The following is a 110,143-nucleotide window of genomic DNA, read 5'->3' on the forward strand; positions in this document are numbered from 1 at the left end:
ACCTCCCGCGCCCGCTCCAGATACGCCCCCACCGACCCATGCTCAACCACCACACCCTTAGGACGCCCCGTCGAACCCGACGTATAGATCACATACGCGGAGGTGTTGAGGTCGGTGATCGCCTGGACGCGCTCATCCGGATACTCGTCCACCGCCACCACAGCGGCCACATCGTCGATGACCAGGACCGGCCGTGCATCGCCCAGGATGTGCGCTATCCGCTCGGCCGGATACTCCGGATCCACCGGCACATACGCGCCACCCGCCTTCAGCACACCCAACAGCGCCACCACCAGCTCCACCGACCGGGGCAGCACCACCGCCACAAACGACTCCGGCCCCACCCCCTCCCCCACCAGCCACCGCGCCACCCGGTTCGACCACGCGTCCAGCTCGGAGTAGGTCAACCGGACGTCATCACACACCACGGCCACCGCATCCGGTGTCCGCTCCACCTGCTCCCGGAACAACTCCGGCAACGACACACCCCGCACACCCCGCGACTCACCATTCCACCCGACCAGCACCCGCTCCCGCTCCACCGCGGACAGCAACTCCACATCACCGATGCGGCGGTCGGGCTGTTCCGCGACCCACTCCAGCACCCTCACCAGCCGTTCCTGGTGGGCGGCGATGTCTCGTTCGTCGTAGAGGGCCGGGTCGGCGTCGAACTCCACGCGGATGCCGGTGCCGGAGCCTGCCGCGCCATAGAAGTTGATCTTCAAGTCGTTGACGGGCCCGGTGGACAGGGGGTGGGGGGTGGCCGGGCTGTCGCCGAAGAGGAGCTCGTCGACGTAGGCCACCACGTTGAGCGTCGGGCCGAGGCGGGCCTGGCGGCCGCCTGAGAGCCCGAGTTCCCTGACGAGTTCCTCGCCCCGGAACCGCTGGTGCCTGATGACATCGGCCAGCGAGCGGGACACCGACCCGACCAGCTCCGCGAACGTGGTTCCCGGGGTGGCGGCCACCCGGATGGGCAGGACGTTGACCATCGCGCTCGGCGTGGTCAGGGACACCCGGCCGGTGCGGCCTGCCAGCGGCAGCGAGAAGGTGAGGTCCGTCCGGCCGGTCAGGCGGTGATAGAGGACGGCTGTGGCCGCGATGGCGACGGCCGGCCACTGCGCGCGGAGCCGACCGCCCAGCGCGGTGAGCCGATCGGCCAGGGCGGTCGGCAGGGTGACGATGCGACGCAGACTGCTGTGGGTGCTGCCGGCGGAACGTCCCGCGAGCGCCACCGGATCCGGCATCTCCTCGAACAGGTCGAGCCAGTAGGCCCGGTCCTGGGCATAGCGGCGCGAGCCCGGATAACCGGTCTCCTCGGCGATCACCCGGTCGAGGGTGGCGAAGCCGGTCGCGGGGGGCTCGGTACCGGTGATCAGGGCGGTGTAGAGGGCCGCGACCCGCGCGCCGTACACGGACTGGCCGAACGCGTCGAGGACGGCGTGGTGGTAGCGGTGGAAGTAGAAGGACCGGTCGTCGGCCAGGAGCAGCAGGGTCTGATCACTCAGGGGGCCGCGTCCGAGGTCGAAGGGCTTGAGCATCTCCGCGTTCATCCACGCGTGCGCCGCGGCCTCCGGGTCCGCCGCGTCGCGCAGGTCGCGCACGCGCAGGGACGTCGGCTCGGCGGGCGCGACGAGCTGGCCCAGCCGGGTGTCCTCGGTGTGGTCGGTGTCCTCGATGTCCTCGGTGAGGTACGACCGCAGCGCCTCGGTCTCGTCGACGGCCCGCCGTACCGCCTCGTGGAGGACGTCCGTGTCGATCGGACCGTCGATCGCCAGATAGGCGCCGCAGTTGTAGAGGGGACTGTCCGGCTGCAGTTGCTGGGCGACCCACATGCCCAACTGGGCGGCGCTTACGGGTCGACGGAGCGTACGGGCGGCGTCGGACATGACGGAGCGGTCCTCTCGGTTCTGCGGAGTGGCGGACTGCGCGGGATGGGATGCGGTGGCGGATGCGGCGGGGTGTGCCCGTCAGGCGTACTGGGCCAGCTCTTTGACGAGGGCCTCGCTGAGCGCGTCGATGGTCGGGTTGTCCCACAGCAGCGTCGGGTCGAGGGAGACGTCGTAGTGGTCCTCGAGCTCTCCGGCGACGGACAGGACGTACAGCGAGTCGAGTCCGTAGTCGGAGAGCCGCACGCTGGTGTCGATGGTGTCGGCGGGCCGTTCCAGGTGGGAAGCGACGCAGTTGGTCAGCCACTCCCGCAGGCTCTCGACGGTGTGCTGCTCGGCGTGGGGGTCGGACATGGGTGTCTCCTCTGCATGGGTGGTCGTGGGCGGGCGCGGCGGCTAGGGACGGTCGGGGAGGGGGCGTTCGGCCAGGTCGAAGGAGTGGCCGGCGTCATAGCGGTGGTCGAGCTCCGCGTACAGGCGCTCCAGGGCGGCCTGCGACGGCCGCGGTGTCCCTCGCCCCTGTGTGCTGAGTGCGGCACGTGTGATGAGTGCGTGGCCAGGCGCCGCAGCGAGCAGTTCGGGGTCGCACAGCGCGGTGACGGCCGGTGCGGTGGTGAGGTCCGCAGCGGTCATGCCGCGGAGCGGAGCGGCGGCATCGGCGGGCTGCGGCGGCCGGCCCGGTCGGCTGCCCGCCGCGAAGAGCGCGCTCTGCATCTCGTTCAGCAGCAGGTGGAAGGCGGGGTGTTCGCCCTCCCTGATGTAGAAGCGCGACCCCATGGCCAGCGAAAGGCGGTCCATCGCGCCCTGGAGCACGCGCGGTACGAGGATCCGGACCACTCGGTCGTGGGCGTCCGGCCGGGCGGGGAAGGCGTCGGTGTTCCGGACGGCGAGTGTGGTCAGCGTGTCGCACAGCAGCAGGTCGGCGTGGGCTCCCGCGAGCACCGCGCGCAACTGGGGGATGTCGATGGCCGCCGCGCCGTACAGGCGCCGGGCCCGCAGGTGACACAGCGCCATGCGCAGGCCGGAGTCCAGTGTGCCGACGGCGGCGGCTCCAGGGGTCACGGCGCCACTCCCCCACTGGGCCCCGCCGCCGGGCCAGGTCAGCGTGGGCGATCTGCGGTACCCGGCGCGCAGGGCGTGCATCAACGACTCCGGGTCCACGTCGCCGCTTTCGGCGCCGTCCGCACCGATGGCGCGGAAGGGCTCACCGGCCGGCGGCTGTCCGGCTTCCCGTGTGGCGAGGATCGCCTGGAAGCCGTTGGGGTTCGCGGTGTCGTAGGGGTCGCCGAGGCGCTCTTCCACGGTGGTGGCGAGGGCGACGGAGCCGGTGGTGGTGTTCACGAGGCGGCCCCCTCCTGGGAGCTGGTCGGCCCCATGTGGTCGAGGAGCGAGTGGAAGGGGGCGGACGGGCGGGCGAGGACCGCTTCGGCGAGGTCGTCGAAGACGGTGCGGTCGGCGTCGTCGACGGGCTCCTCCAGGTCGGTGAGCGCCTTGACGAGACAGGCGAGCAGGGCGGTCTCCGGGAGAGGGTTCTGCGCGCGGGCGGCGGCACGCAGCCACAGGTGGAGCGCCGAAGCCGCCGCGAAGCACGACTCGAACCGCTCGGCGAACCGGAACGCGTGGCCGGGGACGGCGCGGGGCGAGAACCTGATCGCCGCCAGGTCCTGATGGAGCCGGTCGGACACCTCCAGGAGCCGCCCGGCCAGGGTGGTGAGCGCCGTGGAGGCGTGGCCGCGGGCGGCCAGGTCACGCAGCTCGCCGACCGCGGCCGGCAGGCCGGCCACGACGGAGCAGCCACCGCTGGAGACCAGGCCGAACGCGCCGGGCCGCATCGGGCGCAGGGGGGCGTGCGGATTCGTGGCCTCGGCGAGGCCCTGCGCGTCCCACCGGCCCTTCGCGTAGCCGCGGGCGATGCGGGGGAACTGCTCGATGAGGGCGCTGCGGTTGACCAGGCTGCTGCCGTCGAAGATGCCGATGATGCGGTGGTCGCGTTCCACCTTGGCGAATCCGGTGTGCGGCGCGTCGGGGCGAAGCAGTCCATACGGGCCGAGGAGCTGCAGCAGGCGCGCGATGAGGGTGTCGACCTCGGCGGGCACATATGCCTTCGCGGCAGCGGAGATGACGCTCATCTCGCCGGCGAGCGCGTGCGGGGAGCGCGCCGCCACCACGCCGGTGGCGTCGGCGAGCAGCAGGCCCGCGGCGGCCTCGCCCAACTCCCGCCGCACGTACGGGTCCCGTGCGAGCCCTCCGCCGTCCTGGGCCACGAACTCGGCGGCCAGGGCGAGCGCGTGGTCTCCCGCGCCCAGTGACATCGCGACGCAGCCGGTCCGGGAGAGGTGCAGCGCCTTGAGGATGATCTCGATGCCCTCACCGACCCGCCCGATGAGCGCGTCCTCGGACAGTGGCGCGTCGTGGAACGCGATGCCGCTGATGTCCGCGCCCCGGATGCCGTAGGTGGGCACTTTGGGCAGGTGGGTGAAGCGTTCCGGGGCGAGGCGGGACTTGTCCACGAGGAAGAGGCTGAAGCCGCGTGGTCCGCCGTTGTCGTCGGTGCGGGCGAGGACGGTGACCAGGCCGGCTCGGGTGGCGGAGTTGATCAGCCACTTCTCCCCGGACAGCAGCCAGCCGCCGCCCGGAGCGGGCCCGGCGGTCAGCTCACCGGCCATCAGATCGCTGCCGTGGTGGCGTTCGGTCAGGGCGCAGGAGACGGTCGTTCCCTCCGCTATCCGCTGTCCCAGCCGGCGGGCGGCCTCCGGCTCTCCCGCGATCCAGGTGGCGGCGGCCCCGAGATAGGTCTTCCCGTGCGAGGCGGCCACGGTCAGGTCGATTTGGGACACGGCCCGCAGCAGCCCCATGACGACGTCGAAGCTCTCCAGTGCGCCGCCGTGTTCGGCCGGTACGTAGTAGCGCCGCAGTCCGAACGCGTCGAGCGCCTGGCATGCCTCGGTGGGAAACGCCTCCGCCCGGTCGAGTTCGGCGAGCGCCTCGGGCGAGAAGGGCTGCCCGGGTCCGGTGAGCTCGCCGAGCAGGCGGGTGAGCCGCTCGAGGGGCGCGGCGGAGGGGCTCTGGATCGGGGTGGTCGGGGAGGCGGTGGTCATACTGCGGCCTCCCGGGGCTCGGACAAGGGGCGCAGCAGGCTCTGCTCGTAGACCGCGTAGGTGGGTCGCAGCTCGCCGGCGCGGAACAGGTCGCGCATCGCGGACCGCTGGATCTTGCCGCTGGTGGTGCGGCGTACTCCTCCGGGGCGCAACAGCAGGACCGCGCCGACGGGGGCGCCGAACTCACGGGCGACGGTGAGCCGCATCTCGGCGGCGAGTTCGCTCAGCCGTTCCTCGTCCTTGATGCCGCGCACCTCGTGGGTGACCACGAGTACGTCGTCGCCCTGCGGGCCCTCGCCCGGTACGGCGAAGCAGGCGCCGACGAGGTTGCCCAGTTCGGGCCGCTGGGTGCGCAGTTCCTGCTCGATGTCCTGCGGATAGAGGTTGCGGCCGCGCAGGTTGAGGACGTCCTTGATGCGGCCGGTGATGTGGAGTTCGCCCTGGTACAGGACTCCGAGGTCTCCGGTGCGCAGCCAGTCGGTGTCGCCGTCCGCCGTCGTGGCGCGGAACTCGGCCTCGTTGGTGGCCTCGCGGTTCCAATAGCCCTGACCGACGATGTCACCGCGGATCCAGATCTCGCCGACGCCGCCTTCGGGCAGGAGCTGCCGGGTGTCGGGTTCGACGATGCGCACCTCTGCACCGAGCGGCGGGCCGCAGCCGACCACGGCGCGGGCGGGCTCGTCGGGGGCCGCGGGCCGGAACTCGTGGCGTTCCAGGAGCTCGGCGGAGACTTGGCGCACCCGGGGGGCGGTGCCGGCGGCCCCGGCGATGAAGAGGGTCGCCTCGGCCATGCCGTAGCAGGGGGTCAGTGCGTCGGCGCGCAGGCCGTGGCCGGCGAAGCGCCGCTGGAATCGTTCGAGCACGGCGGCGCGTACGGGTTCGGAGCCGTCCAGCGCGTGCCGCCAGCGGGACAGGTCCAGGCCCTCGCTCTGGGCGTCGGTGACCCGTCGGCTGCACAGGTCGTAGGCGAAGTCCGGTGCCGCGGACGCCTCGATGCCATAGCGGTCGACCATGTGCAGCCACAGATGGGGGCGCTTGAGGAAGGTGGTGGGGCTCATCAGGACGGTGGTCGAGCCGAGCAGCAGTGGCGGGAGTATCGAGCCCATCAGCCCCATGTCGTGGAAGTGCGGGATCCACCCGCCGATGGGGGTGGTCTCGTTCAGTTCCAGGGAGTCGGCGAGGTTGGCGGTGTTGTGCAGCACATTGCCGTGGCTGATCATCACGCCTTTGGGGTCGCCGGTGGAGCCGGAGGTGTACTGGAGCACGGCGAGTGTGTCGTGTCCGGCGGGCGCCATCGTCCACGCGTCGGGATCGGCGGCCTCGCCGTCATCGGTGTCCAGGAGGGGAAGGGTGTCGAGTCCCTCCTCGGCGGCCCACGCCTCGATGTCGGCGCGGGTGGCGGTGGCGGTGAGGATCGCCACGGCGCCCGCGTCATCCGCGATGCGCCTGACCCGGTAGCGCTCGTGCCGGTACCGGCCGGGCAGGGACGAGGGAACCGCCACGGCGCCGGCGTACAGGCAGCCGAGGAAGGCGATGAGGAAGGCCAGCCCGGCGGGGTACAGCAGGACGACGCGGCCCCCCGGCGGGACATGAGCGCGGAGCCGCACGGCGACGCTCCTGGCTTGTGCGTCGAGTTCCGCATAGGTGAGCCGTTGCGCTCCGTCGGTGCGCAGCGGGTCCGTCACGAATACGGCCGCCGTCTTTTCCGGACGGTTTTCCGCATGCTCCCGGAGCACTGCGTCAACGGTGGGGGCGGTGACGATTCCCGCCATATCCGAGGTCCTGCCCTTCGTGTCCGCGAACTGAGTTTCCAGGTGCCGATCCGGCACTGTTGTGCATTTCTACCGAGGGGCCACAACCAGGGAAAGGCGCTGACAACAAATTGCACAGTGCACTCCCTCCCCCGGGCACAAAACCAACCAAAACGCCCGCATCCCACCGCGGTTCTGGGACGCACCGGCCAGTACTGGCCACGAAACGTCCCGTCGGAGCCAATTCCGCGCGATAGAGTCGAAGCGCATTCGTTCCACATGGACGACACAGCTGTCCGATACATCAGCGCTCAGTCATCGCGTAGCCGGTCATGGCGGCGGATTCTTTGATCCTGCCTTTCTTCGACTACCGCTCCAGGAATTTGGCGCACCGTGCCACGCACCAGCGGGCGCACGACTCCCGGAGGAAATTCATGACCCGTAGCACGTCATTACCGAACGGCGGCGTCTTCGCTCCCGCCTGGCACGGCAGCAGCCCTTGGGCGCAATTGCTGATCCTCACCCAGCGGTCGCTCAAGGCCCATCTCGCACACCGTCGGACCCTGGTCCTCGCCATGCTGCAGCCGGTCTTCATGCTGCTGCTGCTCAGCGAGGTCTTCGGCAGCATCGTCGACCTCGACCACCTGCCGGGCGGCGTCTCCTACCTGGACTATCTGCTGCCCGCGCTGCTGGTGACCACGGGCATCGGTCCCGCGATCGCCTCCGGTATCGGCTTGGTCCGGGACATGGACAACGGTGCGGTGGCACGGCTGCGCACCCTGCCCATCCACGCGCCGCTGCTGTTGTTCGCCCGCAGCTTCGCCGACCTGCTGCGCACCACCGCACAGCTGGCGATCCTGCTCGTGGTGGCCGTGGTGTTCATGGACGCCGACCCGGCCGGCGGCGTCGTGGGACTGGTGGCCGCGCTGCTGCTGACCTGTGTGGTGGTGTGGGCCATGACCTGGATCTTCCTGGCGCTGGCGGCCTGGCTGCGCAGTGCGGAGGCGCTGCAGAGCATGGCCTATCTGGTGACGTTCCCGCTGATGTTCGCCTCCAGCGCGTTCGTCCCGGTGGACCGTATGCCGGGCTGGCTACAGGTCCTGGCCATCCTCAACCCGCTGTCGTACGCGATGGACGCCTCGCGCGCACTCTGCCTCGACCAGCCGCTGGGCGCCCAGGTGTGGTCCGCTCTGGGCGCGAGCGCCCTGGTCGCGCTGTTCGGGGCGAGCGCGGCGGTGTGGGCGTTCCGGCGACCCCTGGTCTGAACTCATCCTCCCCCCTCACGCCCCTCCCCCTCATGAGACGAAACGGAGAGTCCTCATGCCCGAGCAGCGAGATGCCCTGCGGCGGCTGGACGCCGCCCCCGGGCCCGGCACCGGCGCCGCGGCCTGGGCCACCGAACACCGCGAGGAGATACGGGCCCTGGTGGCCAGGCACGGTGCCCTGCTGGTCCGCGGGCTGAAACTGGACGGCCACGACCACGCCGCCTCCGTGGTCCGCGGGATCATCGGCGAAGGCATGGCCGAGCGCGAGGGGTTCGCTCCCCGCGAGGAGTTCGGGCCGGGACTGTACTCCTCCTCGCACTGGCCGGCCGACCAGCCCATGTGCATGCACCACGAACTCAGCTACGCGGCCGAGGCACCCCGGCTGATGGTCTTCGCCTGTGTCACCCCGCCCGCTGTCGGCGGTGTCACGGCCGTCGCCGACGCCCGTGCGGTGCTGCGTGACCTGCCGGACGAGCTCGTCGAGCGCTTCGAACGCCACGGCTGGGTGCTGACCCGCCACTACAACCCGTTCGTCGGGATCGGATGGGAGGACGCGTTCGGCGCCAAGAACCCCGACGAGGTGGAGCGTTACTGCGCCGACCACGGCATCGAGGTGCGCTGGGACGCCGAGGGCGGCCTGCGCACCCGGCAGACCCGCCCGGCCGTCCTAGCGGATCCCGCATCGGGCGAACGGTGCTGGTTCAACCAGATCGCGTTCTTGAACGAGTGGACGATGGCTCCCGAGGTGCGTGAGTTCCTCACCGCGGAATTCGGCCCCGACGGGCTGCCGTTCAACACCTTCTACGGCGACGGCTCACCCCTGGACAGCGCCACTGTCGACCTCATCAACGCGGTCTACGAGAAGCACACGGTGCGCGAGCCCTGGCAGCGGGGCGACCTGCTGGTCATCGACAACGTCCGCATGGCGCACAGCCGCGAGCCCTACCGCGGCGACCGCGAGATCGTCGTCGGCCTCGGCGAACCGTTCCGTCCCTAGCCCTTGGTCCCTGGGACCCGGCCGGGTCCCAGGGCCGAACGGGCCACGGAGGAGGGGGCGTACCCTGGCGGACCCGGGTACGCCCCCTTCGTCACTGGTCCTGCGGCGTGGACCGGGCGCAGCCGGGCCGTACCAGCGCGGCAGTCTCGGCCGGCCGGGTGCGGACGAAGTAGTGGCCGCCCGCTGCCAGTTCGTGGAGGGTGATCCGGTCGGAGATCGCCTTCCAGCCGCCGTACTCCTCGGTGAGGGCCGCCGTGGCGGCATCGTCCCGTGCGACCACCACCTCCACCGGGGCATCGAGGCGGTACGCCTCCGGGTTCTCGCCCACCGCGCGCAGATGCCTGCCGGCGGTCAGGACGTCGTGCTGGTAGGCGCGGGCCACCACATCGGCGCGCTCCGTCCCGAGCTCCTCCAGCTCCGTGTACACCTCTCCGGCCCGCAGCCGGGACAGCAGGCTCTGGTCGTCCGCCGTGGCCGCCCGGGTCATCTCGGCGGCGAGCGTCTCGGTGTCCCCCAGCAGCAGCGCGCCGATGTAGACGCGTTCGACGGGCCGGCCCGCCTCCGCCAGCAGCCGCGCCGTCTCCAAGGCGGCGGCCACACCGGTGGAGTGTCCCCATACCGACACCGGCGTGGGGACGTGGGCGACGATCTCGTCCCGTACCCACTGGGCCAGGACGGGGACGTCCTCCATCGGCTCACCGTCGCCGGCGAAGTCATGGCCGGGCGGCTCCACACCGAGCACCGCGATGCCGTCGCGCTGGAGCTCGGCGGCCAGGGGCCGGAAGTTGACGGCGTTGCCCCCCGCGAAGGGGAAGCACACGAGGGTGTGGTGCGGGTCCGGCACGGCGGACAGCGGCTGGAGCAGCCGGGTCGCCACCGGGCGGGCGAAGGCGCCGGCGCCGTGGGGTTCGAGCACCGCCGCGCAGTCGGCGAGCACCGGGTGGGCGGCCAGGTCCTTCAGCGACAGCGCCCGGTCGAGTCGGACCAGGAGCCGCACCGCGGCCAGCGATGTGCCGCCCAGCTCGAAGAAGTCGTCGGACCGGCCGATGCGCTCCGGCGGCAGGCCGAGGACGTCGGCCCACAGCTCGGCGAGGCGCCGTTCGGCGGGGGTGGCGGGCGGGATGTGGGCGGGGCGTCCGGCCGTCTCCGCGGCAGGCCGCGCCAGCGCCTTTTTGTCGATCTTCCCGTTCTCGGTGAGCGGCAGCCGGTCCACCCGGTGGATATGGGTGGGCACCATGTAGTCGGGCAGGACGGTGGCGAGGAAGTCGCGGACGCCCTCCGCGGTCACCTCCTTTGAGCCGCTGAAGAAGGCGACGAGGACGCGCTGTTCGCTGGTGTCGCCCTCCGTGACCACCGCGGCCTCGCGGACGCCCTCCATGGTCAGCAGCTTGTTCTCGATCTCGCCGATCTCGATGCGGAAGCCGCGGATCTTGACCTGCGCGTCGCGGCGCCCCAGGAATTCGAGGCGGTCCTCGGGGAGCCACCGGCCGAAGTCACCGGTCCGGTACATCCGGCTGCCCGGCCGGAACGGGTCCGGGACGAACGCCTCCCGGGTGCGCTCCTCGTCGTTGACATAGCCACGGCCCACGCACACCCCGGAGAACGCGATCTCGCCGGGCGTGCCCAGCGGCACCAGCGCCAGGTTCTCGTCGAGCACATAGGTGTTGACGTTGCGCAGCGCGCGGCCGACGGTCACGAAGTCGCGCTCCGGGACGCCGTGCAGCACCTCGTGCATCGGGTCGTCCGACGTCTCGGTGGCGCCGTAGGCGTTGACCAGCTGGACATCGGGGTAGGCGGCGAACCAGCGCTGCACCAGTTCGTAGGTGAGCGCCTCACCCGTCACCGACACCGAGCGCAGGGCGCCGAGCGGGCGGGGGTGCTGCTCCAGGTGGGTGAGGAGCACTTCCAGATAGGACGGGACGACCTGCATCACGGTGACCCGGCCCTCGACGATCTCCTCGACGAAGGCGGCGACGTCGAGCTGGGTGCGGGTGTCCATGATCCGTACGCTGCCGCCGGTCAGCAGCGGCGCGGCGAACTGCCACAGGGAGATGTCGAAGCACTGCGAGGCGATCTGGGTGACCACGTCCCCGCCACCGGCCGTCATCCCGGTGTCCTCGATCTTCGCGTAGAGGTGGTTGAGGAAGCCTGCGTGCTCGCACAGGGCTCCCTTGGGGCTTCCGGTGGAGCCCGAGGTGAAGTAGATGTAGGCGGCCTGTCCGGGCGTCACCGACACGCTGGGCGGCTCCGTATGACCGCCGCGCGCCAGGACGCGCGTCACCGACAGCCGGGTGAGCGGGGCGGCCAGCCGGGCGGAGACCGCACGCACCAGGACCTCGCTGCCCGGCTCGGTCAGCGCGACGGCGCAGGCGCTGCGCTCCAGCTGGGCGACGACCCGGTCGACCGGGAAGTCCGGCCGCACGGGCAGATAGACACCGCCCGCCGTGAAGACGCCGAGGGCGGCCGCGATCCACTCCGGGGTGCGGTCCATGACGACGGCGACCACGTCCTCGGTCCCCACCCCGGCCTCGATCAGCGCGTGCGCGATCCGGTTGACCCGCCGCTCCAGCTCCCGATACGTCCACCGGACGGTGCCGTGCTCGACCGCGATGGCGTCCGGGCAGCCGCGGGCCCGCTCCTGGAACAGGTCGACGAAGGTGCGGTCGGTCAGTTCGACCGTGGGGCCGGCGAGCCCGTCCAGCTGCTTCTCGGCCTCCTCGGGGGACAGCAGGCTCGGTGGCTCATGCCTCCCCTGCGGGTCGGCCGCGAGAAGCCGCAGCGCGGCGAGGTGGTATCCGGCGAGGCGCCGCGCGTAGCCGCCGTCGATCGCGGCACGGTCGTGCAGCACCCGCAGCGACAGGCCGTGTTCATCGCGCGTCCAGGCCACGCGCAGCACCACACCGTCCTGCGGGGCGGCGGGCAAGCTGTCGTCGCGGGCCGGCGCCTGGGCCGGCCCGTCCTCGTGCTCCACCAGTCCGGACAGGTCCAGCACGGCCTCGGGCCGTACCTCGGCCGCGGGCCCCAGGCCCTTCAGCGCCCCGGCCGCGTGTGCCGCCAACTCCGCCCAGGTGGAGTCGGCGACGGACAGGGCCAGTGGCCGCGCCGGGCCCGGCCCGTCCTGCGGCACACAGCCGATGAGCAGGTCCCGCTCGGCGGCCACGGTCGCCAGGACACGGGCGTGACCGGCGAGCAGCAAGGCGGACAGGGGGGTGCCCAGTTCTCCGGCCGTACGTTCCAGGGCGCCCGTGAGCTCCGCGTCCAGGCGGGTGCCGTGGACCCCGGTGCCGGTATCCGTCGCGGACGGTGGGGTCCACCGCGGAACGCGGGTGAACGCCTCGGTCTTCGCGCCGTCTCTCATCAGCCTGCGACTCCTTCATCCGGCAGCGCCGGCTCCTCCAGCTCGATCCTGATCAGGCCCGCGGCGGCCGCCGCGCGGTCTCCGGCCTGCTCCCCGTCCGTCCCGGTGGCGACCACGCAGCCCAGGCGGTCCTGGAACGAGTTCGTCACGCGCACCGTCCGCCCGGGGGTAGTGCCGATCGCGACGGCCACCACACCGGGGGCCGCCTGGGCGGCCTCGACTCCGCCGATGCCCGTGACCCGCCCCTCGCGCTCGTTGCGCAGGAAACGGACCGCGGCATGCTCCCGGCCCGGCTGCGTGGGCGTCCTGCTCTGTCCCGCCGCGCGGGCGATCACGGCGTCGACGAGGTCGATGCCGAGGGCGGCCCGTACGGCCACGGGAATCATGCCGCCCGCAAGCCGCGGGTTGACCTCGATGACGACGGGACCGTCCGCGGACATCCGCAGTTCGGTGTGGGCGGCTCCCCAGCCGAGGCCGAGCGCGGCGAGCGCCCGCAGGGCGGTGCCGCCGAGCGCGGTGGCGATGGCGTCGGGCACGGGTGCGGGCACCTCGTGTCCGGTCTCCACGAAGTACGGCCGGGGCCCGATGTGTTTGGCGACGACGGTGACGACGGTGTTGTCGAAGGTCTCGACCGAGAACTCCGGCCCCTCGACCGCCCCCTGGACCAGGATCCGGGCCGGCACCGGGTTACCGCGTTCGTCGGTGGCGCGGCTCAGCAGTTCCTCCGCCCACTGCCGGGTCTCCTCGCGGTCCCGGCACAGCCGGACGCCGACCGAGCCCGATCCGAGGACCGGTTTCAGCACGACCGGGTGGCCGATCCCCTCGGCGGCGCGCACCGCGTCGGCCACCTCGCCGACGGACGCGCTGGCGGGCACCGGGACGCCGGCGGCCGCCAGCGCGGCGACCTGCGTCTCCTTGTCCCGGCACCGGGCGATGGCGTCCCCGTCCGCCGCGGGCAGGCCGAGCTTGGCGGCCGCGCGGGCGGCGGTGGACACGAAGTACTCGGAGCTGGAGGCGACTCCGGCGAGCCCCCCGTCCTGTACGAGCCCGGTGCAGCAGTCCACCACCGCGGCCAGGTCACCGGTGTCCAGCAGCCTGGTGTCGATGCCGTCCTGCTCGACGTACACGTAGCGGCCCGGGTCCCGGGTCAGCAGCACCGGCGTCAAGTCCCGCGCCCGAGCCGCCGCGCAGAACTCCCGCCCCGTTCCCGTGGTGTTGCTCTCCACGAACGCGAGCCAGGGCCCGCTCGTCCTTTTCTGCCCGGTCACCGTTCTCCGTCCTTTCCCACCGCGGATCCGTGGCCCGCCACGAGCGCGTCGACCGCGGCGTGCAGCCTGCGCTCGGCGTCCCGCGTCCGGCCGCGGTGGTCGGCGAGGCGTCGCCCGTGGGCGGCGAGCCGCTCCCGCAGGACGCCCACGGCCGCGTCGGACTCGCCGGGGCCGCCACCGCGGTCGTGTGCCGCGATGACGTCACGCAGGGAGGAGAGTTCGGTGGCCGTATCGGTGGGGGCCCCGTCGGGCAAGGCGATCTTGGTGAGTTCCGTTGCCCCGCTCTCGATCGCCTCGCGCACGGCGGCGCCCACGATGTGGTGGGCGGTGCGGAACGGAACCCCTTGTGCGACCAGCCTGTTGGCGATCACGGTGGCGGTCACGAAGCTTTCCGCCGTACGCCGTTCCATCCGCTCCACGGCCGGGCGGGCGCCGCTGACGAGCACCTGGGCGAGGAGGACGGAGTCGCGTACGGCGGCCAGCGCGGGCCAGGCCGGAGCCACGGCCTCGGTGCCGACCTCGATGGAGTTCGTGAACGGCGCGGACTTCATGGCGGAGGCGGAGGCCGTCCAGGCGCCGATGGCCGCGCCCGCCTTGGCCTTGACGTGTTCCAGCAGGAACGCGTTGCGCTTCTGGGGCATGGCCGAGCTGCCGCCGACGAGCCGTTCGGGGAACTCGATCAGCCCGAACTCCTGGGTGCTCCACAGCTGCAGGTCGGTGGCGAGCCGGCTGAGCGTCACCCCGGCGGAGGACGCGGCGGCCAGCGCGCGCAGCAGCGTGTCCCGTGCGGCCACCGCGTCGATCGCGTGCAGCGGTGGGCCGGCGAACCCCAGCAGGGAGGCGGTGCGCGCCGGTTCGATGGGCAGGTCCGTCCCGGATACCGCCCCGGCGCCCAGGGGGCAGCGGTCCAGCTCGTCCAGTGTCTGGCGCAGCGCGGTGATGTCGCGATCGAGCGCGGTGGCTATCCCGCACAGGTAGTAGCCGTAACTGATCGGCATGGCCGGCTGGAAGTGGGTGTAGATGGGCATCACCACGTCGCGGTGGGCGCGTGCCCGGGAGAGCAGGACCGCCTGAAGCCTCAGCACCTCGCCGAGCAGGTCGGTCAGTTCGGCGCGCAACCGCATCGCGGTGACGGTCGCCTTGATGTCGTTGCGGGAGCGTCCGGTGTGCAGTTTTCCGCCCACGTCGGCGCCGAGTTCGGCCACCAGATGGCCTTCGTACATCAAGTACAGGCCGCGCGGCGCCGGCAGCCCGTGCAGACTGCCGAAGCCTTCTTCCCGCAGCCGGGTGATGCGCTCCAGGAGCGCGGCGGCCGTGTCGGCGGGCAGCAGCCCGCACTCGGTGAGCATGACCACATGCGCCATGTCGATGGTGCTGATGGGCTCCAGTTCCCCGCGTATGGCGCCGGGATCGGGTTCGCCGTAGACGACGCGGCGGGTGCGCGGGCCGAGGATGTGGGTGAGCCGTCCGGTGGAGCTCACGACAGGGCCCGCTCGGCGAGGGGGTGGGTCACCCTGGGCACGACGCCGGGCACCTCCTCGTAGGAGCGACGGCCCCAGACGAGTCGGGTCCAGCGGTCACCGGCCTCGGCGGGGGACGCGACGGTCACCGGCTCGGTGGGACGCTCGGCGAGCAGCTCGCCGTTCGCGGCGAGCCACGCGTCGTCGTAGACCGTGGCCTGGTAGCGGTATCCCTCGTCGGGCAGTATCACCACACAGAGCCCATCCGGGTTCTTCGCCGCCCACCATTGGGCGACCAGATGGGCGGCGCCACTGGTGGGGCCCTGGAAGAGGGCGGATTCGGCATGCAGGGCCCGGGTCTGGGCATATGCCTCGGCCGCGCTGCACCAGTGGATTTCGTCGAAGAGGGTGTGGTCGAGATTGGCGGGCCACAGGCTGTTGCCCAGGCCGCGCAGCGAGCGGGGCCCGTCGGGCTGGCCGAACAGCACGCTGCGGTGGCTGTCGACGCCGATGACCTGGGTGTGCGCGCTGTATTCGCGCAGGCCGCCCCCGGTGCCGCACATCGACCCGGCGGTGCCGACGGTGCCGACCAGGCAGTCGACGGTGCCGAAGGTGCGCACGAGTTGATCGGCCACCACGTGGTACGAGCGGGCGTTGTCCGGGTTGTTGTACTGCTCGGGGCAGAAGGTGGACGGCAGCGAGGCGCGGATCTCCGCCAACTTGGTCAGCCGGGCTCCCTGGTACCCGCCGACCGGGGCGGGCTCGAGGCACATCTCCACCTTGGCGCCGAGGTCGGTCAGTCTGCGGTGGAGGTTGTCGTCGATCGCTGGGTCGCTCACCAGGATCAGCTCACGCTCCATCAGCGCCGCCTGCATCGCGAGGGAGAGCCCGAAGGTGCCCGAGGTGGTCTCGACGATCACGGTGTCCTCGCTCAGCTCACCGCGTTGCAGCGCGCGACGCAGAATGTACTGGGCGGGCACCAGTTTCATCAGGGTGAAGACCGCGCCGTACAGATTGGGGCCGAGCCGGATGAGGCGTGGCAGCATCTGGGCGTCGGTGATAGAGCGATAGGTCAATGCGGACAGCGGCATGGAGACTCCTCGGAATCCGGGGGCGGGCCGCGGATCGGGGATCCGGCGGACGCCCCGCGGCGGTCGTGGGGCATGGCCTGTCGGCCGGGGCCCGGGGGTGGGATCAGGAGAGGACCGGCAGGTCGGACAGCCCCTCGGCGAGGGCCACGTAGACGTCGTCGAGAGTCGGCTCGGACAGCGAGATACCGGTGATCGCCACTCCCGCGTCGTCCAGGGCCCGTACGACGGCGGCCAGGGCGGCGGACTCGCGCACGGGGACGCAGACCGTGCCCGCGGGCTCACCGGGCTGCGGCTCGAGCCCCGCGTGGCGCAGCGCGGCCCATGCGGCCGGTTCGGCCGCCGGTTCGGCGAGGGTGGCGCGGACCGAGCTGACGCCGAGTTGTTCCTTGAGCTGGGATACCGAGCCGTCGGCGATGGTCCGGCCGCGGCCCAGCACGATGACCCGGTCCGCGAGTTGTTCGGCCTCTTCGAGGTACTGAGTGGTCAGCAGGACGGTGGTGCCGCCCGCCACCGCAGAGCGGACCGAGTCCCACAGCCCGCTGCGGCTGACCGGGTCGAGTCCGGTGGTGGGTTCGTCGAGGAACAGCACCTGGGGGCGGCTGACGAAGCTGCTGGCGAGGTCGAGGCGGCGGCGCATGCCTCCCGAGTACGTGGCCGCCGCCCGGTCGGCCGCACCGGTCAGGGCGAAGGTCTGCAGGAGCTCATCCGCTCTCGCCCGTGCCTCGGTGCGGCTCGCGCCGAGCAAACGGGCCACCAGGATGAGGTTGTCCCGGCCGGACAGGTTCTCGTCCACCGCGGCGAGCTGTCCCGTCAGGCCGATGCGCCGACGTACCTCACGGGCCTCGCGCACCACGTCGTATCCGGCCACCCGCGCCGTGCCCTGGCTGGGCGGCAGCGCGGTGGCGAGGATGCTCACCAGCGTGCTCTTGCCCGCTCCGTTGTGGCCGAGCAGGCACAGAACCTCGCCCTCCCCGATCCGGAAGCTGACACCGTCCAGCGCCCGTGTGCTGCCATAGGACCGGCTCAAGTCCGTCACTTCAATCATCGCGCTATTCACCGGATGTCATTCCTCGCAGGGAGCGGATCGGGCAATGCATGAGAGGCTGGGAAGTTCCTACATTCGCCGCTCATTCCCCTGCAAGGCCCATACAACAAGTTGCCAGACAGTGCGGGGGAGTTCGGGAGAGCCGACTCTTCCTGACAGGTTCTGACCACTGCCGGGTGATTACGCAGGCTGCGAGTCCTCATCATCGACGGGATCCACATATGGCAGCAGACCGAGCTCCACCGCGCGGGCGCCGGCCTGAAATCGCGAATTCGCACCGAGTTCACGGGTGATTTCGGCTACGTTCCTGCGATAGGTGCGGACCGACATACCGATTTCCCGTGCCGCGGCTTCGTCCGTACGCCCAGAACTCAGCGCCATCAGTATCCGCCGGGCCATGACGCTGCGGGTCCGGACGCTGAGGCGGCGGTGGTCCTCGAGCGCCGCGCTGCCGTTCCAGGAGATCGTGAACAGGGTGCGCAGATTGCGCAGCACGGCCGGCGCCCGCACCAGCACCGCCTCGCGCGAGAGTTTGTCCGAACCGGTCCACACCACGCTCACCGAGCCGTCGGCGAGCACCATTCCGTGCAGCGGCTCTCCGATGAGTCTGACGTCGACTCCGGATGCGTACTTCTCCAGGCACTTCAGGAGGTACCGCTCGTCCATCAGCCCCACCCGCCCCAGCAGACGCACGTCGACCCCTCGGGCGACGGCCCTGCCCAGCAGCGCGACAAGCCTGGCGGCCCGCTGGTCGTTGCCGCCGGTGAACACGACGGAGAGGCGCTGTTGCGCCGACTCGATGACGTGCTCGGCGGCGTCCACGCCCTCCTCCGGCTCCATCTCGGTCAGGAGCCGTTCTTCGCTGCGATGGCGGTCGACGGCCGTCTTGACGAGTCGGCCGGCCTCCAGGAGCATGCGCTCTATCTCCCCGCTGAAGACCGCGCCCCGCGGTCTTAACGGTGTGATATCAGGGTCTGGTTCGGGATCCGGACCGGTGGAATTTTCAGCGATGATGAACGCGTCATTGCAAGAGCTTGGCACAGCTCCCCCTGAAGCCTGGGATTACGTCCTGAACCCGGCGTTGTTGCCGAAAGGAAGGGTTGCGACTCACGAGTACGCCATGGGATCAAGGCAGTTCAGGGAGAACAGGGAGATCGCTGTTCGACCACATCGTCCGCGCTCAGAACGTGGCACGCACTTTCCATGGGCACCTCGTCCCCTGCGAGCAAGGACGCAACGATCTTACCTTGACCGACCATGGCGCTGGACTATACCCATCCGCTCCCAGCGCGGGGAATGGTCGAACCCCTAAAGACAATGGGGGAAACCTCATTGTAGAGTGCGGATTCTCGCCTCCAGGCAACCGGAAACCCATATCCGGCATCCCCCCTGGGGAAAAGCGGAGGCACGGCTACCGGCGGACGGGCTCCGGCGGCCCTCCGCGGGGAACCGCCGGAACCCACTATTCCGATTCAGGACAACTGGCCGTCGTAGTCAGGCAGCTTGAACGTGCGCTCAGCGTGTCCCCCGACGAAATCGCTCTGATTGTTTCCAATGTTGGCGATGATGGTGTAGCCCAGGGACTCGATCTCCGCCCGCTTGGCCGTCTTGTACTCGGTCGGGTCACCGAAGATGTCCCCCAGTGACCGCTGGTAGAGGCCGGTGATCGGGTAGCCGACGTGCACCAGGTTGCCCCGGGTCACCTGCTCGAGGACATCCGGACGCGCGGTGATGAAGAAGATGCCCACTCCACGCTCGTTCGCGTAGCGGCTGAGCTCCAGGACCCGCTCGACGGCGGGAGTCGGCGGGAACAGCTGGAAGTACGTCTCCAGCGAGGTGTTGTCCACGTCGAGGACGATCGCCTGCTTCTGCCCCCCGCCGTTCTGGATGCGCTCCTGTATGTAGGGAAGCGCCTGGTCCATCACCTTGTCGACGTCGTTCTTCCACGTCTGGTAGTCGACGGCCGCGGCGGTGCTGGGAGCCGCGGCCGCCGTGGTACGCGCCCGATCCGCCCCGAGGGCCTGCGCGTCCACCGTCCCCGCCAGTCCCAGTACCGCCGCCGTGGCGACAACCGCTCCCACCCGTGCCTTGCGTAAAACCGCTCTCATGGTCGCTTCCTCCGTTGCATCAGCCGTGACCGGCGGCCACGATTCGGCTCGAAGCTAAGGCCGTCACTGATGCTTCGGCGAGCCCCTGGCCGCAACCGGAGCGAGCCACTCGGACCGCATACACCGGCCGTGGACGCAACCCCATGCTTCTCGCCGGACCGGCCGAAATCATGGCAAGTAGCTGCCATCGGGCATGAGCCGTGCAGGTGGGATTAGGGTGGAAGTGTCATCGCGCGGATGTCCATCACAGGCCGATGAACGGATCGAAGCAATGCCCAGAGCGACCAAGACACCACCTCCCACCAGCGCAGACTCCCGGGCACCGGCTCCGGCCGCGAGGAGAGGATCCCACGGGCCCCGCGCCGCGGCCGACCGCGTCTGCTCGCGTCATTCGGTCACCGTCTGCTTCGGGGGGCGACGGGTGGAGCTTCCGTCGGAGGAACAGCTCTGCTTTCTCGCGGGCGTCGGCCTTCTCGCCGCGGTCGAGGTCATCGAATGGCCGGTCGCGGCGGCCATTGCAATCGGGCACGGGCTCGCCCACAGCCAGCACGGCAAGGCGCTGCGCGAGTTCGGAGAGGCCCTGGAAGAGGCATGACGGAGTACCCGCCGGACTACCCCGGGATGATCGTTCCGGTCGGACAAGTGGAGCCCGTACCGCGCCGCATCCGCGGCTACATCGCCGGCCGCCTGGTCTTCGACACCGTGCGGGCGCGCTATGTGTGGCTCTGGCCGGGCTATCCGCAGTACTGCGTGCCCCGCGCCGACATCGGCGAGGGTGCCCTGGTCGACGAGGGCCGGGACCTGACGCTGAAGGTCGGCGGAGCGCGCCGCCAGACCCTCCAACTAGGCTCGCTCACCCGCCCGGGCGCGGCCTGGGAGTGGGGCGAGGACGCGCCCTCCGGCATCGTCGGCCACGTCAGCTTCCGGTGGGAGGCCATCGACGCCTGGTTCGAGGAGGACGAGCAGGTGTTCGTCCACCCCAGGAGCCCCTACACCCGCGTCGACGCACTCCGGTCGGGCCGCCGTGTCCGCGTCGAGCTGGACGGCACCGTACTGGCCGACGCCCCGAACTCGGTGATGGTGCTGGAGACCGGGCTTCCGACGCGCTACTACCTGGACCGGGTGTATCTCGACTGGACGCGCATGGAGCCCACCGACACCGTCACCAGCTGTCCGTACAAAGGGACAACGAGCGGCTACTGGGCTGTTCGGACCGACACGGCCACCTACCCGGACCTCGCCTGGGCGTACGACTTCCCGACCCGGCAGGTGTCCCCCATCGCGGGGCTGGTCGCCTTCTACAACGAACAGGTCGACCTCTATCTGGACGGACAGCCGCTCCCCCGTCCCGCCCCGGTGAACAGGGTGATCTGGGAGAACGAACACCGGTAGGCGGCAACACCCGATCACACGGTGGTGCCGTCCCCATGGGTGTGGGGACGGCACCACCGTGTGATCGGGAAGCGTCATTTGACGCCGATATGCGCTCCGGGACCGAGTGGCAGGTCCAGGCCGTAGAAGATGCCGAGGATCGCCAGCCACACCACCAGGAACGGCACCACGAAGATGGCGAGCCGGGAGATGAGGGTCCCCAAGCGGACTTCCGGTTCGTATTCCCGGACCATCGCCAGGATGAGGAGGAGATACGGGTTCATCGGGGTGATGGCGCCGGTCGCCGAGTCACCGATGCGGAAGGCCGCCTGGCTGAGCGCCGGGCTCATGTCCATCAGCATGAACGCCGGGATGAACACGGGACCGACCAGGGACCACAGGGCGGATCCGGAGAGGATCACCAGGTTGAGGCAGGAGGCCAGCAGGACGAACGCGATGATCGCCCAAAAGCCCGTCACACCTATGGCGTTGAACAGCGCGGCGGCCTTCACCGCCAGCAGCACCCCGAGGTTGGACCAGGTGAAGAGCGCGATGACCTGGGCCGCGAAGAACATCATCACGATGTACCCGGACATGTTCTTCACCGAGTCGGTCATGGCGGTGACCACGTCCTCGGTGCCGGTGAGCTTCCTGACCGTGAAGCCGTAGGTGAGCCCGGCGATCAGGAAGGCGCCGAAGAGGACCGGGACGACACCGTTGAGCACGGGCGAGGGCACAAAGGCACCACCCTCTCCGCGCAGCGGGGCGCCCGATGGCAGCCAGAGCGCGAGGACCGCCGCCAGGTACAGGCCGACGGCCGCGCAGGTGTACGCGAGCCCCTTGCGCTGCACCGGGGTGAGCGTCAGGTCCTCCCGCGGGGTCTCGCCACCCTCGGCCGCCTGGTAGGGGCCCAGACGTGGTTCGAGGACGCGGCTGATGAGGAATCCGCCGAGCAGCCCCAGGACGACGCTGCTGGCGGCGGTGAAGAAGTAGTTGATGAGCACATGGATATGGAGGTCCTCGGCGGCCGGGAGCACCGAGGCGGCCTGCTGGGTGATGCCCACGTACAGGGCGTCGAGCGAGCCGATGGTGAATCCGGCCGCGTAGCCCGCGGTGACACAGGCGAAGCCGCCGATGAGGCCCGCCACGGGATGGCGCCCGGCGCTCTTGAACACCAGCGCCGCCAGCGGGGGCAGCACGATGGCGCCGACATCGCTCATCATGTGCGCCTGGCTGGCGATGACCGCCACCGCGTACGGCAGCACGGCGCGCGGCACCCGGGCCAGTGAGGCCCGCATCGCGGTCTCCAGCAGGCCGGTCTTCTCCGCGAGTCCGACCACCATCATCAGCACCAGGACGGCGCCGATGGGCGGAAATGTGGCGAAGTTGGGGATCAGGTTCTCCAGCAGCCAGCGCAGCCCCTCACCGGTGAGCAGCCCGCCGATGTCCTTGGTGTCATCGGTGCCGGGGACGGTGACGGAGATGCCGATGAGCGCGAGGACGGTGGAGAGGACGGCCAGCAGCACGAAGAGCCCGGCGAACAGCACGATGGGGTTGGGCAGGGCGTTGCCGGCCCGTTCGATGAAGGAGAGGACACGATCGAGGCCGCCGCGCCGCTCCTTGTCCGGGGAGGTGCCCTCGGGGGCGGGCAATCCGGTCACCGCCGGCATCAGGGCCGCCTTCCGGCCGGCGCGGCCGACGGCAGGAGGCCCTTGGTGTCCTTGCGGACATGGCCGTCCTGCACGACGCACACGACGTTGGCGGGATCGCCGAGGACACCGATGTCCGCGAGCGGGTCTCCCTCGCAGACGACGAGGTCGGCGACGCGGCCGGGGGCCAGCGTGCCGAGCCGGTCGGCGACGCCCAGGAGTTCGGCGGCGGTCCGGGTGCCGGCCACGATGGCGTCCATGGGGTCCATGCCCAGGTCGACGAGGTAGCTGAGCTCCATCAGGTTCTGTCCGTGCGGGCAGACGGCGGCGTCGGTGCCGAGCGCGATCCTGGTCCCCTGCTCGATGGCGCGGGAGATGTTCTCCTTGGTGATGCCGGACCAGCGCACCTTCTTCTCGTAGTGATAGGGCTCCATGGTGGCCTTGTCGATGCCCGCGTAGACGGTGGAGAGGGTCGGGACGACGAATACGCCGCGCTCCCCCGCCATCTCCCGGGCCCGGTCGTCCAGGCCGTAGCCGTGCTCGATGCTGGTGACGCCGCCGCGGATGGCGTTGAGGATGCCCGCATTCCCCTGGGCGTGCGCGGCCACCGGCTTGCCGCCGTGGCGCCGGCACTCGTCGACCACGGCGCGGATCTCCTCCTCCAGGAGCCCCTCGTCGTCCGGCTGGTCGTACGGGCTTCCCATGCCGCCAGTGGCGCAGATCTTGACCAGGTCGGCGCCCGCGCGCAGCACCTTGCGCACGGCCAGGCGCGCCTCGTCCACGGTGTCGGCCAGCTCGGACATCTCACCGCCGCTGAGGTCGGTACCGTCGGGCAGGCGCACATCGGCGTGGCCACCGGTGTGGCTGATGATGCGTACGGCGGTGTGCACCCGGGGGCCCGCGATCCGCCCGGTCTCGACGGCGGTGCGGTATCCGGTGGCCAGGCCGCCCAGGTCCCGGACGGTGGTGATGCCCGCGTCGAGGGTCTGCCGCAGCCGGGTGGCGGTGTCGTAGGTGACCAGGACCGGGTCGAGCTCACCGCGGCGGCCGGGCGGTGTCGCATGGGCGTAGGCGAGGTGGGTGTGGCAGTCGAAGAAGCCCGGCAGCACGGTGCGGCCGCCCGCGTCGATGACACGACCGGTGGATGCGTCGCCGGAGGCCGGGGGCGCGGTCGCCGCCGGGCCCGCGTAGGTGATCGTTCCTTCGGCGTCGGCGATGACGACGGCGTCCGCGATCGGGGTCGCCCCAGTGCCGTCGATCAACGTGGTGTTCTCCACGCGCAGAGCGGTCCTGGTGGTCTCGGACGTGGTGGCATCCGTCATGAGCGAGATCTCACTCCTCGTTGAGGGAACTGGTGGGGAGGAGTGTCGATCCATCGCATGTTTCGGGTGTTATCATGCAGCATTCCATCGAGATTCACATGCGATACGCAGAAAAGCGCCGCTCATGCAAACGCAGGATTACGCCGCGCATGACCTCGACGAGTTGGATCGTGGCCTCGTGCACGCGCTGCAGATCCATCCCAGAGCCCCGTGGACACTCGTCGGTGATGTCCTCGCGGTGAACCCGGTGACGGCCGCACGACGCTGGCAGCGGCTCCAGGAGGCGGGGCTGGCCTGGGTGACCGCCTATCCCCAGCTGTCCGACTCCCGGGTCGTGGTGACCGGCATCGTCGAGGTCGACACCGAGCCCGGGGTCGGGGAGGACGTGGCCGAGGCCCTGGCGGCCGAACCCTCGGTGGCGAACGTCAAGCTCACGGCGGGAAGCCGGGATCTGCTGATCGCGCTGCAGGCTTCGGACCTGGGTGAGCTCGCCCAGCTCAGCACGCTCCTCTTCCGGGGCGCGCCAGGGGTGCGGGCGACACGTACGCATGTGACGACGGCCCTGCCGTCCGAGGGAAGCCGGTGGCGGCTTCGCGCTCTGGACGCCGCGCAGTGCGCCCGGCTCGAGGCGGCGCTCCCGCCGGTCGAACCGCTCCCGCCGGGAGCGACCGGCTGGGACCCCTTGGATGTGCGGCTCCTGGAACTGCTGAGCGTCGACGGGCGCATGGCCATCAGCGACCTGGCGGAGCGCGCCGGGGCGCCCTTGACCACGGTCCGCCGGAGGCTGCGGGCGCTGCTCGGCTCGCGGGTGTGCCTGCGCTGTGACCTCGCCCGGCCCATGTCCGGGTGGCCGATGGCCGCGGTGTACTTCGCGTCCGTACCGGCCGAGCGCCTGGAGGAGACCAGCCGGGCGCTGGCCGGGGTGCGGGAGGTGCGGTCGTGTGCGATCACGGCGGGCCCGCACAACCTCGTGATCGACGTCTGGCTGCGCGCGGCCGGCGATGTGCACGCCTTCGAGGCGCATCTGTCCAGGCGGCTGCCACAGCTGACCATCGACGACCGCTCGGTGGTGCTGCGCACCGTCAAGCACATGGGCCGGCTGCTGGACCGAAGCGGCCACAGCGTGGGCATCGTCCCGCTCCGCCCCTTCGCCACCCCGGCTCCCGGGAGTGCCGCGGCCACCTGATGTGCGGGCCCGGTCCGTGTGGGCATCGGCCCCGTCGGGACGGATCCGGCCTGGTCCGGACTGGTCGGGGGCGCACCGGACGTGAGGGCGCTTCCCGCTGTTCGCGTGCGTGCCGTCTGCCGGTACCTGCGGCCGGACACGCTGGTGCGCCATGGCACCTGTGCGCGCGATGGTCCAGGCCGTTCCGCTGGTGGCTACGGCCATCGTCATGCTCGACGCTTCCACCGACTTCTTCCCGGACGCCCCTCTGGTCGGCGTCATCACACCGGTGCGCCTTGCCGTGCCGGCGCGGCTGGTCGCGACGGCGGTGACGGCGCCGCGGCTCGCCACGTTCCGCACCCGGCTCGACCCCGCCATCGCGCTGCTCCTCCTCAGCGCCGTCGCCACCACGTACGTCGGTGGGCACCCCGACGCGCCGCTGCGCGCCCTGATGACCGCCCTCGCCACCTTCTACCTGCTGGTGGGGATGCGGCGGGCGCAGCAGGAGTCCTGGCGGGCGGTCGCGCTGCTCGCGCCGGCCGCCGTGGCGGCGGCTGCCGTGGCGGCGGCTGCCGTGGCGGCGGCTGCCGTGGCGGCGGCTGCCACCTCGGCGTTCACCCAGGTGACCAACGAGGTGCCGACCGGCTTCTGCCGCACCGGTCTCTTCACCGACGTCGACTGCGACAGCGGTGGGCCCGGGTCGATGATCCGCGCCACCGCCACCTTCGCCAACCCCAAGCTGCTCGCCGCGTTCCTGGTGCTGCTCACCCCAATCGCCCTGCTGACCGCGGTGACGGTCGCCGAGCGCACGGCCCGCGTCGCGGTCGTGAGCATGGGCCTCATCGGCTACGGCGCGGTGCTGACCACGTTCTCCCGGGCGGGCTGTGTCGCGGCGGCGGGCCTGCTGGTGCTCGGCGGCGCGTACTGGCTCGCCCCCGCCTCGGCCCGTGGGGGGGTGCGGACCTTGACGGCGTGGGTCTGGCCGGGCTGGTGGCCGTGACGGTGGCGCTGTGGGTGGTGTCGCGGGCCGGGGACGCGCTCGGTGTCCGGGCCAGGCGTGGAAGGCGGCCGTCGACCTCGCCGTGGACCATCCGCTGGGTGTCGGGCTGGGGCGGGCCGGGGACGCGGTTTCCGCCGCCGTACCGGCGGCCGGACGTTCGTCCACGCCCACAACATGTAGCTGAACTGGCTGGCCGAAGCGGGCGTGGCCGGTCTGCTCGGCATCGTGCTGGTGACCGTGATCGCCGTCGCCACGGCGGTCCGCGCCGCCCGGGAGAAGTCCGTGGCCGGAGCCGTGGGGCTCGCCGCCCTGACGGGTTCTTCCTCGCGGCCACGGTGGACCACCCGGCCAGCCTGGGTCGGATCGCCATGCTCTTCTGGCTGGTCCTCGGCCTTGTCATGGCCGAGGTCCCGGGCCGGTGGCGGGACTCGGGGACACCCGCCCAGACCCCCGCCCGGCCGGGCCGCCGCGCGCGGCGCCGCCGAGGTCTGTTTGCGAAAGTGATCTTGATACCCGGTGGTCACGTGCTGCGGGACGTGAACGTCGAAGCCGCCGGCTCCCGGATTGTGGCGGCCGTCGACGGGAGGCAGAGTGGTCTCAGGACTATCTGAGCGAGGCAGAAGGCGCACCGCAGGGTTACGGAGGTGTGGTGCATGTCCGAGAAGAACCCAGCGCACGGAGCCCCCGACGAGCGGCCGGAAATCTCGTTGCCACCCGAAGTCCAGGTGCTGCAGGACGTCACTCCGCCCTTCTTCCCCGAAGGTGGTTCGGGAATGACCATCCGTGTCGAGTGGCCTCCCGGTCACCCCGGGCTCCCTCCGCACCGCCACTCGGGGCCGTCGTTCGGCTACGTGATGGAGGGCGCGATCCGGTTCGAGCTCGAGGGTGAGCCGGAGCGTGTGGTCGAGGCCGGTGGAACGTTCTGGGAGCCGGGTGGTGACGTGATCCACTACCAGGACGGCAACGCCCTGTCGGACGCGCCGACCACGTTCATCGTGACCATGGTGTGCGCGCCGGGTCAGCCGATGCTCACGTTGGTCGACGAGGAGGAGCTGAAGGAGCGGGCGCACCTGCGGGCCCCACGTCCCTCCAAAGGCTGACCCGCCCCGTCTCACTCCTCGAAATTCACTCGCTTCCGCCCCCTCCGGCCCCAAGCATGACCCCCATGGTTGATGCCTCCTTGTACACGGCGTTCCTCCTCGCCGCGTTCGTCCTCTGCGTCACTCCCGGCCCCGACATGATGTTCATCGTGGCGATGGGCGGCCGGGGCGGCCCCAGCGCGGGGGTCATGGCGGCGTTCGGGGTGGCGTGCGCGATGTTCGTGCACGCGCTGGCCGCGGCGCTGGGGCTGTCGGCGCTGTTCGCGGCGCTGCCGACGCTCTATCACGTGCTGCGCTGGGCGGGGGTGTCGTATCTGCTGTACCTGGCCGTCAAGGCGTTCCGTGACCGCTCGCTGCCGGGCGAGGAGAGCGGGAACGTCGGCCCGGGGCATCGGCGTGCCTTCTGGCAGGGAGCCCTCATCAACCTGCTCAATCCCAAGGTGATTCTCTTCAACATCGCCTTCCTGCCGCAGTTCGTGAACCCGGAACTCGGCCATGTGCCGGGCCAGTTCATGCTGCTGGGGGTCACGTTCGTGGTCATGGGCTTCTGCGTCGACGGGTCCGTGGGCCTGCTCTCGGGGAAGCTCGCCGTGCTGCTGCGCCGCAGCCGCCGGGTGACGCGGGGGCTGAACGTCTTCAGCGGGACGGTGTTCACCGGGCTGGCGGTACGGCTGGCCGCCTCACCGAGGTAGGCCGCCCGGGGCAGGCCGGGGCAACGCCGTGAGGCCGCCTGCACGGGGGTCCGGACAGCGGACCGTTCGCCTGGTCCGGCCCGTTCGGCGGCGACGAGAGTGGGCGGGCGGTCCGTGTCAATCGGAAGGCGGCTCACGGCGATGGCGAACACGGTGCGGCGGGGCTACGCGCCCAGTCCCTTCGGGCAGTTGCACTACGCGGAGTGCGGGTCCGGCGAGGCGGTGCTGCTGCTGCATCAGACGCCGCGTTCCTGGACCGAGTACGCCGATGTGCTGCCCCTGGTGGGCCGGGCACACCGGGCGATCGCCATGGATACCGTTGGGTTCGGCGCCTCGGCCAAGCCCGAGGGGCCGCACTCGATCGAGCGGTTCGCCGACGGGGTGGAGGCGATGGCCGACGGGCTCGGGCTGGACGCGTTCCACCTGGTGGGCCATCACACCGGCGGTGTGGTCGCCGTGGAGGTGGCCGCCCGGCTGGGCGACCGGATCAGCAGTCTGCTGCTCTCGGCCACGGCCTTCGTCGACGAGGCCAAGCGCGCGGCATCCCCCTCGCGCCCGCCGGTCGACCATGTCGATCCGAAGCCGGACGGCTCGCATCTGGTGGAGCTGTGGAACCGGCGCCGCGGCTTCTACCGGGCGGGCGAGGAGGCCGCGCTGACCCGCTATGTGATCGACGCGCTGACCGTGCTGGACCGGGTGGAGGAGGGACACCAGGCGGTGTACCGGTACCGCATGGAGGAGCGGCTGGCGCACATCACGGCCCCGGTACTCGCCGTATGCGCCCCGGAGGACCACTACTCGCTGCCCGCGCTGGAGAAGTTCGCGGCGACGCTCGGCTGTGAGACCGCGGTCCTGCCCGGCGGCCACGTACCGGCGCCCGAGCAGCTGCCCGGGGAATTCGCCGACGTCGTCACCGCATGGATGGACCGGCCTCGGCCGTGACCCGGTCCCATGTCGTCTCCGTGACACCACGCCGCCGCAGCGCCGCCTTGCGCACCTTGCCGGTCTCGGTGAGCGGCAGCTCGCGCAGGATGTCCACGTAACGGGGGGCGGCGAACGGGGGCAGCTCGAGCTCGCAGTGGCGGATCAGGTCGGCCGGGTCGAGGGGGCTGCCCGCGCGTGGCAGCACGGCGACCATCACCTCGTCCTCCGCCAGCTCGGACGGCACCGGGAAGACGGCCGCGTCGGCCACCGCGGGATGGCTACGGACGACCGTCTCGACCTCGCAGGAGGAGATGTTCTCCCCGCGGCGGCGGATGATGTCCTTGATGCGGTCCACGAACCGGAACCAGCCGTCGGGCTCACGCACCACCCGGTCCCCCGTCCGCCGCCACGCGTCCGCGGGCTCCGCCGGTTCGCCCAGGTAGCCGGTGGCGAAGGCGTACGGCCGGTGGCTGCGCACCAGGAGCTCGCCGGGGGTGCCGTCGGGGACGGGGGTGAGCAGTTCGTCGACGACGCGGGCGTCGAAGCCGTCGCGCAGGGTGCCGATGTAGCCGGGCCGCTGCTCCTCGGGGGTGGTGCCGATGACGAGGTTGGTCTCGGTGGAGCCGAATCCGTCGATCAGGGTGACGCCGAACCGCTCGCGGAACGGCTGCCAGGCGTGCGCCGGTGTCGCCGGGGAGAGCCCGCGCACGGCCCGGTGGGCACGGTCGTGCGGGCCCGGCGGCTGGGCGAGCAGCATCGGCACCATGGCGCCCAGCAGATAGACGACGGTCGCCCCGGCCTCGGCCGCCTCCCGCCAGTACCGGGAGGCCGAGAACCGGGGGGCGAGGGTGTACGCCGCCCCTGCGGTCATCGCCTGTGCCAGCGCGTTCAGGGCGTTGGTGTGGAACAGCGGGAGGCAGGTATAGAGGACATCGTCCGCGGTGAGGCGCAGCGCGCCGGAGACATTGCGCCCCCACCAGACGAACTGGGCGTGGGGACAGCGGACCCCGCGAGAGGTTCCGGTGGTCCCGGAGGTGAAGAGGACGCACGCGGTGTCGCCGGGGCGGACGGGGGCCGCCGGCAGGGCGGGGCCGTGGCCCGGCCGGGGCACATCATCCGCTCCCGCGAGCCACAGCGCCCCCCGGTACCCGGCCGCACGCAGGCGCTCCGCCGTCTCCTCCTCCGCGAGCAGATGGGTGGGGCGGGCCTGGTCCAGGACGTTCCGCAGCCCGCTGCCGCGCAGCCCCGTGTTCAGCGGGACCAGTTCGGAGCCGAGCCAGGCGGCGCCGAGGAACAGGTCGACGAGTTCGACCCGGTTGCCCGTCATCGCCGCGATGCGGTCCCCCGGGCGGCAGCCCCGGGCCGCGAGGGCCCCCGCCATGGTGGCGGCGGCCTCTCGCGCCTCGCGGTAGGTGCGGACGGTGTCCCCGATCCGCAGGAAGGGGCGGTCCCCGTGGTCCCGGGCCGCGGTGTGGAGCAGCCCGGGAATCGTCAGGGAGGTCACCGCAGCACCTCGCGCTCGCGCAGTTCGCGGATCCGCTCCGGTGGCAGCCCCGCGACCTCGCGCAGCACGTCGTCGGTGTCGGCGCCGAGCACGGGTGCCGCCGTGCGGACGCCGCCCGGTGTGCGGGTGAGCCGGATGGGCGGCCCCTCGTGCAGGAAGGCCCCTGCCACCGGGTGTTCCGCGCGGACGTAGAAGCCCCTGGCCCGCAACTGCGGGTCCTGTTCCACGAGGTCACGGCCATCCTGCACCGCGCCCGCGGGTATGCCGTGCTCCTGGAGGAGCTCGGCGGCGGCGTCGGCCGGCAGGGTCCTGGCCCAGCCGGCGAGGGCGCCGTCGACCAGGTCGGCGTGGTGTGCGCGGTCGGCCGCGGTGCGGGTGCGTTCGTCGGTGGCGAGGCCGGGGCGTCCGATCGCCGTGCACAGCCGGGCCCACTCGGCGTCGTCGCGGACGCTGACGGCCAGCCAGCGGTCCGCGCCGAGGCAGCGGTACACGCCCTGCGGGCTCCACCGCGGATCGGTGTTCCCAGCGGGCTCGATGGGGTTGAGCAGGCTGGTGCCCATATGGGAGGCGATCGCCTCGAGCTGGGAGAGGTCGATGTGCTGTCCGCGCCCGGTCGCCTCCCGGTGTTCCAGGGCGGCGGTGGTGGCGAGCGCGGCCTGCAGACCGGCGACGATGTCGCCGTGGCCGTATATCACCCCGACCACGTCGTCCGGGCCCCATCCGGTCAGGCCGGTGAGCCCCGAGGAGGCCGACACGGTGTCCGCGTACGACACCCAGCCGCTGCGCGGGCCGCTGTGTCCCATGCCGGACATGCTGACGTACACCAGGCGGGGGTTGATCTCGCGGAGCGTGTCGTAGCCGAGGCCCAGTTTGGTCATGACGGTGGCGCTGAAGTTCTCCACCAGGACGTCGCAGGAGGCGATGAGGTCGCGCAGTACGGCGATGCCCTCCTCGGTGCGGGTGTCCAGGGCCAGGCTGCGCTTGTTGCGGTTGACCTCGTTGAAGTAGCCGTTGGTGTTCGGATCGGTGTGCGGGCCGCGGGACAGATGCATGAAGGGCGCGAACCGGGTGGGGTCGGGACGGCCCAGCGACTCGACCTTGATGACATCGGCGCCGTGGTCGGCGAGCACCTTGGTGCAGTAGGGCCCGGCGAGCACCCAGGTCAGGTCCAGGACGCGGACGCCGTGCAGGGCGGGCCGCGCGGGTTTTGCGGACGCCGCGGGCACCCGCGGGGCCGGCCGGTGCTCCTGCAGCAGCCGCTGGTCCGCGCCCCGTTCCGGGACGTCCAGCTCCTTGATCCGGTGGCCTTCCGGGAACGCGAAGGGGAAGCCCAGGTCGGTGCGGCCACCGGCGCGGAGGAAGAAGTCACGGGCGGCGAGCTGCGGGTTGCCGGGCATCTCGTGCGGCAGGTCGACGGACGCCCAGGGCAGCTTCCTGGACTGGGCGAGCTCGGCGAATTCGGCCTTCGGCCACCGGCCCGCGAAGTCCTGCACCACCTCGAAGACGTGCTCCTGGTACTTCTTGCGCTCCACCGGGTCCTGCCAGCGCGGCTCGGCGAGGTCGGCCTCGGCGCCCTCCTCGCGCAGCCAGGCCAGGAGCGCGTCCCACATGCGGGGGCTGCCGCCGAGGCCACCGCCCAGATAGCCGTCGGCGGCCCGGAACAGTCCGTGCGGCACCAGCGGATGCACCCGGCCGGGGCGCCCCGGCACCCGGTCCTCGTGCAGATAGGCGAGGGTGCCGGCCTCCAGGGCGGCGGCCGCGCACGCCTGGGCGGACACATCGGCGAGCTGGCCCGGCCCCGTGCGCCGCGCCCGCAGTCCGAGCAGCGCGGCGATCGCGGCGTGCACACCGGCGAGCTGCTCCGCCTGGTTCTCCGGAAGGCGCAGCGGCGGGCCGTCCGGGTCGCCGACCTGCGCGAGCATGCCGCCGAGCGCGGCGACCACCAGATCGGTGCCCTGCCAGTGGCTGCGGGGGCCCACGGTCCCGAAGGGGGTGACGCGGACGTGGACGAGGTGGTCCAGGCCCGCGACGGCCTCCGGCGCACCGTCCGGTGTCCCGTCGAGGAGGACATCGGCTCCCTCCACCAGGCGCCGCAGCTCCGCCGGGGACGCGGGGGTCACGGACCGTTTACCGGCGTGCCAGTGGACGAACGCGTCGCCGTTCGGTTCCCACCGGGTCGGATCCCCCTCCTCGGGCTCGACCAGGACGACCTCATATCCGAGGCCGACCAGGAGCCGGCCCGCGAACCGGGTGAAGGGGCTGGACAGTTCGACGACGCGTACGGCCGGCTTGCTCACATCTCCTCCGCGGAATGCTCAGGCGTGCTGCTGGTTCAGGAAGCCGCTGACCGCCGTGTAGTAATCGTGCGGCCGCTCCTCCTGAAGGTGGTGGGAGACCTGGTCCATGACGTGCAGATTGCCCTTGGGGACCATGCGGGCGAGCATCAGCGGATAGTCGGGGGTGAGGAACGCGTCGTACATGCCCCAGATGAAGAGGGTGGGGGCCTGGATGGTGCCGAGCTCCGCGGTGAGGTCCTGCCAGTCGCCGCGGGGGTTGTCGGAGGCGCCGGCGAGGGCGGTCTCCTCCGGGTCGAGGCTCTGCTCGTAGCGCAGGGTGACGGTGTCGTCGGGGACGGCACCGGCGTCGTACCACTCCAGGCGGGCGATCAGGTCCCGCATCTTCTCCCAGGAGGGGCCGGTGCCGCCGTAGTACACATCACGGGCGTTGCGGCCGCGGCGGCCGCCTTCGGGCAGCGGGGCCAGCGGGCCGTGGAACACGGGCATGCTGCCGGTGATCGTCAGCGACCGGACCCGCTCGGGGTACTTCGCGGCCAGGTTCAGCGCGATGGTTCCGCCCCAGGAATTGCACACGAAGTCGGCGCGCTCGATGCCCAGGGCGTCGAGCAGGGCGACCGTCTTGGCGGCGTGGTAGTCCCACATGGGGCCTTCGATGACGGGCTTGGCCGACTTGCCGTACTGCAGGATGTCCACCAGGTAGCAGTGGCGGTCCTGCGCGAACAGCGGTGCCACCTGTCCGAAGTCGGACCATCCCGTGCACCCGGGGCCGCCGCCGTGGAGGAAGACCGTCGGGCTGCCGCCCGTCGGGCCCAGCTCGATGTAGTGGTACGTGACGCCGTCCGCTTCCGCGTGGGCGCCCTCCGGCGGCTTCTGGATGTTCATGAGGTCCATGCCCCGATGGTGTGGTGCCGGTGATCTCCGCCCAAGCGGTCCGGTCCGCTGAGCGGGCCGGTCTCGTGGTGGCCGCCTCCGGGCGGTGGCTAGCCTCCCGGTCCATCGTGTCCGCGATGAGGCACGTCCGCGAAGGCCGGGGCCGCGAAAGAGATCGTCTCCGCGGAGGACCTGCCCGCGATGCACGTGTCCGCGGTGGTCGTCCGCAGAAAGGCAGCACATGTCCGCGTGGGAAGTTGCCGAGGAACGGGCCAGGGCGGCGATCGGCCGCCCGGAACACCGGGACCTGGGGGTCGTACGGGCCGAGGACGCGGCGGAGTTCGCGCGCTCGGCCGGGGAGACCGGCCCGCATCTGGTCGACCCCGGCCGCCCGGACTTCACCGTCCACCCGATGTACCTGGTGAGCCTGTTGCGCGGCGCGGGAGGCGCCGGCCGGGACGAGTTCCGGCCGGACGGCATGTACCGCGACGAGGTCCCGGGCACCGACGGCCTGGATGTGCGGCTGATGGCGGGCGGCCAGGAGATCCGGTTCACCGGCGAGGTGAGGGCGGGCGACCGGATCCAGGTCCGCCGGGTCCTCACGGATGTCGAACGCAAGGGCAGCGGAACGCCGTTCCTGCTGCTGACCGTCGAGAAGACGTACACGGCGGAGCGGGGCACGCTCGTCCGGGTGCGGGAGAGGTTCATCGTCCGATGAGGGTTCACCCGGGGCAGCCCGTACCACCGGTGGAGTTCACCCCGAATGCCGTCACCCTGCTGCGGTTCGGGGCGGTCACCCGCAACGCCCATCGCATCCACTACGACACCGGGTTCGCGCGTTCCGAGGGGCTGGACGGCCCGGTCGTCATGGCGCAGCTGCACGGCTGTCTGATGCACCGGGCCGCCATGGGCTTCGCGGGTCCGGGCGGACAGGTGCTGGAGGTCGGATGGCAGAACCGGGCCCCGGCCCTCGCCGGGGAGCGGCTCGTGGTGAGCGGCACGGTCGGCGATGTCGATCCGGAGACGGGGCAGGTCACCCTGGATCTGGTCGAGCACGGTGGGCAGGGTGATGTGGTGTGCTGCCGGGGCACGGCCGTGGTCCTGATGGGCTGACCGCGCCCCGCGTCGGGATGAGACCACTCCGGCGAGATCATCCCTCAGGCGAGATCGAGGACCACCTTGCCGATCGCCTCCCCGGACCGCAGGCGTGCCACGGCTTCCGCCAGGCCGTCGGTGCGATGGTGCTCGATGGGCAGGGTGAGCTCCCCGGAGGTGAGGTCGCCGAGCATCCGCCTGGTGTCGGCGGCGACCTCCTTCCCCCGGGACATCAGGTTCACGGGCAGCAGCGACACATCGGCGAGCAGGAAGTCCGCCAGGTCCACGGTGAACTCACGACCCGCGGTGTAGCCGACGAGGGCGACCCGGCCGCGGGGGCGCACCAGCGGCAGGGAGTCGCGCAGGACCGGCCCGCCCACGGTGTCGATGACCACGTCCACCGGGCCGCCGACCGCGTCGGGGGACAGGTCGGCGGCGAGCACCACCTTGGCGGGGGCCGGGACATGCGGCAGCTTGGCGGGACGGCCCACCACGCCGATCACCTCGGCTCCGGCCCGGGCCGCGACCTGCACGGTGAGCGCGCCCACCGCACCGGCCGCCCCGGTCACCAGGACCCGCTCCCCGGGCTGGACGCCCGCCACGGCGTGCACCGAGGCCCACGCCGTCCCCGCGGGCGAGAAGTAGGAGCAGGCCAGGGCGGGGTCCGTGCCCTCGGGCACGGCCTCCACGGCGGCGTCCGGGACCAGCGCGTGTTCGCTCCAGGCGCCGTCGCGGCGCATTCCGAGGGCCTTGCCGCGGAGGAGGACGAGGCTCCCCTCGGGGTGGACATCGGAGGCGACGACGATGCCGCTGCCGGCGGTGCCGGGAACCGACGGCAGGTCGGGGAGGATGCCGAACTTGCCGTCGACGACGTTCAGATCGAGGTGGCTGACGGCGGCCGACTTCATCCGCACCAGGGTGTGGCCGGGCCGTGGCTCGGGTACCGGCCGCTCGACGAGCCGCGGCAGGGTGCCGAACTCCTCCAGCACCAGGGATTGTGACGTCGGGTGGCTCACGTTTTCGCTCCGTATCCACGGGCTCACGGCCCTGTTCGGCGGTGGCGGACCCCGCGCACGCTAGACCGCGCTTCGCCGTCCGCGCACCGGGACGGGTCCGCTCAGCGGGACGCGCCGCCGCGGCCGCCGTCTCGTCCTTTGCCGGGGAGGGAGCGGTCTGCTCAGCGGACCGGATCCCTTGGGCGGATCCGCGCCGCGCCGGATGCTCGGGTCCACCGAAAACCGGCAGCAGGAGGACACGCACGATGACGGTCGAGGACTCTCCCGACACGGCCACCCCCGTCCGGAGCCGCCGCAGAAAACCCGCCGAGCCCGGTCGCCAGGACTGGTCGTCCTGGCCCCATTACGACGGTGCGGCAGCGGGCTTCCGCGGCTACTGGTATCCGGTCACCTGGTCCAGCCAGGTCACGGGGAAGCCGCTGCCGTTCACCATCTGCGGCGAGCGGATCGCGCTGATCCGCGACAACGGCACGGCGTACGCCCTGCACAACCGGTGCCCGCACCGCGGTGTGCCACTGTCCGAGGGCAACCAGCAGTTCCCGGGCACGGTCAGCTGCCCGTACCACGGCTGGACCTTCGATCTGCCCACCGGGCGGCTGTCCGCGGTCATCACCGACGGCCCCGGGTGCCGGCTCACCGGCAAGCTGGGCGTGCGCACCTACCCGGTCGAGGAGCGCCTCGGCATGGTGTGGGTGTACATCCCGATCGCCGACGAGGAGCCGCACTCGATCGATTCCCAGCTTCCGGAGGAGCTCGTCTCCAACGCGTTCGTGATGGGCGGACGGATCGAGCCGCGCGGTGGCAACTGGCGGTTCGCCTGCGAGAACGGCTTCGACGAGGGCCACGCCAAGTATCTGCACCGCACGGCCCTGTGGCGGCTGTTCAAGCCCATGCCGACCTGGAACATCACCCGGATCGTGCCGCGCGGCCGGTGGATCTTCCGGGTCCAGGACGAGGTCCACTGGGACGCCGAGTTCCCGGGGGTGGGCCGCTGGTCCAACAAGCGGTGGTGGAAGATGCAGCCGCCCAAGGAGACCTTCAACATCGGCAACACCGGCAAGGCCGACAGTGTCGATCCGACGATCGAGGCACAGGACTTCCCCGGGTTCGCCTCCCTGTCGATGCCGGGCGTGCTGCGCATCGCCTACCCCAAGTTCATCCACTACGAGTTCTACGTCCCGGTCGACGAGGACAACCACCGCTACGTCGGTGTGATGGTCAACTTCACCGAGGGCTGGGACACCCTGCGCTTCTACGCCAAGTACCTCGGCGCGATCCGATGGCTGTTCCACGGCCAGTTCTCCGGCCAGGACGCGTGGATGGTCGATGTCACCGACGCGCCGCCGGAGAAGCTCTACCGGCCCGACATCTCGCTCACCGCCTGGCGGAACCTGAGCGAGGAGGAGTACGGCAAGAAGCTGGCCGCGGCCTGTGGCGCATCCGCACCCGAAGAGAAGGCATGACATGTTCCGTAAGCTGTTCACCCTGCTGCTGGGCGCCGCGATCGCCGTCGGGATCCCGCTGGCCACACAGCGCATCGCGCGGACCACGATGACCCAGGTCCACAGGATCAACCAGTGACCGCCGACGGCCTGGCGGGACTGGATGAGCGGCGGCGCTCCTGGACCCTGGACGCGGCCCGCCACATCAGCACCGGCCGGCTCCGCGAGCTGATCACGGGCCTGGTGAACATTCCCAGCCCGACCGGCGACGAGGGCCCGCTGGCCACCCATATCGCCGGCACCCTGCGCGCCGCCGGCTGCCACGCCGCCGTCCAGCCCCTCGACGACCGCCAGGCCAACGCCTGGGGGCGGCTGGCCGGTGACGGCACCGGCCCCGACCTCATGCTCTACGCCCCCGTCGACACCCTGACGGTGGGCGAGGAGAGCGAGGACGTGCCGTGGATCGGCCCGGAACTGCGCGAGGACATGCGCCCCGCGGCCACCGTGTACGACGACCTGGTCACCGGGCTCGGCGCCTCCAACCCCAAGGGCCACGCGGCGTGCGTGATGATGGCCATCGAGGCGATCTCGCTGGCCGGTGTCCCGCTCACCGGTGACCTGGTCGCGGCCTTCGGCGCGGGCGGGATGCCCACCAACGCCCGGCCCGTGGGCACGCGCCTCAACACCGGCCAGGGCGCCGGGTGTTCGTTCCTGCTGGAGCAGGGCGTGTGGACCGACTACGCGGTCATCGCCAAGCCCGGCTGGACCGTCTCGTGGGACGAGGTCGGACTGGTCTGGTTCGAGGTGACGGTCGGCGGCACCCACACCTACGCGGGCTCCCGCCACCGGCTCCCGTACGACAACGCCATCGCCCGCGCCGGGGAGGTGGCCGCGTACCTGGAGAAGTGGTTCGAGGGGTACGCCGAGCGGCACACCTCGAGCACGGTGGCGCCGCAGGGCATCGTCTCCTCCATCCGCGGCGGCTGGCCGCGGATGGCGGCGGTCACCCCCGCCGTGTGCACCCTCATGGTGGACCTGCGGATCAGCCCGGACATCACACCGATGCGGGCCAAGCGCGAGTTCATGGACGCGCTGGCCGCGCTGCGGACCGCCTCGTCCGGGCTCGACGTCCGGGCGGAGATGGTGCTGGCGATCCCCGGCACCCGCACCCCGCGCGAGTCGTGGATCCACCGCAGCGCCACGGCCGCCTGGGAGGCGCTGGAGGGGCGCGAGCACGAGGTGATCCCCGGCAACAGCGGCGCCACCGACGCCAACATCCTGCGCGGCCGTGGCATCCCCACGGTGCGGGTCGGCATGCCCAAGGTGGCGGAGGCGCCGTTCGAGATCGACTTCGCCCGCGGCATGAACACGGTGTCGCTCCGGGCCATGGAGAAGCTCACGCGCCATCTGATCCGCACGGCCGTGGACACCGTCACCCGGTCTCGCGACGAGCTGGAAGGAGCAGGGGCATGACCGAGATCGTCCTGGGGGTCGGAGCGTCGCACAGCACGCTGATGAACACCCACTGGGAGGAGACGTACCACAAGGACCGCGCCGAGCGGTTCCGGGACGCCCTCGGCCAGGCGCGGGACGCGCTGGCCGCGGCCCGTCCCGACACGGTGGTCCTGATCGGCTCCAACCACTTCCGGGGGTTCTGGCTCGACCTGATACCCAGCTTCACCATCGGGGTGGACGAGTGCATCGCCAGCGGCGAGTCCGGCACTCCGAAGGGCCCGCAGCCGGTGGACCGGGAGCTGGCCCTGTACCTCGCGGGCTCGCTCGTGGAGCGGTCCGGTTTCGACGTGGCGTTCTCCGCCCGGCTGCAGATCGACCACGGCCAGTCGCACGCCGTCCAGTATCTGCTCGACGGGCTCGACGTCGACCTCGTACCGCTCGTGGTGAACGTCTTCGCGCCGCCGCTGCCCACCCTGGAGCGCTGCGAACAGCTGGGCCGGGCGATCCGGGAGGCGGTCCTGGCGTTCCCCGGCGACCGCCGGGTGGCCGTCATCGGCTCCGGCGGGCTGTCCCACCGGCTGCCCTGGCCGGACTGGCGCGACCCGGACGGCGAGGACGAGGAGTTCATGGTCGGGGCCTGGCTCAACGGCCGGGAGAACTGGCAGGACTACGACGCGCGCCGCCGCGAGATCATCCGGGCCGCCGAGGCGGCGCTCAACCCGGAGTTCGACGAGGAGTTCCTGTCCTGGATGGAGCGGGGGCAGGCGCACCGCCTCACCGAATACACCACCGCGGAACTGGAGAAGGCGGCCGGCAACGGCGCCCAGGAGCTGCGCACCTGGCTGCTGATGTCCGCGCTGCTCGATCACATCCCGGGCCGGCGCCTGGCCTATGAACCGATACCCGAGTGGCTCACCGGCATGGGGGTCGCCGTCCTCGATCCCGCACAGGCCCCCGCACAGACCCCCGCGCAGACCAGCGAAAGGCAGTCATGAGCATCTGGAACGAGCTGTCGGGCATCGACTACCGGCACACCTACGTCGACACCGGCGACTTCAAGACCCGCGCCCTGCAGGCCGGTCCCGAGGACGGCGAGCATGTGGTGTTCCTGCACGGGACGACCGGCCACCTGGAGGCGTTCGTACGGAACATCCCGGCGCACGCCGAGCGCTACCGCTGCCACTCCATCGACATGCTGGGCCACGGCTACACGGGCAAGCCCGACCGCCCGGCCGAGATCCCCCTGTACGTCGAGCACCTGATGGCCTACCTGGACGCCGTCGGCGCCGAGCGCGCCCATCTGGTCGGTGAGTCGCTGGGCGGCTGGGTGGGGTCGTGGGCCGCGAGCGAGCACCCGGACCGGGTCGCCTCCCTCCAACTGCTGTGCATGGGCGGCACGAAGATCAACCCGGCGATCATGGAGCGGCTGAAGACGTCCACCAGCGACGCGGCCCTCAAGGACGACATCGCCTTCACCCGGGAGCGGCTGCGGCTGCTGTGGGCCCACTGGGACGAGGACCTGGGCGAGGAGCTGACCCAGATCCGCTACGACATCTACCACCACCCCGACTTCCAGCGGAACCTGCACAATCTGCTCGCGCTCCAGGAGCCGGAGGCCCGCGAGCGCAACCTGCTGCGGCCCGACCGCATGGGCCGGATCAAGGCGCCGACCCTGGTGGTGTGGGGCAACAAGAACCCGCTCGGCGACGTGCCGGAGGCCGAGGCCATCGCGGCCGCGATCCCCGGGGCGCGGCTGGAGGTGTTCAACGAGTGCGGCCACTGGCCGCAGCACGAGAAGGCCGATCTGTACAACCCGCTCAGCCTGGAGTTCCTCGCCGCGTCCTCGGCCACCTGATCGTGAGGTACCTGCCATGACCGTAGTCCCCATCGACCAAGCCGTCAGAACCTGTCCCGACCCGATGAACTCCGTCCTCGGCAAGGTCCGGTCCATCCTGGAGGCGTTCACCGCCGACGACGACTCGCTCTCGCTCGCCGATCTGGTGCGCCGTTCGGGAGTGGCGAAGGCGACCGTCCACCGGCTGTCCCAGGAGCTGGTCGCATGGGGGCTGCTGGAGCGGGCGGGCTGCAACTACCGGCTCGGACTGCGCCTGTTCGAGATCGGGCAGCGGGTGCACCGGCAGCGCATCCTGCGGGAGGTGGCCCAGCCGTATATGGAGGATCTGCTGCTGGCCACGCGGGAGACCATCCACTTCGCCATCCACGACGGGCTGGACGTGGTGTACCTGGAGAAGATCCTCCCCCACCGGGGGCTGAGCGAGGAGTCGCGGGTGGCGGGGCGGCTTCCGCTCTACTGCACGGCGACCGGCAAGGCGATCCTCGCCCACTCCCCCGGCAGCCTGTTCGGCGAGGTGGTCAGGAGCGGCCTCAAGCCGTTCACCCGCCACACCATCACCTCGCCGGGCCGGCTGCGCACACAACTGGACCGCGTCCGCGAGCAGGGCATCGCCACCGAGGCGGAGGAGGTCCGGCTCGGCTATATGAGCATGGCGGTCCCGGTCTTCGGCCGGCAGAACACCCTCGCCGGGGCCCTGTCGATCACGGCGCCGACGTACCGGGTGGACGCGATCGCCCACGCCAGCGCGCTGCGTACGGCGGGTCTTGGCATCAGCCGCTCGCTGAGGTCGGCGCTGTGACGGCCCCCGTCGTGTCCTCCCCCGCTCTGGAAGAGGTGCTGGCACGGGCGCGGGAGCTGATCGACCAGTGGCGGGACGAGGACTGCGGCACCCCGACGGTCAAGGACTTCTGCCGTTACGCCGCCGCCCTCAACGACGGCGAGTACATCCGCCGGGCCCGCGCCCTGGAAGCGGACGGCCGGCCCGTCGAGGCGCCCGCCCTGTTCCTCGCGGCCACCATGAGCTGGGTGGACGGCCCGCCGGAGGACGAACTGCGGCCGGATGGCCTCGCCCAGCGTGAGTCGCCGTGCACCGAGGGTCTCGCGGTGCGCCAGGTGCACGGCGGCCAGTCGGTGCGCCTGGTCCGGCCCCCGGTGGCCGGAACGCCGATCACGGCGACCCGTGCGGTCGTCTCCGCGCGGCACAAGCGCGGACGGTCGGGTGAGTTCGTCCTCCTGGGCGTGCGGACCCGGTTCCTGTCCCCCGACGGGAGCGAGCTGACGTCCGTGGACGAGACGATCGTGGTGCTCGACGCCACCGGAGGTGACCGATGACGGCGCCCGTTGCCGGGACCGAGTGTCCGCCGCGCCGGTACGCCCACACCAGTGTGCAGCTGTTCCGCTTCAGCGCCGTGTCGTGGAACGCGCACCGGATCCATTACGACGCCGCGTTCGCGGCGTCGGAGGGGTTTCCCGACCCGGTCGTGCAGTCGACGCTGCACGGCGAGATGCTCAGCCGCAGCGCCCTTGAGTGGGCCGGGCCGGGCGCCCGGCTGGAGTCGGTGGCGTGGCGCAACGTGGCCACGGCGGTGGCCGGTGAGCAGCTGACCTGGGCCGCGACGGTGTCATCGGTCGAGGGCGCACGGGTCCGCCTGGACGCGCGCATCCTCAAGGCCGACGGCTCCGAGTGCGTCACGGGGACGGTGGAGGTGACGCTCGCCGGGTGACGGCCCGGCTCGGCCGGTGCGGGAGCGGTGGGACCCAAGGCCGGCGGGGAGCCTTGGGTCCCACCGCTCCCGCGGGTCCGGGGCCCGGTGTCCGGGGCGCGGTGTCCCGGCGCCACCGGTTCCTCGCCGTGTCCCGGCCATGGTGTCCCGGCGCCACCGGTTCCTCGCCGTGTCCCGGCAGGCGGACCGATTCCATTGGACCGTGATCCGGGCCTGCCTACGCTCCTTTTCCATGAGCGTTCTCAACGTTGAGCCGGTCGCCGCGGAGGACGCGGCGGTGGTCGAGACGGACATCCTGATCATCGGCGCCGGCCCGTCGGGCCTGTACGGCGCCTACTGCGCGGGCTTCCGCGGGCTGCGTGTCGCCGTGATGGATGTGCTGCCCCAGCGGGGCGGCCAGATCAGCGCGATGTACCCGGAGAAACCGATCTTCGACATCGCCGGATTCGCCTCGGTCCGCGGCCGCGACCTGGTCGACAACCTGGTCGCGCAGGCGGAGACACACGGCACCCGCTATCTCCTCGGCCACCGCGCGACGGAGCTGTCCTACGCCGACGGCCTGCCCGTGGTCCGCAGCGACCGAGGGACGACCGTACGGGCCGGTGCGGTGGTGATCACCGGGGGCGTGGGGACCTTCACCCCCCGCCCGCTGCCGGCCGGGGAGGACTTCCTTGGTCGCGGCCAGGTGTACTTCGTGCCCGACCCCACCGCCCACGCCGGCCATGACGTGGTGGTCGTCGGCGGTGGCGACAGCGCCTTCGACTGGGCGGCCCTGCTGGCCCCCATGGCGCGCTCGGTCCGGCTGGTGCACCGCACCGCGCGGTTCCGCGCCCACCGCGCGTCGGTGGAGAAGGTCCGGGCACTCGGCATCGAGATCCTCACCGACTCCGAGGTCAGCGGCCTGTACGGCGGCGCGCTGCTGGAGGAGGTCGAGATCCGCCACCGCGTCACGAAGGACACCACGCGCCTCCCCGCGCAGACCGTGGTGGCGGCCCTCGGCTTCATCGCCGACCTCGGCCCGCTGCGGGACTGGGGCCTCACCCTGGAGGCACGCCGGATCGCCGTGGACACCCACATGGCCACCAACCTCCCCCGCGTCTTCGCGGCCGGCGACATCACCGACTACCCGGGCAAGGTGCGCCTGATCTCCGTCGGCTTCGGCGAGGCCGCCACGGCCGTCAACAACGCCGCCACGGTCATCGACCCGGAGGCGGCGCTGTTCCCCGGGCATTCCACCGAGAAGGAGAACTGACATGGCCTACGTCATCGGCGCGTCCTGCGTTGACATCATGGATCGGTCCTGCATGGAGGAGTGCCCGGTCGACTGCATCTACGAGGGCGAGCGCAAGCTCTACATCAACCCGGTGGAGTGCATCGACTGCGGCGCCTGCGAGGTCGCCTGCCCGGAGCAGGCGATCGCCGTGGACCGGAAGGCGGATCCCGAGCACCGCGCGGACAACCGGCGGTTCTTCGAGGAGGTCCTGCCCGGCCGGGACGCCCCGCTGGGCACCCCCGGTGGCGCCGGGGCGGTCGGCCCGCTGGGTGCCGACACCGCCTTGGTAGGGGGCCGGTGAGCGCACCGGACGTGGCGCTCCATCCCGTGACCCCCGCCGGATTCTGACCACTCACACCATTCCTACCAGGCAAAAAAAAATCTCTATATTGTCCATCCTCAGAACTAATGGTGTCCTTGGTCGAGGCACACCAGCGGGCGAGGAGGGCATGTCGTGACGACTGCAGCGGTCCCTCGTGGCAACGGCGAGGAAGCCCGGCCGGACGGGCGGTCCCCCAGGTCGGTCCTCGGCAAGGTCGGGCTCATCCTGTCCGCCTTCGGCGACGGCGACCTCGCCCTCAGCCTCACGGAGCTGACGGCGCGCACCGGGGTCGCCAAGGCCACGGTGCACCGGCTCTGCCAGGACCTCGTCGCCTGCGAAATGCTGGAGCGGGACGGCTCGGACTACCGGCTCGGCCTGCTGCTGTACTCGATCGGCCTGCGCGCGCCCCGGCAGCGCACCCTGCGCCACGCCGCACGGCCGGCCCTGGAGAACCTCGCGCAGGCCCTCGACAGCCCGGTGAGCCTGTCCGTGCCGAACGGCAGCGACCTGCTGTGCATCGACAACGCGGGCCGCCACCGCAACCGGGCCGGTGCCTCGATCGGCGGACGGCTGCTCCAACTGCACAGCACGGCCCCGGGAAAGCTCACCCTGGCCCTGCTGCCCGAGCAGTACCCGCTGGCGCGGCTGGCCCCCCATATGCGCCGGATGACCGCCCGCACCCTCACCGCCGACCGGCTCCCGGGCGAACTCGTCCGCATCCAGGAACAGGGCTACGCCACCGACTGCGAGGAACACCGGCTCGGCTATTCCGCCGTGGCCGTGCCCGTGCGCGGGCCGCGGGACGGCGCCTACCTGGGCGCGCTGTCGGTCGTCGCCCCCACGGCACGCCAGAACGTGCCCCGTACGCTCGCGGCGCTGCGGACCGCCTCGGAGACCGTCACCACCCGGCTTTCGGTGATCGAGGCATACCGCACCGAGCCGTAGCCCCCAGTTCGTCCGTGGATCAGCGGCCACCAGCCTTCCTTTAAGACGCTATTGGTTCGCAAGAAAAATGAACAACCGCCTCTTGTTCGAGGTAACCGAACTAAACGAAGGTGTTGGGCGAGGCGAACACGCCCGACGTCGATGTGGCACGAGCGAAGCAGGCGGCCGCCGACAGCGTCCACCCCGTGGCGGCCGGCGGCGACGACTTCGCTCCCGCCGCCCTCGCCGCCAAGGCGCAGGCCGTCGTCTTCAGCGGTATATCGCCCGAGCGCGCCGCACGCTGCGCCCGCGCACTCGCCGACGCGGGCTTCACCGGACCGCGCCTGGGCACCTGGCACATCATGCGCCCGGGCTTCCTCCAGCAGGCCGGAACCGCAGGCCAGGACCGGCTTTTCGGCACCCCCTTCACCGACCCCGGCAGCGTGTCCCGCACCTTCCGGACCGCCTACCGCGCGAGATGCGGCACGGCACCCGGACGCTGGTCCCCGGAGGCGTACGACGCCGTGGGGCCGGCCGCACGCGCCCTGGAGGAGCTGGGCGGAACGCGCGACATCGAACCCGGGGCGTGGCCCAGCGCCTGCTCCACGTCACCTACCGGGGACTCGCCAAAACCCTCCGCTTCACCACCGACAGCACCCGAGCCGTGGAGGGCACGGGGTACTTCCTGTTCCGGGCGAAGAGGAGCACCTTCCGATTCCTGGGACGCAACGGCCAGGTCACGTGAGCTCAGGTGTGCTCGGCCGGGTTGATCCGCGACGCGTCGATGGCGGAGGCGCTGGTGCCCCACTTCTTGAGGATCCGGGCGTAGGTGCCGTTCTCGATCAACTCGTTGACCGCGGCCTGGAAGGCGCGGGTGAGCAAAGAGCCCTTCTTGAAGGCGAAACCGACGTCGAGGCGGTGGTACTCGCCGAGGAAGGAGGTATGGGCGGCGGACTGGGCGGCTTGGTAGCGCAGCCCGTTGATGGTGGACATGACGACGTCGATGCGGCCTTGCTGCAGGGCCGTGAGGACGGCTCCGTTTTCCGCGTAGACCTTCACGTCGTACGGCTTCTTCCCGGCCTTGGCGCATACCCCCTTCTGCCGGGTGAGGGTCGCCTCGAAGGTGGTGCCGGCCCCGGTGCCGATGGTCAGCCCGCACAGCTCGGTCAGATCGGTGACCTTCCGGCTGAGCGCCGTGCCACCCTTCTTGACCGCGAAGCCCTGACCGTCGTTGATATAGGTGACGAAGTCGATGGTCTTCAGACGCTCGGCGGTCACGCCGAAGTTGCCGGTGCCCACGTCGAACTTGCCGCTGCCGAGGGCGGGCAGGATCGTCTCGAAGGAGGCGTCCTGGCGTTCCAGCCTGACGCCGAGCACCTTGGCCACCGCGTCCGCGATGTCGATGTCCTGGCCCGCGGGATTCTTGTCCGGGCCGTTCGGGTAGTACGCGCCCGGCGGAAACCCGATCGAGCTGCCTATTCTCAGGGTGCCGGACCTGGCGACGCCGGTGGGTAGCAGGGCGGCGACGGAGTCCACCTTCCGTACGACGGCGACCGGGTCGTCGGTGGGCGCGGGAGAGGCCTGGGCTCCCGCCGGCGTTGTGCCGTCCGTGCCACCGGAGCCGCCGCAGGCGGTCAGCGCCAGGAGTGACAGCAGCGTCAGCGCGGCGATGCGCGGCCGGGTTCTGGTCCCGGGGTGGTTCACAGCTGAGGGCCTTTCCGTTCTGCGCCGTGGTGGCGGCGATAGGAATACACGTGTGGCTGTGCGACGGAGGTCATCCGCGCACGGCGGCCAGGGTCTGCGCGCCACGCGCCGCACGCTCGGCATCACGCTTGGCGACCTCCTCACGGACGATCGGGATCACGTGCCGGCCGAAGTCGATGGCGTCGCCCAGGAGGTCGTAACCGCGGGCGGAGAGGATGTCGACGCCGAGGTCGTAGTAGTCGAGGAGGGCCTGGGCGACCGTCTCGGGGGTGCCGACCAGGGCGTTGGAGTTGCCCGCCCCACCGGTCGCCGCGGCGGTCGGTGTCCACAGCGCGCGGTCGTAGCGCTCCCCCGCCTCGGCGATGGCGATCAGCCGCTGTGAGCCGGAGTTCTGCGGGTGCGCCTGCCCGGTGTGGCGCCTGGTGACCGGCTCGCCGCTCGCCTTGCGGGCCTCGATGGCGCCCACCGTGCGGCGGGCCTTCTCCCAGGCCAGTTCCTCGGTCGGGGCGATGATCGGACGGAACGCCACCTGGATGCGCGGGACGTCGGTGCGGCCCGCGGCCTTCGCGGCGACCTTCACCGCCTCGATCTGCTCGGCGGTCTTCTCCAGGGGCTCGCCCCACAGGCAGTAGATGTCGGCCTCGGCGCCCCCCGCGGCGTACGCGGCGGGGGACGATCCGCCGAACGAGATGTCCGGGCGGGGCTGTTGGGCCGGGAACACGTCACTGACGAAGTCATGGAAGCGGTAGTGCTCGCCCTCGTGGTCGAAGGGCTCGTGAGTGGTCCAGATCTTCCTGACGATCTGGATGTACTCGCGTGTGCGGGCGTAGCGCCGGTCCTTGGTGAGCGTGTCGCCCTCACGGCCCTGTTCGTGGTCGTTGCCGCCGGTGATGAAGTGCACGGTCAGCCGCCCCTCGCTGATCTGGTCGAGAGTGGCGAAGGTCTTGGCGGCGAAGGTCGGATACGACACGTTGGGCCGGTGGGCGAGCAGGATCTGGAGCCTGTCCAGCCTGCTCGCGATGTACGCGGCGGCCGGCGCGGGGTCGGGCGATCCGGATCCGTAGGCGAACAGCACCCGGTCCCAGCCATGGTCCTCGTGGGCCCTGGCAAGCCGGAGTGTGTACTCCTTGTCGAATGCGCCAGCGGAGCGCGCGGTGGTCTCGGAACCGTCATGGGTCGCGGCGATGCCGAGGAATTCCACGGGCATGGGAATGGCCTTTCGGGAGGACAGGGGGCCGCACGCGGACAGGCCGGACGGGCCCATCGCATGGCCGTACGTGACGGCAGCGGGGAAATGTCACTGGCTGGAGCAGGCGTGACGACTCCGGGGCGTCAGGAGAAGGGGTGGCGGCAGCGTGTGTCCGGGCGCTCGCAGGGCCGTGTCCGAACGCGGGTCAGCGCCCGCGTACGGCGGTGATACGACGAGAGAGCTCGGCCCGCGACGGGGTCACCGAGGGAGGGAAGGGCCGGTCAGACAGCCCGCTGCCGAGTCAGGCGCAACAAGCGGCCGACCACACCCGGCCGAAGTCGATGTGGCCACGGGTGACCAGGCGCTGCTCGGTATTCATGGGAGCAATTAGGCAGTACACAACGCTTCTCGTCAACCACCGCCCGCATTCCGGACCGCGTTGACCAGTTCCCACGTGTTCTTGACAGATGCATGCGCTGGCTACTTACGATCGGAGACGGATGGGCCCGCCGCGCGCGGAGCCCTGTCCGGCCGCGTTGAGGGACGCGGTGAGCGTGATGACGCCGAGCCCGGCCGCACCGTACCCGCGTACCGCCTTCTCGGGTGTCCGTGTGCGCGTGCCACCGGGCTGTCGCCGACGCCCGTGCCCCCTCACCCGGAGAGCCTCCCGATGGCCACGCCTTCCCATACCACCGCTCCCGACGCGGTGCCCGTCCCCGTCGACAAGCGCCCCGATACGGGCGCCGCCCCCGGTCCCGGCGACCTGCCGCGGATCGTGCCGCGCCGACGCATCGGCCGCTGGCTGACCGCCACAGCCGCGCTGCTGGTCTTCGCGATGGTGGTCAACTCCGTTGTGCGCAATGACGCTTTCCAGTGGGACGTGGTGGGCCGGTACTTCACCACCAGCGCCGTGCTCGACGGACTGCTGCTGACCCTGTGGCTGACCGGCGCGGTGATGGTGCTCGGTTTCCTGCTCGGCATCCCGCTGGCGGTGATGCGGCTGTCCACCAACCCCGTGCTGTCCACTCTGAGTTGGGGCTATGTGTGGATCTTCCGCTCCACGCCGCTGCTGGTGCAGCTGCTGTTCTGGTTCAACATCGGCGCTCTGTACCCGACACTCGGCCTCGGCGTCCCCTTCGGCCCGCAGTTCGTCACCGTCAAGACGGTCAACCTGCTCGGCCCCACCCTCACCGCCGTCATCGGGCTGACCCTGCACGAGGCCGCCTACGCCACTGAGGTGATACGCGGCGGCATCCTGTCCGTGGACTCCGGCCAGACCGAGGCCGCCCAGGCACTCGGGCTCAGCAAACGGCGCACACTGCGCCGGATCGTCATTCCGCAGGCGATGCGTTCCATCGTGCCGACCGCTGGAAACATGCTGATCGGCACGCTCAAGGGCACCAGCATTGTCAGCGTGCTGGCCGTGCACGACCTGCTGTACTCGGTGCAGCTGGTCTACAACCAGACCTACCAGGTCATCCCGCTGCTCATGGTGGCGACCCTCTGGTACATCGCGGTCACCACCGTGCTGAGCGCGGGACAGTTCTACGTCGAGCGGTACTACGCGCGGGGAACCGCGCGGGCGCTTCCGCCCACCCCGCTGCAACGGCTGCGCGCCCGTGCGGCCGCCGTCCCGCGCGGCCGGTCGCGCGCCACGACAGCCAAGACCGGCGTCTGACGCCGTGGCCCGGCCGGCCACCAAGGCCGGACGGGCCCATGCGGTACCCCACCGCGTCGCCCGGTTCAGGACCGGGTGCCCTCCGGCACCAGGGGTGTGGCGTCGAGACGGTGGAACGCGCGGTTGAAGTAGACGAGGCTCTGCCCGCCCGAGCGGGTGCGGATCCGCTCGATGTCGACGAAGAGCACACTGTGGGAGCCCATCGGGACGGCGTATGTGATCGTGCCGAGGGCGCTCACCAGGGGGTCCTTCAGGACCGGCACATCGTGGGCACGGTCCCGGACGTCCCAGGTCGAAGCGCTCGGCCATCGGCACCTTCGTGGCCCCGGCGAAGTGCAGGGCCAGTCCCTGCTGGGCGCCGCCGAGCACATTGGCGCAGATCCTTCCGTTGGCCCGGAGCACATCGTGCATGGCGCTGCCGCGGTTGACGCAGACCAGAACGGTCGGCGGATCGTCGGTCACGGAGCAGACCGCGCTGACGGTGATGCCACAGCGGCCGTTCGGGCCGTCGGTGGTCAGGGTGTTGACGGCCGCCGGGAGATGCGCCATCGCCTCCCGGAACTGGGACCGGTCGGGGTCACGGCGGTGCCCCTCCTCTCCTGGTTCGGTTCGGATTCGCTCGAGCGGTCGCGGTGCTCTCAGGTGAGCGTCAGCGCATGTACAGGCCGCCGTTGGGGTCCCAGCCCTGCGCGGCCTCGGCATCCCCGAGTCGACCGACGACGACCCTCCGTACGGCACCCGGGTGCTCGCCCAGCGCGTCGCCGACAGCGACCCGGCCGCCCCGCACGCCGTACGCCAGGCGGCCACGGAGGTCGGGGAGGTGGTCGCCGTACTGGTCCACATGTTCAATCCGCGCAGCATCATCCTGGCCGGTCCGCTGAGCGCACTCCGCGACGACCTCGTCTCCGCCGTACGAGCCGCCGTGCACCAGCGCGCCCTCCCCCTGGCCACCCGCAAGCTGACCATCACGGCGACACAGCTCAAGGGCCGCTCCGGGCTCCACGGTGGCATCGCCCTCGCCGCGCGGGACGTCTTCGGGCCGGCGGGCATCGCACGGCTGCTGGCCGACGAGCCCGGAGCGGAGGGATAGGCGGGCCGGGGAGCCCGCCGAGGTCGTCGGCGGCGGAGCGTCAGGCCACCGGGGCCGGGTAGGTCGGGTACTCCACCCCGGAGACGTACTGGACGACGCGGATGACCTGGCAGGAGTAGCCGAACTCGTTGTCGTACCAGAGGTAGAGGATCGCGTTGTCGCCCTCGACCTTGGTGGCACCGGCGTCGACGATCGAGGCGTGGCGCGATCCGATGAAGTCGTTGGAGACCGCGTCGGGGGCGCTGGTGAAGTCGATCTGGCGCTTGAGCGGCGAGGTCAGGGACACATCGCGCAGATGGTCCAGGACCTCCTCGCGGGTGGCCTCGCGCGCGAGTTGCAGATTGAGGATGGCGATCGAGACATCCGGCACCGGGACGCGGATCGAGCTGCCGGTGATCTTCGCCTTGAGGTCGGGCAGGGCCTTCGCGACAGCGGAGGCGGCACCGGTCTCGGTGATGACCATGTTGAGCGGCGCCGAGCGGCCACGGCGGTCGGACTTGTGGTAATTGTCCAGCAGGTTCTGGTCGTTGGTGAACGAGTGGACGGTTTCCACGTGGCCGCGCAGGACGCCGTACTCATCCGCCATCGCCTTCAGCGGCGGGACGATGGCGTTGGTGGTGCAGGACGCGCAGGACAGGATCTGCTCGTCCGGCTTGATCGTGTCGTGGTTGACGCCATGGACGACATTGGGCACATCGCCCTTGCCCGGCGCGGTCAGCACCACCTTGTCGATACCGGGGCGCAGATGCTTCGACAGCCCTTCGCGATCGCGCCACTTGCCGGTGTTGTCGATGAGGATGGCGTCCTTGATGCCGTACGCCGTGTAGTCCACCGACGTCGGGTCGTCGGCGTAGATCACCTTGATCTCGTTGCCATTGGCGATGATCGTGCTGTTCGCCTCGTCAACGGTGATCGTGCCCTGGAACTGGCCGTGGATGGAGTCGCGGCGCAGCAGCGAGGCACGCTTGACGAGATCCTCACCGGCCCGGCCACCGCTCCCGCGGACGACGATGGCACGCAGCCGCAGGCCGTTACCGGACCCGGCCTTCTCGATGAGGAGGCGGGCGACGAGGCGGCCGATGCGGCCGAACCCGTAGAGGACGACATCGCGTCCCTCACGGCACTCGATCTTGTTGGCACCCGTGGCACCGGCGACGGCCTCGGCGGTGAACTCCTCCACCGAGAGACCGCGGTCGTCGGCCCGGTGCGTCTCGGCGAGCATGCCGATGTCGATCTGGGAGGGGCCGAGGTCGAGCGCGGTGAGCGCCTGCAGGAAGGGCAGGGTGTCGGTGACCGAGAGTTCCGCACCGGCGATCTGGCGGGCGAATCGGTGGGTCTTGAGGATGCTGACGACCGACTTGTTCACCAAGGAGCGGCTGTGCAGCAGGACCGTGACGTCCCGCTCCCGATGCAGCTTCCCGATGACGGGGATCATCGACTCCGCGATCTCCTCGCGGTGCTTCCAGTTGGTGAACGAGTCCTCGTTGAGAGTCACAAATCCATCTTTCGAGCTAGGTGGCGCTCATATGCTAACCCCCCAGGTCACGGAGCCACCCGGCACCCCCGACGGCGACCAGTGAGCGATCCTCGGCCTCGCCTCGATGGCCATCTCGGCGAACGCGATGGTCTCCCGGCGGCCAGATCGGCCCGGGTGGCGCGAAGCCCGTCGAAGTACGCCCGCGGGTGACGGTGCCTCGGCTCGCCGAGACCGACCCTCTTTCGTATACGGCCCGGTGTTTCACTTATGAATTGCGACGTGGATATCGGCCGTAAAATAGGAATTTAGTGGGCGACGTTTTTCGGCCAGCGACCACCGCGAAACTTACCATTAACAGGAATTTACCAGTGAGAAATACCACTCCCCCAGGGATCAGCGCCCGGTAGCGATCCGCCTCCGGAGAGGTAGATGGTTTTCACAGGCAACCATCTCTGCTGAGTGAAAGGGATGATCACTGTGTGCGGCATCACCGGCTGGGTCTCCTACCGCCGCGATCTGACCTCCCACCGCCAGGTCCTCGACGCCATGACGGAGACCATGGCCTGCCGAGGCCCGGACGCGGCCGGAGCGTGGGTGACCGGCAGGGCTGCGCTCGGCCACCGCAGGCTGGCCGTCATCGACCTGCCCGGCGGGGCACAGCCCATGACCGTCGACACCGCCGACGGTCCCGTGAGCATGGTCTACTCCGGTGAGGCGTACAACTTCACCGAACTGCGCGACGAACTGCGCCGCAGGGGCCATGGCTTCACCACCGACTCCGACACCGAGGTCGTCCTGCGCGGCTACGTGGAGTGGGGCGAATCCCTCACCGAGAAGCTGAACGGCATGTACGCCTTCGCCATCTGGGACTCCCGCACCGAGAAGCTGGTGATGGTCCGGGACCGGATGGGCATCAAGCCGTTCTACTACTACGAGACCGACGACGGCGTCCTTTTCGGATCCGAGCCCAAGGCCATCCTCGCCAACCCGCTCGCCGCCCCCGAGGTCGGCGTCGACGGGCTGCGGGAAATCTTCTCCTTCGCCAAGACACCGGGGCATGCGATCTGGAAGGGCATGAAGGAGCTGCGCCCCGGCCACATCGCCGTCGTCGACCGCAATGGACTTCGCGAGCAGGCGTACTGGCGTCTGGAGGTCTCCGAGCACACCGATGACCAGGACGCGACCGTCGCCCATGTGCGGGAGCTCCTGGAGGACATCATCGCCCGGCAGCTCGTCGCCGACGTGCCCCGCTGCACCTTGCTCTCCGGGGGGCTCGACTCCTCGGCGATGACCTCGCTCGCCGCCCGCAAGCTCGGCGAGCACGGCGAGACCGTCCGCAGCTTCGCCGTGGACTTCCCCGGGCAGGCGGAGAACTTCCGCGCGATCGATGTGGCGCCCAGCGTGGACACCCCGTATGTGCACGCCGTGGCCGAGCATGTGAAATGCGACCACCGGGACATCATGCTCGACGGCTCCGCCCTGTCCGACCCGGCCGTCAGGCAGGCGGCCATCGCGGCCAGGGATCTGCCCACCGGGCTCGGCGACCGGGACAACTCGCTCTACCTGCTGTTCAAGGCCGTTCGCGAACAGTCGACCGTGGCCCTGTCGGGCGAGTCGGCCGATGAAGTCTTCGGCGGCTACCCGTGGTTCCACGACGAGCGGCGCGAGGCCGACACCTTCCCGTGGCTCGCCGGAGGAGCGACGCTCGGCGACACCAAGAGCCTGCTGTCCCAGGACCTCACCGAGAAGCTCGACCTGGACACCTACCTCCGCGACCACTACCTCAGCGCCCTGGACGAAGTCCCCCTCAAGGACGGTGAGACCGGCCTGGAGAAGCGCATGCGGCAGGTCTGCTACCTGCACCTCACCCGCATGGTCAATACCCTGCTCGACCGCAAGGACCGGATGAGCATGGCCGTCGGCCTGGAGGTCAGGGTGCCGTTCTGCGACCACCGCCTGGTCTCCTACGTCTTCAACACCCCCTGGTCGCTGAAGACATTCGACGGGCGGGAGAAGAGCATCCTGCGCGAGGCCACCCGCGATGTGCTGCCCGAGTCCGTGGCCAACCGCAAGAAGAGCGGTTACCCCGGCAGCTTCGACCCCGCCTATCTCTCCGCCATCAAGCAGCAGGCGGGCGATCTCATCACCTCGGGACACCAGGCCCTCGAACTGTGCCGCGCCGAGACGCTGAAGGAGGCGATCGCCGCACCGGCGGAGGACATCACCACCCAGCAGCGCGCCACCATCGAACGCGCCCTGGACCTGGCGACATGGATGGACCTGCGCAAGCCCACCATCACGCTCGACTGACACCCGCGGTTCGACCACGCCGAGACAGAGACGGACGGGGACCTGGCCCACCAGGTCCCCGTCCGTCGTCCCGGTGGCCTCGCATCAGACCCCCTCGCGCGCCGGAGGTTCCGTGGCCCCGGACGGCGCGGCCGTGAGGTAGCGGGTGAGCATCGCGACGAGTTCGTTCTCCAGCCGGGTGGTGTCGATGGAGTCGGGCGCCGCGATGAGCACGTGGACGACGAGCTCGACCGTGGACACGATGAGCCGGGCGGCGACGTAGGTGTCCTCGACCCGGACCTCGGGATGGCGCTCGAGCAAGTCCTGGGTGTAGGCGACCCGCTCCCGCTCCTGGCGGGCGATCTTCTCGAACAACTCCGGGGAGCGGGGGGCCTGTTCGCCCATGACGCGGAGCAACTGCGGGTCGTCGAGGTGGTTCTCGATCACGGTCCGCGCGAAACCACGGAGGATCTCCTCGATGGAATCGGGCTCCTCCTCGTCCTGGCGGTCCCGGATGGCGGCCGCCCCGGCATCGAGATGACGGGCCACCAGCTCGGCCAGGATCGCATCCTTGTTCGGGTAGTACTGGTACAGCGAGCCGATCGAGATCCGTGCGTGCTCGGCGATGCGGTTGGTGGTCCCGGCGGCGTAGCCGTATTCGGCGAAAATGTGAGCAGCGGCCGTGAGGATGCGCTGCCGGGTGAGCTCGGCCCGGGCCTGGCGTGGCTGTTTACGTGGCTGAAGTCCGCGACGGCCGGTCGTCATGACACCTCCTGGGCGGCGCCGGGAAAGCGAGTGGCGCAAGACCTGAGTAATTACTCACAATGGTGCCATGAACTGCGGCGGAGCGGTGAACCACCGTCGTCGGCAGGGAGCGGGAGGCAACCGGCACGGCCCCCGCGCGCCCGCCGCTCCCCCCTCCCGGAAGGAGTCTTCGTGACGCAGACCAGCACCCGCCCCCGGCGGTTGTCGCCGGCCGAGGTCCACGCCCTGCTCGGGGAGCCCGAAGCCATGGTCAAGGGCAAGAAGCTGGACCATATCGACCAGCACTTCCGCTTCTTCATCGCGCATTCCCCCTTCCTGACCCTGGCCACGGCGGACGCGGCGGGGCGCGCCGACTGCTCGCCCCGTGGCGACTACCCGGGGTTCGTGAAGGTCCTCGACCACCGCACGCTCGCGATTCCCGACCGCCCCGGCAACAAAATCGCCGACTCCTTCCGCAACCTCGCCGAGAACGACGGGATCGGGCTGCTCTTCCTCATCCCCGGACTGCGGGAGACCCTGCGGGTCAACGGCCGCGCCTACCCCACCGACGACCCCGATGTGCTCGCCCGGATGCAGACCGAGGCCAAGGATCCGGTGCTGGCGATCGTCGTCGAGGTGGCGGAGGCGTACTTCCACTGTGGTCGCGCGCTCATCCGCTCCCGGCTGTGGGATCCCGCGAGCCAGGCCCTGGCCGACGAGATGCCGTCGGTCGGTGAGATCGCCGCCGCCCAATTCGGGATGGACATCGACCCGATGGCGCTCACACACGCTCTCGAAGAGGGCTACCGGAAACTCTACTGACCACGGCGCAAGGTGAATCAACGATGCAACAGACCGTCGTCGACCACATCGAGCAGGTCGCCGAAGACGTCGTCTCCCTCGTCCTGCGGGGCACCACCGGTCCGCTGGCGCCCTGGGAGCCGGGGGCCCATATCGACCTGGCCCTGCCGAACTGGCTGACCCGGCAGTATTCGTTGTGCGGCGACCCGGCGGACCGGGAGTCCTATCGCGTCGCGGTGCGGCACGACCGCCTCAGCCGGGGCGGTTCGGAGTACGTCCACCGGTTTCTGCGCCAGGGCCGCAATCTCGACGTGTCGCTGCCGCGGAACCATTTCCCGCTCCTCCCCGCGCCGGAGTATCTCTTCCTCGCCGGCGGGATCGGCATCACCCCGATCCTGCCGATGCTGCGGGCTGCGGTCACCTCGGGCGTCCCGGCGTCGCTCGTGTACGTGGGACAGTCGGTGGCGTCCATGCCCTTCACCGACGAACTGCGCTCCTCCTACGGCGATCGGGTACGGATCGTCGCCACCCGAGAGCAGGGCAGGCCGGACTTCGCCGCTCTGGGAGCCGAGCTGAGCCCCGGTGCCGTGGTCTATGCCTGCGGCCCCGGGCCGATGCTCGACGCGGCCGAGGCCATGTTCCCGGCCGGGCGGCTGCATACGGAGCGGTTCCGCCCGGTGCCCAGGTCGTTCGCCCCCAACACGGCGTTCGAGGCAGTGTGTGCGCGGTCGGGGCGGACGGTTCAGGTGCCGCCCGACGAGTCGCTGCTGGACGCCCTGACCCACGCCGGATATCCCGTGGCGTCCGCATGTCGCGAAGGGGTCTGCGGCAGTTGCGAACTCGCCGTTGTCGACGGCGAGCCCGAGCACCGGGACGACATCGGCGCACCCGCGGGCCGGATGTACGCCTGTGTGTCCCGCGCCCTGTCCCCGCGGCTCGTCGTGGACCTGTGACACCACGGCGAGCGGACTCGAACCGAAGGCGAGGAAAGACGTGCTGCCCAAGGTGCGCACACCCGAATCACGGCGAATGATCACGCTGGAGGTACGCGGGAACACCAGCCTGACACCCGGTTTCTCGACCATCACGCTCGGCGGCCCGGAACTGGAGCATCTGAAGCCCGCGGGCTTCGACCAGACCGTGCGGCTGTTCTTTCCCCGCGAGGGGCAGGACAGGCTGAGAATGCCGAAGCTCTCCAGCGAGGCGTGGATGGCGGAGATTCTCCTGCTGCCGAAGTCACGCAGGCCCTGGGTGCGCAACTTCACCATCCGCCGCGCCCGGCCCGAACTCGGCGAAGTGGACATCGAGTTCGCCCTGCACGGCGACACCCCGGCCTCCGCATGGGCCCGGCGCGCCCGGCCCGGAGACCCGGCGGGCATCTTCGACATGGGCGTGACCTACCTGCCGCCTGCTCATGCCGAATGGCAGCTGCTCGCCGGGGACGAGAGCGCCGTGCCGGCGATCCTCGCCATCCTCGAACACGCTCCGGCGTCGCTGGCCGCGGAGGTCTTCCTGGAGGTGCCGGAGACCGCCGACATCCGCGCGGACATCACCGCTCCCGAAGGCGTACGGGTGCGGTGGCTGGCCCGGGACGGCGTGGACGCGCTGCCCGGCAGGCTGGCCCTCGACGCGGTCAAGACGTCGTCGCTGCGGCCCGGCCGGTTCTACACCTGGGTCGCCGGGGAAGCCGGGCTGGCCACCGGGGTGCGCCGCCATCTGGTGCAGGAACGCGGCGTGCCCAAGCCGGACATCGCGTTCTTCGGGTACTGGCGGCACGGCCGCTCGAGCCCCGGCTGACCCCTGCCGCTCCGCCGGTGCGGTGTGCTCACACCGGTGGCTGCGGGTCGTACTGGATGCCACGTCGTACCTGACGTGCGCGCTCCGGCGAGGCCAGCCGGGCGACCAGGTGAAGAGCCATGTCGATACCGGCCGAGACCCCCGCGGAGGTGATCACGTCACCGTCGTCGACGAACCGCTCGTCGGCCCGTACGTCGATCGTCGGGTCGAGCTCCGCGAGCAGGTCCAGCGACCCCCAATGCGTGGTCGCGGGCCGCCCGGCCAGCAGCCCGGCCGCCGCGTAGACCAGCGAGCCCGTGCACACGCTGGTCATCAGGGGAACCGATCGCCGCTGGGACCGGACCCACTCCAGATGCTGCTCATCTTTCAGCTGGGGCCGGGTCCCCCGGCCGCCGGGGTGCAGCAGCACATCCAGTGCGGGCAGGTCGGCCATCGCCTGATGCGCCTCGACGGTGAGCCCCTTCGCGCAGGTCACGGGGTTGCCGTCGGCGGAGAGGCAGAACACCTGCCACCCGTCCTCGGCGAAGGTGCGCGTCCAGTACGACAGCACCTCCCATGGGCCGATGGCGTCGAGCTCTTCCACATCCGGGAACAGCAGGATCCCGATCTTCCGCGTATCTGCATGGGCCATACCGTGATCCAACCAGACCCGCCCCCACTCGGCCATGGGATCTCCCGCGAGGCCGCCGATCACCGTCGGCGGCCTCGCGCTGCCGTGGTGCTGTCACGGTCGGCCGATCAGTACGGCAGCGGCCGGTTCTCACGCGCCCAGACCTGTTCCGCTTCGCTGCGCGTTGGCGGAGGCGCCATCCCGTCGATCATCCAGAGATCCCGGGGCGTCTCGTCGATGTGGAACTCGCAGTACAGCCCGCGGTCCCGGGTGTGAGGGGCCAGCACGCGGTCCAGCCCCTCGACGGACCTCTTCCTCGTGTCGGGGTCCGACAAGTGGCGGGCGATGTGCTCGACCACGACCCTGACGGTGCGGTTCGACGGCTCGCCGCCGACCAGGAACGAGGACTCCGGGATGTCATGGAAGAGGGTGACGACGTAGAACTTCGGCAGACCGACCTGGGTGTAGTAGTCCGTGACGTCCGCGGCGAACTGCCGCTTCTGCTCGGCGGAATAGGCGTCGACCGGATGGTAGATGTGCCACAGGGGCATGGCTCGCTCCTTCGAAGACGATGATGGTGGCCATAGGCAACGGTGGTGACCGGTGGAGGTCGCCGTGGCGGTCAGCTACCGAGGGGGACGGTGAGGCCCTCCACCGGCCCGGCGAGCGCCGCCTTCATCTGCCGGGTCACGTCGTCGACGAGCACCTCGCCGGCGCCGTCCTCGATGCCGTCCAGAACCGCCCCGGCCACTTCGGCGGGTGAGAGCTTCTGGCCCGGAATTCCGGCGACCATGTCGGTGTCGGCGAAACCGAGGTGCACACCGACGACCTGGGTCCCCTGCGGCGCCAGCTCGACCCGGAGGGAGTTCGTCATCGACCACAGCGCGGCCTTCGAGGCGCCGTAGGCGGCCGCGCCGGCGCCCCAGGACAGCACGGAGTGCATGTCGACCAGTGCGCCACCGCCATTCGCCCGCAGGGCCGGGGCGAAGCCACGTGCCACCCGCAGCGCCCCGAAGACATTCGTTTCGAACGTCGCCACCACATCGGTCATGTCCGCCGTCAGCAGCGGCGAGGGCAGCAGCACCCCCGCGTTGTTGATGACGATGTTCACATCCGCGGCCCGGTCGGCGAGGGCCGCGACCGCGTCCGCGTCGGTGACATCCAGGGAAACGGCCTCGACCCGCGGGTCCTCGCTGGGGCTGGGCTTCCGCGCGGTCGCGTAGACCTTCGCCGCGCCACGCTCGAGCAATGCCTCCACGAACGCCTTGCCGATGCCACGTTGACCTCCGGTCACCAGCACCACGGAACCATCGATCGCAACCATGTCGGACCCTCCTTGTCCAAGAGCGCGCTCGAACCGGCAGGGGCGGCGGACCGTGAGGCCGCCGTCTCTGCGGTGCGCTAAAATAGATTATTAGCATCATCTATAACGGGTCGCAAATATCATCGGTGCGGTACCGGCATCCCGTACCCGAGTCCGGCAACCTACGCAGAAGGAAGTACCGACCATGCCCCGAGCATCCCGAGCCGAGGCCGAGCGCCACCGCGAGCAGGTGATCGCGGCCACCGCGAAGCTGGTGCGCACCCACGGCGCCGACAAGGTGAGCGTTCCCCAGGCGATGGCGGCGGCGGGTCTGACGCACGGCGGGTTCTACCGCCACTTCGCCTCGAAGGACGATCTGATCGCCCAGGCGTGCTCGGCCGCGTTCGCCGAACGTCTCGCGGCCATGGATGACCTCGCCGAGGGCGAGGACGCGGGCCCTGACGCGGGCGAAGACACGGGCGAGGAGCGCGGCCGCGGCGCCCGCGCGGCCTTCCTGGCGGCCTATCTGTCCACCCTCCACCGCGACAACCCCGCGCTGGGGTGCGCCGCCGCGGCACTGGCGGTGGACGCCGCGCGCGCGGAGCCCGGCGACCCGCTGCGGCGGGCCTACACCGATGGCATGCGCAACCTGGTCGACGCAATGGAGCGACTCACCAGGAAGTCCGGCGCCGACTCGCCGGACGAAAGGACGATTCTGGTCGAACTGTCCAGCATGATCGGGGCGTTGGTCCTGTCACGGGCCTGCGCGGGCGACGACCTCTCGGACCGCATCCTGACCGCCGTACGCGACCACGTCCTCGGCGACGATGGGCGCACCCCCGAAGAGAAGGGCTCGTCCGAAGCCGCCGAGTGAAGCGCGTGCTCGCGTCACGGGGGGGGCCAACCTCCGTGACGCGAGCACGTGGGCGGGCTACCGCCCGAGCGCCGAGGACAGCCGCGCCGCGAGGGGCTCGCCGTCGAGGAAGCCCAGCAGCTCACCGACGGTCGGGCCGGTGGCGGGGCCGTGCCGGGTGACCGCGAAGGCGGCCGCGGCGTTGGCGCCTCGTACGGCGGTGCTCGGGTCAAGGCCGCGACCCAGGAGCGCCAGGAACGCTCCCGTATGGGCGTCGCCCGCGCCGTTGCTGTCGACCGCGGTCACCCGGCGGCCGGGGATGTGCAGGGCCGCTCCACCGGGCGGGACCAGCCAGCAGCCGGCCGCGTCGGCCCGCAGGAGCACACCGGTGCGCGGGCCCAGCCGGGCGGCGAGCGCGGCCGCGGCCTCCTGGGCGTCGTCCCGGCCGGTCAGCAGCCGCCCCTCGCGCTGGTTGCAGCTGACCCAGTCGCAGCGCTCCAGAACCGGTGCCAGCACCTCCTCCGGGATCTGGTCGGCCAGGGGACCCGGATCGAGGAAGACCCGGATGTGTTCCGGCAGCCGCGCGACGAGTGAGGCCAGGACCGGGCCGTTGACCGGGTAGGCGAGCCCGTAGCCGGAGATCTGCACCATGTCGCCGGGGCGCAGCGCGGCGAGCACGGACGTCGCGTGGGCCTCGGTCAGCCGGGCCTCGGCTCCGAGGCTGGTGGCGAAGGTGCGCTCGCCACCGCCGTCGACGAAGGCGACGCAGAAGCCGGTGTCCTCCTCCCCTATCGGAGCCAGCACCATCTCGATGCCTTCCCGGGCGAGGTCCGCCCGCACCCGGTCGCCGAACGGCCCGGTGCCATGGGCGCCCGCGTACACGGCCGGCAGGCCCAGGCGGCGGGCAGCGGTGAGGACGTTGAATCCGCCGCCCGTGGTGAGGGTGGTGTCCGTGGAGACGATGTCGCCGCCGCGTTCGGGCAGTGCGGGCACCCGCATCACCAGGTCGACGATGGCGTTGCCGAGCAGGACCAGCCGGCCGCCCATGACCTCGCCGGGGGCGCCGAGGGCGCCGTCGTGGCCGCTCATGAGAGCTCCCGCGCGGCCGGGGCGGGCAGCACCTGCTGCTGGGGACGCTGCCCGGACGCCTCCTCGCGGACGGTGCCGTCGAACCTGCGCAGCACGGCGTAGACGGCGGCGGCGAGCAGCAGGGTCACCACCCACCCCAGCCCGTTGGACCCGATCCAGCTGTGGGACAGCGGCCCGGAGAACCACACGTCGGTCGCGCTGGTGCTCGCCTCGGTGAAGAGCAGGCCCACCACGATGGCCGCGGCCCAGGCGATCATCGCGGCCCAGGCGATACCGCCCCGGAACCAGTAGCGGCTGGACCTGCCGACGTCCATGAGCGCCCCGCCGTCGTAGGACCGGCGGAGTATCAGGTCGACCGCGAAGACGCCCACCCAGGCGTTGATGGGGACGGCGAGGAGGGTGAGGAAGGTGATGAACGGGCCGTAGAAGTCCTTGGCGATCAGGATGAAGTAGATCCCGCCCGCGAAGGTGACGACCACGTCCAGGCCGACGGCGAGGGTGCGCCGGACCCGTATGCCCAGGGTGATCATGGTGAGTCCGGCCGAGTAGACGGACAGGTGGTTGGAGAGCAGCAGTCCGCCGAACGCGGCGATCAGATACGGGATGGACATCCACGACGGGAGCATCGTGTTGATCGCCGAGACGGGGTCGGAGGCGGAGGCGAGATTCGGTTCTCCCGCCGCGAGGAGTGAACCCAGCGAGATCAGCACGACCAGCGGGATACCGGCGCCGAAGGCGGAAGCGGCCACCAGCCTGCCACCCGGAATCCGCCGGGGCAGGTAACGGGCGTAGTCGGCGCCCGTGTTGGCCCAGCCGATCCCGGTACCGGCGGCGATCATGCCGACGCCCACGACCATCGAACTCACCGACCCGACCGGGGCGTGGAAGACCTTGTCCCAGTCCACGGTGGTCGCGAGGAAGATGATCACGACCAGGTTGAGCAGGCCGAAGATATAGCTGGCCCACCTGTTGATCCACATGATGGTGGCGTGGCCCAGGCCGCTGATCAGCAGCGTGCAGCCGATGAAGACCAGCAGACACACCACGGTCAGGACGGTGTTCCGCCGGATACCGAAGGCGACGTCGAGCAGGGCCAGCAGGGCGAAGGCGGCCGTGGTGGTGTTGATGGTCTCCCAGCCGAGCCGGCTCATCCAGGTGACCAGCGTGGGGCCGGCGTTGCCGCGAACCCCGAACACCGCGCGGGAGAGGGTGAGGGCGGGCGCTCCGCCCCGCTTCCCCGCGATGCTGAGGGCGCCCACCAGGGCGAAGGAGCCGAAGGACCCGAGAATGGCCACGACGGCCGCCTGCCAGATGTTCAGGCCGCGGAAGCTGACCAGGGCCGCGCCGAGCGGCAGACCGAGGATGCTGATGTTCGCGGCGAACCAGGTCCAGAACATCTGGCTCGCGTGGCCGTGCCGCTCGGCGTCCGGAACCGGCTCGATGCCTCGGGTCTCCACGGAGCCGACGCGGTCGTTCTCTGAAGCCGCCATGGTGGTACCTGTCTTTCTGTCCGGGGGCGCTCCGGTGCGGATGTGAGGGCGGGGGTGGGGGTCACTCGGCCGTGCCGGCGCGCAGCGCGAGCAGGGCCGTGGCCAGCGGTTCCAGGGCGAGACCGTTGACCGAGCGCAGGGTGGCGAGGGCTTCGTCGGGCAGGCCCGAGGCCCCGCTGACGGCACCGGCTATGGCGCCGGCTATGGCACCGATGGTGTCGCAGTCACCGCCGAGGTTGGCCGCCAGCAGACAGGCCCGCCACGGCTCACCCTCGGCGAGGGCCAGCACGGCGAAGGCGGCGGGGACCGACTCCTGGCTGGCGACGCTGGTGCCGACCAGGTCGCAGACGCGGTCCAGGGCCTGACGCTCGGGCAGACCGCGGACCAGGTCCACGGCCCAGCCGATACGGGCGGCGATATCGGCGCCGGCGACCCAGTGGCCGCGCTCGGCCCCTGCCGCGGCCGCCGTGACCGCCGCGCCGAAGGCGTCCTCCAGATCGCCGCCGTCGATGCCACGGCTCACCGCGGCGGCCACGGCGGCGGCGGAGGCGATGCCGATGGAGGTGTCATGGGTGACCTGGCACGCCTCCGCGACCCGGTCCAGGAACGGCTCCAGCGGTGTATCGGGGAAGGCGACGCCGACGGGGGTGATCCGCATCGCCGCGCCGTTGGTGGCACCGGCCTTGCCCGCCTCCTCCGGCGGTACGCCGCGGGACACGGCCTCCAGGGCCGCCTTGGTGGAGGGGCCGAGCAGGTCGAAGGAGCCCTTGGCCTTCATGGCGCGCTCCCACTCCAGGAGCTCGTGCGCGAGCCGCAGCGGTTCGATCCGCCCACCGGACCCGGTCAGCAGTTGGCCGACGATGACGGCCTGATCGGTGTCGTCCGTGACGGAACCGGCGGGCATTCCGGCGCTCACCGGGTTGTCTTCGGGGCCGGGCTCGAAACCGGTGACGGTGCCGAACCGGGCGACGATGGACGCCCGGGACATGATCTGGGTGGGCATGCCGAGGGCGTCGCCCATCGCCAGGCCGTAGAGGGCGCCGAGCGCGCGGTCGTGCTGGTGGTTCATTCGGACTTCCTGTCGGTGCGCGGAGGCGGTACGTCGGAGAGGGCGGGCGCCGTGAGCGGTCTCATCCGGGCTCTCATCGGGGCTGCTCGCCGAAGCCGAGGTGCAGCTGGAAGCGGGCGGGGTCCAGCAGGCTGGTCACCTGCTCGACGATCTGGCCGTCGGCTCCGCGGCTGACCCGGCGGGTGTTGAGCCACACCTCGCCCTCCTGGCGGCGGAGCAGTGTCGCCTCATCGGCGGCCAGTTGCCGTACGGAGGCCCACTCGTCCCCGTGGGTGGCGCGGATGCCGACCGCGGCGAGGGTCTTGGTCAGCGAGCCGTCGAGGAGCCCGCCGAGCGGGACGTCGGCCAGGGCCGGGGCCATCGGAACCCTGCTGCGCTCCAGCGCGACCGCGGTGCCCTCCGGCAGCACGCGCAACCGGTCCAGCGCCATGAACTCGACGCCCTCGATGCCCAGTTCGCCGGCCAGCCGGGCATCGCGCACCGCTTCGAGGCGGAGGACCTCGGTGGTGACCCGGGCGCCCTGGTCGGCCAGCGCCCTGGTCCAGCCCAGGCGGTTGTCCAGCAGGCCGCCGTCGAAGGTGACGAACGAGCCGACACCCGCGTGGGTGGAGATCAGCCCCTGCTTGCTGAGCTCGTCCAGCGCCTGGCGAACGGTGGCCCTGCTGACCGCGAAGCGCCGGGTGAGCGCGTGTTCGCCGGGCAGCCTGCTGCCCGGCTCCAGGGCGCCGCTGTGGATCTCACGGGCCAGAACGCGGGCGATGCGCTGATGCTTGAGGACCTGTTTAGGCATGTCCGGTAGTTAGCCATACATGTCCAGTCCTGTCTAGAGTCGCAAGACATACATCTGCCGACGGTCGTCCGCCACGGGGCGGGCCGTGTGATCAGCAGTGGGCAGGCGGAGTGCTCATCACCCCGTGGCAGGCTCCTGGCCCTGCCGCTTGCGGGCGCGGTACGCGGCCGCCTTGAGCTTGTTGCCACAGGGGTCCATGGCGCACCACTGCCGGCGCCCGCCTCGCGACCGGTCGATGTAGACACGGGTGCATTCGGGGTTGCCGCACTCCTTGAGGAGCGGCACATCCGGACCGCTGAGGAGCTCGACGGCATGCCGTGCCACCGTGGAGAGCGCCTCTTGCGATGTCGCGTCCGTCCGCCGCCCGCTCGCGGTGAGTTGCGGCGCCGCGGCAGGCTTGCGGGCCGTGTCATTCACCACGGCGAGCGCCTCGCTGTCGTAGGGATCCCCCGCGACCCGGGCGGTGACCAGCTCGTAGATGGCCTCCCGTACGGCCACCGCGCGCTCGACGTCGGCATGCCGGCTGGCGGAGACGGTGTCGACGATTCCGGACTCCAGGTACCAGGCGTCCAGCCGGTCCGGTGATACGAACATCTCGAACCGCACCGAGCGGCGAGCGCGCAACGTCGCGGCGAAGTCGAGAGCGGGGTTCCCGCACAGAAAGACATGCTCCAGATTCACGTCACCATCCTGACAGGTGATTTTGATCTTTCGCAAGGCTCGCCACCGACTCCAGGCGGCGGGTCGTACGCACGGGAATCGCAGCGGGGGTCATGCGGTGCCGTCCCGGGGGACCGCGCCCGCTCGTGGGTCGTGCCGGGTCAGGCCGCGTCGTGCAGGATCGCCGCCAGCTCACCGGGCCGGTCGAACATCGGCCAGTGCCAGCCGGGCAGCTCCCGGTACGCCGAACTCTCGGTCGCCATGTGCCGGAAGGCCGGAACGGTGGCGATCCGCGCCCGGACCTGCTCCACCGGGAAGCCGCACAGCACGTGCAGCCGCGGCAGCTTCTCCCACGCCTCGGTCAGCCGGACCGGCGTGGTGGCGGTGGCCCACGGCTGCGGCACCGACAGCCGCACCAGCCGTTCGAGCGTGCCGTCCGGCAGCCCGGACGCCCCGGAGGCCAGCTGATGCCACGGCGGTGGCGGCAGCTGCCAGCCGTGTCCCTCCTCGCGGACCAGCTCGGCGTTGCGCATCTGCTCCTCCGGCGGGGCGAACTCCGCGTGGGACATCCCGTCCGGCAGCGGACCGCTGTCGATGAACACCAGCCGGTTGATCCGGTCCGGCATCCGGTCCGCCACGCTCGGGACCACCACCGCACCGGCATAGCTGTGCCCGACCAGGACCACGTCGTGCAGATCCTGGTAACGGATCAGGCTGAGCACATCGGTGATGTGCGTCTCCAGGTCGGTGTCGGGCCGGGCCAGGTGCGCCCGCTCGCCCATCCCGGTCAGGCTGAGCGGGTGGACGTCGTGCCCACGGCCGCGCAGGTCGGCCGCCACCGGGTGCCAGGCCCAGGCCCCGAGCCAGAACCCGGGAAGAAGTACGTAGGTTGCCATGGCCCACACGCTAGGAGGGATACCGGACAGGGGCCGCCCGGTATCCGCGCCATACTTCCGGGCATGACCCGACCGACCGCCCGCGTGCTCGCCCTGCTGGAGATCCTGCAGGCCGGTGGCACCCGCACCGTCGCCGACCTGGCCGACCGGCTCGGCGTGGACGAGCGCACCGTCCGGCGCTACATCGGCCATCTGATCGACCTGGATGTCCCGGTCCGTTCGGTGCGCGGCCGCTACGGCGGCTACCGGCTCGCTCCCGGCTACCGGATGCCCCCGCTGATGCTCACCGACGAGGAGGCGCTGGCCGTGCTGCTCGGCCTGGTCGCCGGGCGCCGGGCCGGGCTGGTGACCACGTCCGTCGCGGCGGCGGAGAGCGCCGCCGCCAAGGTGCGCCGGGTGCTGCCCGAGGCGCTCGGCCGCCGGTTGGACGCGCTGCTGGCGACCGCCGACTTCACCGCCCCCGCCCGTCCCGTGGTCATCCCGGAGACGAGCGTGCTGCTGATGCTCGCGGAGGCCGCGCGGGACCGCCGGCCGGTCGCCGTCAGCTACACCGCCTGGAAGGGGCGGCGCAGCGAACGCACCGTGCACCCGTACGGGATCGTCGCGCACTCCGGGCGCTGGTATGTGACGGGGGCGGACTCGGCCAGCGGCGAGGTACGCACGTTCCGGCTGGACCGGATCGAAGACGCGACGGTGCTGCCCGGGTCGTTCGAAGTGCCCGTGGGGTTCGATCCGGCCGCCCGGGTGCTGGCCGGGCTCGCCGGGGTGCCCTACCTGCACGAGGTGTCGCTGCGGGTCCAGGGCACGGTTGAGCAGGTCCGCCATCGGCTCCCGCCCGGGCTCGCCACGGTGCGGGAGCTCCCGGCCGACCCGGCGGCGGAGGCGGATCGTACGTCCGCGGAGGGGGAAGGCGGCGGATGGGTACGGGTCCAACTGCGGGCCGAGCGGCTGGAGTGGGTGCCCTCCGTGCTCGCCTGGCTGGATCTCCCGTTCGTGATCGAGTATCCGGACGCCCTGCGCGACCATGTGCGCGCCCTGGCCCACCGACTCGCCACCTGTGCCGACGCGGTCGCCGGTCCCGCCGAGGGTGCGGAGTCGGCCCGTGCGGCGGCCCCTCCCCCGCCGCCGCCCTCCCCCGCGGAGTAGCGCCGGCCCATCCCGGCAGGACAAGGCCGTCCAGGACCGCACGGGCCGACCGGCCCGGGCTGCGACGCTCAGCCGCGGGGCCACCGTACGGCGGTGTCGGCCACGGCGGAACGCGCCCGCCGCAGCGTCTCGGTGTGCCCGAACAGACCGGCCAGACCGCCGGTGTGCAGGAAGACCGTGCGCTCCCCGGGGCGCACCTGACCGTCGTGGACGGCCGCGACGAGACCGGCCAGGGCACGGCCGGTGTAGACCGGGTCGAGGACGATGCCTTCGGTGCGGGCCGCGGTGGTGATGGCGTCCATGACCGGTTCGGTGAGCGCGGAGTAGCCGGGACCGACCTGATCCAGGCGCAGCCGCAGGGACGTGGCCGCGGGCCGTCCGGCCAGCCCTTCGACCAGGTGGCCGACGGTGTACTCGGGATCGGCGATGGCTCCGCAGTGCACGCCCAGCACCCGCTCGGCTCCGAGGGCGTGGACGAGACCGGCCATGGTGCCGCCCGATCCGATCGCCACGACCGCCGTGGCCAGGTCCGGGGCCTGTTCCAGGAGTTCCGTCCCCGCCGCGGCGTAGCCCCGGGCGCCCAGCACACTGGATCCGCCGAAGGGGATCACCGCGGGCCGGGCGCCGTGCTCGCGCACGTCCCCGGCCACGTCCTCCACGGCCGCCGCGAGTTCGGCCTCGCTCACCTCCCCCGCCCATACGACGCGGGCGCCGAAGAGACCGTCGAGCACGATGTTGCCGGTCATCCCCTCGCTCGGCGCACCGGCGAGGACAAGGACCACGTCCATGCCCAGCCGTGCCCCGGCCGCGGCCGTCAGGCGAGCGTGGTTGCTCTGCGCGGCCCCGCTGGTCACGAGCGTGGTGGCGCCCTCGGCGCGGGCGGCCCCGGCCGTCCACTCCAGCTTGCGGACCTTGTTGCCCCCGCCGCCCAGTCCGATCAGATCGTCACGCTTGACCCACAGATCACCGGGCTCCAGCCCGATCGCACGGGCCAGCCGCGGCGCGGCCTCCAGCGGCGTGGGCCGACTCATCAGCTCGACCCGTGTGGTTTCCTGACCCGGCGTGGCTTCCTGACGCTCTTCTGACACGATCGCCGCCTTCGCTCGCTGCGCTGAGGGATGTCGGGGTGGGAGAAACGGCCGTTGGACGGTCGCGGGACACGTGCGCCGACGCGCGGCCGGCGCGACACATCACCTACCGGGTTCGGCGTGAAGAGGTTGCGACAAGGCGGCCTTGGCCTGCCTGGTCTCGTCGTCGGCGAGAACTTCCCACCGGTCGTTCGCCAAGGCTTCCATGGTCTGTGCCGCCACGTCGGCGGCAGTGATCTTAGGCGCGTCCACCCAGGAGCTGAGGTCCGTGTCCACGAAACCGGAATGGACCCCCACCACGAGCGTGCCCTGTTCCTGCAGTCCCTTGCGCAGCGCGTCCGTCAATGACCACTGCGCCGATTTGGAGGCCGCGTATCCGGGGAAGCCCGGCTGCCCGACCCAGGACGCCAGCGACAGCATGTTCACCAGCGCGCCACCGCCGTTGCGGGCGAGGATCGGGGCGAACGCCCGGGAAACGGCCCAGGTGCCGAAGTAGTTGACCTCCATCGCCTGACGGGCGGCCGCGAAGTCGCCCTCCAGGAGTCCCGTGCCGGAGCCTCCGACGCCCGCGTTGTTGATCACGATGCTGACATCGCCCGCGATGGCAGCGGCCTCGGCGATCTGCTCCGGCTTGGTGACGTCCAGACGCAGCGGAGTGAGGCCCTGGTCAACCACGCCGGCCGGATCGCGGACACCGGCGTAGACCTTCGCCGCGCCGTGCTCGAGCAGCGCCCGGGCGAACGCGCGCCCGATACCGCGATTGGCCCCCGTGACCAGGGCGACTGATCCTTTGATGTCCATCGTGTTCTCTCTTTCCTCTGGCTATACAAATAGAAGCTCGCTCGCGCGGCTCAGTCCTCTGACCCGCGATGGACCACAAAGGCCACGTCGGCGCAGGGCACCTCACGGCCTTCCTCATCGATGAACCCCACGCTCACGGCCTCACCGGTGGAGCGTGTGCGCCGGAGAGACGAGGGGCCCGACGGGCGGGGGCGGTGGCGGTCGCCCCACTGCTGAAGCGCGGCCAGCACAAGGCGCAATTCGTCACCGGCCTGCGTCAGGTGGTAGCTCTGCCGATGCCTGCTGCCCGGCTCCTGATACGTCCGCGTCCGCAACACCCCGGCCTCGACGAGGAGCTTGAGCCGGGCGCTGAGCAGATTCGGCGCGACGCCGAGAGACGACTGCATCTCGGCGAATCGATGCCTGCCCGCGAAGACTTCGCGCAGCACCAGCAGAGACCAGCGCTCACCCAGAATCTGCAGGCTCCGCTCGATGGAACAGGCCGGCTCGTCATCGACGGGCCCTGAGATCTTCTTCCCGGACGACACCGCACACCTCCCGCCAGACATGACTCAATCCTCTGCTCATGAGCCTACACCCTAGATATAATTTAACTATCCAGAGGCAATCTGAGGGACAGTAGATTGCGTCACCTACTTGACCGGTGACGCATGCGGCTGCAACCATCGTTGGACCATCGAAACGACAAGGAACGATGCAATGTCGAATAAGCGGGAAGTGCCAGATGTCGCGGAAGCGGCGCGCCGTGCCCGGTTCAGCAAGCTGCCGGAGCGGATCCGTTTGGAGGACACTGTGGAGGAGCGGGCAGCCATAGCGCCGGACCCCGCGAAGGACACGTACAACCCCGACGAGTGGCTCGTGCGCTACTGCCTGTGAGCCAGCCGCTCGCGCGAGGGAGGAATCCCGTGCCGACAGCCAGAGTGTTGAGGGCGACCGCAGTGGCCGTGGTCATCGTGGCCGTCGCCCTCGGTTGTTTCACCCAGGTCTTCTGATCCGCGTTTCGTTCCCCTCCGCCAGCCAGGACGCCACCTCGGCGAGACGCCCGATCAGCCGGGCAGGTCCCCGTCGCGCGCCTCCGGGGCGCGCGCGGGACGCTGCCGCTCGAGTTCGACGTACCGGGCACGCATCGCGTCGCTGGCGGCCGGCCCCGCGGTGAATACGAAGGCCTCGCCGTCGTCGAGGCTCCGGCCGGTGCGCGCATCCACCACGACGGGCTCCACCTCCTCGCCGGTCCGGGCGTCGATCAGGATCATGGCGCGCTCCTCCGGCGCGAGGTGCCGATTGCCCCAGGCGGCCAGGGCGACAACCACGGGCCGCAGCGAACGGCCGCGTTCGGTCAGCACGTATTCATGGCGCACCGGGTTGGCCTGGTAGGGGCGCCGCTCCAGGAGGCCATCCGCCACCAGGGCCTTCAGGCGCGTGGTGAGCATGCTGGTGGAGATGTTCAGGCTCTGCTGGAACTGGTCGAAGCGCGTGTAGCCGTCGAAGGCGTCGTGGAGGATCAGCAGCGTCCACCACTCCCCCACGTGCTGAACCGTGGTCGACAGCGGACACTCACGGTCCTCCAGCCTGATCCGGCTTGCCATCGCGACACCCTCCCGAGTTACTGCTAAAGTGAAAGTTACTTGCTTCTATTTTAGCAGTCGCAAGGGCCGCGCTCACGTGCGTCCCGGAACGGACAGTCTTGCTCACCTCCCTCGATGACTCTCTCGCCGGCCGTCGCGCACTCGTCACCGGTGGCACCAAGGGTGCCGGAGCGGCGATCGCGGCCCGGCTGCGTACGGCCGGTGCGACCGTGCTGGTCACCGCCCGCTCCCAACCCGAGGACGTCCCCGACGAAGACTTCATCGGCACCGACCTGACCACACCGGAAGGCGCCGAACACGTCGTACGGGAGGCGAATCGGCGCCTCAGCGGCACGGACATCCTGGTCCACACGCTCGGCGGCTCGGCCGCGCCCGCCGGCGGCTTCGAGGCGATGTCCGAGGAGATCTGGCAGCAGGAGCTCAACCACAACCTGCTCGCCGCCGTCCGCCTGGACCGCGCCCTGATCCCGGGCATGATCGAACGGGGCCGGGGTGCGGTGGTCCACGTCTCCTCGATCCAGCGCCGGATGCCACTGTGGAACGGCACGCTGGCCTACGCCTCCGCCAAGGCGGCTCTCAGCACCTACAGCAAGGGCCTGGCGAACCAAGTGGCACCGCTCGGTGTGCGGGTGAACACGGTCTCCCCCGGGTTCATCCAGACCAGTGCGGCGGACGCACTCATCGACCGCATCGCCCAGAAGACCGGCGACCGGGAATCCGCTCTGGCATCGCTCATGGATTCCCTCGGCGGCATCCCCCTCGGGCGCCCCAGCCGACCCGAAGAAGTGGCCGAACTCGTCGCCTTCCTCGTCTCCGACCGGGCCTCCGCCATCGTCGGCGCCGAACACGTCATCGACGGCGGCACTGTTCCCGCGCTCTGAGCACCATCCCCTCCGGGAACGGCCCGAGAACCATCCCGCAGAACACCATCAGCGAGGCAGCCATGACCGACGACACCACGCCCTCCGACGCCACCGACCTGCCCGACGTCGTCAAGCGGTATCTGAAAGCACACAACGAGCACGACCTGCCCGCGGTCTCGGCCACGCTGACGCCGGACGCGACCGTCACCGACGACGGCCGCACCTACAAGGGGATCCCGGCCATCGAGCGGTGGCTGGACCGTGCCGCATCCGAGTACACCTACACCACCACGCTCATCGGGGCCGAGCGCGACGGACCGGACCGCTACACCGTCACCCAGCACCTCGAGGGTGACTTCCCCGGCGGCACCGTCGACCTTCACTATCGCTTCATCCTGTACCAGGGCCTGATCAGCCACCTCACCATCGCCCCCTGACGCACCGCGCCGTGGCGGCGCCCGATGGCTGCCCGTGACGGCTCACGGTGGCTCAGAAGCCGTCCACATCGACGACGGCTTGGGCGAATGCCTCGGGCGCTTCCTGCGGCACGTTGTGGCCGATGCCCTTCAGAGTGCGGTGCTCGTATATGCCCGTGAACTTGTCGCGGTAGGCGGCGCCGTCCCCGGCGGGGGTGAAGGGGTCCAGCTCGCCGTCGAGGGTGATGGTCGGCACCCCGATGCCGGGGGCCGCGGCAAGCCGCTTCTCCAGGCCGTCGTATCGCGGATCGCCATCGGCCAGACTTAGCCGCCAGCGGTAGTTGTGGAGCACGATGTCGGCGTAGTCGGGGTTGTCGAAGTCCGTCGCGGTGCGGTCGAAGGTCGCGTCGTCGAACTCCCATGACGGCGAGTTGAACTCCCAGATGAGCCTGGCCAGCTCGCGCCCGTTGGCCCGCAGTCCGAGCTCGCCCCGCTCCGTGGCGAAGTAGTACTGGTACCACCATGCCCATTCGGCCTTCGGGGGCAGCGGCTTCTTATTGGCCTCGCGGTTGGTGATCAGGTAACCGGTCACGGAAACCAGGGCCTTGCAGCGATGCGGCCACAGAGCGGCGATGATGTCAGCCGTCCGGGACCCCCAGTCGTAACCGGCGAGGAGCGCCCTCTCGATCCCCAGAGCGTCCATCAGGGCGATGATGTCGAGGGCGATCACGGACTGCTGGGCGTTCCGGAACGTCGACGCGGAGAGAAAGCGCGTCGTGCCGTGTCCGCGCAGATGCGGGACGATCACCCGGTAGCCCTCCGCCGCCAGCAGGGGCGCGACATCGACGTAGCTTTGGATGCTGTACGGATAGCCGTGCAGGAGGATGACCGCGGGGCCGTGTTCGGGCCCGGCTTCGGCGTAACCGACGTCCAGCACACCTGCCTTGATCTGCTTGATCGACGTGAAGGACGTGTTCGTCCCCGGTGTGGCCGCGGGCGCGGCCATCCCCTTCTTCGCGTCAGGCCCTGCTGTCGAGGCCGACGCCGTGAAGGCGCCGAACAGACCGGACAGGGAAGCCACGCCCGCCCCCGCGCCGACGGCCTTGCCCATATTCCGCCTGCTGATCATGTGACCCATCTCGCCCATCCCGCCCGTCTCTTCCGGTGTCGATGGGTGAGGAGCCTGCCACGACCGGCGTCACCTGTCAAACCGGTGACGCCCGGCGTGAGTCAGGGTCAGGGCAAGGCCGGGCAGGCGCGCCTCCTGGAGGTCGGTCGAGGTCAGTCCGTCTTGTCACCGCCGCCCGGCGTGGCGGCCTGCTCACGACCGCCGCGCACCACATTGCCGAGGGGCTCCCCCTGGTCCAGCCGGTTGATGTTGGCCGCGATATCCGTGGCGCGGGCCGCGAAAGTCTCCTCGGTGTGGCCCGAGTTGTGCGGTGTCATCACCACATTTTGCAGGGTGTGGAACGGCAGGCGGCTCGGCGCGTGCGGAGGGCCGGCCCACCAGACGTCCAGGGCAGCGCCGGCGATGGTGCCGGCCGAGAGCGCCTCGTACAGCGCCTCCTCCTGGACGACCGGGCCACGGGCGACGTTGACGAGGAGGGACCGCGGGCCCATCGCGGCGAGTTCGGCCGGGCCGATCAGTCCGCGGGTCGCGGGGCTCAGCGGAACGGTGACCACGACGATGTCGGATCCCGCCAGCAGGTCCGAGAGCTGCTCCGGGCCACCCACCCAGTCGGGGCGCAGGCCCTCCGGCAGGGGGGCCGACGGATCGCGGCGCACCGCCCGCACCCCCAGGCCGACCGCCTGGCACAGCCGGCCGATCTCCCGCCCCGTCTCGCCGAAGCCGATGACTCCGACACGGCGGCCCCGCAAGGTGTCCCCGAAGGGCAGCGCGGAATCCACGGCGACGTTCCGCCACCGTCCCGCGCGCAGCTCCCGGTCGGCCGCGAGCACACGCCGGGACAGCATCAGCACGCACATCAGGACGTGTTCGGCGATCGACCTGCCGTGGTGGTGGGTGTTGGCCACGATCACATCCGGCCCCAGGGCCTCCAGGGGGATGCCGTCGTAGCCCGCGCCGACGACATGGACGAGGCGGAGTCGCCGGGCTCGCCGCGCGTCGTCCTCGGTGAGCTGGGAGCCCACATACACGTCGACGGCGGCGATGGCGTCGGCGATCCGCGCCGCGTCCCAGTCGGAGGCGTCCAGCCACTCGTGCGGGCCCTCGGTCCGCGCCCTCAGCCGCTCGGTGAACCTGCTCAGGATCCGGTGGTTGAGCATGATGCGCATACTGGCCATGACCGCCGTCCTCATATGTAGCCGCTGTTTTCATTCCTGCACAGGGCTCGTGAGGCTGTCAACGCTGCGGTTGCCCCGACTATCACCCCGTCCACCTGCGCCTGTTGTCAGATCTCTTGACGCCCCGGCGCCTCAGGTTTAGCTTCAGCGTCCACAAATACAGACCGGGTACGCAAGTGTAGACAGCCATGTCGACTGTCGTTCTCGGGCGGCAACCCGCCACCACCCTCGGAGATACGCCGACGATGAAGTCCTCCGTACCCTCCAGTCCGCGCCAGGAACGGGGCCGGGCCCATACAGTTCTCGCCCTTCTGGCCACGGGCACGATGCTGCTCACCAGCGCGTGCGCCGTGGCGAACAGTGACACGGCGGGTGATGCCGGCAGCGCGGACGGGCGCACCCTGCGGGTGGTCCTCACCCAGGAACCGCCGACGCTGGAGCCCTGTGAGTCATCGCTCACCGCGACCGGTGTCGTCGTCCGCTCCAACATCACCGAACCGCTGGTGGAACGGGACCCCACCTCGGGCAGGCTGGAGCCGCTGCTGGCGACCGGCTGGCGGCAGACGAAGCCCACGACGTGGACCTTCGACATCCGCCCGGGTGTGACCTTCCAGAACGGGCAGCCGTTCACGGCGAAGGACGCCGTGTTCTCCATCGACCGCGCCGTCAACTCCGATCTCGCCTGCAACGTGGACGGCTATGTCTTCGGCGACGCGAAACTCGATGTACGCGCCGTCAGCCCCACCCGGCTGACGGTCACCACCGAGAAGACCGACCCCATCCTCCCGCTGCGGCTCAGCTTCGTCGAGATCGTGCCGCGCACCACCGACACCAAGGCCAAGGTGCGCATACCGATCGGGACCGGGCCCTACGCCGTCAAGGCGTGGCAGACCGGTGTCTCGATCTCCCTTGCCCGCAACGCCGACTACTGGGGGAAGGCTCCGGCCTATCCCCGGGCCAGGTATGTCTGGCGAAGCGATGCGAGCGTCCGCGCGGCGATGATCGACAAGGGCGAGGCCGATATCGCGACGGCGCTGGACCACATGAGCGCCGACAAGGGCAACACCCTCGCCTACCCCAACAACGAGACGACCGCCCTGCGTCTGGACGGCCGTGAGGCGCCGCTCAACGACATCCGGGTGCGCAAGGCGATCGGCATGGCCGTCGACCGCAAGGGCATCATCGGCGCGCTTCTCGGCGGACTGGCCAAGCCCGCCGCGCAATTGGTCCCGCCCGGCGTGGTGGGCCACAACGATGACCTCGCCCCCGCTCCGTACCAGGAGGCCGCCGCCCGCGCGCTGGTGAAACAGGCGGCCGCCGACGGCGTCCCGGTCCACCGGCGGATCACCCTCGTCGCGCGCAACGGCATGTTCGCCGGAATCGCGGAAGTGACCGAGGCCCTGCAGTACGAGATGGCGCGAGTGGGGCTGAACGTGAGGATACGCATGGCGGACACCGCCACCCATCTTCAGTACCAGCTGCGTCCGCTGCCCCGCGGTGTCGGGCCGGTGGCGCTGCTGATCATGCACGGCAACCAGGCCGGGGACGCGGCCTTCACCACGAGTCAGTACCTGCAGAGCGACGGCCCCCAGTCCACCTTCGGCACCAAGGACCTCGACCGGCGCATCGCCGCGGCGGACGCGCTGTCCGGCAAGGCCCGGCAGAAGGCGTTCGCCGACGTGCTCGCCTACCAGAACACGTCGGTCGTGCAGTATGCCTACCTGGCTCATATGCGCGGGTTGCTCGGACTGTCGCCGTCGGTGCGGTACCGCCCGGACTCCGCCACCGGGGACGAGATGCGGCTCTCCGAGGTCAGTCCCGCGACGGCGGGGAGGCGCTGACATGACGTCCTTCCTGCGCAAGCGCATCGTCTCCAGCGCGATCCCCCTGGTGTTCGTGGTGCTGGGCGTGTTCTGCCTGGCCCGCCTGACCGGCAGCCCCGTCGACCTCTACCTCCCGCTGAGCGCGACCCCCCAGCAGCGCGCGGAATTCTCCGCCGCGCACGGCTTCGACGACTCCATTCCGGTGCAGCTGTGGGACTACCTCACCAATGCCGCACAACTCGACTTCGGCACCTCGCTGCGCACCGGGGAGTCCGCCGGTTCGATGGTGCTCAAGGCGTTCCCCGTCACGCTCCAACTCGCCGGGATGACCATGCTCCTGGCGATCCTCGGGGCGCTGCTGGTCGGAAGCCTCGCCGCCTACCGGCCCAACTCGCTCATCGACCGGATCGCCGGTCTGCTGTCGATGACCGCGGCCAGCATCCCCGACTTCTGGTTCGCGATCATGGGTGTGCTGGTCTTCGGAGTGGGCCTGGGCTGGCTGCCGACCTCCGGCACCCTGGGCGGCCCCGAGATCTGGGTGCTGCCCATCGCCACCCTGCTGATCCGTCCGTTCGGCGTGCTGGTGCAGGTGGTGCGCGGCAGCATGGTCGGCGCGCTGTCCGCGCCCTATGTCAAGGTCGCGCGCAGCAAGGGAGCCGACCCCAAGCGCGTGGTGTTCGGGCACGCCCTGCGCAACTCCATCACGCCCGTGCTGACCGTCGCCGGGGATCTCACCGTCGGTCTCGTCAACGGGGCGGTGATCGTGGAAACGATCTTCGGCTGGCCGGGGATCGGCAAGCTCATGATCGACTCGATTCTGCAGCGCGACTTCGCGGTGTTGCAGGCCGCCGTTCTGATCACGGCGGTGACGATCTTCGCGCTGAACATCGTCGTCGACGTCTGCCACGCCCTGATCGACCCCCGAGTGCGCCAGGCGGTGCCGGCGTGAGCGAAGGAGCCACCATGACCGAGCCCGCCGATCCCGACGGCCGTCCCTCCGGCGAGGCCGCCCCGTCACCCACCCGACCGCCCCGCTGGTGGCTGCTGCTCGGCCGGGACCGGGGAGCGGCCGTCGCGGCCGTCGTCCTCGCCGCGGTGTTCCTGGTCGCGCTGTTCGGCCGGCTGTTCATCGGGGACCGAGCGGTGCGGCAGGACCTCCGCGCCTCGCTGCGCCCGCCCTCCCTCGACCATGGCGTCTACGGGCTGCTGGGCACCGATGTGCTGGGACGCAGCGTGCTGGCCCGGCTGGTGGACGCCGCCGGGACCACGCTGTTTGTCGCGGTGCCCGCGGTGCTGTGCTCACTGCTGATCGGCTCGGCGCTGGGGCTGTGGGCCGGATACCACGGGGGGATGCGCGAGAACGTGGCGATGCGTGTCGCCGATGTCATCCTCAGCTTCCCGTCCCTGCTGATCGCGGTCGTCGTGCTGTATGTCTTCGCGCCCAGCGCGATGAACATCGTGCTGATCCTCGCCATCGCGCGCGTCCCGGTCTATCTGCGCACCGCCCGCGCGGAGTCGGCCGAGCTCAGAAGCCGTCTGTTCGTCGACGCGGCCCGGACCTTCGGCACACCGAGCCGGAACATCATCTGCCGGCATATTCTGCCGATCGCGCTGCCCACGCTGCTGACGGTGGCCACGCTCGACTTCTGTTTCGTCATGCTGACCGAGTCGTCCTTGAGTTTCCTCGGCATCGGCATCCAGCCCCCCGATGTCAGCTGGGGGCTGATGGTGGCCCAAGGGCGCCAGTACCTTCAGACGGCCTGGTGGATCGCCGTGCTGCCGGGCTTCGCGATCGTGCTCACCACGGTGTCGGCCACGGTGCTCGCCGCCTGGGTCCGCCTGGCCACCGACCCCGCCCAGCGCTGGCGGCTGACGCTGCCCCGGAAGCGGCGCGGCAGCCGCGCCGCTGTTCCCTCGGAGATGATCGCGTGAAGCCCTCCACCCTGCCCGCGCCCGCCGCCACCGGCGATCCCGCACTCGAGGTCGAGGGGCTCTGCGTCGATCTGCGGACCCCCTCCGGCACTGTCCGTGCCGTGAACGGCGTCGGCTTCAGCGTGCGCAAGGGGCGCACACTGGCGCTGCTGGGCGAGTCCGGCTGCGGGAAGTCGATGACCGCGCTGTCCATCGTCGGGCTGCTCGACCCGACGGCCGAGGTGACGGGCGGATCCGTGCGGGTGTCCGGCACCGATGTGCTGCGGTTGGGCCAGGCGGGGCGCAGAAAGCTCGCCGGGCCCGTGCTGTCGATCGTCTTCCAGGACGCGCTGACCGCGCTCAACCCCGTACAGCCGGTCGGCAGACAACTCGCCGAGCCGTTCCGGATCCATCGCGGGCTCTCGCGGCGCGATGCCCGGGAGAAGGCGGTCGAGCTGATGGCCCGCGTCGGTATCCCCGAGCCGCGGCTGCGGGCCCGTGCGTACCCGCATCAGTTCTCCGGCGGAATGCGCCAGCGGCTGCTGATCGCGATGGCCGTCGCGCTGGACCCCGATGTGCTGATCGCCGACGAGCCCACGACCGCGCTCGATGTCACCGTGCAGGCGCAGATCATGCGGCTGCTGCGGGATCTGCAGACCGAGCGGGACATGGCGCTCGTGCTGATCACCCACGATCTGGCGGTGGTCGCCCAGCGCGCGGACGATGTCGTGGTGATGTACGCGGGCAATGTGGTGGAGACCGGCCCGGTCGCCGAGGTCTTCTCCCGCCCCCGCCACCCGTACACGAAGGGATTGCTCGATTCGGTGCCCGAACACGCCGTCAGGGGCGGCCCGTTGCCCGCTGTGCCGGGGAGCCCGCCCGAACTCAGCGCGGTCCCGTCCGGTTGCGTCTTCCAGGCCAGGTGCCCGCTGGCCGAGGAGCGCTGTGCCCGGGAACGCCCTCGTCTGCTGTCCGTCGGGGCCTCGCGTTCGGCCGCCTGCCACTTCTCCGAGGAGCTCGACCGTGCCTGAGACGCCCCGCACCGACACCACGGCCGCGGGCCCGCGGACCGATGGCTCGGCCGCTCCCGCGCCACTGCTCGAAGTCCGCGGTGTGACCAAGTCGTTCGGCCATGGCCGCCGGCGCCTGACCGCGCTGGACGGAGTCGATGTGCGGGTCGGGCGCGGGGAGACCCTCGGGCTGGTGGGCGAGTCCGGATGCGGCAAGTCGACCCTGGCTAGAGTGGTGCTCGGGCTGGAGCGGCCGGACTCGGGGACGGTGCGCTTCAACGGCACCGATCCGTTCACCCTCAAGGGCAAGGAACTGCTGGCCTGGCGGCGCCGGGTGCAGATGGTGTTCCAGGACCCCTTCGCCTCGCTCAACGCCCGGATGTCCGCGGCCGACCTCATCGGCGAGCCGTGGCGCACCCACCGCGACATCGTGCCCACGACGCAGGCGCGGGAGCGACGGGTCCGTGAGCTGCTGTCGCTGGTCGGGCTGCGGGAGAGCGACGCCCACCGCTACCCGAACGAGTTCTCCGGCGGGCAGCGGCAGCGCATCGGCATCGCCCGTGCGCTGGCTCTCGACCCCGACCTCATCGTGTGCGACGAGCCCGTGTCCGCGCTGGACCTGTCGGTGCAGGCCCAGGTGCTCAATGTCCTCTCCGAGCTGCGGGGACGGCTCGGTGTCTCCTACGTCTTCATCTCCCATGACCTGTCCGTGGTCCGGCATGTCTCCGACCGGGTGACCGTGATGTATCTGGGCAAGGTCATCGAACACGGCCCCACCGAGAACGTCTTCGACCGCCCCCTGCATCCCTACACCGCCGCCCTGATGTCCGCCGCGCCCACACTCGGCGTTTCCGGGCAGGCCCAGGACGACGACGAGATCCAGCTGCGCGGGGAGATCCCCTCCCCGTACGACATCCCGTCCGGCTGCCGGTTCCGCACCCGCTGCTGGAAGAGCGAGGCCCGGTGCGCCGAGCTCGCCCCTCCGGTCGTCACCCGTGACGGCACGGCGGACCCCGGGCAGGAGCCGCATGAGGGCCTGTGTCATTTCCCGCTGGGCGCCGGGCCGACGGAAGCATGAGCCCGCCGGAGTTCAGCCTGCTCTTCATCGCGGTGGCGGTCGGGGCGCTGTTCCAGGTCTCCATCGGCTTCGGGCTCGGCCTGCTGGCCGCCCCGGTGATCGCGATATTCGACCCTTCGCTCACCCCGGTGGTGGTCCTGCTGCTCGCCACCGGGGTCACGGCCGCGGTCCTGGTGCTGGAGGGCGGCCACCTGGACCTGCGGGGCGCGGGATGGGCGCTGGCCGGACGAGTGCCGGGCGCGGTGGGCGGCGCGGCGCTGGTCGCCGTGCTGCCCGCCCGGCAACTCGCCCTCCTCGTCGCCGTGGTCGTCCTCGCGGGCGTCGCGGTGAGTCTGCGCGGCTTCGTGCCGGCGCCGCGACGGCGTTCGGTGCTGCTGGCCGGCCTGATGTCGGGGCTGATGGGCACGGCGACCTCCATTGGAGGGCCGCCGATGGCCATGGTCTGGCAGCGCCTGAGCGGGCCGCGGCTGCGCGCCACGATGAGCGGGTTCTTCCTGGCCGGTTCCGTGATGAGTCTGGCCATCCTGGCGGCGACCGGAGCGGTGCACACGTACAGCCTGTGGCACACCGCCCTGCTCGCCCCGGCCGCGGCGATCGGGGTGCTGCTCGCCCGCCCGCTGTCGAGCAGACTGGACATGCGGCGCACCAGGGGCGTCGCCATGGTGCTCGCGGTGGCGAGCGCGACCGTGCTGGTGATCCAGCAGTTCGTCTGAGCCGAGCCGCGTGTCCGCTGCTGCCCCGGACCCGGCGCGTTTCCGTTGAAACGGGGAGGCTCAGCCCTCCGCTGCCACGGGGGCGGCCCGGCGCTCTCCGGTGACCTTGGAGGAGGGCAGCCGCCCGGCCTTGGAGGTGCCGGTCATCGTCTCGCCGTCGACCGTCATCGTGAACGCGAGGTTCAGACGCATGGGCTTGGTGATGGCCTGACGCCAGGTGAGCCGGTCGCCCTCGAGCGCCACATCGGTCAGCGGGACATCCTCCCCCGCGCCGTGGGCCGTACCGGTCAAGGTGCCGTCCTCGTCGCGGAATTCGGCCACGGCCTTGATCCGGCCGATGGGTGTGGACATGGACAGATCCCAGGTGCCTTCAATGGACATGGTGGTGTGCTTCCTTACGGTGGATCGGGGCGGATGGCGCTGGAGGCGGTGTGGTCACAGGGCGACGGGCGACGGCCCGTGGTGGCGCCAGGGGGTGCCGCGGCGCTCGTAGGCGAACAGCTCCTCGACGGCGTGGGCGATCCGCGGCCCCAGTTCGCGCTCCAGCAGGTACAGGCCCAGATCGAGCCCGGAGGTGACACCGGCGCCGGTGACGAGGTCGCCGTCGTCGACCACACGGGCCCTGACCGCGTTGACACCGGTGGCGTCCAGCATGTCCAGGCCCATGTGGTGGGTGGTGGCGTAGCGCCCCTCCAGCAGACCGGCCATGGCCAGGACGAGCGAACCGCCGCACACCGTGGCGACGGTCACCTCCGGACGGTCCATGGCCGCCTTCAGCAGCCCCGGCAGGCCGGTGTTCACGGCGCGGCCCAGAATTACGGGAATGAACTCGTGCTCCCGCCACTCGCCCGCAGCCGCGTCCGCGTCGAGATCGGGGACCTCGCCGGGTTCTCCGATCCGGCCGGCCGCACCGGGGACCACCACCAGGTCGGCCGTCGCGGGATTCAGGGCGGCCGTGGCCCGCAGCGGCACACCGCCGACCCCGCTCACCACCTCACGCGGTCCCTCGGCGGACACCAACTCGGCGCGCAGCGCTCCCCCGGCAGCCATGCCACCGGCGACCAGCACTTCGTAGGGGGCGAGCACATCGAGGAGGTCGAAGCCGTCGAACAGGACGATCTGGGCGAGCATGAAATCTTCCCTCACATGCGGTGATGGCCAGTCTGTCTGGCCCTGTCCCGACGCTACGCAAGGGTGGAAACGGCTCCCAGTGGCACGAGCGACATGGTTCAACGGAATATCGCCAGCGGGCCGGAGGGTGCCGCGGGCAAGCGTCTCAGGCCGCGTCGGGTGGCATGTTGTACGGCGTGACGACCTGGATGGGCGAGGGCAGGGCGGGGCCGTCGTCGGGCAGGGCTCCGTGGGCCCGCATGATGATCTGGCAGGCGCGGCGCATGTCCTGGCGCAGGTCGTGGTGGAGCACCGCGGACAGCCGGCGCTCGCGCAACAGCCGGGTGTTGTCGTGGTCGAGGTCGTGGGCGATGAACACCTCGTAGGCGCGGCCCAGTTCCTCGAAGGCTTGAATCGTGGCGGTGTTGCCGCCGCCGATCGAGTAGACCGCCCTGATCTCCGGGTCGCGGCGCAGCGCCCGCAGGACCAGCTCCCGCTGGGTGGCGTCCAGACCGTCGCTGTCGGTGACCTCGACCAGTGTGCGCCCGGGATGGGCGTTGCGCAGGGCGCTGCGGAACCCCATCTCGCGTTCCTCCTCCCCACGGAAGAAACCGCGGCTGATGGTGGTGAGCACATTGCCGGGGCGGTCGCCGAGCCACTGTCCCAGGAGGTATGCGGCGGTGGCCCCGGCGGCGCGGTTGTCGATGCCGACGTAGGACCGGCGCGCGCTGCCGGGCAGATCGGTCACCAGGGTCACGACCGGTGTGCCCACGGCGGTCAGACGGCCCACGGCCGCCGTGACCTCCGGGACGTCGGGCGCCTTCAGGACGATCCCCTGGGAGCCGCCGCGCGCGGCGATGCGGTCCAGCGTGGCGATCAGCTCCTCGACCGGACCGGTCTCGCGGAAGTGGAAACGCGACCGCATCACCGCGGGGCGCAGCGCCGGCAGCTCCGCCTCCAGGGCGGCGCGGACCGCCAGGGAGAAGCGCTCCGGCGCCTGCATCACGATGTCGATCATGAAGGTGCGGCCGCCGATGCGGACCTGGGTCCGCTGCCGGTCCAGGTCCTTGATCGCCTGGTGGACCTCCCGGGTGGTGCTCTCGCGCACGCCGCCCCGGTTGTTCAGGACCCGGTCGACGGTGGCCTCGCTCAGGCCCGCCTGCCGGGCGATCTCCCGGATCGGATACGGATGGGACATCGGCGCGCCTCCATGAGGGGTTTTTGATGGACTGCTGAGGATTGCCCGATGCTCGGCTGATCACAACACTGACAGAAAGCCGCAGCCCACGGGAAGGATCGCAAAGCATCATGTCCCTCGTCGCTCCGAGGTCTCACGTCTGGCTCAGTGAGGCCGACTGCACTCTCGACGCCTTCCGCACCCTGGTCGAGCGGACCACCGACCCCGGCGACCACCCCGGCGCCGACGCCGTGGAGCGACACGTCCCCGTCTACGACGGCGACCGCCTGCGCGCGCGGGCCGCCACGGCGTCCGGCCGCCGGGAGGCGCAGGCGGAACTGGTGGACGCCCTGCTGGACGGCCCCGGCATCGTGGTGTTCAAGGGCGCCTTCCCCGACCCGTCGGTCCTCGACCGGGCCACCGAGGCGTTCACGACGCTGATCGAGGAGGAACGGGCAGCGGGCTCGGCCCGCGGTGACCACTTCGCCGAGCCCGGCACCAACGACCGGGTCTGGAACGCGCTGGAGAAGCTGGCCCTGGGCGCGCCGGAGGTCTTCGCCGACTACTACGCCAACGACCTCCTCGCCCTGGTGGCCACCGCCTGGCTGGGCCCCGGCTACCAGATCACCTCACAGATCAACCAGGTCAACCCGGGCGGCGCGGCGCAGAGCGTGCACCGCGACTATCACCTCGGCTTCCTCTCCGAGGCGGGGGCCGCGGCCTATCCGGCCCATGTCCACCGGCTCTCCCCCGTGCTGACCCTGCAGGGCGCGGTCGCCCACTGCGCCATGCCCGTCGAGTCCGGCCCGACGCTCTACCTGCCGTACTCGCAAGCGTACGAGCCCGGCTACCTGGCCTGGCGCCGCCCGGAGTTCATGGCCTACTTCGCCGAGCACCACGTCCAGCTCCCGCTGGAGGCGGGCGACGCGGTCTTCTTCAACCCCGCGCTCTTCCACGCCGCCGGGCACAATCACTCCACGGACATCCGGCGGATGGCGAATCTGCTGCAGATCTCCTCCGCCTTCGGCCGCGCCATGGAGACCGTCGACCGAGCGGCGGTGGTCGACGCCGTCTTCCCCGTGCTGCGGCAGCGCAAGGCCGAAGGCGCCTCCGAGGACTGGCTGCACAACGTCGTCGCGGCGTGTGCCGAGGGCTACCCCTTCCCCACCAACCTCGACCTCGACCCGCCCGTCGGCGGCCTCGCCCCGGACTCCCAGGCCGACATCGTCCGGCGCGCCCTGGAGCAGGACTGGACCCCGGACACCCTGCGCGCCCAGCTGCGGGCCGGCGCCGAGCGCCGCGAGAGCTGAAGGAGACGGACCGCACATGGGACTACTGCAGGACAAGATCGTCCTGGTCAACGGCGGCAGCCAGGGAGTCGGCGCCGGCATCGTCCGCGCCGCCGCCAGTGAAGGGGCCACGGTCGCCTTCACCGGACGCCGCCCCGACGTCGGCGAGCCGCTGGCCGGGGAACTCACCGCCCAGGGGGCCACCGCCTCCTTCCTCCGCGCCGACCTGGCCGATCCCGCGCAGGCACGGGGCAGCGTGGAGGAGGTGGTGGCGGCCCACGGCAGGATCGACTGCCTGGTCAACTCCGCCGGGCTCACCTCGCGCGGGACGCTGCTGGACACCACCCCCGAACTCTTCGACGCGCATATCGCGATCAATCTGCGCGCCCCGTTCTTCGCCATGCAGGCGGCCGTCGCCGACATGGTGGCCAGGAAGGCTCCGGGCACGATCGTCAACATCATCTCCAACTGCGCACACGGCGGGTATCCGTTCCTGGCGCCGTACTCCGCCGCGAAGGCCGGGCTCGCGGGCCTGACCCGCAACGCCGCCCACGCGCACCGCTGGGACCGCGTCCGTATCAACGGCCTCAACATCGGCTGGACCGAGACCGAGGGCGAGGACGCCATCCAGCGCGCCTTCCACGGCGCCGGAGACGACTGGCGCGAGGAGGCGGCCCGCGCCCAGCCGATGGGCAAGCTCGGCCAGGTCGACGAGATCGCCGAATTCGTCGTCCTCCTGCTCTCCGACCGCAGCGGCGTCGTCACCGGCTCGGTCATCGACTGGGACCAGATCGTCCTCGGCGGACTCGGCTGACCGCCGCGCCGCACCGTCACAAGCGACACCGCCACAAGCCGCACAGTCAGAAACCCGCGCCCTCACCACCCGCACCATCAGAAAGGGCACAACTCCCCATGCGTATCGGCATTATGGGCCTGGGCCGGATCGGCGCCTTCCACGCCGAGACCCTGTCCACGCTCGACGCGGTGGATTCCCTCGTGGTCACCGACCCGGTCGCCGCTACCGCCACCACCGCCGCCGAGCGGTTCGGCGCCCGGGCGGTCGCCTCACCGGAGGCCCTGCTCGCCGCAGGTGTGGACGGCGTCGTGATCGCCGCGGCGACCGACGCCCATCCCGAGCTCATCCTCGCCGCCGTACGGGCGGGCCTACCGGTCTTCTGCGAGAAGCCGGTGGCGCGCACGATCGAGGAGAGCCTCGACGTCCTCCGCGCGGTGAGGGACAGCGGCGTGGAGGTCCACATCGGCTACAACCGGCGCTTCGACCCCGGGTATGTGGCGGCGCGGAGGGCGGTGGTCAGCGGTGAGCTGGGGCCGCTGACCACGGTGCGCTCCACCACCTTGGACCCCGAGCCGCCTCCGGCCGCCTATGTGGCCGTCTCCGGCGGCATCTTCCGCGACTGCGCCGTGCACGACTTCGACAGCGTCCGCTGGATCACCGGCCGCGAGGTCACCGAGGTCTACGCGACCGGCGCCAACCGCGGCGCCGAATACATCGCGGCCGCCGGGGACGTCGACACCGCCTCCGCCCTCCTCACCCTGGACGACGGCACCCTCGCCGTGGTCTCCAACACCCGTCACAATCCACGCGGTTACGACGCCCGCCTGGAGCTTCACGGCATGACGGACAGCATCGCCGCAGGCCTGGAGGACAAGCTGCCGCTGCGCTCCGTCGAACCGGGCGCCACCTTCCCCGGCGGCACACCGCACCACTTCTTCATGGACCGCTTCGCCACCGCCTACCGGGCCGAGCTCACCGCCTTCACCGAGGTCGCGGCGGGTCTGCGGCCCTCTCCCTGCACCGTCGCCGACGCCGTCGAGGCCGGCTGGATCGCCGAGGCGTGCACGCTGTCCCTGCACGAGCACCGCCCCGTGAGCATGGAAGAGGTACGGAAGGCATGACGACAGCCGAGCCGCTGCGCATCGGGATCCTGGGCGCCGCCCGGATCTCCGGGCTCTCCATCGTCGGCCCCGCCCGTGCGGGCGGCCCCCGCCTCGTCGCGGTGGCCGCCCGCACCCGCGACCGGGCCGATGCCTTCGCCGCCGAGCACGCCGTCGAGCGCGTCCTCGGCTCCTACGCCGAGGTGATCGGCGACCCCGAGGTGGAGGTCGTCTACAACCCGCTGGCCAACAGCCTGCACGGCCCGTGGAACCTCGCCGCCCTCGCCGCGGGCAAGCACGTCCTGAGCGAGAAGCCCTCGGCGAGCAACGCCGAGGAGGCCACCGAGGTCCGCGACGCCGCCGCCAAGGCGGGCACCGTCTTCATGGAGGGTTTCCACTACCTCTTCCACCCCGTCACCCGCCGCCTCCACGAACTGCTGGGCTCCGGGGAACTCGGGGAGCTGCGGCGCGTCGAGACGATGGTCGCCATGCCCGCCCCGCCCGGGTCCGACCCCCGCTGGTCCCTCCCCCTGGCCGGGGGCGCACTCATGGACCTGGGCTGCTACAGCCTGCACGCGCAAACCATGCTCGCGCCCTGGGCCGGTGGTCCCCCGCACCTGGTCACCGCCCGCGGCGGCGCACGGCAGGGCGCACCGGACGTCGACGAGTGGCTGGACGCGGAACTGGCCTTCCCGAACGGCGCCACCGGATCCGCCCGCTGTCATATGGCATACGGGGACTGGCGGATGAGCTTCCGGGTCGTCGGCTCGCGGGGCGAGGCCACGGCCGTGAACTTCGTCCAGCCCCACCTGGACGACCGCGTCCTGGTGCGCACGGCCGCGGGTGAGCGGACCGAGGAGCTGGGCAAGCGCTCCTCGTACACCTACCAGCTGGAGGCGTACGCCGCTCACCTGCGGCACGGCGCGCCGCTTGCGCTGGACGCGGAGGACGCGCTGACCACCATGTCCCTGATCGACGCGTGCTACCGCACCGCCGGGTTCCCGCCCCGGCCCCGCACCACGGCTCGCGTCTCGGGCTGAGCACGCACGCACGGGGGCACGGTCGCCGGCGGGCCCCCGCCGGTCGGCCTGCCCCCGGCCGCCGGCTCAGCTCTCCGTGTCGGCCGTCGGCCCCGGCCGGGCCGCCGCGGGCGCGCCCACGCGCAGTCCGTCCATGACCAGATCCAGAAGCCGTCTGGCGCGCACCGGCCCCTCGTCATCGGGGCTGATCTGCCACAGGCCGGAGATGGCGAGCAGGAAGTCGTCGGTGGTCACGTCCGGGCGGATCGTGCCGACCTCCTCGTTCGCCTTCAGCAGAAGCGCGACGGCCTCGGTCATCTGGCCGTGTCCCGGTTTCTTCTGGCCGCAGGCGGTGCTGAGGGCCTTGTGCAGCGCGTCGGCCAGACCGGCCTTGGCCATGGCGAACCGGGCGAGGTGCCCCATCCACTCCCGCAGCGCCTCATCGGGCGCGCGGGTACGGAGCAGCTCGGCCGCGATGTCCGCGACCTGCAGCATCTCGTGGCGGTAGATCTCCAGCACGAGGGCCTCGCGGCTGGGGAAATTGCGGTACAGCGTGCCCTGCCCGACGCCCGCCTTCTTCGCGATGGTGCTCAGCGGGACATCCGCCGAACGGGTCAGCTCCGCCAGCGCCACTTCCAGGATGCGCTCGCGGTTCGCTTGCGCGTCCGAGCGCAGACGCGCGTCCTTCTCTGTCCGCACTCGTCCTCCTTCCGGACACCGCCAAAGCGCCGACCTTGCCCACCGGACAGCTGTCCGCTAAGTTTCATGCACAGCGGACAAGTGTCCGCTTAGGTACACCTTACCGGCTGAAACGGCCCGTGGGGATGGCCGGAACCGAGCGCCGAATGGCATTCTCACTCATTCCCACCCCCCCGGGACCTCCTCATTGGATGACTTCGACGCGCACCACATCCGCGAAAGAAGGCTGATCATGGCCCCATCGACGTCCAGCGTCATCACGCTGACCATCAACGGCGAGAAGTACACGCTGCCCGTCGACCACCGCACCACCCTGCTCGACGCCCTGCGTGAGCATCTCGACCTCACCGGGACCAAGAAGGGCTGCGACCAGGGCCAGTGCGGGGCCTGTACGGTACTGCTCGACGGCCGCCGGGCCGTCTCCTGTCTGCAGCTCGCGGTGGCAGCCGAGGGCCGCGACGTCACCACGATCGAGGGCGTGGCCGACGGCGACCGGCTGCATCCGGTGCAGCAGGCGTTCCTCGACCTCGACGGCTACCAGTGCGGCTACTGCACCCCGGGGCAGATCTGTTCCGCCCTCGCCGTGATCGAGGAACATGCGGCGGGCTGGCCGAGCGCGGCCACCGCCGACGTCCGCCCCGAAGCGGGGCCCCCACCACTGACCCCCGATGAGATCCGGGAGCGGATGAGCGGCAACCTGTGCCGCTGCGGCGCATACGTGTCGATCGTGCAGGCGGTCGCGCAGGCGGCCGAGGTGCAGGCGACCGGGACCGAGGAGGCCGTCGCATGAAGGAGTTCGGCTACCAGCGCGTCCTCGACGTGTCCGAGGCGATCGCGGTACTCGGCGCCGACCCCGACGCACGGTTCCTCGGCGGCGGCACCAATCTGGTCGATCTGATGAAGACCGGCATCGAGCGGCCGGGACGCCTCGTCGACGTACGCGAACTGCCCCTGGACGGCATCGAGGCGACGCCGGACGGCGGTCTGCTCATCGGCGCCACCGTCACCAACAGCGATCTCGCCGCCCACCCCGAGGTACGGCGCCGCTACCCGGCCCTCGCCCAGGCCGTCCTGGCCGGTGCGTCCGGGCAGCTGCGCAACATGGCCACCGTCGGCGGGAATCTTCTCCAGCGCACCCGCTGCGGCTACTTCACCGATGTGGCGGGGCCCTGCAACAAGCGCCTCCCCGGCAGCGGCTGCCCGGCCATCGAGGGCGAGCACCACAACCACGCGATCCTCGGCGCCTCCGAGCACTGCGTCGCCACCCACCCCTCGGACATGGGGGTCGCGCTCGCCGCCTTCGACGCCGTCGTGCGGTACGAAACCGCCGACGGGCCGGGCGAGTTGCCGCTGGCGGACTTCTATCTGCCGGTGGGCGACACCCCGCACCTGGAGACGGCGCTGCCCTCCGGCGCGCTGATCACCGGCGTCACCCTGCCCCCGGCCCCGGTCGCCGCGCACTCCCGCTACCGCAAGGTCCGCGAGCGCGCGTCCTACGCCTTCGCGATCGGCTCGATCGCCGCCGCCCTCGACGTCCGGGACGGCGTCGTCCACGAGGTCCGCCTCGCCTTCGGAGCGGTCGCCTCCCGGCCGTGGCGGGCCCTGGAGGCCGAGCGGGCGCTGGCCGGAGGCCCGGCGACCGCCGAGGCGTTCGCCGCCGCCGCGGACGCGGAGCTGGCCGCCGCCGAGGCACTGCCCCACAACGGATACAAGGTGCCGCTGATGCGCAACCTCGTCGTGGCCCTGCTGACCGAACTCACCGAGGAGGCCGCCCGATGACCACGACGACCGGAACCACCACGACGACGGGGGCCCTCGGCACCGCGCGCACCCGCGTCGAGGGCCGGGAAAAGGTCACCGGGGCGGCCCGCTACTCGGGCGACATCCCGCTGCCCGAACTCGCCCACGGCTGGCTGGTGTTGTCCACCATCGCCCGTGGCCGGGTCCGCTCGGTCGAGGCCGACTCCGTCCTCGCCATGCCCGGGGTCCTCGCGGTCCTCCACCATGAGAACGCCCCGCGCGTCAGCCTGGACTACATGGGCATGATCGGGCCGCCCGACCCGATCATCGGGGTCTTCCAGCACGACCGTGTCCCCTTCCGGGGCTGGCCGGTGGCGCTGGTCGTCGCCGAGCGGCCCGAGCAGGCCCGGGAGGCCGCGGAAGCGCTGGTGGTCCAGTACGACCAGGAGTCGCACGACATCGACTTCTTCGCCGGACACCCCGAGGTGTACACCCCCGAGGACTCGCCGTTCGGGCCGGCGGAGACGACGAAGGGCGACATCGAGGCCGAACTCGCCGCCTCCACGTTCGTCGTGGACGCCGAGTACACCACCCCGGAAGAGCACCACAACCCCATGGAGCCGCACGCGGCGACGGCCCACTGGGACGGCGGCCGGCTCGAGGTCCTCGACTCCAATCAGGGCACTACGTACGTGGCCGGTGAACTCGCGCAGATCTTCTCCCTCGACGCGGAGTCGGTGCGGGTGCGGTCCGAGCACGTCGGCGGCGGCTTCGGTTCCAAGACGGTCCGCCCGCACCAGGTGGCCGCCGCCATGGCCGCGACCATCCTCGACCGTCCGGTCCGCGTCGTCATGACCCGCCGCCAGATGTTCTCGACCATCGGCTATCGCAGCCCCACCGCGCAGCGGGTCCGGCTCGGCGCCGACGCGTCGGGGCGGCTGCGCGCGCTGGACCACCGGTCCGAGTGCGTCACCTCGACCGTTCACGAGTTCATCGAGCGCAGCGCCACGGTGGGGCGCGTGATGTACGACGCCGACGCGCACCACACCAGCGACCGGGTCGTACGGCTCGATGTGCCGACCCCGACCTTCATGCGCGCTCCCGGAGAGGCACCGGGCTCGTTCGCGCTGGAGTGCGCGCTCGACGAACTCGCCGAGGCATCCGGCATCGACCCGATCGCGCTGCGGGTCCGCAATGAGCCCGACCGGGGCCCCGTCTCCGGCCTGCCGTTCAGCAGCCGCAATCTGGTGGCCTGCTACGAGGAGGGCTCCCGCCGGTTCGGCTGGGCGGACCGGGATCCGCGTCCGGGGCTGCGCCGCGAGGGACGGTGGCTGCTCGGGACCGGTATGGCGGCGGCCAGCTTCCACTCCGGGGCCGGCCCGTCCACGGCGGGCGTGACGGCGGAGGCGGACGGCACCTTCACCGTGCGCATCAACGCGGCGGACATCGGGACCGGAGCCCGGACCGGCATCGCCCTGGTCGCCGCGGATGCCCTGGCGGTGGATCCGGACCGCGTCCGGGTGGTCATGGCGGACAGCGACCTCGGCCCGGCGATGATCGCCGGTGGCTCGATGGGCATGCGCTCCTGGGCTTGGGCGGTGTCGATCGCGGTGCGCGAACTGCGCGAGCGGCTGGCCCTGGGCGGCGACATCCCGCCGGAGGGAATCACCGCGCGGTCCGACACCTCCGAGGCGATCGGCGCCCTCTCGAAGAAGGAACGGCACTCCTTCGGGGCGCAGTTCGCCGAGGTGGCCGTGGACGTCACCAGCGGAGAAGTCCGGGTGCGGCGGATGCTCGGGATCTTCGCGGCGGGCCGGATCGTCAACCCCCTGACCGCGCGCAACCAGCTTGTCGGCGGGATGACCTGGGGCATTTCCATGGCCCTGCACGAGGAGGCGGTCCGGGACCGGGCCTCGGGCGGCCATGTCGGCCCGGACCTCGCGGGCTATCACTTCGCCGCGAACGCCGATGTGCCGCTCATCGAGGCGGACTGGGTGGACGACCCGGACCCGGACGACCCGGTCGGCATCAAGGGCGTCGGTGAGATCGGCATCGTGGGAGCCGCGGCGGCCATCGCCAACGCGGTGTGGCACGCCACCGGCGTCCGCCACCGCAACCTGCCGATCCGCCCGGACCGGGTCCTGTCGGCGGGGACGAGCGTGCCGGAGCCCGGCCACCGAGGCTGACCCCGCCCTCGAATGATCGGCGCCGGCCGGGCCCACAGCCCGGTCGGCGCCGAACTCTCGGCTGCGTTCGTCGGCTCGGATACCGCCGATCGGCTGGCGCTGTACGGCGATCCAGTCATCTTCACGCTCCGCCCGATGCCCTCCGGGCCCCGCGGGGAACACTCGCCCAACCCGAGGAGAGCAGAGAGGGCACTGATGAGCGACGACTTCGTGCTGGACGTGACCAAGATCCGCGACGAGGCGCGCCGCAAGATGGCGGCCGGACCGGTGACGGACTCCTACGGTCTGGACAAGGACCGGGTCATCGGCATCCTCAATGACGTCATCGCGACCGAGGTGGTGTGCTGGCTGCGCTACACCCGCCACGCCATCTCCGCCAGCGGGATCGACCGCGCCCAAGTCTCCTCGGAGTTCACCGAGCACGCGAAGGAGGAGATGCAGCACGCGCTGCGCGCCGCCGAACGCGTCTCCCAGCTCGGCGCCGACCCCGACTTCGACCCCGCCTCGCTGGCCCAGCGCGCCCACACCGACTACACCACACCGCCCGACAACGACCTGAAGGCGATGCTGGAGCACAATCTGCTCGCCGAGCGCATCGTGATCGCCAGCTATCAGGAGATCATCCGCTGGCTGGGCGAACACGACCCGACCACCCGCCGGCTGATGGAGTCGATCCTGGAGGAAGAGGAGGAGCATGCCGACGATCTGGTGGACCTGATCGGCGTCTGACCGCTGTGGTGGGTCGGCCCATGACCACGCGTTGGCCCCGTTCGCTCTCCTGCCTCATCGTGACCGCCCTGTCGTCGGCCCTGCTCGTCGGGTGCGGGGAGGACAGACACGGCCGGAGCTGCTCCGGCCGTCCGGGCAGGGATCTCTCCAGCCGCACCGTCTCCGGTGGCGACCTGTGGCAGAAGAAGATGCGGTGCGTCAACCTCGAACGCTCCACACTGACCGGGCTGGTGTCCGAGGCGAACCTGCGCAGCGGCAACCTCTACGAAGCGCGGCTGGCCGGTGTGTCCCTGGACAACGTCGACCTGCGCAACGCCGACCTGCGCCGGGCCGACCTCACCTCCGCCACCCTCTCGCAGGTCGACCTGCGCGGCGCCGATCTGAGCGAGGTCAAGCTCGGCAGGGGCCTGCTCACCGACGTCAGCTTCGATCGCGCACAGCTGGACAGCGCGGACCTGCGGGCGGCGTCCCTCACCCATGTCGGCCTCATCAAAGCCGATCTGCGCGGCGCCGATCTGGGCGGAGCCACGGTGTCCGACTCCGATCTCCGCGGCGCGCGGCTGCAGGAGGCCGTCATCTCGACCACGAGCTGGGAGAACGTCCTGTGCCCGGACGGCTCGCGGTCGAGTGCACGGGATTCCTGCGCCGACCATCTGACCCGGGCCGAGTCCCGGGCGGCGGGTCAGTTCGCCGCGCCGTCTGCCGCCTTGCCGGATTCGCCCTGAGACGCCTTCTGCCCGACACGGTGCGCCTGCTCGAGACCCGCCATGTAGGCGTCCAGATAGTCGGCGTCCGACAGCCGGGCGCACGGCCCGGGGACGGGGTGGGAGCGGACCGCTCCGCCCTTGTGGGCTGCGGCCCGGTCGGCGATGGCATCGACACAGCGCTGGGTGACCTCGGCTTTCTCGGCAGCGGCCGGGGTGCCGCTCGGGTTGCGCTTGTCGCCCGCGTCACCACCGCTGGAACAGCCGGTCAGCAGCAGGGTGATCGCGATGACGGCCGCGGCTTCGAGGGTGCGGGTGCGCATATGTCTCCCAGGGGCGTCGATGGTGGGGTGCATCATGCGGCGCCGGGGCGGCGGGGTGGGAGAGCCGGGTCGTCGTTGTGATGAAACGGTGACCGAACGGGCGTACGGGGCGATCCGGCACACCCGACCGGAGCGGGCACAGGATGTCGGGTCCGGCAGGGTGCGGACTTCCTAACGTGAGGGGCGTCAGGGAAGGAGACCGAGGTGCTGGAGCGGCTGAACGAGGCCCTGGAACACATCGAGTCGCATCTCGATCAGCGGATCGAGACGGCCGAGTTGGCGCGGATCGCGGTGACGTCGGAGTACCACTTCCGCCGGCTGTTCTCCGCACTGGCGGGGATCCCGCTGTCGGAGTACATCCGGCGCAGGAGGCTCACCATCGCGGGGGCCGAGGTGCTCGCCGGGGAGCGGACGCTCCTGGAGATCGCGGTGCGCTACGGCTACGGCTCGGGCGAGGCGTTCGCGCGTGCGTTCCGGGCCATGCACGGTGTGGGGCCGGGCGACGCCCGGCGGGCAGGTGCCGTACTGCGCTCCCAACCGCGGATGTCCTTCCGCCTCGTTGTCGAAGGGAGCAGCAGCATGCGATACCGGGTCGTGGAGAAGGAGCGATTCCATGTGGTCGGCAAGAAGGTCCGGGTCCCGCTCGTCCATGAGGGGGTCAATCCGCGGATCGCGGAGTTCATCCGAGGTATTGACCAGGAGACGATAGGGCGGATCTCCGCCCTGTCCGATCAGGAGCCGGAGGGGATCCTGGGAGTGAGCGACAACCTCGACCCGAGCCGGGCGGAGGGCACCGAACTCGACTACTACCACGCGGTGGTGACGGGAGCCGCCGCCCCGAAGGACCTGGACGAGCTCGTCGTCCCGGCGGGGACATGGGCGGTCTTCGAGAGCTCCGGGCCGTTCCCGCGGGCGCTCCAGTACCTGTGGCGGGACGTCTTCACCCAGTGGTTCCCGTCCAATCCGTACCAGAGCAGGCCGGGTCCGGAGATTCTGCGCACCCGGCTGTCGCAGGACGCGGCGCAGGCGGACGCGGAGCTGTGGATCCCCGTGGAGCGCACCGCGGTCTGACACTCCGCCCGGCCGTCACGACGGCCGGGCGGAGCCCGCGCCTCACCTACGCCCCCGCGAGCCGTGAGCCCCTCGGACCAGGCCGGCGATGAGTGCGAGGAAGGGGATGACGCCGAGGACGATGCTCACGCCCACGCCACCACCGGTGACGAGGGTGAAGTTGGAGAACACCAGCCATAGCGCGGTCAGCAGTCCGGCCACGGCCAGCAGCGGGGCGATCCGGGTCTGCCAGGGCCTGCCCGCGGAGAGCTGGGCGTTGCGCGCGAAGAAGACGACCACGGCGATGGACGTGATGAGCATCAGCAGGATCATGCCCACCGTGGCCAACCCCGCCATGGAGCCGAAGACACCCACCAGCGGATCCAGTCCGATGACGGCGCAGGCGACGACCAGGACCAGCGCGGTGACGGTCTGGACGACCGAGGAGACGGACGGCGAGTGGTGGCGCGGGTGGACGGTGCCCAGCCGTGCGGGGAGGAGGTCCTGGCGGGCGAGGGTGAAGGTGTAGCGGGCGATGACGTTGTGGAAGGACAGCACGCAGGCGAAGAGGCTGCTGAGCAGCAGTACCTGCATGACGTCCCGCAGCGCGGTGCCGACGTAGGTCTGGGCGGTGTCCATGAGCATGTTGCCCTGGCTGTCCAGGGTCTTCTGTGCCACGGCCGAGGCGTCGTCGGTGCCCGCCGCCAGGACCAGCGCCCAGCAGGACAGCGTGTAGAAGGCGCCGATGATCAGGACGGCCAGGTAGGTGGCCCGGGGTATGGTCCGCTCCGGGTCACGGGCCTCGTCCCGGAAGACGGCGGTGGCCTCGAAACCGATGAATCCGGTGATCGCGAACAGCACGGCCACGCCCAGCGGTCCGGAGAGCGCCGCATGCGGGGTGAACGACTCGACGTTGACACCGTGGGCGCCGCCCCGGGCGAAGATCCCCGCGTCCAGGACCAGCACCACCACGATCTCCAGGACGAGTGCGACACCGAGGACCTTGGAGCTGAGGTCGATATGGCGGTAGCCGAGGAGGGCCACGATGCCCAGGGCCGCGAGCGCCCACACCCACCAGGGCAGGGTCGGCCCGCCGAAGGTGTGCAGGACATCGTTGACCGCCCAGCCCAGGTAGCCGTAGACGCCGACCTGGATCGCCGTGTACGCGACGAGCGCGACGGCGGCCGTGCCCACTCCGACGCGCTCCCCCAGACCACGGGTGGCGTAGGCGTAGAAGGCGCCGGCCTGCGGAACGTGGGGCGTCATGGTGACGAAGCCGACCGCGAACACCAGCAGGACCATCGATGCGAGGGCGAAGCCGACGGGGGCTCCGGCGCCGGGGCCACCGGCGATGGCGAGCGGGACATTGCCGCCGACCACCGTCAGGGGCGCGGCGGCGGCGATCACCATGAAGACGATGGCACCGGTGCCGAGCCGCCCCGACAGATTCGCGTGTGCCGGTTGCCGGGTGGATGCGTGCGCATCGGAGTCGGTCAGCATGACGGGTCCTTGGTGGCGCGGGCGGACGGGGTGAAGAGGTCTGGCCGGAGGTCGGCCAGGTACGGATTGGCCTTGCGCGCTTGCCGGACCGTGTGTGGTTCCACGGTCGCGAACAGCAGCCGGTTGCCGTGTTCGACGCTGTCCAGCACGGTCGCCGACGGGCTCACGATGGAGCTGCGGCCGACGTAGCGCAGTGAACCCTCGTCGCCGTCATGGTTGACGTAGGCGATGTAGATCTGGTTCTCCCAGGCGCGCACCCTCAGCAGGTGCTCGGCGATGAACTCGTACGGTTGCATCTGGGCGGTCGGGACCGCGACGAGGTCCGCGCCGGCGAGGGCGGCGGACCGCACGTTCTCGGGGAACTCCACGTCGTAGCAGATCAGCATCGCGATCCGGACGCCCTCGTAGTCGATGACGGGGGCGGGCAGGTCGCCCGGGGTGAAGTATCTGCGGTCGAGCTCGCCGAAGAGATGGTTCTTGCGGTGCCGGCCGAGGATCGCTCCGGCCGCATCGATGAAGAAGGCGCTGTTGTAGTAGGCGCCGGAGCCGTACTCGGGCGCTCCGAGGACGAGCGCGATGCCGTGGGAGGCGGCTATCTCCCGGGCCGGTGACAGCAGGTCCGTTCGGGCCAGGTCCCGGACGGCGTCCCCGATGTCGTAACCGGTGACGAACAACTCGGTGGTGATCAGCAGTTCGGCGCCTTCCGCACGGGCCCTGCGGCACGCCGCGTCCAGTTCCTGGAGGTTGGCGTCGACGTCGCCGGGCGTTCCCGCCGTCTGCAGTCCGGAGATCTTCATCAGTGCCTTTGGAGTGGGCGTCCAGGGGTGAATGCGAGCCATAAAAACATGCTCACTTTGATCAGGTAAACCCCCGGAGGTCACGGTTCCGCAAAGCGGCGGCCCCCGTGCGAGGCCCTGGGGAGGCCGCGAGCCCCCTACCCTGAGGGCATGGCGACCCAGGAACCGTCCGGCGCACCGAGCGCCCTGACCAGCAGCGCCCTCGCCGCGATCCGCCGTACCAGCGCCGTCGACACCGTTCGGGCCCGGATCTCCCTGGCGGTCGACCTGGGCCTGCTGGCGCCCGGTGAGCGGCTGCCCAATGTCCAGGCCACGGCGGCGGCGCTCGGGGTCGGCGAGATCACCGTCCGCCGGGCCTTCGGCACCCTGGAGCGCGAAGGCGTCGTCGAGCGGCGACCTGGGCGCACGGGCGGCACCTTCATCGCGGAGCGGCCCCGCCGCCGCACCGTGGCGCAGGTCGCCGCGTACCGGGAGGACAGCGAACGGGTCCACCGGCTGATCGACGAACGCATCGTGCTGGAGGCCGGTTTCGCCCATCTGGCCGCCGAACGGCTCGATCGGACCGGGCTCGACCGGCTCGATCAGTGCATCCGGGAGATGGACTCGGCCGAGAGCTGGGCCGAGTTCCACGCGAGCGACCAGCGGTTCCATCTGGCCCTCGCCGAGGGCGCCGGGCTGTCCGCCGCCCTGGGGATGTACCAGCGGGTCACCGGAGAGCTGTACGCGTACTTCCTGCCGTACCCGATGGGCTACCTCCGCAGCAGCAACGAGCAGCACAAGGCCATCCGGGCCGCGCTCGGCGCGCGGGACGCCACCTCGGCGGCCGGTCTCCTCCGGGACCATGTCGCCGAGCTCCACCACTCGATGTACGTCGGTTTCGCGGATACCGCCGAGCGGGGCGACGACGGCTGACCTCCACCGGCTCGTCGGCTTCGCCGCCGAACTGGGCTGCGAGATCGGCCCTCCTGGGCGGTGGCCGGTGTCAGCGGCCGGTGGATCCGTCGATCTGCTCGCGGAGGATGTCGGCGTGGCCGGCGTGCCGGCCGGTCTCCTCGATCATGTGCACCAGGACCCAGCGCATCGACGGTGCCGACCCCCGGCGCGGGGCTCGCGGAGCGGGGAGAGCCAGATCGGGGCAGGCGTCGATGACCCGGTTCGCTCGCTCGACGGTCTTGCGGTAGTCGGCGAGCACGCCGTCGACGGTGTCCTGCGCGGACGGCCGCATGGTCGCGGGCCAGTCGTCGGCATCCTCGCCGAGGAAGTAGAACCGCTCGACGAACGCCAGATGCTTGAGCAGTCCGAGAAGGCTGGTGCCCGAGGGCACTCCGCCCGTTCGGACCTGCGGTTCCGGTAAGCCCGCGACCTTGTCCGCGACCGAGTTCCGCAGATAGTCGAGGAAGCCCCGCAGGGTGGCCTTCTCATCCGGGCCGGTCGCCGGAGGTCCGGTTTCCTTCGTCCGAGTCCGGGACCGCTGGGCACTTCTTTCTTGCATCGAGTCACTCCTGTGCGTCGTGAAGTCGTGTGGTTCAGGCGGCCATCCGGTGGTCGCGCCGCTGGACGAGCAGGACGTTGTCGATGACGGTGGCGGTCTCACCAGCGGGTCCGGTGGCCTGGCGGCGGGGCATCTCGGCGCGCAGCACGGACCAGTGCGCGGGGTCGAGATCGAGTTCGGCGGCGACCTCGGTGGGCGTGGGGTAGTGGATGTCGGGGTCCTGGTTCCACGACCAGGGCGCGGTGGAGCCGTGGTCGACGATCAGCAGCAGACCGCCAGGGCGCAGCGCCCCTGCGGCGGTACGCAGGACTCGGCTGCGGGGCAGCGAGAACGGGGTGTGGAAGTACTGGGCGGAGATGAGATCGAACTGGCCGGCCGGGAAGCTGCCGGCCAGATCGTGTTGTTCGGTGGCGACCCGGTCCCCGACGCCAAGATCGCGGGCGCGCTCCCGCACCCGTTCGACGGCCGTGGTGGAGATGTCCACGGCGGTGACGTGCCAGCCCTGCTGGGCCAGCCAGATGGCGTCGCCGCCGGGGCCGCAGCCCAGATCCAGGGCGGCGCCGGGGCGCAGCGGTGCGGCGGTCTCGGCGAGCAGCGGGTTGACATGTGCGTCCCAGTCGCGCCGGGTGCCGTAGTGCCGCTCCCAGAACTGCTCGGCGTCCGCGTCCGCCGTGCCCTGATCCCCGGCGTGGGCGGTGAGTCGTCGGCCTTGCGTGGAATCCATCTGAGTCGCCCTTCGTCGGCCGGCGTGCCGAGCGCGATCCGATACGCGCCTTCGACGCCGGTGATGTACCGACAGCCTCGACGCCGCCATTTCGCTCTTGCAAGAAAAGTTGCGGATCCGCATCATCGGGCCATGGACAACAACCCCGCGGAAGACGTTCTGGCCGGAGTGGGACCGCGGCTGCGTGCCCTGCGCCGGGCGCGGAGCGCCACGCTGGCGGCGCTGGCGAACGAGACCGGCCTCACGGCGAGCACCCTGTCCCGCCTCGAGAACGGCAAGCTCCGCCCCACGCTGGAGCAGCTGCTGCCGCTGGCCCGGGCGCACGGCGTCCCGCTCGACGATCTCGTCGCGGCGCCGCCCACCGGCGACCCGCGCATCCACTTGCGACCGGTGCGGCGATCCGGGCTGGTGATGGTGCCGCTGACCAGGCGGGCCGGCGGTATCCAGGCGTACAAGGTGATCTATCCGCCCGCCGGCCGGTCACCCACGATGAAGCTGCAGACCCACGAGGGATACGAGTGGTTCTACGTCCTCGACGGACACGCCAGGTTTGTGCTCGGCGAGCAGGAGTTCCGGCTCGGGGCCGGCGAGGCGGCGGAGTTCGACACCCGCATACCGCACTGGATCGGCAGCGCCGACAGCCGGCCCGCGGAGGTGCTCACCCTGTTCGGCGCCCAGGGAGAGCGCGCACATCTGGCACCGGCAGGGCACTGACCACCTCAGGATCCGCCGTCTGTGGCTGACTCCACAGATCACATGGTGAGACCAGGGTCCAGTTTTTGAAATCCGGACCATATCCTCGAGTACATGTCCGCACCCGCCCATCCGCTGTGTCTCGCGCTGTTCGCGAACTCGGCGTGGTGCGTCGACGACAGCCTCTGTCGCCGCTGAGCCGGAATTCGGCCGGTTTCCCCACCGCGCGCCGCCGCCCGGCGCCGCGCCGCCCGGTCGGGCCCGCCCGCCCAGTGTGATCCCCCTCCCGAACGTCTCCCGGAGTCCGCACGTGACCACCGCCCCGCCCGCCGAGGCAGCGAAGACACCCGCGCTGCTGTCCCCCTCACCCACCTCCGTGCCCCGGCCGGAGGCGCCCGCCGCGCCGCCGGTGCGCCGGGTGCCGCTCGCCGTGTCCGGGCTGCTCGGCGCGGCGCTGACCGCGTATGTCTGGTCCGCCCACGGGGCCAAGCCCGGCGTTCTGCTGCTGCTCGGCCTCGCCCTGGGAATCGCCCTCTTCCACTCCCGCTTCGGCTTCACCTCCGCCTGGCGGCAACTGGTCGCCGTCGGCAACGGCACCGGCCTGCGCGCCCACACCCTGCTGCTGGGCACCACGGCCACGCTCTTCGCCCTGCTCATCGGCACGAAGACCGGGCTGTTCGGATCCATACCGGCGCCCTCGGGCGGGCCGCTGGGCTTCGGGCTGCTGATCGGCTCGTTCGTCTTCGCCGTTGGTATGCAGCTCGGTGGGGCCTGCGCCTCCGGAACCCTCTTCGCGGTCGGCTCGGGACAGACGTCGATCGTGCTCACGCTCGGCGGCTTCATCGGCGGTGCGACCCTGGCCGCCTGGCAGTTCGACCTGTGGAAGGACCTGCCGTCGCTGGAGCCGGTCGTCATGGCGGACCACATCGGCTGGTTCGGCTCCTGGGCGGTGACGATCCTCGTGCTCGCCGCCATCGCCCTGGTCAGCCGTAGCGTCCAGGCCCGCCGCAACCCGCCGCCGATCGGTGCGGTGCCCTCCGCGCGCGGTGCCGCCGCCCGTGTCCTGCGCGGCTCCTGGCCGCTGGCGGTCGGCGCCCTGGCGCTGGCCGTGCTGGGCGCCGGGGTGCTGCTCGTCTCGGGCGGCGCATGGGGTGTCACCAGTGCCTTCAGCCTGTGGGGCTCGGAGCTGGTGCGAGCGCTCGGCGGCCACCCGGAGAGCTGGAGCTGGTGGCAGCAGCCCGGAAACAAGGAGATGCTCGCCGGTCCGGTGCTCGCCGACAAGACCAGTCTCACCGACATCGGCATCATGATCGGCGCGGCCCTCGCCGCGGCGCTCGGCGGCACCTGGACCCTGCACCGCGGCGTGCCGTGGCGGACGGCGACCGCGGCGGTGCTCGGCGGGGTGCTGATGGGCATCGGTGCCCGGCTGGCGGGCGGCTGCAACATCGGCGCCTACCTCGCGGGCATCGCCTCCGGCAGCCTGCACGGCTGGGTCTGGGGCGGCTTCGCCCTCCTCGGCACCTGGGCCGGGCTGAAGCTGCGGCCGCTCTTCGGGCTCGGGAACCCGAAGCCGGGCGACGGCGTCTGCTGACGGCGACGGCCCCCTGGGCCGGAAGTGGTTCGTGTTCGGGAATCGTTCATGCACCCGCCATGTAAATGATCCATCGTCAGGGCGGTGTGCCGGTCCGCCGACCGGCCCCGCAGCTGACGAAGGGTTGCTCACGATGGTCCCGTTCCATGCCGCTCCCCCGCGCCGTACCCGCCGGGTCGTCCACGCCGCGGCGCTGGCGCTGATGGCCGGCGCCACGACGCTGGCCGCTCTCCCGGCCTCCGCGGTGGCCGGGAACGCGGACTACGGCACGCCGACCATCAAGCCGGCCACCTCCTACCTGTCCGGCGCCGTCGGCGCCACCGGCGACCCGACGGTGACCGTGAAGGTCGGCCAGGGCGGCGCCGACGCGGACGCGCTCACCGTGTCCGCGACCGCCACCACCCACGGCTCGGTCGCCGAGACCGGGGACGTCACGGTGACCGGCACCGGCGCCACCCGCGAGGTGGCCGTACGGGCACGCGGCAAGGGCTACACCGACCTCACCCTCGAGGTGAACGGCCTCGGCGGCAAGAGCGCCACCACCACCCTGCACTACGCCGCCTCCGGCGCCGTGGGGGACGCCGCCGACACCCGCTACCTGACCGGCTCCAGCGACTCCTCCGCCGCCGTGGACGTCGGCGACGGCTACCTGGTCGTCGCCGACGACGAGTCCAACGTCCTGCGCCTGTACCGCCGCGACGCGTCCGGCGCGCCGGTGCGCACCTGGGACGTCAGCTCCGACCTCGATGTCGACAAGGAGATCGACATCGAGGCCGCGGCCCGCGTCGGCGACACCATCTACTGGACCGGCTCGCTGGGCAACAACAAGGACGGTGAGCCGAAGGAGGACCGTTTCACCCTCTTCACCACCACCGTCTCCGGTTCGGGCGCCGACACCGAGCTCGAGGTCGGCGGCTCGTACCAGGGCCTGCGCGAGGACCTGGTGGACTGGGACAAGGCCAACGGTGACCGGCTCGGCTTCGCCAAGGGCACCGCGGACGGCCAGGTGCCCAAGCAGATCGACGGATTCAACGTCGAGGGCCTGGAGTTCGCGCCCGGCTCCGGCTCCACCGCGTACCTCGGCTTCCGGGCGCCGCTGGTGCCGCCCGCCGACGGCGGCAAGGCGCTGCTGGTCCCGGTCACCAATGCCGACGAGCTGGCCCGGTCCGGCAGCGACAAGGACACCCACGCCACCTTCGGCGCCCCGATCACCCTCGACCTCGGAGGCCTGAGCGTGCGCGACATCCGCCGCAACGACAAGGGCCAGTACCTGATCGTGGCCGGCTCCTGGGCGGCCGAGGACAACAGCGCCCCGTACGCGCTCTACTCCTGGGACGGCGTCGCCGGACACCAGCCGGTCAAGCGGCTCGACCTGCCGACCGCCGACCCGGGCGGCTGGGAGATCGTGGTGGACGTGCCCGACCTCGCGGCCCCCGGCGCCCGGGCCCAGGTCATCACCGACAGCGGCGCGGCCGACCTGTACGGCGACGGCACCGAGGCCAAGAACCTGGAGCACGAGGAGTGGAAGAAGTCCCGGTCGGTCAGCTTCCCCCTGAACCCCTGATCCGGTCGCCCGGGCCGGCTTCCGGCCCTTCTCCCCGGCCCGGTTGCCCGGCGCCGCCCCTGACAGTGGCTCAGCAGCCGATCCGGGAGGTGCCGACGGCCACGTCGTCGTACCAGAGAGTGTCGTCACCCTCGCCGTAACTCTCCCAGCCCAGCCGCAGATCGCCCGGGGCGGGCCGCCACCCGCCCCGGCTCAGCCACTGCTGGTCGACGTCCTGGGTCGGGGTGCCGTCCACCACCAGGCCGGTGACGAGCCCCCCGTTCACCCAGGTGTCCAGGCGGCCCGCGGTCCGGTCGAGGCGGAACTCCAGACAGGTCCAGGTGTCGGCAGGCAGCGGAGTGCTGAGGGCGACGCCCGCCGGGCTCTGGGCGGGGAGGGTGGCGTCGTCCGACTCGCGGTTCCACTGCAACGCCTTGTTCTGACCGCCCATGCGCAGGTCCCTGCCGTTGTCGTTGGCGTCGCGCAAGGCGGCGAACGTGACGTGCTGGGCGGGCAACGCGGTGGTGTGACGGACCCAGAAGCGTCCGTACAGGTCGCCGCCGGACGGCAGACCGGACAGCGAGGTGCCGACGAAGGCGTGGTTGCAGTATCCCGCCTTGCCGGTGATCCGCACCGACGTGGTGCCGCCGTGAGCCGTCGTGGTGTCCACGGTGGCGGTGCCGGTGCCCGAGCAGTTGGCGACGGCCGTGGTCCAGCGGCCCGCGGGGGTGGTGCCGGTCTGGGACTCGAAGTCCTCGCAGAAGCCATTGGCGGCGCAGGCCGCCGGTTGTGCCGAGGCCCGTGGCGCGGCCGGGGCGGTCAGCGCCAGCGCCACGGCCACCGCGGCGGCGGCCAGGGCGCGGCGTGGTGTGGGGGTCATGGCGGATCCTTCGACTGGTCAGGACGATCGAGAGCTTGGGAGCGCTCCCACTTGTCGAGAACTGTAGCCCGTACATGACAAACCCGGAAGGCCGGGCGGCCGCGGAACCGGTACGCGAGCCCCTGGGCTACTCGGTCACCAAAAGGTTCCCCAGTCACCGGAAAGTGCGTTCTTCCATGTCGGCGGCCACTCTCCTACGGTTTCCGAGTAACCAAGGGAGAGCGCACACGCTTGGGCTCTCCGGAAGCGAGCCCGTGGGCTCCCATGACGAGAAGGCAGGCAGCACATGGCCATCACCCTGGTGAACCCCGGCGAATTGCCGGAGATCGAGGTGTACCGGCAGGTGTCGGTCGCGACCGGGTCGAGGCTGGTCCATATCGCCGGGCAGGTCGCTTGGGACGCCGATGGGGTCACGGTCGGCGAAGGCGACCTCGCCGCTCAGGTCGAGCGGTGCTACCTCAACATCGGCATCGCCCTGGCCGAGGTCGGCGGCTCCTTCGACGATGTGGCGAAACTGACCGTCTACGTCGTCGACTGGACGCCCGACAAGATGCCCCTGTTCCTGGAAGGGGCGGCACGGGCGGCCGCAAAACTGGGGGTCACCCCGGTCCCGCCGGGGACACTGCTGGGGGTCGCGGCGCTGGACGTCCCCGAGCATCTGGTCGAGATCGAAGCCACCGCGGTCCTCGACTGACGTGGCCGCGCGGTGGCCCCGCAGGAGGCGGGGCCACCGCGCGGTCCCAGTGAGTGCTCCCCCGGTCAGGCGTCGAAGCGGCGGCGGGAGTCCTCGATATGGCCGAGGTAGGTGTGGGTCCAGCCGCACATGCCATCGACCGTCGCGCGCAGGGCCCGGCCCGCCTCGGTGAGGGTGTACTCGACCCGGGGCGGCACGGTGGGGTGCACCTTCCGCCCGACCAGGCCGTTGCGCTCCAGCATGCGCAGGTTCTGGGTGAGCATCTTGTGGCTGATGCCCTCGACCTCGTTCCGCAACTCGCTGAAGCGCAGGGTGCGTTCACCGAGGAACTCGATGATCAGGAACGCCCACTTGTTGGCGACATCCGCGAAGATCTCCCGCGCCAAGGAGTCCGCGCGCATCAGATCGGCGTCCTCGGGCGAGCCCGTGTATTGCTTGGTGCCCATGGGGCCACTCTCCTACAGGCCCCGAGTCACCACAAGAGACCACGGAGGCGGAGGGCCGGCCCCGGCCACGTCCGCGACTCGGGTCAGGTGAGCCGGTCGGCCAGGAACGGCAGCAGGACATCGGCCACCTCCTCCGGCACCTCTTCGGCGAGGTCGTGTCCGGCCCGGAAGACATGGCCGGTGACGTCGTGGGCGAGCAGCCGCATCTGGGTCTCGTTCCGGTCGCCGATGAACGCGTTGCCGCCGAGCGCCAGCACCGGGATGTCCAGCATCGTGCGCGCCGCTTGCCGGTTCTGTTCGGCGTCGACGAGCATCGCCCGGTAGATCGCCAGCATCGAGCGGATACCACCGGGCATCGAGTAGCAGCGCACATACTCGTCGATCGCGTCGGCGGTGGCGGTGTCGGGGTAGCTGCGCTCATCCTTGAGCATGTACGTGATGAGTTCGCGCTCATGCCCGGCGATCAGCATCTCGGGTACGTCCGGCTGGAAATAGAAGCCCAGATGCCACAGGAACATCCCGCCCGAGACATTCTCGTGGGTCAGGGCGGCGTGGTCCTCGAAGCCGAAGCCGGGCAGCAGCGCCTCGGCGAACACCAGGGCCTCGACGTGGTCACGGTGCCGGGCAGCGAGCTGATAGGCGACCACCGCTCCCCAGTCCTCCCCCATCACGGTGTAGGACGCATGCCCGAGGTGGGCCATGAGCGCGGCGATGTCGTCGCTCATGGTGGCGCAGTCGAATCCGTCCGCGGGACGGGCCGAGTCGCCCAGACCACGGAGGTCCGGCACGACGACGGTGTGCCGTGCCGTCAGCTTCGGGACCAGATGCCGCCAGTGATAGCCGGTCTTGGGCACTCCGTGCAGCAGTACCACCACCGGACCGGAGCCGGCCGTTCGGTAATGGAGCTTGGTGCCGTTGACGGGGGCGCGGCCGGTGCGGACAGGTTCTCCACGATGGTCGAAAAGCATGAGCCCTCCATGATTCGGGACTGATTAGTCTTGAATTAGGGCAAACACAAGGCACCCAAAGGCGTGGGTGTCTTGCGCGTCGGCGCGGTCGCGGATCGCCGCCGTCAGTCGGTGACGGCGGCCGTCGGGGAGGTCAGCATCGCCATGACGGTGTCGACCGTGGTGGTGATGCGGTCACGCTGGCCCTCGCCCGCACACGACAGCACCTTCAGGCCGCTGTTGAGCGAGGCCAGCATGGTCGCCGCCGAACTCGGATCGACGCCGGGCGCCAGCTCGCCCTGCGCGCGGGCCCTCAGCAGCGCGCCGTAGAGTGCGGTCTCGAGGCGGCTTCGGTTGCCCTCCAGGCGCCGCGAGATCTCGGGGTCGGAATCCCCGTGCTCCACCGTGGCGTTGACCGCGAAGCAGCCCTGGGGCGTGCCCGGTTTCGGGTCCGCCGCGCTGGTCTCCAGCAGATCCCGGACGGCATCCAGGGCGGACGCACGCGACGCCAGGATGTCGGCCGGGCTCGGCGCCGCGGCGCCGGAGAGAAAGCGGTCGAGCGCGGCCAGATACAGTCCGCGCTTGGACCCGAAGGTCCCGTACAGACTTGCCCGCGCGATTCCCAGGCCATCCACCAGGTCGCTGGTGGACGTCCCCTCGTAGCCATTGCGCCAGAACAGCCGCATCGCGGCGTCCAGCGCGGCCTCGGGGTCGAATTCCTTCCTCCGTGCCATACCGGCACACTAACCTTTCGAGATCGATCAGTCAATTTGAAGGGGAGGCGGTGCCCCGGACGACGACCGCCGGCTGGGCGCTGCCCGAGAGCAGCGCCTCCATCAGACGGCGGAGGACGATCCGGGGCCGGCCGTGGCCGGGGGCGGAACGGCCGTCACCGCCGCGCCCGGCGAGCACTCCTCTGACGGACGCGCGGGCGCATCGCCTTGCGGGCGTCGATGGCCAGGACCTCGAAGTTCTCCCCGGTGCTGTTCACCCGGCCGAAGAGGTTGTCCGGACCCGAGATGCAGACCTTGGTGATGCCGTGCTCCCGCATCGTCTCGACCATGTCCGGCCAGCGGATCGGGCAGTTGAAGGTGTCGAGCAGCATGGTGCGCACCCCCTCCGCCTCGGTCAGCAGCGCGCCGTTCTGGTCGGAGACGACCGGGAGCTTGGGGTCGGCCAGCTCGAAGCTGCCGAAGACCTCCTCCTCCGCCTTGCGGCGCAGGGCGCCGAACGAGGGGGCGTGGACCGGCGGCCACATCGTGTACATGTTGTAGCCGCCGAGGTCGCCGATCCGCTTCTTGAACCGGTCGAGCACGGGCTCGCGCAGGGACACGAGGTAGAAGCCCTGGTCGATGTGGCCGGAGACGTCGTGCCACTCCCCCTCGTCGTCCAGTTCGCCCAGCGCCTTGCGGAGGCTCTCCTCGGGGGTGTGGATCACGCAGTGGGTGACCGCTTCACGGTGCTCCTGCGCGAAGTACTCCTCCTCGCAGCGGGCCAGCTCGGCGGTGAGCCGCACGGTCTCCTCGAACGGCAGGGACCCCGCGTAGGTCACCGCGGCCCGCTGGCCGAAGCTCGGTCCGGCGCACAGCTCGGGCTTCTCTCCCAGCGTCTCCTCCGCCCAGTCGGCGAGGGAGAGACAGACGGTCAGGAAGGCGATCTGGGTGTGGGCGGCGTACTGCCCCTCCTCGTCGCCGTCCGACTGGCGGTACCGGTCGAACACCGAGTACCCCACCACCTCGTCGGCGATCGCGAGCCGGCGCCGGGCATGGGGGTTGGTCAGCAGGAACTCGCCCACGTCGGTAAAGCGGAAGGGCCCCATCCCGGGGAAGACGAACGCCGTGCGGCCCGGCTGTGACTCCGTTGCCTGGGACTCGGTGGTCTGGGGCTCGGTCGCCTGTGGCTCTGTCATGCGTTCGCTCCGGGTGCCAGGTCGAGAGCCAGCTGCTCGAGTTGTCGCTTGTCGGGCTTGCCGTTGCGGTTCAGGGGGAATCGCTCCAGGACGTGAATGCGGTTGGGGTGCTCGAAGGCGGGCAGCAGGGAGCTGATCGGCTCCCGCCAGAACCGCGACTCCCGCTGCTGCTCGTCCTCCACGAAGAAGACCAGCTGGCAACCGCGCTGCTCGTCGGGGACGGGCACGACCTTGACGAGACAGCCGCCCGCGGCCAGCTTGTGCTCGATGATCTCGGGGTAGAGCGTGTGGCCGTTGCGGTGCACCGCGGACTTCCGGCCGAGGACGAAGAGGTTGTCCCCGCTGTCGAGGTAGCCGAAGTCGCCGGTGGGGTACCAGTCGGTCTTGGCCGGGTCGACCGGGGCCACTGTGCCGTCGTCCGCCAGGTAGCCCTCCATCAGGTCGGGCGAGTGGACCTGGATCTCCCCGACCTCGCCCGAGGGGAGGGCTGCGCCCTCGTCGTCCACGATCCGCAGCTTCAGACCCTGGACGGCCCGCCCGCAGGCGACGACGTTGTCCTCGGTCGCGAAGGCCACGTTTCCGGCCTCGGTGCTGCCGTAGCTGTCCAGCAGGGGCAGCCCGAACTTCTTGACGTAGTCGCCGACCAGGCCGGGGTCCAGCGGGGCCGCCCCGCTGCAGAACATGCGGACACCGGACAGCTCGTCCGCCAGGGCGGGCTTACGGCCGATCATGTTGAGCATGCTGCGGTAGCTGGCCGGGGTGGCGTCGACCACCGTCGCCCCGCAGGTGCCCGCCATGGTCATCGCCCGGTCCAGACGCCGGTAGGGCGCGATGACCAGCGAGCACTTGACCAGCCAGGCGATGAGCACCATGGACAGCCCGTACTGGTGGGAGAAGGGCAGCAGCGGCAGCAGGACGTCGTCGGAGCGGTGGCCCACCTGCTCGGCGTTGCGCTCCAGGTTCTTCAGGAACTTCGCCCCGGTCTTGACGACGCCCTTGGGCTCTCCGGTGGACCCGGAGGACCACATGATCAGGCCGTCGGGCAGCTCGCACCAGGTGTCGAAGGAAAGCCGCCGCTCGGCGGGGGACTGCTCCATGGCCGCCACGAGCAGCTCGTAGACGGTGACCCGGGCCGGGCCGCTCTCGGGCATCGGGGTGTCGTCGTCGACCACGCATATCTTGACGCCGGCCCGGTCACAGATGCGCTGTGTCGCCTCCGCCCGCTCCTGGTGGTCGACCATGACGATCGAAGCGCCGACGTGCATCAGGGCGAGGAGGGCCCCCACGTAACCGGCGGAGTTGCCCGCCTTCAGCATGACCCGGGTGCCGTCGCTGACGCCACGCTCGCGGAGCGCGTCGGCGATGCCCAGGGCCCGCTGCTCGAACTCGGGAAGCGTGTGCACCGCTTCCGTCGTAAAGAGCTTTGCGGTCATCGGGTTTCACTGTGCCTTTCTTCTTCTTGAAGCTCTTGGGGTGAGGAACACCCGCGACGAGGGCGGACGTTGCCCGAGAGTGCGAGTCCCCCCGGAGGTCTCCGGGGGGACTCGGCCTGCATCAGGAGTCGAGATCTCCGAGCATCATGTCGATCAGGTCGTCGTCGTCCATCGCGTCAATGGAGTCCGTCTCCTTCTCCTCGGCGTCCTTCTCGGCCTGCTCCTTGCCGCTCGCCAGCTCCGTGAGCGTGTCCAGCAGACCGGCGCGGCGCAGGCGCTCCAGCGGAATCGACGCCAGAACGGCACGGATCCTGGCCTCTTCCGGATCGACGTCCGGCTCGGCCGGGCTGTCCGTCGCCACTCGTCCACGCAGGTACTCGGCGAGCGCCGCCGGCGTGGGGTTGTCGAAGATCAGCGTGGAGGGGAGGCGGAGCCCGGTGGCCGAGTTCAGCCGGTTGCGGAACTCCACGCCCGCCAGTGAGTCGAACCCGAGGTTCTGGAACGAGCGGTCGGGCTCGATGGACTGGGCACCGCTGTGCCCCAGCACCATCGCCGCACTGCCGCGCACCAGGTCCAGCAGCGCACGGTCGAGTTCGGCTCCGGAGAGACCGGCCAGCTTCACCTTGGCCGATTCGGGAGCGGCCGCCTTGCCGTCGGCCGCCGCCTTGCTCCGCACCCGGACCACACCGCGCAACAGAGTGGGGATGTCGGCCTGGCCGCTGAGCGTCGAGGTCTCCAGCCGCATCGGCACCAGCAGGGCGTCCTCGCCCGTCCGGCCGGCGTCCAGCAGACGCAGACCGCCCGCCATGGACAGGGCCGCCATGCCCTCGCGCGCCATGCGCACCATGTCCGCCTGGCTGAGCGTGCCGGTCATGCCGCCGCCCTGCTCCCACGGACCCCAGGCCAGCGATACGGCGGGGAGACCGAGGGTGCGCCGGTGTGCGGCGAGCGCGTCCAGGAACGCGTTGGCCGCGGCG

Annotated in this window: 108 protein-coding genes and 1 pseudogene (1 of these 109 cut by a window edge); 54 read left to right on the plus strand and 55 right to left on the minus strand. The window is 71.0% G+C overall.

Features of this window, described 5'->3' with window-relative positions:
• The 5 genes from ACFYOY_RS37540 to ACFYOY_RS37560 form a co-directional block, all read right to left on the minus strand.
• The coding region (locus ACFYOY_RS37540; RefSeq protein WP_388592112.1) for a condensation domain-containing protein at nucleotides 1-1,886 on the minus strand (1,886 nt) is incomplete at its 3' end.
• An 81-nt stretch (nucleotides 1,887-1,967) separates the two neighbouring features.
• Nucleotides 1,968-2,240: an acyl carrier protein gene (locus tag ACFYOY_RS37545; RefSeq protein ID WP_351905915.1), complete on the minus strand. Its 273-nt coding sequence runs from the start codon at nucleotides 2,238-2,240 to the stop codon at nucleotides 1,968-1,970.
• Nucleotides 2,241-2,282: 42 nt separating this feature from the next.
• Nucleotides 2,283-3,227 (minus strand): hypothetical protein, encoded by a 945-nt coding sequence (locus ACFYOY_RS37550; protein ID WP_351905912.1) that lies wholly within the window; start codon nucleotides 3,225-3,227, stop codon nucleotides 2,283-2,285.
• Nucleotides 3,224-4,984, minus strand: coding sequence for an acyl-CoA dehydrogenase (locus tag ACFYOY_RS37555; protein ID WP_351905909.1), 1,761 nt, complete (start codon nucleotides 4,982-4,984; stop codon nucleotides 3,224-3,226). Before ACFYOY_RS37555 ends, ACFYOY_RS37550 begins: the two co-directional genes overlap by 4 nt.
• Entirely contained in the window at nucleotides 4,981-6,756 is a 1,776-nt protein-coding gene (locus tag ACFYOY_RS37560; protein WP_351905906.1) for a fatty acyl-AMP ligase, read from the minus strand. The genes ACFYOY_RS37555 and ACFYOY_RS37560 overlap by 4 nt, the downstream gene beginning before the upstream one ends.
• 413 nt (nucleotides 6,757-7,169) lie before the next feature.
• Here ACFYOY_RS37560 and ACFYOY_RS37565 point away from each other — a divergent pair, with 413 nt between their 5' ends.
• Both ACFYOY_RS37565 and ACFYOY_RS37570 read left to right on the plus strand, forming a co-directional pair.
• Nucleotides 7,170-8,000, plus strand: coding sequence for an ABC transporter permease (locus tag ACFYOY_RS37565; RefSeq protein ID WP_351905903.1), 831 nt, complete (start codon nucleotides 7,170-7,172; stop codon nucleotides 7,998-8,000).
• Nucleotides 8,001-8,055: 55 nt separating this feature from the next.
• Entirely contained in the window at nucleotides 8,056-8,997 is a 942-nt protein-coding gene (locus tag ACFYOY_RS37570; protein ID WP_388592116.1) for a TauD/TfdA family dioxygenase, read from the plus strand.
• A 91-nt stretch (nucleotides 8,998-9,088) separates the two neighbouring features.
• Here the strand turns inward: ACFYOY_RS37570 and ACFYOY_RS37575 are convergent, their stop codons facing one another.
• From ACFYOY_RS37575 to ACFYOY_RS37605, 7 genes are all read right to left on the minus strand, one after another.
• A complete protein-coding gene (locus tag ACFYOY_RS37575; protein WP_388592118.1) occupies nucleotides 9,089-12,355 on the minus strand; it encodes an amino acid adenylation domain-containing protein in 3,267 nt (1,088 codons plus the stop codon).
• Entirely contained in the window at nucleotides 12,355-13,623 is a 1,269-nt protein-coding gene (locus ACFYOY_RS37580; RefSeq protein WP_351905894.1) for an ATP-grasp domain-containing protein, read from the minus strand. The genes ACFYOY_RS37575 and ACFYOY_RS37580 overlap by 1 nt, the downstream gene beginning before the upstream one ends.
• Complete coding sequence (gene argH / locus ACFYOY_RS37585) at nucleotides 13,620-15,104, minus strand: argininosuccinate lyase (protein ID WP_351905891.1); 1,485 nt, start codon at nucleotides 15,102-15,104, stop codon at nucleotides 13,620-13,622. The genes ACFYOY_RS37580 and argH overlap by 4 nt, the downstream gene beginning before the upstream one ends.
• Complete coding sequence (locus ACFYOY_RS37590; RefSeq protein WP_388592121.1) at nucleotides 15,101-16,174, minus strand: pyridoxal-phosphate dependent enzyme; 1,074 nt, start codon at nucleotides 16,172-16,174, stop codon at nucleotides 15,101-15,103. Before ACFYOY_RS37590 ends, argH begins: the two co-directional genes overlap by 4 nt.
• Nucleotides 16,175-16,277: 103 nt before the next feature.
• Entirely contained in the window at nucleotides 16,278-17,219 is a 942-nt protein-coding gene (locus tag ACFYOY_RS37595) for an ATP-binding cassette domain-containing protein (protein WP_351905885.1), read from the minus strand.
• A 180-nt stretch (nucleotides 17,220-17,399) separates the two neighbouring features.
• Entirely contained in the window at nucleotides 17,400-18,134 is a 735-nt protein-coding gene (locus tag ACFYOY_RS37600; RefSeq protein WP_388592123.1) for a TrmB family transcriptional regulator sugar-binding domain-containing protein, read from the minus strand.
• 557 nt (nucleotides 18,135-18,691) lie between these two features.
• Complete coding sequence (locus ACFYOY_RS37605) at nucleotides 18,692-19,327, minus strand: HAD family acid phosphatase (protein WP_351905879.1); 636 nt, start codon at nucleotides 19,325-19,327, stop codon at nucleotides 18,692-18,694.
• A 421-nt stretch (nucleotides 19,328-19,748) separates the two neighbouring features.
• Between ACFYOY_RS37605 and ACFYOY_RS37610 the strand changes: the two genes are divergently transcribed.
• Nucleotides 19,749-19,922, plus strand: coding sequence for a hypothetical protein (locus ACFYOY_RS37610; RefSeq protein ID WP_211121609.1), 174 nt, complete (start codon nucleotides 19,749-19,751; stop codon nucleotides 19,920-19,922).
• Entirely contained in the window at nucleotides 19,919-20,719 is an 801-nt protein-coding gene (locus ACFYOY_RS37615; RefSeq protein WP_351905875.1) for a DUF427 domain-containing protein, read from the plus strand. The genes ACFYOY_RS37610 and ACFYOY_RS37615 overlap by 4 nt, the downstream gene beginning before the upstream one ends.
• Before the next feature lie 74 nt (nucleotides 20,720-20,793).
• Here ACFYOY_RS37615 and ACFYOY_RS37620 read toward each other — a convergent pair whose 3' ends face one another.
• On the minus strand, nucleotides 20,794-22,368 hold the full coding sequence (locus ACFYOY_RS37620; protein WP_351901545.1) for an AbgT family transporter: 1,575 nt from the start codon (nucleotides 22,366-22,368) through the stop codon (nucleotides 20,794-20,796).
• Complete coding sequence (locus tag ACFYOY_RS37625) at nucleotides 22,368-23,669, minus strand: amidohydrolase family protein (RefSeq protein WP_351901543.1); 1,302 nt, start codon at nucleotides 23,667-23,669, stop codon at nucleotides 22,368-22,370. Before ACFYOY_RS37625 ends, ACFYOY_RS37620 begins: the two co-directional genes overlap by 1 nt.
• A gap of 124 nt (nucleotides 23,670-23,793) precedes the next feature.
• Here ACFYOY_RS37625 and ACFYOY_RS37630 point away from each other — a divergent pair, with 124 nt between their 5' ends.
• The 5 genes from ACFYOY_RS37630 (at nucleotide 23,794) to ACFYOY_RS37650 (ending at nucleotide 28,568) form a co-directional block, all read left to right on the plus strand.
• Nucleotides 23,794-24,855 carry an Lrp/AsnC family transcriptional regulator gene (locus tag ACFYOY_RS37630; RefSeq protein WP_351901541.1) on the plus strand — a complete coding sequence of 354 codons (1,062 nt, stop codon included), beginning with the start codon at nucleotides 23,794-23,796 and terminating at the stop codon, nucleotides 24,853-24,855.
• Nucleotides 24,856-25,006: 151 nt separating this feature from the next.
• A complete protein-coding gene (locus ACFYOY_RS37635) occupies nucleotides 25,007-25,834 on the plus strand; it encodes a hypothetical protein (RefSeq protein WP_388592127.1) in 828 nt (275 codons plus the stop codon).
• A gap of 653 nt (nucleotides 25,835-26,487) precedes the next feature.
• Nucleotides 26,488-26,934 (plus strand): cupin domain-containing protein, encoded by a 447-nt coding sequence (locus ACFYOY_RS37640; RefSeq protein WP_388592129.1) that lies wholly within the window; start codon nucleotides 26,488-26,490, stop codon nucleotides 26,932-26,934.
• Between the two features lie 65 nt (nucleotides 26,935-26,999).
• On the plus strand, nucleotides 27,000-27,626 hold the full coding sequence (locus ACFYOY_RS37645) for a LysE family translocator (RefSeq protein ID WP_388592131.1): 627 nt from the start codon (nucleotides 27,000-27,002) through the stop codon (nucleotides 27,624-27,626).
• 141 nt (nucleotides 27,627-27,767) lie between these two features.
• Nucleotides 27,768-28,568 (plus strand): alpha/beta fold hydrolase, encoded by an 801-nt coding sequence (locus tag ACFYOY_RS37650; protein ID WP_388592132.1) that lies wholly within the window; start codon nucleotides 27,768-27,770, stop codon nucleotides 28,566-28,568.
• Here ACFYOY_RS37650 and ACFYOY_RS37655 read toward each other — a convergent pair.
• From ACFYOY_RS37655 to ACFYOY_RS37665, 3 genes are read right to left on the minus strand one after another with little or no spacing between them, the layout of a single operon-like run.
• The gene (locus ACFYOY_RS37655) at nucleotides 28,537-30,054 is read right to left on the minus strand and encodes an AMP-binding protein (RefSeq protein WP_388592134.1); all 1,518 of its coding nucleotides are present in this window, start codon (nucleotides 30,052-30,054) and stop codon (nucleotides 28,537-28,539) included. The genes ACFYOY_RS37650 and ACFYOY_RS37655 overlap by 32 nt on opposite strands.
• Nucleotides 30,051-32,351, minus strand: a complete 2,301-nt coding sequence (locus ACFYOY_RS37660; protein WP_351901528.1) for a CoA transferase — start codon at nucleotides 32,349-32,351, stop codon at nucleotides 30,051-30,053. Before ACFYOY_RS37660 ends, ACFYOY_RS37655 begins: the two co-directional genes overlap by 4 nt.
• 18 nt (nucleotides 32,352-32,369) lie before the next feature.
• Nucleotides 32,370-33,242, minus strand: a complete 873-nt coding sequence (locus ACFYOY_RS37665) for an alpha/beta hydrolase (RefSeq protein WP_351901526.1) — start codon at nucleotides 33,240-33,242, stop codon at nucleotides 32,370-32,372.
• A 220-nt stretch (nucleotides 33,243-33,462) separates the two neighbouring features.
• Here ACFYOY_RS37665 and ACFYOY_RS37670 point away from each other — a divergent pair, with 220 nt between their 5' ends.
• Both ACFYOY_RS37670 and ACFYOY_RS37675 read left to right on the plus strand, forming a co-directional pair.
• A complete protein-coding gene (locus ACFYOY_RS37670; RefSeq protein ID WP_388592136.1) occupies nucleotides 33,463-33,939 on the plus strand; it encodes a MaoC family dehydratase N-terminal domain-containing protein in 477 nt (158 codons plus the stop codon).
• Nucleotides 33,936-34,334 (plus strand): acyl dehydratase, encoded by a 399-nt coding sequence (locus ACFYOY_RS37675; RefSeq protein WP_351901522.1) that lies wholly within the window; start codon nucleotides 33,936-33,938, stop codon nucleotides 34,332-34,334. The genes ACFYOY_RS37670 and ACFYOY_RS37675 overlap by 4 nt, the downstream gene beginning before the upstream one ends.
• A gap of 44 nt (nucleotides 34,335-34,378) precedes the next feature.
• Here the strand turns inward: ACFYOY_RS37675 and ACFYOY_RS37680 are convergent, their stop codons facing one another.
• Entirely contained in the window at nucleotides 34,379-35,332 is a 954-nt protein-coding gene (locus tag ACFYOY_RS37680; RefSeq protein ID WP_388592138.1) for a zinc-binding alcohol dehydrogenase family protein, read from the minus strand.
• Between the two features lie 245 nt (nucleotides 35,333-35,577).
• Here ACFYOY_RS37680 and ACFYOY_RS37685 point away from each other — a divergent pair, with 245 nt between their 5' ends.
• The 11 genes from ACFYOY_RS37685 (at nucleotide 35,578) to ACFYOY_RS37735 (ending at nucleotide 45,072) form a co-directional block, all read left to right on the plus strand.
• Nucleotides 35,578-36,795, plus strand: coding sequence for a Rieske 2Fe-2S domain-containing protein (locus tag ACFYOY_RS37685; RefSeq protein ID WP_351901518.1), 1,218 nt, complete (start codon nucleotides 35,578-35,580; stop codon nucleotides 36,793-36,795).
• Nucleotides 36,796-36,909: 114 nt separating this feature from the next.
• A complete protein-coding gene (locus ACFYOY_RS37690; protein WP_388592140.1) occupies nucleotides 36,910-38,247 on the plus strand; it encodes a M20 family metallopeptidase in 1,338 nt (445 codons plus the stop codon).
• Nucleotides 38,244-39,224 (plus strand): catechol 1,2-dioxygenase, encoded by a 981-nt coding sequence (locus ACFYOY_RS37695; protein ID WP_351901514.1) that lies wholly within the window; start codon nucleotides 38,244-38,246, stop codon nucleotides 39,222-39,224. Before ACFYOY_RS37690 ends, ACFYOY_RS37695 begins: the two co-directional genes overlap by 4 nt.
• Nucleotides 39,221-40,084 carry an alpha/beta fold hydrolase gene (locus ACFYOY_RS37700; protein ID WP_388592143.1) on the plus strand — a complete coding sequence of 288 codons (864 nt, stop codon included), beginning with the start codon at nucleotides 39,221-39,223 and terminating at the stop codon, nucleotides 40,082-40,084. The genes ACFYOY_RS37695 and ACFYOY_RS37700 overlap by 4 nt, the downstream gene beginning before the upstream one ends.
• A 16-nt stretch (nucleotides 40,085-40,100) precedes the next feature.
• On the plus strand, nucleotides 40,101-40,883 hold the full coding sequence (locus ACFYOY_RS37705; RefSeq protein WP_351901510.1) for an IclR family transcriptional regulator: 783 nt from the start codon (nucleotides 40,101-40,103) through the stop codon (nucleotides 40,881-40,883).
• Nucleotides 40,880-41,416 carry a hypothetical protein gene (locus tag ACFYOY_RS37710; RefSeq protein WP_351901508.1) on the plus strand — a complete coding sequence of 179 codons (537 nt, stop codon included), beginning with the start codon at nucleotides 40,880-40,882 and terminating at the stop codon, nucleotides 41,414-41,416. The genes ACFYOY_RS37705 and ACFYOY_RS37710 overlap by 4 nt, the downstream gene beginning before the upstream one ends.
• Entirely contained in the window at nucleotides 41,413-41,808 is a 396-nt protein-coding gene (locus ACFYOY_RS37715) for an acyl dehydratase (protein ID WP_351901506.1), read from the plus strand. Before ACFYOY_RS37710 ends, ACFYOY_RS37715 begins: the two co-directional genes overlap by 4 nt.
• Nucleotides 41,809-42,040: 232 nt before the next feature.
• Nucleotides 42,041-43,060: an NAD(P)/FAD-dependent oxidoreductase gene (locus ACFYOY_RS37720; protein ID WP_351901504.1), complete on the plus strand. Its 1,020-nt coding sequence runs from the start codon at nucleotides 42,041-42,043 to the stop codon at nucleotides 43,058-43,060.
• A 1-nt stretch (nucleotide 43,061) separates the two neighbouring features.
• On the plus strand, nucleotides 43,062-43,382 hold the full coding sequence (locus tag ACFYOY_RS37725) for a ferredoxin family protein (RefSeq protein WP_351901502.1): 321 nt from the start codon (nucleotides 43,062-43,064) through the stop codon (nucleotides 43,380-43,382).
• A gap of 153 nt (nucleotides 43,383-43,535) precedes the next feature.
• On the plus strand, nucleotides 43,536-44,348 hold the full coding sequence (locus tag ACFYOY_RS37730; RefSeq protein ID WP_351901500.1) for an IclR family transcriptional regulator: 813 nt from the start codon (nucleotides 43,536-43,538) through the stop codon (nucleotides 44,346-44,348).
• 565 nt (nucleotides 44,349-44,913) lie between these two features.
• A complete protein-coding gene (locus ACFYOY_RS37735) occupies nucleotides 44,914-45,072 on the plus strand; it encodes a hypothetical protein (protein ID WP_351901499.1) in 159 nt (52 codons plus the stop codon).
• A 2-nt stretch (nucleotides 45,073-45,074) separates the two neighbouring features.
• Here the strand turns inward: ACFYOY_RS37735 and ACFYOY_RS37740 are convergent, their stop codons facing one another.
• Nucleotides 45,075-46,031: an ABC transporter substrate-binding protein gene (locus tag ACFYOY_RS37740; protein ID WP_388592147.1), complete on the minus strand. Its 957-nt coding sequence runs from the start codon at nucleotides 46,029-46,031 to the stop codon at nucleotides 45,075-45,077.
• A 70-nt stretch (nucleotides 46,032-46,101) separates the two neighbouring features.
• Nucleotides 46,102-47,238, minus strand: a complete 1,137-nt coding sequence (locus tag ACFYOY_RS37745; protein ID WP_351901495.1) for an LLM class flavin-dependent oxidoreductase — start codon at nucleotides 47,236-47,238, stop codon at nucleotides 46,102-46,104.
• 652 nt (nucleotides 47,239-47,890) lie between these two features.
• On the opposite strand from ACFYOY_RS37745, the gene ACFYOY_RS37750 reads away from it, so the two are divergent.
• On the plus strand, nucleotides 47,891-48,898 hold the full coding sequence (locus ACFYOY_RS37750) for an amino acid ABC transporter permease (protein ID WP_351901493.1): 1,008 nt from the start codon (nucleotides 47,891-47,893) through the stop codon (nucleotides 48,896-48,898).
• A gap of 65 nt (nucleotides 48,899-48,963) precedes the next feature.
• Here ACFYOY_RS37750 and ACFYOY_RS37755 read toward each other — a convergent pair whose 3' ends face one another.
• Together ACFYOY_RS37755 and ACFYOY_RS37760 are read right to left on the minus strand one after the other, a co-directional pair.
• Nucleotides 48,964-49,137: a hypothetical protein gene (locus ACFYOY_RS37755; RefSeq protein ID WP_351901491.1), complete on the minus strand. Its 174-nt coding sequence runs from the start codon at nucleotides 49,135-49,137 to the stop codon at nucleotides 48,964-48,966.
• Nucleotides 49,138-49,252: 115 nt separating this feature from the next.
• Nucleotides 49,253-49,759: pseudogene (locus tag ACFYOY_RS37760) on the minus strand (flavin reductase); the annotation flags it as partial.
• Between ACFYOY_RS37760 and ACFYOY_RS37765 the strand changes: the two are divergent.
• Entirely contained in the window at nucleotides 49,641-49,988 is a 348-nt protein-coding gene (locus tag ACFYOY_RS37765; RefSeq protein ID WP_351901489.1) for an ROK family protein, read from the plus strand. The pseudogene ACFYOY_RS37760 and the gene ACFYOY_RS37765 overlap by 119 nt on opposite strands.
• Before the next feature lie 40 nt (nucleotides 49,989-50,028).
• Here ACFYOY_RS37765 and ACFYOY_RS37770 read toward each other — a convergent pair whose 3' ends face one another.
• Nucleotides 50,029-51,483 carry a glyceraldehyde-3-phosphate dehydrogenase gene (locus ACFYOY_RS37770; RefSeq protein ID WP_351901487.1) on the minus strand — a complete coding sequence of 485 codons (1,455 nt, stop codon included), beginning with the start codon at nucleotides 51,481-51,483 and terminating at the stop codon, nucleotides 50,029-50,031.
• Nucleotides 51,484-51,942: 459 nt separating this feature from the next.
• Here ACFYOY_RS37770 and asnB point away from each other — a divergent pair, with 459 nt between their 5' ends.
• Nucleotides 51,943-53,775, plus strand: a complete 1,833-nt coding sequence (gene asnB, locus ACFYOY_RS37775) for an asparagine synthase (glutamine-hydrolyzing) (protein WP_351901549.1) — start codon at nucleotides 51,943-51,945, stop codon at nucleotides 53,773-53,775.
• Between the two features lie 84 nt (nucleotides 53,776-53,859).
• Here the strand turns inward: asnB and ACFYOY_RS37780 are convergent, their stop codons facing one another.
• Nucleotides 53,860-54,519 carry a TetR/AcrR family transcriptional regulator gene (locus ACFYOY_RS37780; RefSeq protein WP_351901485.1) on the minus strand — a complete coding sequence of 220 codons (660 nt, stop codon included), beginning with the start codon at nucleotides 54,517-54,519 and terminating at the stop codon, nucleotides 53,860-53,862.
• Nucleotides 54,520-54,690: 171 nt separating this feature from the next.
• On the opposite strand from ACFYOY_RS37780, the gene ACFYOY_RS37785 reads away from it, so the two are divergent.
• The 3 genes from ACFYOY_RS37785 to ACFYOY_RS37795 all read left to right on the plus strand — a co-directional run bounded on the left by ACFYOY_RS37785 (nucleotide 54,691) and on the right by ACFYOY_RS37795 (nucleotide 57,096).
• Nucleotides 54,691-55,320: an MSMEG_1061 family FMN-dependent PPOX-type flavoprotein gene (locus ACFYOY_RS37785; protein ID WP_351901483.1), complete on the plus strand. Its 630-nt coding sequence runs from the start codon at nucleotides 54,691-54,693 to the stop codon at nucleotides 55,318-55,320.
• A gap of 23 nt (nucleotides 55,321-55,343) precedes the next feature.
• Nucleotides 55,344-56,252, plus strand: a complete 909-nt coding sequence (locus ACFYOY_RS37790; RefSeq protein ID WP_388592151.1) for a PDR/VanB family oxidoreductase — start codon at nucleotides 55,344-55,346, stop codon at nucleotides 56,250-56,252.
• A gap of 76 nt (nucleotides 56,253-56,328) precedes the next feature.
• Nucleotides 56,329-57,096, plus strand: coding sequence for a siderophore-interacting protein (locus ACFYOY_RS37795; RefSeq protein ID WP_388592153.1), 768 nt, complete (start codon nucleotides 56,329-56,331; stop codon nucleotides 57,094-57,096).
• A 28-nt stretch (nucleotides 57,097-57,124) separates the two neighbouring features.
• Here the strand turns inward: ACFYOY_RS37795 and ACFYOY_RS37800 are convergent, their stop codons facing one another.
• The 3 genes from ACFYOY_RS37800 to ACFYOY_RS37810 all read right to left on the minus strand — a co-directional run bounded on the left by ACFYOY_RS37800 (nucleotide 57,125) and on the right by ACFYOY_RS37810 (nucleotide 59,030).
• Nucleotides 57,125-57,727 (minus strand): DJ-1/PfpI family protein, encoded by a 603-nt coding sequence (locus tag ACFYOY_RS37800; protein ID WP_351901477.1) that lies wholly within the window; start codon nucleotides 57,725-57,727, stop codon nucleotides 57,125-57,127.
• A 107-nt stretch (nucleotides 57,728-57,834) separates the two neighbouring features.
• Nucleotides 57,835-58,257, minus strand: a complete 423-nt coding sequence (locus tag ACFYOY_RS37805) for a tautomerase family protein (protein ID WP_351901475.1) — start codon at nucleotides 58,255-58,257, stop codon at nucleotides 57,835-57,837.
• A gap of 71 nt (nucleotides 58,258-58,328) precedes the next feature.
• The gene (locus ACFYOY_RS37810; RefSeq protein ID WP_351901473.1) at nucleotides 58,329-59,030 is read right to left on the minus strand and encodes an SDR family oxidoreductase; all 702 of its coding nucleotides are present in this window, start codon (nucleotides 59,028-59,030) and stop codon (nucleotides 58,329-58,331) included.
• 184 nt (nucleotides 59,031-59,214) lie between these two features.
• Here ACFYOY_RS37810 and ACFYOY_RS37815 point away from each other — a divergent pair, with 184 nt between their 5' ends.
• Complete coding sequence (locus ACFYOY_RS37815) at nucleotides 59,215-59,883, plus strand: TetR/AcrR family transcriptional regulator (RefSeq protein ID WP_388592156.1); 669 nt, start codon at nucleotides 59,215-59,217, stop codon at nucleotides 59,881-59,883.
• A gap of 57 nt (nucleotides 59,884-59,940) precedes the next feature.
• On the opposite strand, the gene ACFYOY_RS37820 is transcribed toward ACFYOY_RS37815, so the two are convergent.
• From ACFYOY_RS37820 to ACFYOY_RS37845, 6 genes are all read right to left on the minus strand, one after another.
• A complete protein-coding gene (locus ACFYOY_RS37820) occupies nucleotides 59,941-60,951 on the minus strand; it encodes a PfkB family carbohydrate kinase (protein WP_388592158.1) in 1,011 nt (336 codons plus the stop codon).
• A complete protein-coding gene (locus ACFYOY_RS37825; protein WP_388592160.1) occupies nucleotides 60,948-62,441 on the minus strand; it encodes a purine-cytosine permease family protein in 1,494 nt (497 codons plus the stop codon). Before ACFYOY_RS37825 ends, ACFYOY_RS37820 begins: the two co-directional genes overlap by 4 nt.
• 61 nt (nucleotides 62,442-62,502) lie before the next feature.
• Nucleotides 62,503-63,510, minus strand: a complete 1,008-nt coding sequence (locus ACFYOY_RS37830; RefSeq protein WP_388592162.1) for an ADP-ribosylglycohydrolase family protein — start codon at nucleotides 63,508-63,510, stop codon at nucleotides 62,503-62,505.
• Nucleotides 63,511-63,583: 73 nt separating this feature from the next.
• Entirely contained in the window at nucleotides 63,584-64,300 is a 717-nt protein-coding gene (locus ACFYOY_RS37835) for a GntR family transcriptional regulator (RefSeq protein ID WP_351901463.1), read from the minus strand.
• A gap of 117 nt (nucleotides 64,301-64,417) precedes the next feature.
• Nucleotides 64,418-64,981, minus strand: coding sequence for a CGNR zinc finger domain-containing protein (locus ACFYOY_RS37840; RefSeq protein WP_351901461.1), 564 nt, complete (start codon nucleotides 64,979-64,981; stop codon nucleotides 64,418-64,420).
• Between the two features lie 140 nt (nucleotides 64,982-65,121).
• Nucleotides 65,122-65,856 (minus strand): alpha/beta fold hydrolase, encoded by a 735-nt coding sequence (locus ACFYOY_RS37845; protein ID WP_388592165.1) that lies wholly within the window; start codon nucleotides 65,854-65,856, stop codon nucleotides 65,122-65,124.
• A gap of 63 nt (nucleotides 65,857-65,919) precedes the next feature.
• On the opposite strand from ACFYOY_RS37845, the gene ACFYOY_RS37850 reads away from it, so the two are divergent.
• Nucleotides 65,920-67,002 (plus strand): helix-turn-helix transcriptional regulator, encoded by a 1,083-nt coding sequence (locus ACFYOY_RS37850; RefSeq protein WP_388592167.1) that lies wholly within the window; start codon nucleotides 65,920-65,922, stop codon nucleotides 67,000-67,002.
• A 68-nt stretch (nucleotides 67,003-67,070) separates the two neighbouring features.
• Here ACFYOY_RS37850 and ACFYOY_RS37855 read toward each other — a convergent pair whose 3' ends face one another.
• From ACFYOY_RS37855 to ACFYOY_RS37865, 3 genes are all read right to left on the minus strand, one after another.
• The gene (locus ACFYOY_RS37855; RefSeq protein WP_351901455.1) at nucleotides 67,071-68,090 is read right to left on the minus strand and encodes a D-cysteine desulfhydrase family protein; all 1,020 of its coding nucleotides are present in this window, start codon (nucleotides 68,088-68,090) and stop codon (nucleotides 67,071-67,073) included.
• A gap of 102 nt (nucleotides 68,091-68,192) precedes the next feature.
• A complete protein-coding gene (locus ACFYOY_RS37860) occupies nucleotides 68,193-68,891 on the minus strand; it encodes an SDR family oxidoreductase (protein WP_351901453.1) in 699 nt (232 codons plus the stop codon).
• Nucleotides 68,892-68,941: 50 nt separating this feature from the next.
• Nucleotides 68,942-69,418, minus strand: a complete 477-nt coding sequence (locus ACFYOY_RS37865) for a winged helix-turn-helix transcriptional regulator (protein ID WP_388592169.1) — start codon at nucleotides 69,416-69,418, stop codon at nucleotides 68,942-68,944.
• A 172-nt stretch (nucleotides 69,419-69,590) separates the two neighbouring features.
• Here ACFYOY_RS37865 and ACFYOY_RS37870 point away from each other — a divergent pair, with 172 nt between their 5' ends.
• On the plus strand, nucleotides 69,591-69,767 hold the full coding sequence (locus ACFYOY_RS37870; protein WP_351901449.1) for a hypothetical protein: 177 nt from the start codon (nucleotides 69,591-69,593) through the stop codon (nucleotides 69,765-69,767).
• Between the two features lie 170 nt (nucleotides 69,768-69,937).
• On the opposite strand, the gene ACFYOY_RS37875 is transcribed toward ACFYOY_RS37870, so the two are convergent.
• Complete coding sequence (locus ACFYOY_RS37875; protein WP_388592171.1) at nucleotides 69,938-70,477, minus strand: winged helix-turn-helix transcriptional regulator; 540 nt, start codon at nucleotides 70,475-70,477, stop codon at nucleotides 69,938-69,940.
• Nucleotides 70,478-70,575: 98 nt separating this feature from the next.
• Here ACFYOY_RS37875 and ACFYOY_RS37880 point away from each other — a divergent pair, with 98 nt between their 5' ends.
• Together ACFYOY_RS37880 and ACFYOY_RS37885 are read left to right on the plus strand one after the other, a co-directional pair.
• Nucleotides 70,576-71,358 carry an SDR family oxidoreductase gene (locus tag ACFYOY_RS37880; protein WP_351901445.1) on the plus strand — a complete coding sequence of 261 codons (783 nt, stop codon included), beginning with the start codon at nucleotides 70,576-70,578 and terminating at the stop codon, nucleotides 71,356-71,358.
• 62 nt (nucleotides 71,359-71,420) lie between these two features.
• Nucleotides 71,421-71,777, plus strand: a complete 357-nt coding sequence (locus tag ACFYOY_RS37885) for a nuclear transport factor 2 family protein (protein WP_351901443.1) — start codon at nucleotides 71,421-71,423, stop codon at nucleotides 71,775-71,777.
• 52 nt (nucleotides 71,778-71,829) lie between these two features.
• On the opposite strand, the gene ACFYOY_RS37890 is transcribed toward ACFYOY_RS37885, so the two are convergent.
• Together ACFYOY_RS37890 and ACFYOY_RS37895 are read right to left on the minus strand one after the other, a co-directional pair.
• Nucleotides 71,830-72,885 carry an alpha/beta hydrolase gene (locus ACFYOY_RS37890; protein WP_351901441.1) on the minus strand — a complete coding sequence of 352 codons (1,056 nt, stop codon included), beginning with the start codon at nucleotides 72,883-72,885 and terminating at the stop codon, nucleotides 71,830-71,832.
• Nucleotides 72,886-73,037: 152 nt separating this feature from the next.
• Nucleotides 73,038-74,060: a 2-hydroxyacid dehydrogenase gene (locus tag ACFYOY_RS37895; RefSeq protein WP_351901439.1), complete on the minus strand. Its 1,023-nt coding sequence runs from the start codon at nucleotides 74,058-74,060 to the stop codon at nucleotides 73,038-73,040.
• Nucleotides 74,061-74,248: 188 nt separating this feature from the next.
• Here ACFYOY_RS37895 and ACFYOY_RS37900 point away from each other — a divergent pair, with 188 nt between their 5' ends.
• Genes ACFYOY_RS37900 through ACFYOY_RS37925 form a run of 6 tightly spaced genes read left to right on the plus strand, consistent with a single transcriptional unit; the run spans nucleotide 74,249 to nucleotide 80,595 of the window.
• Complete coding sequence (locus tag ACFYOY_RS37900; RefSeq protein WP_388592174.1) at nucleotides 74,249-75,901, plus strand: ABC transporter substrate-binding protein; 1,653 nt, start codon at nucleotides 74,249-74,251, stop codon at nucleotides 75,899-75,901.
• A 1-nt stretch (nucleotide 75,902) separates the two neighbouring features.
• Complete coding sequence (locus ACFYOY_RS37905; protein ID WP_351901435.1) at nucleotides 75,903-76,832, plus strand: ABC transporter permease; 930 nt, start codon at nucleotides 75,903-75,905, stop codon at nucleotides 76,830-76,832.
• Nucleotides 76,833-76,846: 14 nt separating this feature from the next.
• Complete coding sequence (locus tag ACFYOY_RS37910) at nucleotides 76,847-77,815, plus strand: ABC transporter permease (protein ID WP_351901433.1); 969 nt, start codon at nucleotides 76,847-76,849, stop codon at nucleotides 77,813-77,815.
• Nucleotides 77,812-78,825, plus strand: coding sequence for an ABC transporter ATP-binding protein (locus tag ACFYOY_RS37915; RefSeq protein WP_351901431.1), 1,014 nt, complete (start codon nucleotides 77,812-77,814; stop codon nucleotides 78,823-78,825). The genes ACFYOY_RS37910 and ACFYOY_RS37915 overlap by 4 nt, the downstream gene beginning before the upstream one ends.
• Nucleotides 78,818-79,882 carry an ABC transporter ATP-binding protein gene (locus ACFYOY_RS37920; protein WP_388592177.1) on the plus strand — a complete coding sequence of 355 codons (1,065 nt, stop codon included), beginning with the start codon at nucleotides 78,818-78,820 and terminating at the stop codon, nucleotides 79,880-79,882. Before ACFYOY_RS37915 ends, ACFYOY_RS37920 begins: the two co-directional genes overlap by 8 nt.
• Nucleotides 79,879-80,595: a sulfite exporter TauE/SafE family protein gene (locus ACFYOY_RS37925; RefSeq protein WP_388592179.1), complete on the plus strand. Its 717-nt coding sequence runs from the start codon at nucleotides 79,879-79,881 to the stop codon at nucleotides 80,593-80,595. Before ACFYOY_RS37920 ends, ACFYOY_RS37925 begins: the two co-directional genes overlap by 4 nt.
• A 60-nt stretch (nucleotides 80,596-80,655) precedes the next feature.
• Here ACFYOY_RS37925 and ACFYOY_RS37930 read toward each other — a convergent pair whose 3' ends face one another.
• The 3 genes from ACFYOY_RS37930 to ACFYOY_RS37940 form a co-directional block, all read right to left on the minus strand.
• Nucleotides 80,656-80,976, minus strand: coding sequence for a hypothetical protein (locus tag ACFYOY_RS37930; RefSeq protein WP_388592181.1), 321 nt, complete (start codon nucleotides 80,974-80,976; stop codon nucleotides 80,656-80,658).
• A gap of 54 nt (nucleotides 80,977-81,030) precedes the next feature.
• A complete protein-coding gene (locus ACFYOY_RS37935) occupies nucleotides 81,031-81,726 on the minus strand; it encodes a DJ-1/PfpI family protein (RefSeq protein WP_351901423.1) in 696 nt (231 codons plus the stop codon).
• Nucleotides 81,727-81,871: 145 nt separating this feature from the next.
• Complete coding sequence (locus ACFYOY_RS37940; protein WP_388592183.1) at nucleotides 81,872-82,903, minus strand: LacI family DNA-binding transcriptional regulator; 1,032 nt, start codon at nucleotides 82,901-82,903, stop codon at nucleotides 81,872-81,874.
• A gap of 110 nt (nucleotides 82,904-83,013) precedes the next feature.
• Between ACFYOY_RS37940 and ACFYOY_RS37945 the strand changes: the two genes are divergently transcribed.
• The 4 genes from ACFYOY_RS37945 to ACFYOY_RS37960 all read left to right on the plus strand — a co-directional run bounded on the left by ACFYOY_RS37945 (nucleotide 83,014) and on the right by ACFYOY_RS37960 (nucleotide 87,107).
• The gene (locus ACFYOY_RS37945; RefSeq protein ID WP_351901419.1) at nucleotides 83,014-84,192 is read left to right on the plus strand and encodes a phytanoyl-CoA dioxygenase family protein; all 1,179 of its coding nucleotides are present in this window, start codon (nucleotides 83,014-83,016) and stop codon (nucleotides 84,190-84,192) included.
• Between the two features lie 16 nt (nucleotides 84,193-84,208).
• On the plus strand, nucleotides 84,209-84,985 hold the full coding sequence (locus ACFYOY_RS37950; RefSeq protein WP_388592185.1) for an SDR family oxidoreductase: 777 nt from the start codon (nucleotides 84,209-84,211) through the stop codon (nucleotides 84,983-84,985).
• 98 nt (nucleotides 84,986-85,083) lie between these two features.
• Nucleotides 85,084-86,088: a Gfo/Idh/MocA family oxidoreductase gene (locus ACFYOY_RS37955; protein WP_388592187.1), complete on the plus strand. Its 1,005-nt coding sequence runs from the start codon at nucleotides 85,084-85,086 to the stop codon at nucleotides 86,086-86,088.
• Nucleotides 86,085-87,107 carry a Gfo/Idh/MocA family protein gene (locus tag ACFYOY_RS37960; RefSeq protein ID WP_388592189.1) on the plus strand — a complete coding sequence of 341 codons (1,023 nt, stop codon included), beginning with the start codon at nucleotides 86,085-86,087 and terminating at the stop codon, nucleotides 87,105-87,107. Before ACFYOY_RS37955 ends, ACFYOY_RS37960 begins: the two co-directional genes overlap by 4 nt.
• A 66-nt stretch (nucleotides 87,108-87,173) precedes the next feature.
• Here the strand turns inward: ACFYOY_RS37960 and ACFYOY_RS37965 are convergent, their stop codons facing one another.
• The gene (locus ACFYOY_RS37965) at nucleotides 87,174-87,785 is read right to left on the minus strand and encodes a TetR/AcrR family transcriptional regulator (protein ID WP_351901413.1); all 612 of its coding nucleotides are present in this window, start codon (nucleotides 87,783-87,785) and stop codon (nucleotides 87,174-87,176) included.
• Between the two features lie 232 nt (nucleotides 87,786-88,017).
• On the opposite strand from ACFYOY_RS37965, the gene ACFYOY_RS37970 reads away from it, so the two are divergent.
• From ACFYOY_RS37970 to ACFYOY_RS37990, 5 genes are all read left to right on the plus strand, one after another.
• Complete coding sequence (locus tag ACFYOY_RS37970) at nucleotides 88,018-88,575, plus strand: 2Fe-2S iron-sulfur cluster-binding protein (protein WP_351901411.1); 558 nt, start codon at nucleotides 88,018-88,020, stop codon at nucleotides 88,573-88,575.
• On the plus strand, nucleotides 88,572-89,564 hold the full coding sequence (locus tag ACFYOY_RS37975) for a xanthine dehydrogenase family protein subunit M (RefSeq protein ID WP_351901409.1): 993 nt from the start codon (nucleotides 88,572-88,574) through the stop codon (nucleotides 89,562-89,564). Before ACFYOY_RS37970 ends, ACFYOY_RS37975 begins: the two co-directional genes overlap by 4 nt.
• Nucleotides 89,561-91,711: a xanthine dehydrogenase family protein molybdopterin-binding subunit gene (locus tag ACFYOY_RS37980; protein WP_351901407.1), complete on the plus strand. Its 2,151-nt coding sequence runs from the start codon at nucleotides 89,561-89,563 to the stop codon at nucleotides 91,709-91,711. Before ACFYOY_RS37975 ends, ACFYOY_RS37980 begins: the two co-directional genes overlap by 4 nt.
• A gap of 195 nt (nucleotides 91,712-91,906) precedes the next feature.
• Complete coding sequence (locus ACFYOY_RS37985; protein ID WP_351901405.1) at nucleotides 91,907-92,440, plus strand: ferritin-like domain-containing protein; 534 nt, start codon at nucleotides 91,907-91,909, stop codon at nucleotides 92,438-92,440.
• Between the two features lie 20 nt (nucleotides 92,441-92,460).
• Complete coding sequence (locus ACFYOY_RS37990) at nucleotides 92,461-93,165, plus strand: pentapeptide repeat-containing protein (RefSeq protein WP_388592192.1); 705 nt, start codon at nucleotides 92,461-92,463, stop codon at nucleotides 93,163-93,165.
• Here ACFYOY_RS37990 and ACFYOY_RS37995 read toward each other — a convergent pair.
• Nucleotides 93,123-93,467 carry a hypothetical protein gene (locus ACFYOY_RS37995; RefSeq protein ID WP_351901401.1) on the minus strand — a complete coding sequence of 115 codons (345 nt, stop codon included), beginning with the start codon at nucleotides 93,465-93,467 and terminating at the stop codon, nucleotides 93,123-93,125. The two genes, ACFYOY_RS37990 and ACFYOY_RS37995, sit on opposite strands and share 43 nt — an antisense overlap.
• 204 nt (nucleotides 93,468-93,671) lie before the next feature.
• On the opposite strand from ACFYOY_RS37995, the gene ACFYOY_RS38000 reads away from it, so the two are divergent.
• Nucleotides 93,672-94,538 carry an AraC family transcriptional regulator gene (locus tag ACFYOY_RS38000; RefSeq protein ID WP_351901399.1) on the plus strand — a complete coding sequence of 289 codons (867 nt, stop codon included), beginning with the start codon at nucleotides 93,672-93,674 and terminating at the stop codon, nucleotides 94,536-94,538.
• Nucleotides 94,539-94,580: 42 nt separating this feature from the next.
• Here ACFYOY_RS38000 and ACFYOY_RS38005 read toward each other — a convergent pair whose 3' ends face one another.
• Together ACFYOY_RS38005 and ACFYOY_RS38010 are read right to left on the minus strand one after the other, a co-directional pair.
• A complete protein-coding gene (locus tag ACFYOY_RS38005) occupies nucleotides 94,581-96,017 on the minus strand; it encodes an APC family permease (protein ID WP_351901397.1) in 1,437 nt (478 codons plus the stop codon).
• Nucleotides 96,011-96,814: a carbon-nitrogen hydrolase family protein gene (locus ACFYOY_RS38010; protein ID WP_388592195.1), complete on the minus strand. Its 804-nt coding sequence runs from the start codon at nucleotides 96,812-96,814 to the stop codon at nucleotides 96,011-96,013. The genes ACFYOY_RS38005 and ACFYOY_RS38010 overlap by 7 nt, the downstream gene beginning before the upstream one ends.
• Nucleotides 96,815-96,964: 150 nt before the next feature.
• Here ACFYOY_RS38010 and ACFYOY_RS38015 point away from each other — a divergent pair, with 150 nt between their 5' ends.
• Complete coding sequence (locus tag ACFYOY_RS38015) at nucleotides 96,965-97,726, plus strand: FCD domain-containing protein (RefSeq protein WP_351901393.1); 762 nt, start codon at nucleotides 96,965-96,967, stop codon at nucleotides 97,724-97,726.
• 70 nt (nucleotides 97,727-97,796) lie between these two features.
• Here ACFYOY_RS38015 and ACFYOY_RS38020 read toward each other — a convergent pair whose 3' ends face one another.
• Both ACFYOY_RS38020 and ACFYOY_RS38025 read right to left on the minus strand, forming a co-directional pair.
• The gene (locus ACFYOY_RS38020) at nucleotides 97,797-98,306 is read right to left on the minus strand and encodes a DinB family protein (RefSeq protein ID WP_388592197.1); all 510 of its coding nucleotides are present in this window, start codon (nucleotides 98,304-98,306) and stop codon (nucleotides 97,797-97,799) included.
• 34 nt (nucleotides 98,307-98,340) lie between these two features.
• Nucleotides 98,341-99,030: a class I SAM-dependent methyltransferase gene (locus ACFYOY_RS38025; RefSeq protein ID WP_388592198.1), complete on the minus strand. Its 690-nt coding sequence runs from the start codon at nucleotides 99,028-99,030 to the stop codon at nucleotides 98,341-98,343.
• Nucleotides 99,031-99,162: 132 nt separating this feature from the next.
• Here ACFYOY_RS38025 and ACFYOY_RS38030 point away from each other — a divergent pair, with 132 nt between their 5' ends.
• The 3 genes from ACFYOY_RS38030 (at nucleotide 99,163) to ACFYOY_RS38040 (ending at nucleotide 102,878) form a co-directional block, all read left to right on the plus strand.
• Nucleotides 99,163-99,744 (plus strand): XRE family transcriptional regulator, encoded by a 582-nt coding sequence (locus ACFYOY_RS38030; RefSeq protein WP_351901387.1) that lies wholly within the window; start codon nucleotides 99,163-99,165, stop codon nucleotides 99,742-99,744.
• 289 nt (nucleotides 99,745-100,033) lie between these two features.
• Complete coding sequence (locus ACFYOY_RS38035; RefSeq protein WP_351901385.1) at nucleotides 100,034-101,314, plus strand: YeeE/YedE family protein; 1,281 nt, start codon at nucleotides 100,034-100,036, stop codon at nucleotides 101,312-101,314.
• Between the two features lie 133 nt (nucleotides 101,315-101,447).
• Complete coding sequence (locus ACFYOY_RS38040; RefSeq protein ID WP_388592201.1) at nucleotides 101,448-102,878, plus strand: DUF3616 domain-containing protein; 1,431 nt, start codon at nucleotides 101,448-101,450, stop codon at nucleotides 102,876-102,878.
• Between the two features lie 70 nt (nucleotides 102,879-102,948).
• Here the strand turns inward: ACFYOY_RS38040 and ACFYOY_RS38045 are convergent, their stop codons facing one another.
• On the minus strand, nucleotides 102,949-103,737 hold the full coding sequence (locus ACFYOY_RS38045) for a hydrolase (protein WP_388592203.1): 789 nt from the start codon (nucleotides 103,735-103,737) through the stop codon (nucleotides 102,949-102,951).
• Between the two features lie 286 nt (nucleotides 103,738-104,023).
• On the opposite strand from ACFYOY_RS38045, the gene ACFYOY_RS38050 reads away from it, so the two are divergent.
• A complete protein-coding gene (locus tag ACFYOY_RS38050; RefSeq protein WP_388592205.1) occupies nucleotides 104,024-104,431 on the plus strand; it encodes a RidA family protein in 408 nt (135 codons plus the stop codon).
• Nucleotides 104,432-104,496: 65 nt separating this feature from the next.
• Here the strand turns inward: ACFYOY_RS38050 and ACFYOY_RS38055 are convergent, their stop codons facing one another.
• From ACFYOY_RS38055 to ACFYOY_RS38080, 6 genes are all read right to left on the minus strand, one after another.
• Nucleotides 104,497-104,877, minus strand: a complete 381-nt coding sequence (locus tag ACFYOY_RS38055) for a helix-turn-helix domain-containing protein (protein WP_351901377.1) — start codon at nucleotides 104,875-104,877, stop codon at nucleotides 104,497-104,499.
• 83 nt (nucleotides 104,878-104,960) lie between these two features.
• Nucleotides 104,961-105,845, minus strand: coding sequence for an alpha/beta fold hydrolase (locus tag ACFYOY_RS38060; RefSeq protein ID WP_388592207.1), 885 nt, complete (start codon nucleotides 105,843-105,845; stop codon nucleotides 104,961-104,963).
• A gap of 104 nt (nucleotides 105,846-105,949) precedes the next feature.
• Nucleotides 105,950-106,558, minus strand: a complete 609-nt coding sequence (locus tag ACFYOY_RS38065; protein WP_351901373.1) for a TetR/AcrR family transcriptional regulator — start codon at nucleotides 106,556-106,558, stop codon at nucleotides 105,950-105,952.
• A gap of 155 nt (nucleotides 106,559-106,713) precedes the next feature.
• Entirely contained in the window at nucleotides 106,714-107,733 is a 1,020-nt protein-coding gene (locus tag ACFYOY_RS38070) for an ACP S-malonyltransferase (RefSeq protein WP_351901371.1), read from the minus strand.
• A complete protein-coding gene (locus ACFYOY_RS38075) occupies nucleotides 107,730-109,166 on the minus strand; it encodes a class I adenylate-forming enzyme family protein (protein WP_351901369.1) in 1,437 nt (478 codons plus the stop codon). Before ACFYOY_RS38075 ends, ACFYOY_RS38070 begins: the two co-directional genes overlap by 4 nt.
• 121 nt (nucleotides 109,167-109,287) lie before the next feature.
• Nucleotides 109,288-110,143: the 3' portion of an SDR family NAD(P)-dependent oxidoreductase gene (locus ACFYOY_RS38080; protein WP_388592210.1), read on the minus strand. The gene runs 6,056 nt beyond the window's last position; only the last 856 of its 6,912 coding nucleotides appear in the window; its start codon lies beyond the right edge, outside the window; it ends in the stop codon at nucleotides 109,288-109,290.

Source organism: Streptomyces sp. NPDC007875 (assembly GCF_042868035.1).
Classification (GTDB): Bacteria; Actinomycetota; Actinomycetes; order Streptomycetales; family Streptomycetaceae; genus Streptomyces; species Streptomyces antimycoticus.

What these genes read in the sequence shown, in the direction of transcription:
- ACFYOY_RS37545 (WP_351905915.1), bottom strand. Translation starts at nt 2,240, where the DNA reads ATGTCCGACCCCCACGCCGAGCAGCACACCGTCGAGAGCCTGCGGGAG.
- ACFYOY_RS37555 (WP_351905909.1), bottom strand. Translation starts at nt 4,984, where the DNA reads ATGACCACCGCCTCCCCGACCACCCCGATCCAGAGCCCCTCCGCCGCG.
- ACFYOY_RS37560 (WP_351905906.1), bottom strand. Translation starts at nt 6,756, where the DNA reads ATGGCGGGAATCGTCACCGCCCCCACCGTTGACGCAGTGCTCCGGGAG.
- ACFYOY_RS37565 (WP_351905903.1), top strand. Translation starts at nt 7,170, where the DNA reads ATGACCCGTAGCACGTCATTACCGAACGGCGGCGTCTTCGCTCCCGCC.
- ACFYOY_RS37570 (WP_388592116.1), top strand. Translation starts at nt 8,056, where the DNA reads ATGCCCGAGCAGCGAGATGCCCTGCGGCGGCTGGACGCCGCCCCCGGG.
- ACFYOY_RS37575 (WP_388592118.1), bottom strand. Translation starts at nt 12,355, where the DNA reads ATGAGAGACGGCGCGAAGACCGAGGCGTTCACCCGCGTTCCGCGGTGG.
- ACFYOY_RS37590 (WP_388592121.1), bottom strand. Translation starts at nt 16,174, where the DNA reads ATGCCGCTGTCCGCATTGACCTATCGCTCTATCACCGACGCCCAGATG.
- ACFYOY_RS37595 (WP_351905885.1), bottom strand. Translation starts at nt 17,219, where the DNA reads ATGATTGAAGTGACGGACTTGAGCCGGTCCTATGGCAGCACACGGGCG.
- ACFYOY_RS37600 (WP_388592123.1), bottom strand. Translation starts at nt 18,134, where the DNA reads ATGCTCCTGGAGGCCGGCCGACTCGTCAAGACGGCCGTCGACCGCCAT.
- ACFYOY_RS37605 (WP_351905879.1), bottom strand. Translation starts at nt 19,327, where the DNA reads ATGAGAGCGGTTTTACGCAAGGCACGGGTGGGAGCGGTTGTCGCCACG.
- ACFYOY_RS37615 (WP_351905875.1), top strand. Translation starts at nt 19,919, where the DNA reads ATGACGGAGTACCCGCCGGACTACCCCGGGATGATCGTTCCGGTCGGA.
- ACFYOY_RS37620 (WP_351901545.1), bottom strand. Translation starts at nt 22,368, where the DNA reads ATGCCGGCGGTGACCGGATTGCCCGCCCCCGAGGGCACCTCCCCGGAC.
- ACFYOY_RS37625 (WP_351901543.1), bottom strand. Translation starts at nt 23,669, where the DNA reads ATGACGGATGCCACCACGTCCGAGACCACCAGGACCGCTCTGCGCGTG.
- ACFYOY_RS37630 (WP_351901541.1), top strand. Translation starts at nt 23,794, where the DNA reads ATGCAAACGCAGGATTACGCCGCGCATGACCTCGACGAGTTGGATCGT.
- ACFYOY_RS37635 (WP_388592127.1), top strand. Translation starts at nt 25,007, where the DNA reads ATGGCACCTGTGCGCGCGATGGTCCAGGCCGTTCCGCTGGTGGCTACG.
- ACFYOY_RS37640 (WP_388592129.1), top strand. Translation starts at nt 26,488, where the DNA reads ATGTCCGAGAAGAACCCAGCGCACGGAGCCCCCGACGAGCGGCCGGAA.
- ACFYOY_RS37645 (WP_388592131.1), top strand. Translation starts at nt 27,000, where the DNA reads ATGGTTGATGCCTCCTTGTACACGGCGTTCCTCCTCGCCGCGTTCGTC.
- ACFYOY_RS37650 (WP_388592132.1), top strand. Translation starts at nt 27,768, where the DNA reads ATGGCGAACACGGTGCGGCGGGGCTACGCGCCCAGTCCCTTCGGGCAG.
- ACFYOY_RS37665 (WP_351901526.1), bottom strand. Translation starts at nt 33,242, where the DNA reads ATGGACCTCATGAACATCCAGAAGCCGCCGGAGGGCGCCCACGCGGAA.
- ACFYOY_RS37670 (WP_388592136.1), top strand. Translation starts at nt 33,463, where the DNA reads ATGTCCGCGTGGGAAGTTGCCGAGGAACGGGCCAGGGCGGCGATCGGC.
- ACFYOY_RS37675 (WP_351901522.1), top strand. Translation starts at nt 33,936, where the DNA reads ATGAGGGTTCACCCGGGGCAGCCCGTACCACCGGTGGAGTTCACCCCG.
- ACFYOY_RS37685 (WP_351901518.1), top strand. Translation starts at nt 35,578, where the DNA reads ATGACGGTCGAGGACTCTCCCGACACGGCCACCCCCGTCCGGAGCCGC.
- ACFYOY_RS37695 (WP_351901514.1), top strand. Translation starts at nt 38,244, where the DNA reads ATGACCGAGATCGTCCTGGGGGTCGGAGCGTCGCACAGCACGCTGATG.
- ACFYOY_RS37700 (WP_388592143.1), top strand. Translation starts at nt 39,221, where the DNA reads ATGAGCATCTGGAACGAGCTGTCGGGCATCGACTACCGGCACACCTAC.
- ACFYOY_RS37705 (WP_351901510.1), top strand. Translation starts at nt 40,101, where the DNA reads ATGACCGTAGTCCCCATCGACCAAGCCGTCAGAACCTGTCCCGACCCG.
- ACFYOY_RS37715 (WP_351901506.1), top strand. Translation starts at nt 41,413, where the DNA reads ATGACGGCGCCCGTTGCCGGGACCGAGTGTCCGCCGCGCCGGTACGCC.
- ACFYOY_RS37720 (WP_351901504.1), top strand. Translation starts at nt 42,041, where the DNA reads ATGAGCGTTCTCAACGTTGAGCCGGTCGCCGCGGAGGACGCGGCGGTG.
- ACFYOY_RS37725 (WP_351901502.1), top strand. Translation starts at nt 43,062, where the DNA reads ATGGCCTACGTCATCGGCGCGTCCTGCGTTGACATCATGGATCGGTCC.
- ACFYOY_RS37745 (WP_351901495.1), bottom strand. Translation starts at nt 47,238, where the DNA reads ATGCCCGTGGAATTCCTCGGCATCGCCGCGACCCATGACGGTTCCGAG.
- ACFYOY_RS37750 (WP_351901493.1), top strand. Translation starts at nt 47,891, where the DNA reads ATGGCCACGCCTTCCCATACCACCGCTCCCGACGCGGTGCCCGTCCCC.
- ACFYOY_RS37780 (WP_351901485.1), bottom strand. Translation starts at nt 54,519, where the DNA reads ATGACGACCGGCCGTCGCGGACTTCAGCCACGTAAACAGCCACGCCAG.
- ACFYOY_RS37790 (WP_388592151.1), top strand. Translation starts at nt 55,344, where the DNA reads ATGCAACAGACCGTCGTCGACCACATCGAGCAGGTCGCCGAAGACGTC.
- ACFYOY_RS37795 (WP_388592153.1), top strand. Translation starts at nt 56,329, where the DNA reads ATGATCACGCTGGAGGTACGCGGGAACACCAGCCTGACACCCGGTTTC.
- ACFYOY_RS37800 (WP_351901477.1), bottom strand. Translation starts at nt 57,727, where the DNA reads ATGGCCCATGCAGATACGCGGAAGATCGGGATCCTGCTGTTCCCGGAT.
- ACFYOY_RS37805 (WP_351901475.1), bottom strand. Translation starts at nt 58,257, where the DNA reads ATGCCCCTGTGGCACATCTACCATCCGGTCGACGCCTATTCCGCCGAG.
- ACFYOY_RS37810 (WP_351901473.1), bottom strand. Translation starts at nt 59,030, where the DNA reads ATGGTTGCGATCGATGGTTCCGTGGTGCTGGTGACCGGAGGTCAACGT.
- ACFYOY_RS37815 (WP_388592156.1), top strand. Translation starts at nt 59,215, where the DNA reads ATGCCCCGAGCATCCCGAGCCGAGGCCGAGCGCCACCGCGAGCAGGTG.
- ACFYOY_RS37820 (WP_388592158.1), bottom strand. Translation starts at nt 60,951, where the DNA reads ATGAGCGGCCACGACGGCGCCCTCGGCGCCCCCGGCGAGGTCATGGGC.
- ACFYOY_RS37825 (WP_388592160.1), bottom strand. Translation starts at nt 62,441, where the DNA reads ATGGCGGCTTCAGAGAACGACCGCGTCGGCTCCGTGGAGACCCGAGGC.
- ACFYOY_RS37830 (WP_388592162.1), bottom strand. Translation starts at nt 63,510, where the DNA reads ATGAACCACCAGCACGACCGCGCGCTCGGCGCCCTCTACGGCCTGGCG.
- ACFYOY_RS37835 (WP_351901463.1), bottom strand. Translation starts at nt 64,300, where the DNA reads ATGCCTAAACAGGTCCTCAAGCATCAGCGCATCGCCCGCGTTCTGGCC.
- ACFYOY_RS37845 (WP_388592165.1), bottom strand. Translation starts at nt 65,856, where the DNA reads ATGGCAACCTACGTACTTCTTCCCGGGTTCTGGCTCGGGGCCTGGGCC.
- ACFYOY_RS37850 (WP_388592167.1), top strand. Translation starts at nt 65,920, where the DNA reads ATGACCCGACCGACCGCCCGCGTGCTCGCCCTGCTGGAGATCCTGCAG.
- ACFYOY_RS37860 (WP_351901453.1), bottom strand. Translation starts at nt 68,891, where the DNA reads ATGGACATCAAAGGATCAGTCGCCCTGGTCACGGGGGCCAATCGCGGT.
- ACFYOY_RS37870 (WP_351901449.1), top strand. Translation starts at nt 69,591, where the DNA reads ATGTCGAATAAGCGGGAAGTGCCAGATGTCGCGGAAGCGGCGCGCCGT.
- ACFYOY_RS37875 (WP_388592171.1), bottom strand. Translation starts at nt 70,477, where the DNA reads ATGGCAAGCCGGATCAGGCTGGAGGACCGTGAGTGTCCGCTGTCGACC.
- ACFYOY_RS37885 (WP_351901443.1), top strand. Translation starts at nt 71,421, where the DNA reads ATGACCGACGACACCACGCCCTCCGACGCCACCGACCTGCCCGACGTC.
- ACFYOY_RS37890 (WP_351901441.1), bottom strand. Translation starts at nt 72,885, where the DNA reads ATGATCAGCAGGCGGAATATGGGCAAGGCCGTCGGCGCGGGGGCGGGC.
- ACFYOY_RS37895 (WP_351901439.1), bottom strand. Translation starts at nt 74,060, where the DNA reads ATGGCCAGTATGCGCATCATGCTCAACCACCGGATCCTGAGCAGGTTC.
- ACFYOY_RS37900 (WP_388592174.1), top strand. Translation starts at nt 74,249, where the DNA reads ATGTCGACTGTCGTTCTCGGGCGGCAACCCGCCACCACCCTCGGAGAT.
- ACFYOY_RS37905 (WP_351901435.1), top strand. Translation starts at nt 75,903, where the DNA reads ATGACGTCCTTCCTGCGCAAGCGCATCGTCTCCAGCGCGATCCCCCTG.
- ACFYOY_RS37910 (WP_351901433.1), top strand. Translation starts at nt 76,847, where the DNA reads ATGACCGAGCCCGCCGATCCCGACGGCCGTCCCTCCGGCGAGGCCGCC.
- ACFYOY_RS37925 (WP_388592179.1), top strand. Translation starts at nt 79,879, where the DNA reads ATGAGCCCGCCGGAGTTCAGCCTGCTCTTCATCGCGGTGGCGGTCGGG.
- ACFYOY_RS37930 (WP_388592181.1), bottom strand. Translation starts at nt 80,976, where the DNA reads ATGTCCATTGAAGGCACCTGGGATCTGTCCATGTCCACACCCATCGGC.
- ACFYOY_RS37935 (WP_351901423.1), bottom strand. Translation starts at nt 81,726, where the DNA reads ATGCTCGCCCAGATCGTCCTGTTCGACGGCTTCGACCTCCTCGATGTG.
- ACFYOY_RS37940 (WP_388592183.1), bottom strand. Translation starts at nt 82,903, where the DNA reads ATGTCCCATCCGTATCCGATCCGGGAGATCGCCCGGCAGGCGGGCCTG.
- ACFYOY_RS37945 (WP_351901419.1), top strand. Translation starts at nt 83,014, where the DNA reads ATGTCCCTCGTCGCTCCGAGGTCTCACGTCTGGCTCAGTGAGGCCGAC.
- ACFYOY_RS37950 (WP_388592185.1), top strand. Translation starts at nt 84,209, where the DNA reads ATGGGACTACTGCAGGACAAGATCGTCCTGGTCAACGGCGGCAGCCAG.
- ACFYOY_RS37955 (WP_388592187.1), top strand. Translation starts at nt 85,084, where the DNA reads ATGCGTATCGGCATTATGGGCCTGGGCCGGATCGGCGCCTTCCACGCC.
- ACFYOY_RS37960 (WP_388592189.1), top strand. Translation starts at nt 86,085, where the DNA reads ATGACGACAGCCGAGCCGCTGCGCATCGGGATCCTGGGCGCCGCCCGG.
- ACFYOY_RS37970 (WP_351901411.1), top strand. Translation starts at nt 88,018, where the DNA reads ATGGCCCCATCGACGTCCAGCGTCATCACGCTGACCATCAACGGCGAG.
- ACFYOY_RS37975 (WP_351901409.1), top strand. Translation starts at nt 88,572, where the DNA reads ATGAAGGAGTTCGGCTACCAGCGCGTCCTCGACGTGTCCGAGGCGATC.
- ACFYOY_RS37980 (WP_351901407.1), top strand. Translation starts at nt 89,561, where the DNA reads ATGACCACGACGACCGGAACCACCACGACGACGGGGGCCCTCGGCACC.
- ACFYOY_RS37985 (WP_351901405.1), top strand. Translation starts at nt 91,907, where the DNA reads ATGAGCGACGACTTCGTGCTGGACGTGACCAAGATCCGCGACGAGGCG.
- ACFYOY_RS37990 (WP_388592192.1), top strand. Translation starts at nt 92,461, where the DNA reads ATGACCACGCGTTGGCCCCGTTCGCTCTCCTGCCTCATCGTGACCGCC.
- ACFYOY_RS37995 (WP_351901401.1), bottom strand. Translation starts at nt 93,467, where the DNA reads ATGCGCACCCGCACCCTCGAAGCCGCGGCCGTCATCGCGATCACCCTG.
- ACFYOY_RS38005 (WP_351901397.1), bottom strand. Translation starts at nt 96,017, where the DNA reads ATGCTGACCGACTCCGATGCGCACGCATCCACCCGGCAACCGGCACAC.
- ACFYOY_RS38010 (WP_388592195.1), bottom strand. Translation starts at nt 96,814, where the DNA reads ATGAAGATCTCCGGACTGCAGACGGCGGGAACGCCCGGCGACGTCGAC.
- ACFYOY_RS38015 (WP_351901393.1), top strand. Translation starts at nt 96,965, where the DNA reads ATGGCGACCCAGGAACCGTCCGGCGCACCGAGCGCCCTGACCAGCAGC.
- ACFYOY_RS38020 (WP_388592197.1), bottom strand. Translation starts at nt 98,306, where the DNA reads ATGCAAGAAAGAAGTGCCCAGCGGTCCCGGACTCGGACGAAGGAAACC.
- ACFYOY_RS38025 (WP_388592198.1), bottom strand. Translation starts at nt 99,030, where the DNA reads ATGGATTCCACGCAAGGCCGACGACTCACCGCCCACGCCGGGGATCAG.
- ACFYOY_RS38030 (WP_351901387.1), top strand. Translation starts at nt 99,163, where the DNA reads ATGGACAACAACCCCGCGGAAGACGTTCTGGCCGGAGTGGGACCGCGG.
- ACFYOY_RS38040 (WP_388592201.1), top strand. Translation starts at nt 101,448, where the DNA reads ATGGTCCCGTTCCATGCCGCTCCCCCGCGCCGTACCCGCCGGGTCGTC.
- ACFYOY_RS38045 (WP_388592203.1), bottom strand. Translation starts at nt 103,737, where the DNA reads ATGACCCCCACACCACGCCGCGCCCTGGCCGCCGCCGCGGTGGCCGTG.
- ACFYOY_RS38050 (WP_388592205.1), top strand. Translation starts at nt 104,024, where the DNA reads ATGGCCATCACCCTGGTGAACCCCGGCGAATTGCCGGAGATCGAGGTG.
- ACFYOY_RS38055 (WP_351901377.1), bottom strand. Translation starts at nt 104,877, where the DNA reads ATGGGCACCAAGCAATACACGGGCTCGCCCGAGGACGCCGATCTGATG.
- ACFYOY_RS38060 (WP_388592207.1), bottom strand. Translation starts at nt 105,845, where the DNA reads ATGCTTTTCGACCATCGTGGAGAACCTGTCCGCACCGGCCGCGCCCCC.
- ACFYOY_RS38065 (WP_351901373.1), bottom strand. Translation starts at nt 106,558, where the DNA reads ATGGCACGGAGGAAGGAATTCGACCCCGAGGCCGCGCTGGACGCCGCG.
- ACFYOY_RS38070 (WP_351901371.1), bottom strand. Translation starts at nt 107,733, where the DNA reads ATGACAGAGCCACAGGCGACCGAGCCCCAGACCACCGAGTCCCAGGCA.
- ACFYOY_RS38075 (WP_351901369.1), bottom strand. Translation starts at nt 109,166, where the DNA reads ATGACCGCAAAGCTCTTTACGACGGAAGCGGTGCACACGCTTCCCGAG.